Here is a 113,637-nt window from a genome sequence, read left to right as displayed (position 1 = left end):
AGGGTCAGCGACGAGTGACCTGCGGACAGCACGAAGCGGTCGCGGCCCACCCAGTCGGGGTCGGACGGGTCGTGCCGCATCACCTTCTGGAAGAGGGTGTACGCGGCCGGCGCCAGGCTCATCGCCGTACCCGGATGGCCGTTGCCGACCTTCTGTACGGCGTCGGCGGCCAGGACGCGGGCGGTGTCGACGGCCCGCTGGTCCAACTCGGTCCAGTCGAGGTCTGTGGTGGTCGGCTTGGTGCTCACCCTGAGTCAGGGCTCCTCTCCACATGTTCGGTTACCGGTCCACGGGCACACGCCCACACCGGCTGCCGGTGCACTGGGTGCCCACCGGCCGTTGTCGAGCCTACCCCCGTAAGGACGTGCATTTTTTCGAGTGTTTCCAGACTGCCGGGACTCTCGGGGATCCGCCTCCCGACTGGCCGAGAAGGCATTCGGCACATGAATACGGAACCGCTCATCTGACTGCTCAACCGAGCCCCCTTCCCCCTCTTCCGAGACGCCCCCCAACACGACCCCACCCCCGCGAAGGTCGAGGTATGGGCAACGTCTAAAGTGGCGTGGTACGCGCGAGCCTTTACCGTGAGTTCACACGGCGGGGCTCGCTGGGAGTCTCTGTCAGGGGTGTGCGTGACGGCCGTCGAATCCCGTCCAGCGGGGGTACTCGGTGCGAGCGAGAGCCCGAGTCACCGGCCGTTCGGGGCCCGTGTCAAAGCTTTCGTGGCGCTGACCAAGCCGCGGATCATCGAGCTGCTGCTCATCACCACCGTTCCGGTGATGTTCCTGGCGCAGCAGGGTGTGCCCGACCTGACGCTGGTGCTGCTCACCTGCGTCGGCGGCTACCTCTCGGCGGGCGGCGCCAACGCGCTGAACATGTACATCGACCGGGACATCGACGCGCTGATGGACCGGACCTCGCAGCGTCCGCTGGTGACCGGCATGGTCAGCCCGCGCGAGTGCCTAGCCTTCGGCATCACCCTGGCGGTCGGCTCCACACTGCTCTTCGGTTTCACCGTCAACTGGCTGAGCGCCTGGCTGTCACTCGGAGCGCTGCTCTTCTACGTCGTCGTCTACACGATGATCCTCAAACGCCGTACCTCGCAGAACATCGTGTGGGGCGGTATCGCCGGCTGTCTGCCGGTGCTGATCGGCTGGTCGGCCGTCACGGACTCCATGTCGTGGGCGCCGGTCATCCTCTTCCTCGTCATGTTCTTCTGGACGCCGCCGCACTACTGGCCGCTGTCCATGAAGGTGAAGGACGACTACGCGCGCGTGGGCGTGCCGATGCTGCCGGTCGTCGCCTCCAACAAGGTGGTCGCCAAGCAGATCGTCATCTACAGCTGGGTGATGGTCGGCGTCTCCCTGCTCCTCACCCCCCTCGGCTACACCGGCTGGTTCTACACGCTGGTCGCCCTGGTGGCGGGCGGCTGGTGGCTGTGGGAGGCGCACGGGCTGCAGAACCGCGCGAAGGCGGAGGTCACAGGCGGGAAGCTCAAGGAGATGCGGCTGTTCCACTGGTCGATCACCTACGTCTCCCTGCTCTTCGTGGCCGTGGCGGTCGACCCCTTCCTGCGCTGACACAGGTCACATCGCCCTGCCCTCGCCAGTGGATCTACTCGTGAGTAGCATCCTGTCCATGGCAGACACGCAGCAGGTTGACCAGAAGGCCGAGCGCAAGGTGGCGCGCCTCGCCAAGGAGATCGGCGCCTTCGCCAAGGCCCACGGCGGCGCCGAGGGCCAGGTGGCCTACATCGGCGAACGCGGCGCCCGCATCGTCCTCGTCGGCGAGGACGGCGGCTGGGGCGACCTGGTGGCACCGAGCACCGAGATCGCCCAGCAGGCAGTGGAGAAGGCCGGCATCACCGTCCACGAGTCCTTCGACGGTGAGTTCGCGGCGAAGGTCCAGACGGGCCCGTACGAGTGGAAGCGGATGGCCGGCATTCAGATCGGCGGCTGAGCAGCTGTTTTCAGGGGCGCGGGCTGTATCGATCTGCGGCTCCGCCGCGTGGGCGCGACCAGCCGCATATGGTCCGCGGCCGCCGTGCAGCCCTTACCACCCCCTCCGGACCGCGACCTCCATCCCGGTTCACCCGTTAAGACGGACATGCAGCCGTCCACACGGGAGCCAGGATGATCGAAACGCCGTCCCTGGTGGACCAGTACTGCCACGGAGTGCTCCGCACCGAGCTGGGCCTGGGCACCTTCGAGGCCCAGCTCGCCCGCACCGAAGGCCCCCCGGCCGCCGGCACCACCCTCTTCGACACCCAGACCGGTTTCGCCGTACGGCGCTGGTGCCCCCCGCTCCTCGGCCTGGAGCCCCACTGCGCGCCGGCCCGCTACCTGGCCCGGCGCCGTGAGCTCGGTGTCCTGGAGGCCGGCCGCCGTCTCCTGCGCGGCAGCGGCATCACCACCTACCTCGTCGACACCGGCCTCCCCGGCGACCTCACGGGTCCCACCGAGATGGCCTCGACCGGCGACGCGCAGGCCCGCGAGATCGTCCGCCTGGAACTGCTCGCCGAGCAGGTCGCCGACACCTCCGGCACCGTCGAGTCCTTCCTCGCCAACCTCGCCGAGTCGGTGCACGGCGCGGCGGCGAACGCGGTCGCCTTCACCTCCGTCGCCGGTCTCCGCCACGGCCTGGCCCTGGCCCCCGAGCCTCCCGGCCCCGGCGAGGTGAGAGGCGCGGCCGGCCGCTGGCTGGCGGCCCGCCGGGTCGGCGGCGAGCTGGCCGACCCGGTCCTGCTACGGCACCTGCTCTGGATCGCCGTGGCCTCCGGCCTCCCCCTCCAGCTGCACGCGGGCCTCGGCGAGCCCGGCGCCCGGATCGACCGCACCGACCCGGTCCTGCTCACCGACTTCGTCCGCGCCACCGCGGGCCTCGGCACCGACCTGGTCCTCCTCCACGGCTACCCGTACCACCGCCATGCCGCCCATCTCGCCGGCGTCTTCCCGCACGTCTACGCAGACTCGGGCGCGGCCCTGGTCCGCACCGGCGCCCGCGCCGCCACGATCCTCGCCGAGCTCCTGGAACTGGCCCCCTTCGGCAAGATCCTCTTCTCCAGCGGTGCCCACGGCCTGCCCGAGCTGCACGTGGTCGGCGCCCGCCTCTTCCGCGAGTCCCTCGCCCGGGTGCTGGGCACCTGGGTCGCCGAGGGCGCGTGGTGCCTGGGTGACGCCCAGCGGGTGGCCAGGCTGATCGCGGCGGGAAACGCGAAACGGGTGTACGGGCTGGAGTGAGCTGTACAGACTGAGCGCGTGGACACCGAGACGTTACTGAGCCGCTTCGTCGTCGAGCTGTCGGTGCTGGACCCCGTGGCCGTGTGGGCGCACGGCTCGCTCGCCGCGGGCGACGACTATCGGGAGGGCCGCAGCGACCTGGACCTGATCGTGGTGCTGCCGGGCCCGGTGACCCCGGCCGTCGTATGGAAGGTCGCCGTCGTGCACGCCCGGCTGCGCACGCTGCCGCTCGCCACCGTCCTGCACTGCACCTATCTGACCCCGTCGACCGCGGCCGACCCCGCCCGGTCCCATCTGACCTGGGCGTACGAGCAGCTGTTCAAGCGGCCGGTCAGTCTGGTGACCCGGCGTGAGCTGCACGCCTTCGGACGGGTGCTGTACGGCCGGGAGCCCGCCGGGCTGCTGCCACCGGTGACGGACCGGGAACTCGGCGACTTCGTCGTCCGCGACCAGCGGGACTACTGGCGGCCCGTCGTCGACAAGGCCCCGCTGTGGACCCAGGACGTCTGGGTCGACCTGGGCATGATCACCTTCGCCCGTGCCACGGTCACCGCACGCGAGGGTCGGCTGATCTCCAAACGCGAGGCCCTGGACCTGCTGCCCGGCCTGGGCGCCCCCGCAGAGGTCGTCGAGGACATCCGGAGCCGCCGTTACGACGACCCCGCCCCGCCCACCGAGGAGTGGACGGCGCGCCGCGCCCGGCTGACCCGGGACTACCTGGGCCCGGCGATCGACGCGCTCACGGCGTCGGTGTCGGTGTCGGCGTCGTACGGCTGAGCGGGCAGGCCGGCGCCGGCCGGGACGTCGGCGCGTTCCCGCAGGGAGAGCAGGACCCGCAGCACGCCGATCCACACCAGGCAGGAGCCGAACATGTGCAGGCCGACCAGGACCGTGGGCAGGTGCGTGAAGTACTGGACGTACCCGATCACGCCCTGACCGAGCAGGATCAGGAACAGGTCGCGGACGCGGTCCCGCGGTCCCCGGGGCGCGTCGACGCCCTTGAGGAAGAACCACAGGGCGAAGGTCAGCGACACCACGATCCAGGCGAACACCGCGTGCAGCTCGGCGACGCCCGACCAGCTGACGTCAATGCGCTCGACGTCGCCGGAGTCCCCCGGGTGCGGTCCCGCGCCGGTCACCACCGTGCCCGCGGCGATGAGCAGCAGCGTCACGGCCACCAGGGCCCACACCAGCTGCTGCACGGCCTTGCCGACCAGCGGACGCGGCTCCCCGTCCCCCTCGCGGGTGCGCTGCCACATCAGGGCGGCGACCGTGATCAGGGCCGTCGCCAGCAGGAAGTGCGCGGCAACGGTGTACGGGTTGAGGCCGACGAGCACCACGACGCCGCCGAGGACCGCGTTGCTCATCACGATCCAGAACTGCGCCCAGCCCAGCCGGGTCAGGCTGCGCCGGTACGGCTTCTCGGACCGGGCGGCGATGATCGCCCAGCCGACCGCCGCGCACAGCACGTAGGTCAGCATGCGGTTCGTGAACTCGATGGCGCTGTGGTAGCTCAGCGCGGTCGTCGGAGTCAGCGAGCCGTCGGTGCACTCGGGCCAGGTCGGGCAGCCGAGGCCGGAGCCGGTCAGGCGCACCGCACCGCCGGTGACCACGATGACCACCGACATGACGAGTGCGGCGAGAGCCGCCCGCCGGACGGTCCGGGGATCCGGGGTCCAGCGATCGGCAATGAAGGCGAGCGGGTTGCGCAGCGCCGCTACGAGGTCGGTGGGGGTCAGCTTTGGCACGGGCACCATGGTAGGGGGCCGCTTGTGCATGCGTTCACGAGGGTCGGGGATCCGGGTGTCACAGCAACCGGCGGATGCGGTCCGCCTCGCGCCGCAGCCGGCCGGCTTCCTCGTGGTCACCGCGGTCCGAAGCGCAGTCGGACAGATGCTCGCATACGGCCATCAGCGCGGGATGGTCCTTGCCGAGGGCCGTCCGGAAGATCCCGTCCGCCTCCCGGAGCACCCGTTCCGCCATGGCGCCGTCACCCTGAGCGCGCAGCACGGGACCGAGCCGGGTCAGCGACTTGGCGCGGTAGTAGTGCCGCTCGCCGTAGAGCCGCAGGTAGATCGCCTCGGCCTGTTCCAGCGTCCTCCTCGCCTCGGCCGGCCGTCCCTGCGCGAGACGTAAGGAGCCGAGTTTGTTGAGGCAGGCCGCGTATTTGTGCTCCTCCGCCTCGCTGCGCTTGCGGTGCAGCTCCACCACCGGACCGAGGAGCCGGTCGGCCCGGTCCAGTTCGGTGCGGGCCCTGCGGCGGAGGTCGCGACGGCGCAGGAGGCGAAGGCTCCGGCGCGCCTCCTCCCGGTGGCTCTCGCTGCGCCGCCGCAGCACGTCCGCCAGGAACTTGGCGATCTGGGCCGTCTCGAAGTCCTCCGGTCCCCGATGGGCGCCGAACACCTTCAGGGCCTCGGTCAGCATGGCCTCCGCGTGTTCCAGCTGCCCTCTGTCCTGGGCGACGACGCCCAGGTCGCGCTGGAGCATGGCGCGGAACACCGTGTAGTCGGGGGGCTCCTGGCTGCCCCGGCTGGGTATGCACTGCTCCGCCTGCCGGTAGTGGCGGGTGGCCTCGGTGAGGTGCCCCGCGTTCCGGTGGATCAGTCCGGTCTCCTGCTCGGCGACGGCCCAGTCGAGGCTCTCCTCCCGCCATGCCTGACCCTCGTAGATCCTGACCGCGGTCCGGGCCGCGCGCAGGGCCTCGCGGAAGCGGTTGTGCTCGCGCATGATGCCCCCCAGCTGCCGCTGGCAGTGGGCCCGTAACCGCAGAAACGCCTCCTCCTCGCGACCGTCGCACAGCTGGAGCGCGTGCCGGCACTCCCGCTCGGCGTCGTCCAGTCCGGCCAGGAGATAGTGCTGACGGGCCACGGCGTACCGGGCCGTCGCGCGGCCGAGGACGTCGCCGTTCCCGATCTCGCGCAGCTCGGCCTCCCGCTCGAAGAAGTCCAGGGAACGCACCCAGTCGCAGCGGTGTTCCTGATAGGCGCCGACGCGGTGCAGCAATCGGGCCAGCGCCTCGGGGTCCTGGGACGCGCCGAGCCCGCCGTCCGCGTCGTCGCCCCAGGCGAGCTTGTCGATGACGGCCTCGACGTGCGGCATCAGCCGCTCGCACACCGGCCTGGACGCCAGCAGGTCCGGTGTCGTGGGGAAGCACGCCTCCACGAGCCGCACAGCCGCCTGGGACCACTCCAGGCGCTCGGCCAGACTCAGTCCGTCGTGGATCAGGGTCTGGACGCGCGGGTGCATGCCGTAGGCGGCGGATCCGTCGCGCCAGTCCCCGCTGCGCGTCAGCAGGGAGTGGTCCACCAGCAGCAGTACCGCGCGGTTGAAGGTGACCGGGTCGGCCATCACCGTCCGCAGACGGACCGGGAGGACCGACCGGTACTGCATGAGCGTGGCCTTCTGCACGTCCTCCGAGGCGAGGAACGTACACAACCGCAGCAGATCCACCGCGGCGGGCGAGGTCTCCGAGATACGCGCGATGGCGAGCCGGAAGGTGTCCTCGACCGAAGCTCCCCCGGGCAGGTCCCGCAGGTACTCGGTCACGGTCGTCTCCGCCTGGACGATGTACGCCGCCGCCTGTTCGAGGGCCAGCGGCAGCCAGCCGAGCTGGCGGCCGAGCCGGGTGCAGGCCTCCAGGTCCTGCTCCGAGGCCTCTTTCGGTTCGAGGCCGAAGCGTCGCCGCAGGAACTCGATGCCCTCGTTCTCGGGGAAGACCCGGAGTTCGATGGGGCTTGCGCGCAGGCCGTCCCAGCCCTGGTTCTGCTGAGTGGTGATCAGCACCTCGCCGTCGCCCTCCGACGGCAGCAGGCTGCGCAGCGCGTCCTCGTAGGCCGGCCATCCGTCATAGACGAGCAGCCAGCCGCGCTGGTCGCGGAGCCAGCGCCACAGGTTCATGAGGACGACGTTCTTGCTCTCCTGATCGCGGATGCCCACGTACTGCGCGAACTCCAGCAGCTCCGTGCGCAGCGCGTCGGGACCGGAGGCGTTGAGCCACCACGTCAGGGAGTGCCGGGTCAGCTGGTCGCGGGCGTAGGCCACGGCTAGCTGGGACTTGCCGGCGCCCGTCGCTCCGTACAGGACGCAGACACGGGGTACGGGGCGCTCGTCCCGCGGGCGCCTGCGGACAGGTCCGCGCAGCACGCCCACGATGCGTTCGGTCTCGGCAGTGCGGCCTGTGAAGTACATGCTGAGCACGGGCAGGTTGTGCGGTGGGCCCTGGAGCGCGCTCGTCGGCACTTCCGCGGGGAGATCCGGGCCGGACCTGCGGGCGACCTGCGCGGCGATGCCACCGGCCAGGCCCGCGACCAGTCCCGCACCCATGGACAGCCACCACAGCAGCGCGCCCCCGGAGTCGGCGGCCTTCACGGCCACCGCGACGAACGCGGTCGTTCCGGTTCCCGCACCGGCGGAGACAGTGATCACCCAAGCGCGCATGTGGTTCCCCCGAAGCCGCGCCGCTGCCGTGGGATTCGACCCACGTTCAGAGCGAATGTCGTCGAATCTTGTGTTTTCCCTACTTCTCGGCCCTGCAACCAATCGGGCACCGTTTCGTTAAAACCGTGAGTTCGGGGCTCGTTGGGGAATACGATCCCGGCTCGCGGAAGTCTGTTCTGCCGTTCAGCGGGTGTGGCCCGAGCACGGTGGCAAGGGTGCCCGGAGGCGGCAATGACGCAGGAGCCGGATCGGCAAACCCCGAAGGCGCTGAACGTGGCCTTCGTGCACTGGGCGTTCCCGCCGACGGTCGGCGGGGTGGAGTCCTACCTCTGGAACTGTTCCAGGCTGCTCGCCAGAAGAGGGCACCGGGTGACGGTGTTCACGGGGACATCGGGCGTCCGGACGCCCCGGGAGGGCGGGGTCGAGGTGCTGCGGCATCCGGGGCTCGACCTGTCCCGGGCCACCGGGAGCGCAACGGAGCGGGCTGAACTGCGCACGTGGTTCCGGAGTGAACTGGCGGGCAGGGAAACCCGGTTGGTCCACGGCCACAATCTCCACCATTTCTCGGCGGCGCCGGCCGAGGCGCTGCTCGACCTCAGAACCGACCTGGACCTGGTGCTGCTGCACACCTATCACAGCATCTGGCGTGATCCCGAGAGCGTCGCCCTGGCCAGGGCGTGCGGTGCGTTCGACGCGCACTTCGCGGTCTCCGGCTTCCTCCGTGAGGCCTGCACGAACGCCCTCGGGGTGACCGACGCGGAACTCATGTATCTCGGCATCGACGCCGAGTCTTTTCTGCGGGTGCCGGAACTCGCCGATCCGGCACCGGAAGACGAAGCGCTCATTCTTCTGCCGGCCCGTCTCATTCCCGACAAGGGGGCGTTGATGGCGGTGCGGGCCATGCGGCGGGTCCTGAACGAGAATCTTCCGGTGCGTCCTCGCCTTGTTCTCATGGACACACCGAATTCGGTTGATTTCCATGGCGAAAAGGTCGGGTTCAGAGATGAAGTGACCCGGCTTGCCAAGGATTTGAACGTCGCGGATCACGTGACCTTCGACCGCGCCGGTGTCGACGGAATGCACGAGCTGTATCGCCGCGCCCGCGTCGTGGTGTGTCCGTCGACGTTCGCCGAGCCCATGGGCCTTGCGGCGCTGGAGGCGATGTGTTCGGCACGCCCCGTGGTCGCCACCGATGTGGGCGGCCTCGCCGAAGGAGTGGGCCGGGACGGTTCGACCGGGTTCCTCGTACCGCGCGGTGATTCGGATGCTCTTGCCTGTCACATCATCGAGCTGCTCCGTTCGCCGAGCCTGGCGCGCACCGTCGGCAGTGCGGCGAGGAAGCGTGTGGTGGCGGAATTCGACCTGGAGAAGCGTTGTCTGTCCCCCTTGTTGTCGTCCTACGAAAGGTATTCGCGTCCTGCGTTCCGTCGGCGGTGACGTCCGGCCGGTCTGCCGGCGGCGTCAGGAAGCCGAGTGCCGCCACCCCTCGGGAAGCCCCTCGACCGAGATGCCGTCCGTCGGGTGATCCGTGCGGACGGTGATGTTCCGCCCGGCCAGGCGAATGCCCTCGACCCCGCGGATCAGCGGCGCGGCTCGGGAGAGTTCCTGGGCCATGGGGGTGACATGGAGGACGCGGTCCGTGGCATTCGGCCGGAGACCCAGCAGGGCGCCGAGCAGGGCCACCCCCGACGCGGCGGACCAGCCCTGCGGACGGCAGGCGGCAGGATAGGCGAGCGGAGCGGGAGCTCCCGGCGTGCGCCGGTCGCCGCCGTACAGTTCCGGCATCCGGTACCCGAAGTGGCTCGCCGCGTCGAGCAAACCCGTCGTCAGGTCGTACGCCTCCTCGTGGCGGCCCGCCGTGGAGAGGCCCTGGATCGCGATCGCGGTGTCGTGCGTCCAGGCCGAACCGTTGTGGTAGCTCAGCGGGTTGAAGCCGGGCAGGGCGGAGGAGCGGCTGCGCAGCCCCCAGCCGGAGTTCAGTTCGGGCGACGCGAGCCATGCCGCCACGTCCTGGCAGCCGTCGGCGTCCAGGATGCCGGTGGACAGCAACTGGCCCATGTTGGACGCGGGCCCGCTGACCGGCTCCAGGCCCCGGCCGATGGCGATCGCCACGTACCGCGGGGCCGGACCGTGCCGCGCAGACAGCCAGAAGGCGTCGGCGAAGCTCTTGCGCAGCGCGTCCGCCCAGGTACGGAGCCGCACGGCAGAGTCGTGACGGCCACGGGCCGAGAGCAGCTCGGCCAGCCCCGTCGCCGCCTGGTAGGCGTACCCCTGCACCTCGCACAGCGCCAGCGGCGGCTCGATACGGCGGCCGGTCGCGTCCCGGACGGCGTCCTCGCTGTCCTTCCAGGACTGGTGGCGCAGCCCGCCCGCCCGCGGGTAGTAGCGCAGGAACCCGTCCTCGTCCCCGGCGCAGGTCTCCAGCACCCACTCCATGGCGCGCTCGGCGTACGGCAGCAGCGCGTCCACCTCTTCCCCGGGCAGTCCCCAGTGCCAGGCGTCCACCAGGAGCGACACGAACAACGGGGTCGCGTCCACCGAGCCGTAGTAGCGGGAGGGAAGGCGCAGGCCGTGACCGTGTTCGGCGTCGGCCGGGCGCAGTTCGTGGAGAATGCGGCCGGGCGCCTCCTCGCGGAACACGTCGTGGGCCGTGCCCTGGCGGCGGGCGAGGGCCCACAGGGTGCCGCGGGCCAGATCCGTGCCCAGGGGCAGCATCATGCGCGCCGACCAGATCGAGTCCCGGCCGAACAACGTCAGGTACCAGGGACATCCCGCCGCGATGAACTGGTCCTCGGCGCCGCCCGCCGTTCGCGTTCCGTGTTCCGGATCGGCCAGCCGCAGGGCCCCCAGGTCGTCGAGGCCCTGGCGGACCAGTGCCACCAGCCGGGGGTCGCCCGTCACCCGGGGTTCGGCCCAGGGGGCCGGGGATCGCGGGGCGCCGGGGTGACCCGGCGGAGTGGGGACCGCGCCTCCGGTCACGCTGACGTGGGTGTGCCAGTCCTCGCCCGGCCGCAGCACGATCCGGGGCCAGGCGAAGGTACCGCCCTCCGGCCCGTCCGTGACCTCCGGTGCCCCCGCCTCGCCCGCGGCACGGACTTCGGCGAGGCCCGCCGGGGCCTGCCAGCGCAGACCGCCGCCGTCCCCGGAGGCGGTGCACGGCACGGTGGGCGTCGGACGGCCCCGTTTGACGTCGGCGATGTCCGCGAGGTCGGTCGCCAGCGCCAGTTCGAGGCGGAGGGGGCGGGGGACCGTACCGACGTTTCTCAGCTGGATGAACTCGCCCTGGCCCGCGACCCGCACCCGCTCGACGATGAGGGTGGGATCGTCGGTCGGGTCGCCCTGATAGCGGTGGACCGAGGTGAAGCGCACCCGGTCGGGGCCCAGCGGCTGTACGCCGATCGGCTCCGGCTCGCGTCCGTCGATCAGCAGACAGACCGTGTGCAGAAGCCTGCGGTCGTGGCCGTAGAAGCCCTCCGCCCGGAGGCCGCGCAGTTGTCCGTCCCGCGGCGATGCCACGAAGGCCGGGGCCGCCACGCACATCACGACGTCGTGCAGCAACGGTTGCAGAGCGCTGGGGAGTTCCGCCGACTCGTACACGGAGCGTCTTTTCCCGCTGGACGCGAACGTCACTCACGTGGCCTAGCGACGGCTTCCGCTCCGCAGCCGTCGGCCTGTCACTCCCAGCGGAAGAACTTCCCGGCCGCCCCCAGCGCCACCACCGCCCACACGGCGAGAATGCCCAGGTCGCCCCACGGCATCCCGGCCCCGTGCTGGAGCACGTCCCGCAGGCCGTCCGAGAGGGCGGAGATGGGGAGCAGGCCGAGTGCGTGCTGGGCCCCGCCGAACTTGTCCAGCGGGACGATGACCCCGCCGCCCACGAGCAGCAGCAGGAACACCAGGTTGGCGGCGGCCAGGGTCGCCTCCGCCTTCAGGGTGCCCGCCATCAGGAGGCCGAGGCCGGAGAAGGCGGCCGTGCCGAGGACCAGGAGAAGCAGCACGGCAAGGGGATTGCCGTGCGGGGACCAGCCGAGGGCGAGGGCGATCACCGTCAGGAGGATCACCTGGAGGATCTCCGTGACCAGGACCGACGCGGTCTTGGCCGTCATCAGGGCCCAGCGGGGGAGCGGGGAGGAGGCGAGGCGCTTGAGGACTCCGTAGCGGCGTTCGAAGCCGGTCGCGATGGCCTGGCCGGTGAAGGCCGTGGACATGACGGCGAGGGCCAGGATGCCGGGGGCCAGGAAGTCGACCGACTTGCCGGATCCCGTGTCGACGACGTCCACCGAGCTGAAGAGCACGAGGACGAGCGTCGGGATCACCACCGTCAGCAGCAGCTGCTCGCCGTTGCGGAGCAGCATCCTGGTCTCCAGGGCCGCCTGCGCCGCGATCATGCGGGGGAGCGGGGCGGCACCCGGCCGGGGGGCGTAGGTGCCGGTGCCGGTGTCGGTCGCGGTGGTCATGAGCGCAACTCCTTGCCGGTCAGCTCCAGACTGTGCCCTCCCGGGGGATAACCCCCGGACCCCCAGCCGATCCATGTGCGGGCCGGAATCATGAGCGCAACTCCTTGCCTGTGAGCTCCAGACTGTGTCCTCCCGGGGGATAACCCCCGGACCCCCAGCCGATCCATGTGCGGGCCGGAATCATGAGCGCAACTCCTTGCCGGTGAGCTCCAGGAAGACGTCCTCCAGCGTGTGCCGCTCCACCGAGATGCGGTCGGGCATCACGCCGTGCTGGGCGCACCACGAGGTCACCGTCGCCAGCAGCTGCGGGTTGACCTTGCCGATGACCCGGTAGGAGCCCGGGGTCAGCTCGGCGGCCGTGGAGTCGGCCGGCAGCGCCTTGAGGAGCGAGCCGACGTCGAGGCCGGGGCGGCCGGAGAACCGCAGGGTGTTCTCGGCGCCGCCCTTGCACAGCTCCTCGGGGGAGCCCTTGGCGATCACCCGGCCGGCGTCGATGATGGCGACGTCGTCGGCGAGCTGCTCGGCCTCCTCCATGTAGTGCGTGGTGAGGATGACCGACACGCCGTCGGTGCGCAGGTCCCGGACGAGATCCCAGGTGGCGCGGCGGGCCTGGGGGTCGAGGCCGGCCGTCGGCTCGTCCAGGAAGACCAGTTCCGGGCGTCCGACCACGGCCATGGCGAGCGCGAGGCGCTGCTGCTGGCCGCCGGAGAGACGGCGGTACGACGTCCGGCCGCAGCTGCCGAGGCCCAGCCGCTCCATCAGCGCGTCCACGTCCAGCGGATGCGCGTGCAGCTTCGCCACGTGCCGCAGCATCTCGTCGGCGCGGGCGCCCGAGTAGACGCCCCCGGACTGGAGCATCACGCCGACTCTGGGGCGCAGCTCGGCGGACTGCCGTACGGGATCGAGGCCCAGGACGCGCACCGTGCCGGAATCCGGCCTGCGGTACCCCTCACAGGTCTCGATCGTGGTCGTCTTGCCCGCCCCGTTGGGGCCGAGTACGGCGGTCACGCCCGCCTCGGCGGTCAGATCGAGGCCGCTCACAGCGGTCTTGGTGCCGTACCGCTTCACCAGGTCCCGCACCTGGACCACCGGCTCACTTCGCATGGTGACAGAGTCTAGGTTCGGCTGCCGTCACCCGGACGGCCGGGTGCTAGATCTCCTCCTCACGGGGTCGGTGTACGGCCAGCCACCGCTCGGCGTAGGCCACGGCTTCCGCCACCGGGAAGAGCCGGGCCTCGGCCGCGCCGACCGGGCCGCGGACGACCACCGGGCGGTCGCGTTCGAAGTCGTAGCCGAGTTCGTCGAAGCGGTCGGAGGTGATCGCCACCTCGGTGACCTCCTCCCAGCCGCCGCCGGGGGAGGGGCGGCCGACCCGGACGCGTGGGGAGGGGATCCGGTACTCGGCGAGATGGAAGCTGGTGCAGGTGGCGTAGCCGGTGCCGAGCATGAGCACGCGCGCGTGCAGCTTCTCCAGCCGGGCCAGCGGGCTGCGCTCGCCGAGCCGGCAGTCGGGGTCGTGGCCGTCGAGGATCTCCGCCGCGCGGGGGCCGACGGCCGCGAAGGAGGTCTGCGGGTGGGCGCTGCGCAGGGCACCGGGCCAGGTCCGCACGGTCTCCGGGATCACGCCGACCCCGCGCGCGGGGGTGGTCCGGGGGTCGTACGGCGGCATGGTCGCCCTGATCGTCTCCCACCATTCCTCCGGTACCGGGGGATTCGCCCACACCGCGGGGTCCGAGAGGTCCCCGGTCTGGGTGGGGACCACCAGGGTGCCGTCCGGACCGAGGGCGTCGAGGAGGGCCTGGACGACGGCCACGGCTCCGCCGTTCACCCAGCCGAGGGAGCTGAGCGAGGTGTGTGCGAGGAGGGTCTCGCCGGTCTTGACACCCAGCAGGCGGAGCTCGTCCGCGAGGGCGTCCTGGGTGACAAGAGGGCCGGTGGGGGGCGGTGTGGGCATGGTTCCGGAGTGTTCCGGAGGAGGCCGCGGAACGCCACCCAATTGGCCGGGGGATGATCGATCAAAGATCGTTTCCGCAGGTCAGGGCGGGTAGTAGGTTAGGTATGCCTAAGTGATGCAGGGCACCGTCTCGTCGCCCGGACGCCGCTTGCCTGGCTCTGAGGAATTACGCAACAATGGCGTTGTGAAAAACGTCGGCGAGGCTCGGGAGACCCCCACGGGGACCCAGCAGGAGGAGCTAGCGACCGGTGAGCGCTCGACGCGCAACCGGGTCGCGCGGTCGATCCTGGACCACGGCCCGTCGACCGTCACCGAGCTGGCCGGACGCCTGGGCCTGACCCCCGCGGCCGTACGCCGGCATCTGGACGCCCTGGTCGCCGACGACGTCGTGGAGGCGCGCGAGCAGCGGGTGTACGGCGCGCGGACGCGCGGCCGGCCCGCCAAGGTCTTCGTCCTCACCGACTGCGGCCGGGACGCCTTCGACCAGTCGTACGACAAGCTCGCCGCCGACGCGCTGCGCTGGATCGCCGAGCAGGGGGGCGGCCAGGAGGCGGTCGCCGCCTTCGCGCGGGCCCGGATCATGGCCCAGGCGAGTGCCTACCGCGAGGCGATCGAGAGCGTGAGCCCCGACGAGCGCACCGAAGCGCTGGCCAAGGCCCTGAGCCTGGACGGGTACGCTGCAACGGCGCGCACCGCACCGGTCGGCGAACAGCTGTGCCAGCACCACTGTCCGGTCGCCCATGTCGCGGAGCAGTTCCCCCAGCTGTGCGAGGCGGAGACGGAGATCTTCGCCGAGCTGCTCGGAACGCACGTCCAGCGACTGGCGACCATCGCGCACGGCGACGGCGTCTGCACGACGTTCATCCCCAAGATTTCCACTGACGCATCTGCAAGCACGGCCGGGAGGAACCCCGCATGACTCTCCCCACGGAGACTGCCCACCCTGAGCTCGAAGGCCTGGGCAAGTACGAATACGGCTGGGCCGACTCCGACGAGGCCGGCGCCTCTGCGAAGCGTGGTCTGAACGAGGACGTGGTCCGGGACATCTCGGCGAAGAAGTCCGAGCCGGAGTGGATGACCAAGCTCCGTCTCAAGGGCCTGCGCCTCTTCGAGAAGAAGCCCATGCCGAACTGGGGCTCGGACCTCTCCGGCATCGACTTCGACAACATCAAGTACTTCGTGCGCTCCACGGAGAAGCAGGCGGAGTCCTGGGAGGACCTGCCCGAGGACATCAAGAACACCTACGACAAGCTGGGCATCCCGGAGGCCGAGAAGCAGCGCCTGGTCGCCGGTGTCGCCGCCCAGTACGAGTCGGAGGTCGTCTACCACCAGATCCGCGAGGACCTGGAGGAGCAGGGCGTCATCTTCCTCGACACCGACACCGCGCTGAAGGAGCACCCGGACCTCTTCAAGGAGTACTTCGGCACCGTCATCCCGGTCGGTGACAACAAGTTCGCGTCGCTGAACAGCGCGGTGTGGTCCGGCGGTTCCTTCATCTACGTGCCGAAGGGCGTGCAGGTCGAGATCCCGCTCCAGGCCTACTTCCGCATCAACACGGAGAACATGGGCCAGTTCGAGCGGACCCTGATCATCGTCGACGAGGGTGCCTACGTGCACTACGTCGAGGGCTGTACGGCCCCGATCTACAAGTCGGACTCGCTGCACTCCGCGGTCGTCGAGATCATCGTCAAGAAGAACGCCCGCTGCCGCTACACGACCATCCAGAACTGGTCGAACAACGTCTACAACCTGGTCACCAAGCGCGCCGTCGCCTACGAGGGCGCCACCATGGAGTGGATCGACGGCAACATCGGCTCCAAGGTGACGATGAAGTACCCGGCCGTCTACCTGATGGGCGAGCACGCCAAGGGCGAGACCCTCTCCATCGCCTTCGCTGGCGAGGGCCAGCACCAGGACGCCGGCTCCAAGATGGTCCACATGGCGCCGAACACCTCCTCCAACATCGTCTCCAAGTCGGTGGCGCGCGGCGGCGGCCGGACGTCCTACCGCGGTCTCGTCGAGATCGGCGAGGGCGCCCACGGCTCCAAGTCGAACGTGCTGTGCGACGCGCTGCTCGTCGACACGATCTCCCGTTCCGACACGTACCCCTACGTGGACGTCCGCGAGGACGACGTGTCCATGGGCCACGAGGCGACCGTCTCCAAGGTCAGCGACGACCAGCTCTTCTACCTGATGAGCCGGGGCATGACCGAGTTCGAGGCGATGGCGATGATCGTGCGCGGCTTCGTCGAGCCGATCGCGAAGGAGCTGCCCATGGAGTACGCCCTCGAGCTCAACCGGCTGATCGAGCTCCAGATGGAAGGCGCGGTCGGCTAAGCGACCGCCGTCACCGTCAAGCCACTCACGTAAGAAAGCGAGCAGACCGACAGCCATGGCTGAGGCTCAGAACACCCCGGTGGGCTCCACCACCGCAGGCGCCATCGCGGTGGCCGCCGAGTCGACCGTCGCCACGCGCATGAGCGCGCCCCCCTCCTTCGACGTCGCGGACTTCCCGGTCCCGCACGGCCGCGAGGAGGAGTGGCGGTTCACCCCGCTGGAGCGCCTGCGCGGGCTGCACGACGGCACGGCGGTCGCGTCCGGCGACAGCCTGAAGGTCGCGGTGGAGGCCCCCGAGGGCGTCACCGTCGAGCTGGTCGGCCGCGACGACCCCCGGCTCGGCCGGGCCGGCACCCCGGTGGACCGGGTCGCCGCCCAGGCGTACTCCGCCTTCGAGCAGGCCGGCGTGGTCACCGTCCCCAAGGAGACGGTGCTCACCGAGCCGATCCGGATCAGCGTGCACGGCCAGGGCGGGGTCTCCTACGGCCACCAGGTCATCGAGCTGGGCGCCTTCGCCGAGGCCGTCGTCGTCATCGACCACACCGGTGACGTGGTCACCGCCGCCAACGTCGAGTACGTCCTGGGCGACGGCGCCAAGCTGACCGTCGTCTCCGTCCAGGACTGGGACGACAAGGCCGTCCACGTGGCTCAGCACAACGCGCTGATCGGCCGGGACGCCACCTTCAAGTCGTTCGTGGTCACCTTCGGCGGCGATCTCGTACGGCTGCACCCGCGCGTCGCCTACGCCGGCACCGGCGGCGAGGCCGAGCTCTTCGGCCTGTACTTCACCGACGCGGGCCAGCACCAGGAGCACCGCCTCCTCGTCGACCACAACGCCCCGCACTGCAAGTCGAACGTCGCCTACAAGGGCGCGCTCCAGGGCGAGGACGCGCACGCGGTGTGGATCGGCGACGTCCTCATCGAGGCCAAGGCCGAGGGCACCGACACCTACGAGATGAACCGCAACCTGGTCCTCACGGACGGCGCGCGGGTCGACTCGGTGCCGAACCTGGAGATCGAGACCGGCGAGATCGTCGGCGCCGGGCACGCCTCCGCCACCGGCCGTTTCGACGACGAGCAGCTCTTCTACCTGATGGCCCGCGGCATCCCGGAGCAGGACGCCCGCCGCTTGGTGGTCCGCGGCTTCTTCGCCGAACTGGTCCAGCAGATCGGTGTCGCCGACATCGAGGAGCGCCTGCTCGCCAAGATCGAGGAGGAGCTGGAGGCCTCGGTCGCATGACCTCGACTGCGTTCGTACGCGCCTGCGGGCTGAGCGAGCTGGAGGAGGACACCCCGAAGCGGGTGGAACTCGCCGGCACGCCGGTCTCGGTCGTCCGCACCGAGGGAGAGGTGTTCGCCATCTACGACATCTGCTCCCACGCCAACGTCTCGCTCTCCGAGGGCGAGGTGGAGGACTGCCAGATCGAGTGCTGGCTGCACGGCTCCAGCTTCGACCTGCGCACCGGCAAGCCGTCCGGCCTCCCGGCCACGCGCCCCGTCCCCGTTTACCCCGTAAAGATCGAAGGGGACGACGTGCTCGTCTCCCTCACCCAGGAGTCCTGAGGCACCCATGGCAACGCTTGAAATCCGAGACCTGCACGTCACCGTCGAGGCCGACAACGCCACGAAGGAGATCCTCAAGGGCGTCGACCTCACCGTGAAGCAGGGCGAGACGCACGCCATCATGGGCCCCAACGGCTCCGGCAAGTCCACCCTCGCCTACTCGCTCGCGGGTCACCCGAAGTACACGATCACCGGCGGCACCGTGCTGCTCGACGGCGAGGACGTCCTGGAGATGTCCGTCGACGAGCGCGCCCGCGCGGGCCTGTTCCTGGCGATGCAGTACCCGGTCGAGGTCCCCGGCGTCTCGGTCTCCAACTTCCTGCGCACCTCCGCCACCGCGATCCGCGGCGAGGCCCCCAAGCTGCGCACCTGGGTGAAGGAGGTCAAGGAGACCATGGAGCGCCTCTCCATGGACCCCTCCTTCGCCGAGCGCAACGTCAACGAGGGCTTCTCCGGCGGCGAGAAGAAGCGCCACGAGATCCTCCAGCTCGAACTGCTCAAGCCGAAGATCGCGATCCTCGACGAGACCGACTCCGGCCTCGATGTCGACGCCCTTCGCATCGTCTCCGAGGGCGTCAACCGTGTCCGCGAGACCGGCGAGGTCGGCACCCTGCTGATCACCCACTACACGCGCATCCTGCGCTACATCAAGCCCGACTTCGTCCACGTCTTCTCAGCCGGCCGGATCGTCGAGTCCGGCGGCGCCGAGCTCGCCGACAAGCTGGAGGACGAGGGCTACGAGGCATACACGAAGGGTGGCGTATCCGCGTGACACAGTTGCCGGGCCTCCTCGACACCGAGGCGATCCGCAAGGACTTCCCCGTCCTGGACCGACTGGTCCACGACGGCAAGAAGCTCGTGTACCTGGACAACGCGGCTACCAGCCAGAAGCCGCGCCAGGTACTGGACGTCCTCAGCGAGTACTACGAGCGCCACAACGCCAACGTCCACCGCGGTGTGCATGTGCTCGCCGAGGAGGCCACGGCGATGTACGAGGGTGCGCGCGACAAGGTCGCCGAGTTCGTCAACGCGCCCAGCCGCGACGAGGTGATCTTCACCAAGAACGCCTCCGAGTCGCTGAACCTCGTGGCGAACATGCTCGGCTGGGCCGACGAGCCCTACCGGGTGGACCACGAGACCGAGATCGTCATCACGGAGATGGAGCACCACTCCAACATCGTGCCGTGGCAGCTCCTTGCACAGCGCACCGGTGCGAAGCTGAAGTGGTTCGGCCTCACCGACGACGGCCGCCTCGACCTGTCCAACATCGACGAGATCATCACCGAGAAGACGAAGATCGTCTCCTTCGTGCTGGTGTCGAACATCCTGGGCACGGTCAACCCGGTCGAGGCGATAGTGCGCCGCGCCCAGGAGGTCGGCGCCCTCGTCTGCATCGACGCCTCCCAGGCCGCGCCCCACATGCCGCTGGACGTACAGGCCCTCCAGGCCGACTTCGTGGCCTTCACCGGCCACAAGATGTGCGGCCCGACCGGTATCGGCGTCCTCTGGGGCCGCCAGGAGCTCCTGGAGGACCTGCCGCCGTTCCTCGGCGGCGGCGAGATGATCGAGACCGTGTCGATGCACTCGTCGACGTACGCCCCGGCCCCGCACAAGTTCGAGGCGGGCACCCCGCCGATCGCCCAGGCGGTCGGCCTCGGTGCGGCGATCGACTACCTCAACGCCATCGGCATGGACAAGATCCTCGCCCATGAGCACGCGCTGACGGAGTACGCGGTCCAGCGCCTCCAGCAGGTCCCGGACCTGAGGATCATCGGCCCCACCACGGCCGAGGACCGGGGCGCCGCGATCTCCTTCACCCTCGGGGACATCCACCCGCACGACGTGGGCCAGGTCCTCGACGAGCAGGGCATCGCGGTCCGGGTCGGCCACCACTGCGCGCGGCCGGTCTGCCTGCGGTACGGAATTCCTGCGACCACGCGAGCGTCGTTCTATCTGTACTCCACGCCGGCCGAGATCGACGCACTGGTCGAGGGCCTGGAGCACGTACGGAACTTCTTCGGCTGAAGGGCGTGAGCTGAAACCGTGAAGCTGGACTCGATGTACCAGGAAGTCATCCTGGACCACTACAAGCACCCGCACGGGCGTGGTCTGAGGGATGGCGATGCCGAGGTGCACCATGTGAACCCGACGTGCGGCGACGAGATCACCCTCCGAGTCAAGTACGACGGAACGACGATCGAGGACGTCTCGTACGAGGGCCAGGGCTGCTCCATCAGCCAGGCTTCGGCCTCCGTGCTGAACGATCTCCTCGTCGGCAAGGACCTGGCTGACGCGCAGAAGATCCAGGAGACCTTCCTGGAGCTGATGCAGTCCAAGGGCCGCTTGGAGCCCGACGACGCGATGGAGGACGTCCTGGAGGACGCGGTCGCGTTCGCCGGTGTCTCCAAGTACCCGGCCCGGGTCAAGTGCGCCCTCCTGAGCTGGATGGCGTGGAAGGACGCGACGGCCCAGGCGCTGGGTGGCGCCGACGCCGAAAGGAAGACGGCATGAGCGAGACCGCTGAGATGAAGCCGGCCTCGGAGGAAGAACTCCGCGAGGCGCTGTACGACGTCGTCGACCCCGAGCTGGGCATCGACGTCGTCAACCTCGGTCTGATCTACGGCATCCACATCGACGACGCGAACATCGCGACGATCGACATGACCCTGACCTCGGCGGCCTGCCCGCTGACCGACGTCATCGAGGACCAGGCCAAGTCCGCCACGGACGGCATCGTCAACGAGCTGCGCATCAACTGGGTCTGGATGCCCCCGTGGGGCCCCGACAAGATCACGGACGACGGCCGTGAGCAGCTGCGGGCGCTCGGGTTCAACGTCTGAGCACATCGCACGGGCAGACGAAAGCGGCGGCACCTTCCGGGTGCCGCCGCTTTCGTGTGCTCAGGCCAGCGGGTCCGCCAGCCGGAACGCGGAGTCCGCGCGGAACAGGTCGCTGTTCTGGTACGGGTTCAGCTTCAGCTGGAAGTTCTGGTGGCGCAGGTAGCGGCCGGGGTAGTTCACCGACTCCAGCATGACCGCGCCCGAGTAGGACGAGGTCCGGGCGCAGAAGGTGGCGTCCTGCTTGAACAGGGACGAGCCGTCGTTGCCGTCGGCGCGCAGCAGGAAGTTGCGGTGCCGCAGGTACTTCCCGTCGGACGTCCTGAACGAGTAGCAGGAGCTGTTCGCCAGGCCCTTGACCACGGTGAACGTGGAGTCCTCGCGGGACTCCGAGCCGCGCGGCGCGTCCAGCTTCACCAGACCGTCGCTCACATGCCAGTAGCGGTCCGGGTAGTTCACCGAGCGGACCGACTTCTGGGTGGTGCTGGGCTGTTGCGCCGAGCCGCCCGAACTGCCCTTGGAGGGCGAGGACTTGGACGGCTTCGTGCTGGACGGCGAGCTTTTCGGACCGGCGCCGGGTGCGGTGGCCGTCGCCGTGGCGGACGCGGACGCGGACGGCGAGGTCGCCGACATCTCCGACGTGCCCTTGGGCGGGGCGGCCGTATCCGACGCCGACGGCGAGGCGAAGGAGAGCAGACCGGGGCCGTTGTCGGTGTGGGCGGACGCCGTGGGACCGGCCGATGACGTCCTGTCAGGGGCGTTGTGGCTGACGGCGATTGCGGTGACGCAGGCGACGACGGTGGCGATGGCCAGCGTGCCCGCCAGCCAGAGTCTTCGGGTTCCGGGAGCCCGGGAGGTGTCGGGGGCCCAGCCGTTCTCCCAGGAGGGATGCGGCGGGGGTTGGGGGGTTATTTCTGGCATGCGCGTTTCCTCCAGCGGCGCCAAGGCAGCGGCAGCCGGGGGTGTGAAGGTGGGGTGGGTGAACTGTGAAGCAATGATGGATCACAGAGGTGCACACACTAGTGGAGTCACGGGGCCGCAGGGAGCCGTTTCAGCTAGCGGTTTCTATGAGAATTAAACATCTTCCCGTGGTGCACGGGGGATCGAACGCCACTCTCGGGGTCCTCCGGGGGGTGGCTCGCCGCCCGCTGTTATGTACAGCCGTACACATCGTTGCGTACACTCGTACACATGGGATATCTGACGCTCGCCGGCGCCATAGCCGCCGAGGTCGCCGCCACGACGGCGATGAAGTACGCGGACGGCTTCAGCAGACTCTGGCCGTCGCTGCTGACGGCACTGGGATACGTCGTCTCGTTCCTGCTGCTGGCCGAGACGCTGAAGACCGTGTCGATCGGCACGGCGTACGCGATCTGGTCCGGGGCCGGCACCGCCGCCATCGCCGTGCTGGGCCTGCTGCTGTTCGGGGAGTCGCTGACCCTGGTCAAGGTGGCCGGGATCCTGCTGATCGTCGGCGGAGTGGTGGTCCTGAACCTGGGAGGCGCGCACTGATGCCCCGCCGTTACGACCCCGAGCGCCGGCAGCGGATCATCGAGGCGGCGATCCGGGTGGTGGGAGAGAAGGGTCTGGCCGGGCTGAGCCACCGCTCGGTCGCCACCGAGGCGGACGTACCGCTCGGCTCGACGACGTACCACTTCAAGACCCTCGACGAGCTGATGGTCGCCGCGCTGCGGCAGGCGAACGAGGGCTTCGCCAAGGCGGTCGCCTCGCACGGCGGCCTGGCGGACACCCGCGCCGACCTGGCCACCGAACTCGCGGGCCTGATGGGCGAATGGCTCGCGGGCGACCGCACCGGCGTCGAGCTCGAGTGCGAGCTCTACCTCGCCGCCCTGCGCCGCCCCGCCCTGCGCCCGGTGGCCGCCGAGTGGGCCGAGGACCTCGCCGCCCGGCTCGCCCGCCGTACCGACCCCCGCACGGCGCGGGCGCTGGTCGCGCTGGTGGACGGAATCTGCCTGCAGGTTCTGCTCACCGGAGTTCCGTACGACGAGGAGTTCGCGCGGGAGGTGCTGGCCCGGGTGATTCCCTGATCGCCCCGGTGGTCCGTGCGGTTCCTTCCCGGAAGTCGCGGATTCCGCTGCGGAAAACCGTGAACTCTCCCGCCCCCACCGGGGAACAGGAGGTGACACACACGCACCGACGAACCAGGGGGAGCCTTGTGAGCGGACCACCGCCGTCCATGACGCGGACGGGGGACGACGCGCAGATCGTCGCCCAGTCGCTGGAGCAGCCGGAGCTGTTCGCCCTGCTCTACGACCGGTACGCGCCCGACATCCACCGCTACGCGGCCCGGCGCCTGGGGGACTCGGCGGCCGACGACATAGCGGCGGACACCTTCCTGGTCGCGTTCCGGATCCGCTCCCGCTACGACCTGACGCGCCCCAACGCCCGCCCCTGGCTGTACGGCATCGCGGGCAACCTCATCGGCAGGCAGCGCCGCACCGAGGTGCGCGCGCTCAAGGCGCTGGCCCGCACCGGGCACGACCCCGTCGCCGTCTCCTGGGGCGAGTCCTGGGTCGAGGACACCGACAGCCGGATCTCCGCCCAGGGGCCGCTCGCCGGCGCCCTCGCGGCGCTGAGCGCGGGCGACCGGCACGTCCTGCTGCTCGTCGCATGGGCCGAACTCACCTACCAGGAGGTCGCCGAGGCACTGGACATCCCGGTCGGCACGGTCCGCTCCCGGCTCAACCGGGCGCGGCGCAAGGTGCGTACGGCGCTGGGTGCCGATCCCGCATTCGTGAGCGACGCGACGGAGGTGGCGTAGCGATGGACGAGATGACAAAGGTGCGAGAGCTGCGTGCCGACGTGCCCGTACCCGACCGCGCACGGCTCGCGCCGGGGCGGGCACGGCTGGTGGAGGCCGCGCTTGCCGGGGAGCGGCGCCGGGCACTGTGGCGGCGCAGGGGGTTCGTGATCGTCGGGGTGGTGGCCGCGGTGACCGCCGTCGCCGTCACCGTCTCGCTGCTGCTGGGCGGCGGCACGGGCCGGAAGGTGCGGCCGGCGGCCTCGCCGACCGCGTCACCGAGCCTGCGGCTCAAGGGGATGAGCGCGGCCGACTTCCTGCGCCGGGCGGCCGATGTGCTCGACACGGAGCCGGACGTCGAGGTGCCCACGGCCAAGCAGTGGATCTACACCAAGAGCATGCAGGAGCCGCTGAACGAGCAGGCCAAGAACGCCACGGGCCCCATGAAGGTGCTGCTGGGCCCCCGGGAGGGCTGGATCAGGTACGACGGCACCGCGATGGCGGACCTGGGGCTGGACACCACGGGCAAGCACCGCAAGCTCAGCGTCACCAAGATGCACCTGGAGAACGGCGGGGAGGGCGACGACCGCTCGCCGCGCGAGATGTACCGGGTGCTGGACGCCCTGCCGGCCGACGGCGAGCAGACGCTGAAGGCCCTGCGGGAGACGAACGCCATCGCCGACACCGAGGGCGAATCCCAGGCGCGCAACGACTACGGCGAGATCAGCGTCCTGCTGACCGCCGACGTCATGCCGCCCAAGGGACTGGCCTCGCTCTACCGCGCCCTCGCGACCCTGCCGGGCGGAGAACTCGACGACCACCTGGTCGAAACCGCCTCCGGGCGCCGGGTGATCGCGCTCAGCTACGCCCGGGAGGACAATCCCAAGACCGGCCGGACGATGCGGGACCAGTGGCTGATCGACCCGCAGACGTACCGGCTCGTCGGCATGCGGATGATCGAGGGCGGCAAGGTCGTCGGCGGCGACTCGATCATCACGACGGCTGTGGTGGACCAGGCCGGCGACCGGCGCTGACACCTCCGGACCCGGGCGGCCCGCATCACGTGGGGAGTGCGGGCCGCCCGCCACCCGAGACACCGCCGTCGCTGGTTGGCCTGCGCGGGCCCCGGCCGGTTAGGTTGCCCTCATGACCGACACGACTGCTCCTCGCACCACCGGCGCCGTGGCCGCCGGGCTCGCCACCATCGCCGCCGACGGCACCGTTCTCGACACCTGGTTCCCGGCCCCCGAACTGGTCGCCGAGCCCGGCCCGGCCGGCACCGAGACGCTCTCCGCCGAGCAGGCCGTGGAACTCCTCGGCGAGGGTGCGGCCCAGGCGATCGGCCCGGACCCCCGCCGCAACGTCGAGGTCGTCGCGGTCCGTACGGTCATCGCCTCGACCGACGAGAAGCCGGTCGACGCGCACGACGTCTACCTGCGCCTGCACCTGCTCTCGCACCGCCTGGTCAAGCCGCACGGCCTGAACCTGGAGGGCCAGTTCGGCTTCCTCGCCAACGTCGCCTGGACCTCCCTCGGCCCGGTCGCCGTGGACGAGATCGAGAAGGTGCGGCTGAACGCCCGCGCCGAAGGCCTGCACCTCCAGGTCACCTCGATCGACAAGTTCCCGCGGATGACGGACTACGTCGTCCCGAAGGGCGTGCGCATCGCCGACGCCGACCGGGTCCGCCTCGGCGCGCACCTCTCCGAGGGCACCACCGTCATGCACGAGGGCTTCGTCAACTTCAACGCCGGCACGCTCGGCACCTCGATGGTCGAGGGCCGGATCTCGGCCGGTGTCGTCGTCGGCGACGGCTCGGACATCGGCGGCGGCGCCTCCACCATGGGCACGCTGTCCGGCGGCGGCAACGTCATCATCTCCATCGGCGAGCGCTGCCTGATCGGCGCCGAGGCGGGCGTCGGCATCGCCCTCGGCGACGAGTGCGTGGTCGAGGCCGGCCTGTACGTCACCGCGGGCACCCGCGTCACCATGCCCGACGGCCAGATCGTCAAGGCCCGCGAACTCAACGGCGCCTCCAACATCCTCTTCCGCCGCAACTCGGTCACCGGCGCCGTCGAGGCCCGCCCGAACAACGCGGTCTGGGGCGGCCTGAACGAGATCCTGCACAGCCACAACTGACGTACGGCGGCCGTGACCTGCGGCCGCCTCATCGATCACCGCTCTGACCGGCTGCTGACCCGTCGGCAGTTGTCGACGTCGGTCATCGCCGAGCGCCCTTCCACGGCCCGAGAAGGCCCGGGGGAGGGCGCTCACGGGCTTCTCCGCCGAGGAGGGAGGCTTCCTCGGCGGTCGCCTGCCGGGGGGATCGGGTCGCTCCGGTGCCGGGCCCATGCCGACCGGCACACCTCCACGACGTCCGGCACGCCCGCCGGCCATCGTCCGTCCGGCCGCCGGACAGCCTGGGTGCCTGGGCGGGCCTCGGCACCCGGCGCCGCGGGGCAGCTCAGCGGAGTGCGGCCACAGCTCCGTGCCGCCCAGAAGGCAGAAGGTCGACGGCGAGGTGGAAGCACACCTCGGAGCTCAGCGCGAACAGGGCCATCAGCAGTGAGTGGAGGGTCTTGCCGTTGGCGAGAAAGCTCCCACCGAATGCGGCGGCGCCGATGACCAGGAGCGCCCCGAGCACGGTCCAGAACGCGACCGCGCGCTGACGGAGCAGCACGGCGCGCGTTGCCGCGACGATCGACAGCAGGACGAGCGTGAGGCCGAGCGCGGTGTGCAGGGCGAGGGCGGGGGTGCCGTGCCCGACCGCCCAGGCGAAGCTCTCGTAGGCCCTGATGCGAGGGGCCCCCGCCTGAGAGCTCTGACGGTGAAAAGGAAAGAGGCCGTAGAGATTGATGACCAAGCCGACCCCCGCCTGCACAAGCACCAGGAATCCGGTGATCAGCAGGAGGCGGCGGACGGCACTGGGAGCGGCCATGAGAAGACAATACACAGAGTAATTTACGAATGCAGAAAGTGATGATGCTGGTCGGGCACAAATGACGCCCGCGGTCTCCTGCGTGCCGAGCGCGCTTCCGCCCCGTCGGTGGGAGGGCGCTCAGCCGTCCTGTGGCACGGCCGCCCTGAACTCCGCCAGCGCGGTGAAGTCGGCCTCCCGCAGCCCGATCCGGGGGTCGACGTGCTGCAGCAGGGCCGGGCCGGGATGGTGGGCGCGGACGTACCGCGTGTCCGCCGGGCTCTGTTCGTCGTCCACCCAGGCGAACGGGCGCCCCTCGGCGTACGCCACGATCGCCTCCGTCTTCCAGTGGACCCCGTCCGGCCGCTCCGCCAGCAGGCCCCGGCCGAAGTCGACGTACGGCAGCTCGGGCAGGCCGACGACCGGGGCGATCCAGCGGTTGGCCTCGGCCATCCAGGTGGTCGCCCAGCACAGTTCGTAGCCGAGGGCGAGCAGCGCGGGGCCGTGGGACGGGTTCAGCCACACCCGCAGCGGGCGCCCCGGGCGGACGGTCGCCCGGATCGTCGTGTATCCCGCGGGGCGTCGCTCGGGCTTCGCCGCGTACGGGTTGAGGGGGCCGTCGACGTCCAGGAACAGCAGGGGGCGGCTCACGGGGACAACGTACGGCAGCGGGCGCGCGGAGCACCGGTGAATATTCTCGCGCCGGACAGGCATAGTGGCGCCGCTCCGCACGCGTCACCACGGGTACAGGGCCCGGACACCAGGCGGGCCCGGGGGAAGAGAAGGTGACGATGGATGCGGAACTGCAGGAGAGCTTCCATGAGTTCGTGGAGAGCCGGTCCTCGGCGCTGCTGAGGACCGCCGTGCTGCTGACCGGCGGCGACCGGCACACGGCCGAGGACCTGCTGCAGAACGCCCTGATCAAGGCGGCCGGCCGCTGGCAGCGCATCGACGAACCCGAGGCCTATGTACGGCAGGTCCTCTACCGGCAGCAGATCAGCCGCTGGCGGCTGAAGTGGCGCCGGCGCGAACTCAGCGTTCCCGAACCACCGGAGGCCCGCGCGGCTCCCGACACGACCTCCGCCGCCGAGCTGCGCCTCGTCCTGCGCGCCGCCCTGTCCCGGCTCACCGCCCGCCAGCGCACCGTCCTGGTCCTGCGCTACTTCGAGGACCTGCCGGAGGCCGACGTGGCCCGGCTGCTCGGCTGCTCCGTCGGCACCGTACGGTCCACCACCCACCGCTCCCTGGCCCGGCTGCGCACTCTCGCGCCCGAACTGGCCGCCCTCGCCCCGGACAGCGGCCGCGACCAGCCGCCGTCCCGTGACTACTCGCCCGTGGAGGTGCGGCCGTGAACGTCGAGGAACTCATGCGAGACGCCCTGCGCGAGCAGGCCGCCGAACAGCCGCCGCTGCGGGCCGGGTTCGCCGACCAGGTGCTGGCGGTCCGCCGGCGCCGCCGGGCCCGCCGGCTCGCCTCCGCCGCCGTGGCCACCGCGGCCGTGGTCGCCGTCGCGGTGGGCGTGCCGTTGCTCGACGGTGGCAAGCAGGACGTACGTCCCGCCGGAGTCCTCGACCCCGGTGAGACCCGCGCCCACCCCGACCAGTCGCCGCCCCGCGAGCTGATCGGGGCGGGCGACGCCACCATGGCCGCCTACTACACCACCGACAGCGTCAAGCAGACGGCCCGCCGGTACCACACCACTCGCACCTACTGGCTGCTGAACCAGCGCACCGGCCGCTACGAGAAGGACACCCGCTGGTCGTACGTGGCCGTCGCCCCCGGTCTGAAGACGGCCGCCGTACTGGAGCGGACCATCCCCGCCCGGCGGATCGGCCTGCTCGACCTCACCACCGGCAAGGTGGCCCGCTGGATCCAGGTCGAGCATGGCGTCGGCGGGGTCGAGTTCTCCCATGACGGCCGCAAACTGGTCGCGACGACCTACTCCGCCGACCCCGACGTGGTGATCAGGGCGCCGGGCGACACGACCGGCACCTCCTTCTCCATGCCCGCCACCATGCCGCGCACCGGCTTCTACGTCCTCGACGTGGCCTCCGGGAAAGGTCCCTGGCGCGAGATCGGCGACCCGAACGACAGCATGGAGATGGCCGACATCAACGTCCGCCAGGACTTCGGCCTCAGCCGTTCCGGTCAGTTGGTCTTGTCCGGCCTGACCAGCGAACCCGGGATCCAGTACTACGACCTCCACGGCCAAAAGGTCCCGGTGCCGACCGGCGAGCGGTACCTGGACTGGTTCGTCCGAGCGGGGCTGTCGCCCGACGGCAAGCGGGCCGCCGGTGAGTTCGCGGGCAAGACGATGAAGACGTCCTCCTGGATCACCGACCTCGCCACCGGCAAGAAGACCGAGGTGCACGGGCAGCAGCTTCTCGCCTGGGCCGACGACGGGTCCCTCATCGCCTGGGACATCGACAAGGACGGCGGCAACGAGTTCCACAACCGTCTGGTCCTGGTCACCATCGGCAGTGACAAGGTCGTTCCGCTCAGTGGCTTCCGCAAGGGCAACGACGGCGCCGCCGGCCGCTGGACACCGGTCTTCGCCGAGCGGCGCTGATCAGGCCGCCCCGAGCTCCTCGTACACCGCCCGCAGTCCGTCGGTCGCCTTCCGGCCGGCGGGCCGCAGCGGTGCCCGCACCGGGCCCGCGGGCAGGCCGATCCCGGCGAGCAGCGCCTTCGCCGTGACCGTGCCCGGCAGCCCCGCGGCCATCATCGCCTCGATCAACGGAGTGGCCCGCAGCTGGAGTCCGGTGGCGCGGGCGGTGTCGCCCGCGTCGAACGCGTCCAGGATCGCCGCGATCCGGGCGGGGACGACATTGGCCACCGTGCTCACACAGCCGGCCGCGCCCACCGCGTACAGGGCGAGGATGTGCTCGTCGCAGCCCGCGTAGTAGGCCAGGTCCGAGTGCGCCAGCACCTTCTGGGTGCCGAGGAAGTCGTACGAGCAGTCCTTCACGGCCACGATCCGGGGGTGGGCGGCGAGCCGGACCAGCGTCTCCGGCTCGATCCGGGTGCCGGTGCGGCCCGGGATGTCGTACAGCATCACCGGCAGCCCGCTCGCCTCGGCCACCTCCAGGAAGTGCGCCTCCAGCGCGTCCTGCGGCGGCCTGCTGTAGTACGGCGACACCACCAGGACGCCGTCCGCGCCCGCCTTCTCCGCCGCGAGCGCCAGCTCGACGGTGTGCCGGGTGTCCGCCGTGCCCACGCCCGCCACCAGCGGCACCCGCTCGCCCACCGCCTCCCGGACGGCCGCGATCAGCTCCGCCTTCTCCGTGTCCGTCGTGGTCGGCGACTCGCCGGTGGTGCCGTTCAGCACCAGACCGTCACAGCCCTCCGCCACCAGATGCGCGGCCAGCCGCCGGGCGCCGTCGAGGTCGAGCGCCCCCGTGTCGGTGAAGGGGGTGACCATCGCACAGAGGGTGCGCCCGAAGGGGCGGGGCGGGCGGGCGGTGTCGCGTCGGTTCGTCATGGGGGTAGTCTCGGCGGCACAACAGCTTAGCTCTACTTAATTCTTCTACGTGGTACGCCTTAGCATTGCTAAGATGTCAACCTCTCGGTGTCCCGAGGCCCTGTGTCCAACTCGGCCCCTCATGGGTCACTATGGGCCGGACGGTCACCGACGGCAGGTCATGGATCATGGGAGGCGCCATGAAGCTGGGCAAGGCACTGGCCACCGGGGTCGCTGAGGAGCGGCTGCTCGCCCACGACGAAGTACCCGGACTCCCCGGACTCTCCGAAGAGATCCACGAGATCCACGAACCCCGGGCCGCGTCCGCGTCCGAAGAGGCCCCGGCCGCCCGATGAGGCTGCGGCTCCCGGCGGAACGCCCGACGGAGCCGCCGACCGGCCACAAGATCGCCCACCCGATGCTGTCCCAGGACGGCGCACGGGCCGGGTTCACCGGTGTGTCGCTGGGCGGCGCGCTGCCGTACGGAGTGCTGGACGACGCGTCCTGCGTCTACGGCCGACGGCACCGCCCGCCCGCGCGGCTGTGCGACTGCGGCTTCCACTGTGTGCACGAACGGGAGGTCGCCGAGGCCCTGTTGTGCACCGCCGAGCACCGGGCGGCCGTGCTGCTCGAAGTCTCCGTCCTCGGCGCCTACATCCGTTTCGAGCGCGGTTTCCGCTACGCCAGACAGCGGGTGCGGACCGCCACCGTCGGGCCGTGCGCCTGCGGTGCGGCGGCCGTCGCGCTCGCCGACGCGGGCTGGGGCAGGCCCGGTTGGCGCGCCCTCGCGGCCGCCTGCGCGGGCTGTGTACGCGCGCGTGCGTCCGTCTCGCTCGCCGGGTTCGCCCGGCTGGCGGGGCAGGGGCTGCGGGTGATCGCCGGGGGTACGGGGGCCGGCGACGGGCCGCCGGTGGCGGGCGAGGGCTTCGGGGTGCCCGAACTGGTCGCGGAGGCGGCCCTGTTGCAGGCCCGCCTCGACTGGTTCCAGAGCCAACTGGCCCGGCTCGGTGAACGGGGGGAACAGGGCTGAGGGCGGGACGCCGACGACGTCCGGCCGAAAACTCCGCCTGCATGGACAAAAAAAGTTTTCGGTGGGACGGTGGAGTCATGCTGGACGTCACCGTGATCGAGGACCCCGAGGCAGCGGCCGTGTCGCTGGACCCCATACGGGCCAGGCTGCTCGCCGAACTGGCCGGCGCGCCCGCGTCGGCCGCGATGCTGGCCGGCAGGGTCGGGCTGCCCCGGCAGAAGGTGAACTACCACCTGAAGGCGCTGGAGCGGCACGGCCTGGTCGAGCTGGCCGGCGAGCGGCGCAAGGGCAATGTCACCGAGCGGCTGATGCGCGCGACCGCCGCGTCGTACGTCATCTCGCCGGCCGCCCTGCCCGCCGTGCAGCCGGACCCGGACCGCTTCCGCGACCAGCTCTCCGCGCGCTGGCTGCTCGCGCTCGGCGCGCGCCTGGTGCGCGATGTCGGCATGCTGATCAGCGGGGCGGCCAAGGCCCGCAAGCGGCTGGCGACCTACGCGCTGGACGGCGAGGTCCGCTTCGCCTCCGCCGCCGACCGCGCGGCCTTCGTACAGGAACTGACGGCGGGCGTGAGCGCGCTCATCCGCAAGTACGACGCACCCGACGCGGAGGCCGGCCGGGACCACCGGATCGTGGTCGCCGTCCATCCGACGGTCAAGGACCAGCCTCGGCCCGCAGTCGGGGACGGGACCCGGCCCGCGGCCGACGGCGGGACCCGTTCGGCGGCCGACGGCGAGACTCGCTCGGCGGTCGCGGGTGAGACTCGGCATGCCGCCGAAGACGAAACCCGCCCCGCGGCAGCGGGGGAGAGCCGTCCGGCAGACAAGGACGGGCCCCGGTCCGCGGTCGAGGACCAGTCCGCACTCGGAAGCTGAGCAGGAGTCCCCATGTCCAAGGAATTCGAGATCGTCCGTGAGTTCGAGGTCGACGCCACGCCCGGAGAGGTGTGGGAGGCGATCACCCACGGCACCGGCGGATACCTGTGGCCGATGCAGCCGCCCGAGCCCCGGGTGGGCGGCACGGCGGCCTTCGGCTCCACCGTCACCGCCTACGACCCGCCGCACCACCTGGTCACCCGCAGCGAGGACGTCGGCTTCCCCACCCAGAGCGCCAACCAGCTGGAACACGTCATCGAGGAGCGCGACGGCGGCCGCCGCGCCTGGGTGCGCTATGTGCACAGCGGGATCTTCACCGACGACTGGGACAACCAGTACGACGGCGCGAGCAGGCACACCGACTTCTACCTGCACACCCTGCGCGAGTACCTCACCCACTTCGCGCCCCGCCCGGTGAGCTTCGCCCAGCTGAACGGGCCGGAGGCGTCCCAGGCGCCGGACGCCTTCACCGCCGTGGGCCGTGCCCTCGGCCTGCCGGACGACCTGGCCGAGGGCGCGAAGGCGAGCGTCCGGGGACCCGGCGGGCGGGCCCTGGACGCGGTGGTCGACTACCGCGACCCGTACTTCATCGGACTGCGCACCGACGACGCCCTCGTCCGGTTCTTCGGGCGCAACCACTGGGGCGCCCCGGTCGGCATCAGCATCCACGACTTCGCGCCGGACGCCGACGCCGAGGCGAACGAGACCGCCTGGCAGGACTGGCTGGACGGGGTGTTCAGCCAGTCCTGAACCGGGCCGGCCGTCAGGCCCTCAGGCCGTCGAGCCGTCAGGGGCGGAAGCGCAGCACCTGCGGGTCGTGGTCGCTGATCTGGTCGTGGAACTCCGAGTTGATGTGCACGCTGTCGTACTCGAAGTCGCCCTTGCCGCGGATCTGCTTGCTGATCAGGATCTGGTCCAGGACCTGCTCGTTGCCCTGGTAGTCGTAGGTGTAGCGCTCCTTCGTCGGCAGCGACTGGATCGCCGACCAGAGCGCGCCGCCGTTCTCCAGGATCTTGGTGGTGCCGGAGAAGTCGAAGTCGTTCATGTCGCCGAGCGCGATGACCTCGGCGTCCTTCTGGACGGCGAGGATGTTCTTGACGAACGCGTTGACCAGCGTCGCCTGCGCGTGGCGCTGGGTCTCCGAGCTGCGCACCACCGGCTGGTACTGCGAGGTCAGCCCCTGGTCGCCGCCCTTGGAGTTGAGGTGGTTGGCGATCACGAAGACGGTCTTGCCGTGGAAGACGAACTCACCGGCGAGCGGCTTGCGGCTGGTCGTCCAGGCGGAGTTCGCCGGGTCGACGCGGCCGGGGGAGGCCGTCAGCTGGGCCTTGCCGTTCACCTTGGTGACGGCCACCGCGGTGGTGGAGTCGCCGCCCGCGCGGTCGACGAAGGACACCCGCTCGGGGTTGAACAGGAAGACCTGGCGGATGTTGCCGCCGGGCTCGCCGCCGTCCTGGTCGTTGACCGGGTTGATGGAACGCCACTGGTACTTCGGGCCGCCCGCCGCGACGATCGCGTCGATCAGCTTGTTCACCGTCACGTCGGCGGCGACCGTGCCGTCGTCCGTCGCGCCGTTGTTGTCCTGGATCTCCTCCAGGGACACGATGTCGGGCGACTGGAGGTTGTTCACGATCGCGGCGGCGTGCGCGGCGAAGGTGCCGTCGGAGGGGTCGAGGTTCTCGACGTTGTAGGTCGCCACCGCCAGCTCGCCGTGCGACTGCTTCTTCGTCGTCTCGCGCTGGAGACCACCGCTCTTCAGGGTGCCCAGCTTGCCGGCCACGAGGGTGTAGCCGCCGAACTGGTTGTAGTCCAGCGGGCCGGACGTGGCGCCGGCCAGGGTGTCGCCGACGTTCGCCGCCGGGAAGTCGGCGGTCGAGCCGAGGGACTGGACCTGGAGGCGGCCGGTGTTCTGGTCGCGGTAGGAGCGGTACAGCGAGCCGCCGCGGTTGGTGCGGTTCTCGTGCGGCTTCACCGTGACCCACAGCTCCGCGTACGGGTCGGTGCCGGTGACCACGCGGGCGTCCTTGACCTGGACGTTCATGCCCTCCAGGGACTCGTAGTAGTCCAGGGCGTACTTCTTCGGCTGCAGGGTCAGGCCGTTGACCGAACCGCTCGCGGCCGTGTCACCCGCCGGGGTGTACGCGCTCGGCACCGACTTCTTGTCGATCACGACCGGCGCCGGGACCGCGTTGCCGGTGGAGACGGTGGTGACCGTCGGCTTGGTGATCTCGGTCAGCGACTGGTTGCCGGTCGAGGCACCGCCCGGGACGTACTCCGAGACCGTGCCGGTGACCGTGACGGAGTCGCCGACCGCGACCTTCGGGGTGGAGCTGGTGAAGACGAAGACGCCCTCGCTGGTGGCCGGGTTGTCGTCCGGCGTCGGATCCTGGAGCCAGAAACCTCTGGAGGAGCCGTAGGTGCGCGTGGCCGTGACGATGCCGGGGACGTCCGTCACCTTCTGGCCGGCGTACGGCGATGTACGGGTGGTGCCCTGGATGTCGTGGATACGCAGCCCGTCGGCCTGGGCAGGCGAGGTGAGGGCGACGGTGGACGCCGCGCTGCAGACGGCGGCGACGGTGAGCGCGGCGAGACGCGCGGAAGACCTGCTCGGCAAGGGAATCCCTCCGGGGACATACGGAAGCGCCGGGACAAGGGCGGTTTATGGAGCGTTCATGACACGTTCATGTATGCCATGTTGCGCGGATGTGACACGCGTAGATGCCGAGTGAACAGTTGTCCCCCCGTTTTCTACGCGCGTCAATCTCCTGCCTGATCAAGGCAGTTGTCAAGGTTTCAGCCATGTACGGGGCCGGGCGGGTAGATGAACCGGGCGGCATGGGTGGAAATCCGTCTAGGCTGAGCGGCTGAGCCGTACGGCGTTCAGGTGGTCGTACGGCCGTCGATACGGTGTCCATGTCGACGTACGACCGTTGAGGCGTCCGAGGAGAACCAGCCGATGTCTGACAGCGCCCCCCTGCCCCCGGTGCGGTTGCGTTCCGAAGCGGAGCTGGCGCATGCCGCGTTGTCCACGCCGTTGCTCGCCCGGGCCGCCCGGCTCGCCCGCTGGGCCGGCCCCGACACCCGCGTGGACGCAGGCGGTGAACTGGTCGAGGAGCAGCTGCCGGCCGCGGCCGAGGCGCTCGGACTCGCCGGGGACGACGCGGCCGCCTACGCCGCTGAGGCCTGGCGGGTCGCCCTGGACGCCGGACTCGTCGAGATCGCCGACGAGGAGGCCGGCACGGTGGCGGCGGGGGAGGGGCTGGCGCTGCTCACCGGGGGCTCGCCGCACGACGTCCTCGCGGTGTGGCAGGCCGCGCTGGAGACCGTGATCGCCGACGCGAGCGTGCCCGACCTGGACGGAATTGTCGATGCGCTCGACGAGGGCGGCGAGGTCGATTTCTCGTCACTCGGCTGGGACCCCGAGGGGGAGGCGGACTTCCTCGACGGCGTCCTCGGCAACCTGTACCTGCTGACCGTGAGCGAGGGCGGTCCCGGCGAGGCGCCGGTGCCGCTGCCCGCGCTCGCCGCGTCGATGATCGTGCCCAGCGACATGGGAGAGCCGACCAACGACGTCCTCGAACAGGTCTCCGACGCGATGATGCGGCTCGACGACCAGTTCCGGCTCCTTGAGCCGGTCGGGCTCGTCGAGTACCAGCCGGTCGACGAGGCGCTGATGGCCGACACGGAGGAGGAGCCGGCCGCGGGGCCGGTCGACGAGGCCGACGTCTCCCGCTACGGCATGGTGCGGCTCACCCCGCTCGGCGCGTACGGGCTGCGGGCGCGGCTGCTGGAGGCCGGCTTCGAGGCGCCGGCGGTCGGGGAGCTCGCCGACAAGGGCGCGGACGCGCTGCTCGACGGTACGGCCGCGTTTCCGCAGAGGGCTGCGCAGGCCGAGACCGAGCAGTGGCTGGCCCGCCGGGAATCCCTCGCCGCGGCCCGGGAGCTGCTGGCCGCCGCGCGCGGTGCGGACGCGGGCGCCCCGCTGCGGCGGCTGCGCTGCCAGCAGGCGCTGTCGCTGCTCGGCCCCGAGGCCGAGCCCGCCCTCCGCGAGGTCCTCGACGACCCCGAGCTGGGCGGCCTGGCAAGGGTCTGGCTGGTCGAACGCGGCGCCGCCGACGTGCCGGCGCCCTCCCAGGACATGATCTTCTGGCTGACCATCGACACGGTGGCCGCGCAGCTGGCCGCCGAGGGGAACTCCGAGGAACTGCAGGCGCTGGTGGAGGCCCTGGCCCAGCAGCACGGCGGGTTCTTCGCCGAGGCGTGGCGGGTCGGACACCCGGACACGGCCGACGTGCTCGAGGCGATGGGCCGCCTCCACCCGGACAAGAAGGTGGCCAAGGAGGCCCGCAAGGCGGCGTTCAAGGCACGCTCGCAGCACGGGGGGTAGGGGCCGACGGGGTGGGGGTGCGGGCGGGCACCGCCGGGCACCGCCGTCTGGGCTGAGCGCCGTTGCGGCGGGAAAGGGATTGACCGGCGGGTTGTCGTAAGTGCATGCCGGTGCGGTGGGGTGTGCGGGTGGTGTGGCACTGCCGGGTGACGCCGTTCGGGCTGGGCGCCGTTGCGGCGGGAAAGAGCCGGGGGTTCCGGGAGGGGAAGTCGTAGCCCTCTGTGGTGTGTTCTTGGGCGGGGCTTTTGGAGGGCATGGGGCGGCACATACGGATTCATGGAACAGAGGACCGCGAAGTCGCCCCGCGTTCAACCGGTGTTCAGGGACGGGCGGGAGCGTGTGCGCCGAGTTGAGGTCTGCCACCCTCCACGGCACTCCGACCGTCACAGGAGACACCATGTCGCTCACCCGCAGGGACTTTGCCAGGACATCCGCGCTCACCGGTGCCGGTGTCGCGCTGGCGGGCAGCGTCGGCGCCCTCGCCACTGCCCCGAACGCCCTCGCCGCCACCGAGACCGAGGCCGACGCGGCCGACGCGGCGCACGGGCACGGCGGCGTCGGCTACGGACCGCTGCTGCCCGACCCGGACGGCATCCTCGCGCTCCCCGCCGGCTTCAAGTACCGCGTCATCACGTACAGCGGCCGGACCAAGCTGGAGTCGGGCGAGTTCACCCCCTCCAACCACGACGGCACCTCCACCTTCGACGGCCCGCGCGGCGCCACCCTCCTCGTCAACAACCACGAGCTGGCCGGCCCCCGCGCCAACTGGAAGTACCCGGTTCCGCTCACCGAGGGCCTCGTCTACGACCCGGCCGCCGCCGGTGGCTGCACCGTCGTCGAGGTCCGCCCCGGCGGGCACGTCGCCGAGTGGGTCGGCATCGCCGGCACCGCCACCAACTGCGCGGGCGGCAACACCCCGTGGGGCACCTGGCTGACCTGCGAGGAGACCGAGGACAAGACCGGCACCAACGGCTTCACCAAGGACCACGGCTACGTCTTCGAGGTCGACCCCGAGGACCGCCGGGCCAACCGGGACCCCAAGCCCGTCAAGGCGCTCGGCCGTTACGCCCACGAGGCCGTCGTCGTCGACCCCAAGCGCGGCCACCTCTACCTGACCGAGGACGCGTCCAACCCCAACGGCCTGCTCTACCGCTGGACCCCGCCCGAGCACTTCCACCACGGCCGCGGCAGGCTGCGCACCCTCGCCGACGACGCCGGCACGCTCCAGGCGTTCAAGTGCTTCGACTCCGGCGGCCAGTTCGTCGACGACCTCTCCCGCGCCACGAAGATCGGCACGGTCTACGGCGTCGACTGGGTGGACGTCCCGGACCGCGACGCGAAGACGACGTCCGTCCGCAAGCAGTTCGGCACCGGCCAGGTCACCCGCGCCCGCAAGCTGGAGGGCATGTGGTGGGGCGACGGCGGCGTGTACATCGTCTCCTCGTACGCCCGCGCGGAGAGCCCCGTCCAGCACGACGGCTCGGTGTGGTTCTACGACCCCAAGCGCCGCACGCTCACGCTCAAGGTCCGCATCGGCGTCAACCCGGACCCGTCCCAGGAAGGCAACTTCGACGGCCCGGACAACATCACCGTCTCCCCGTACGGCGGTCTCGTCATCGCCGAGGACGGCGAGGGCCTCCAGCACCTGTTCGGTGCCACCGACAGCGGCCGTACCTACCCCATCGCCCGCAACGAGCTGAACACCGGCACCGAAGAGGCGCCCGAGTACAGCGAGTTCACCGGCGTCACCTTCTCGCCCGACGGCCGGACCCTGTACGCCAACATCCAGACCCCGGGCATCATGCTCGCGATCACGGGGCCCTGGAAGCGTCAGCAGCGCGGATAGTTAATTCACTCGCTCGGCCCGCGGCCCGCCTCCTAAGGTTATGCATGTCCAGGTGCGAAGGCAGGACCTACTTCCACTTCTAATGGGGCGGCCGCGGGTTCGAGTCCCGCCACCGGTACAACGCGCCGGTGTAGCTCAGGGGCTAGAGCACCACGTCGGTTCCGCCGGCTTCGATCTCTGGACACCGAAAACTTCATGCACTTCCCGGTGCGTGTGTTCTTGAACTCGGGAGGCGCAGCTCATGGTGGGTGTCCGGTGCGCAGGCAGCGGATACTTCGGGGACTGGTGGGGGGAAATCCCTCATGCGGGTTCGAATCCCGTCATCGACTCTGGGTCGATGTGGCGGAACGGAAGACGCGCCAGTTTATAAGCAACCGCAGTCGACTTCGACCTCGGACGCCCTCCTTCTGCCGCGCCTCCTCCGAAACTCCAATGAATTCGGGGGGAATTCACCATGGCGCGATTCAACACCAGGGCGGCCCGGGCGCAGCCCGTTTCGCGGGTCACCTCCACCGGACGCGTGCTCCGTACCTACGAGGGCGGCCGCGGCCGGGAGCGGGACGCGCGGTCCGAGCTCTTCCTGCTCGCCGTCGCCAACTTCGTCTCGCAGCGGACCTTCTACGAGTCCGGCGCGGACCGTGACGACCGGTTCGCCGAGCTCGTGCGCGAGCGCGCCGTCGCCGACCCGGCGTGGACGGCCGGTCTGCTCGGCTGGCTGCGCGGCGAGGGCAACATGCGCACCGCCTCGATCGTGGGCGCCGCGGAGTACGTGCACGCCCGGCTGGCGGCAGGCGCGACAGACGGTCCCTCGAACCGTCAGGTCGTCGCCTCCGTGCTCCAGCGGCCCGACGAGCCCGGCGAACTGCTCGCCTACTGGACGGCGACGTACGGCCGTGCCATTCCCAAGCCCGTCAAGCGGGGGATCGCCGACGCCGTACGACGGCTGTACCACGGCAAGTCCCTGCTCAAGTACGACACCGCGGCCAGGGGGTACCGCTTCGGCGACATCCTCAACCTGGTGCACGCGGCGCCGGACCCGGACAAGCCGTGGCAGGGCGAGCTGTTCCGGTACGCGCTGGACCGGCGGCACAACCCCGACACCGCCGTGGCGCCCGTGTCGAGCCCGGTGCTCGGCGCGCACCGGGAGCTGATGGCGCTGCCCGTCGCGCGGCGGCGGTCGGTGGTCACCGAGCCCGGTGGCGCCGAGCGGCTCGCGGCGGCCGGTCTCACCTGGGAGGCGCTGGCCGGCTGGCTCCAGGGCCCGATGGACAGGGCCGCCTGGGAGGCGGTCATCCCGTCCATGGGGACCATGGCGCTCGTCCGAAACCTGCGGAACTTCGACGAGGCCGGCGTCTGCGACGAGGTCGCGGCCACGGTCGCGGCGCGGATCGCCGATCCGGCGGAGGTGGCGCGGTCGCGGCAGTTCCCGTTCCGGTACCTCGCCGCGTACCAGCACGCGCCGTCGCTGCGCTGGTCGTACCCGCTGGAGCAGGCACTCGGCCACTCGCTGGCCAACGTGCCCGCGCTGCCCGGGCGGACGCTGGTGCTCGTCGACCGTTCGGGATCGATGTTCTACTCGCGGCTGTCCGAGCGCTCGGAGCTCAACCGGGCCGACGCGGCGGCGATCTTCGGCACGGCGCTCGCGCTGCGGGCGGCGGACGCGGACCTCGTCGAGTTCGGTACGACGAGCAGGCGGCTGGGCTTCGAGCGGGGCGAGTCGGTGCTGAAGGTCCTGGACCGCTTCGGCGACCTGGGCGGCACCGACACCACCTCGGCGATCCGCTCCCACTACCGGGGACAGGACCGGGTGCTGATCGTCACCGACGAGCAGTACGCGTACCACCGGCACGGCGACCCGACCCAGCAGGTCCCGGCGCACATCCCGGTCTACACCTGGAACCTGGCCGGCTACCGGGTGGGCCACGGCCCGTCCGGCAAGGGCAACCGGCACACCTTCGGCGGCCTCACGGACGTGGCCTTCCGGATGGTCCCGCTGCTGGAGGCGGCCCAGGACGCCGACTGGCCGTGGGAGACGGCGGCCTGACCGCCGGCCGATGAGCGTGGCCCGCACCTTCACGGGGGGTGCGGGCCACTTTCGTGTGCCCCGTGCCCTTGTCCGCGACGCCACTGATATCTAACATTTCAGTTCATGAAGGCCCTGCGCCCCGTCCCCCGCACCCTGCTCCGCGACCGCGCCTACGCCGCGATCCGGGACGCCATCGTCGCCGGGGAGATCGAACCCGGCGCGGTGGTGCGCGATGCCGAGCTCGCGGATCGGCTCGGGCTGTCCCGGGCGCCCGTGCGGGAGGCGTTCGCGCGCCTCGTCGACGAGGGCCTCCTGGAGAGCAAGCCGCAGAGCTACACCCGGGTCACCCCGGTCGTGGCGGCCGAGGTGCGGGACGCGGCGGCCGTGGTCGGCGCCATGCACGAGCTGGTCACCCGGGTCGCCGTACCCCGGCTGCGGGACTCGGACCTGGACGAGATGCGCGTGTCCAACGTCCGCTTCGCGGCCGCCGTGCAGGCGGGTGACGTGGACGAGGCCCTGCGCGCCGACGACGAACTGCACGACGTACTGGTCCGGGTGGCAGGCAACCGCGCGGCCGCCGCCACCGTCGCCCGCTACACCCCCCTCATCCGCCGCCTGGAGCGCCGCCGCTTCGGCGAGGGCGGCTCCTGCCGCTCGGCCGGCCTGCACGAACGGCTCATCGAGGCGTGCGCGGCCGGCGACCCGGAGGCGGCGGTCCGGGTCACCGCCGACATCTGGCGCACCCTCTCCGACCTGGCCGACGCCGACACCACCGACTGACCACGCCATCAGGAGGCGCCCCATGTCCCTTTCCTCCTACGACCGTTACCCCCTCCTCTTCGGCCCCTCGCCCGTGCACCCGCTGGAGCGCCTCACCGCCCACCTCGGCGGCGCCGCGCTGTGGGCCAAGCGGGAGGACTGCAACTCCGGGATCGCGTACGGCGGCAACAAGACGCGCAAGCTGGAGTACCTGGTCGCCGACGCGCTCGCCAAGGGCTGCGACACCCTCGTCTCCATCGGCGGGGTGCAGTCCAACCACACCCGCCAGGTCGCCGCCGTGGCCGCCCGCGCCGGACTCAAGTGCGTGCTGGTGCAGGAGAGCTGGGTGGAGTGGCCGGACTCGGTGTACGACAAGGTCGGCAACATTCTCATCAGCAGGCTGGCGGGAGCCGACGTACGCCTCGTACGGGCCGGGTTCGGGATCGGCTTCAAGGAGAGCTGGGAACTGGCGCTGCGCGAGGTCGAGGAGTCGGGCGGCAAGCCGTACGCCATCCCGGCCGGCGCCTCCGACCACCCGCTCGGCGGGCTCGGCTTCGCCGGCTGGGCCTATGAAGTTGCCGAGCAGGAGCAGCAGTTGGGCGTCTTCTTCGACACGGTCATCGTCTGCTCGGTGACCGGCTCGACCCAGGCCGGCATGGTCGCCGGGTTCGCCGCGCTGGAGGAGGCGGGCGGCCGTGAGCGCCGGGTCATCGGCATCGACGCCTCGGCCAAGCCCGCCGAGACCCGCGAACAGGTCGCCCGGATCGCCCATCGCACCGGCCAGTTGATAGGCCTCAAGCGGGAGCTGACGGTCGACGACGTCGAACTCGACGATCGCTACCACGCCGGCATCTACGGCGTCCCGGACGAGACCACCCTGGAGGCCATGCGCCTCGCCGCCCGCACCGAGGGCATGGTCACCGACCCCGTGTACGAGGGCAAGTCGATGGCCGGAATGGTCGACCTGGTCGAGCGGGGCGAGATCGCCACCGACGCCACGGTCCTCTACGCCCACCTGGGCGGCCAGCCGGCACTGAACGCGTACAGCGCTTTGTTCTGACGGATTGTCGATCGTCCTGCCGGTGTGCGCCGGTGGTCGACTGCGGGTGTTTTGTGGCTGGTCGCGCAGTTCCCCGCGCCCCTTCGGGGGCGCTGCCGAACCGGCTGACTTCACCGGACCCGCTCGGATCGATATCGCCCCGGTTCCGAAAGCGCCCCGTCAGGGGCGCTGGGGGTACCCCCGGCCGAAGGCTGGGGGAGGAACTGCGTGACCAGCCCCCACACACCCGCAGCCGACGACGATCGCCTAGGCCCCATGCCTCCGCGGACCTGTGATCACGAACCCCGCCACCAGCAGTGCGGCCACCGCGACCAGCGACCCGATGCCGAACGCGCGGGACGCGCCGTGGGTGAGGATCTCGGCCGGGCTGCCGCTCGCATGCCTGGTCACCGTGCCGTACACGGTGACCAGGACGGCGAGTCCGAGGGTGCCGCCGAGCCACTGCAGCGTCTGCAGCAGTCCGGACGCGGCGCCCGCCTCCCGGGGCTCGATACGGGCGAGGATGGTCGCGTTGAGCGGCATGAAGCTCAGACCGACGCCCACGCCGAGCAGCAGCAGCGGACCGAGCAGCCCGGTGACGTAGCCGTCGCCGGGCCGCAGCCGCCACAGCCACCCGCCGGCGACGACCAGCAGGGTGATGCCGGTCAGCAGCAGCGGCTTGGCCCCGAGGCGGGCCAGCAGCCGCGGCAGCAGCCGCACCATGGTGAACATCGCCAGGGTCATGGGCAGGAACGCGAACCCGGCGCGCAACGGGCTGTACTCCAGGACCTGCTGGCAGATCAGGGTGAGGAAGTAGAAGGCGCCGAACATGCCCGCGGGCAGCAGCATGATGGTGAGATAGCCGCCCGCCCGGTCCCGGTCGCCGAACAGCCCCAGCGGCATGATCGGCTGGCCGGCCCGGGACTCGATCAGGGCGAAGCCGAAGAGCAGTGCGACGGCGCAGCCGAAGCCGAGCAGGGACTGGGAGTCGGTCCAGCCCTCCTCCGAGACCCGGATGAACGCGTACACCAGCGAGGTCATCCCGGCCGTCCCGGTCAGCGCGCCCGCGAGGTCGAAGCGGCCCGCGTGCCGCGGGGTCTCGGCGACGAACCGTGGCAGGGCCACGAACAGGGCGATGCCGATGGGCACGTTGATGAGCAGGGCCCAGCGCCAGGACGCCCAGGACGTGAGCATGCCGCCCAGGACCAGGCCGGCGGAGCCGCCGATGCCGGCCATGGAGGAGTAGACGCTCAGGGCGCGGTGCCGGCGCGGGCCCTGGGGGAAGTTGGTGGTGATCAGGGCCAGGGTGCTGGGGGCGATCAGCGCGGCGCCGACGCCCTGCAGCGCGCGTGCCGCGAGCAGCCAGCCGCCCTCCGCGGCGACTCCGCCGAGCAGCGAGGACAGCGCGAACAGCAGCGCTCCGGCGCCGAGCGTTCGACGGCGGCCCACGACGTCGCCGACCCGCCCGCCGAGCAGCAGCAGACCGCCGAAGGCGAGGGTGTAGGCGTTGAGCACCCAGGACAGGCCGGTACGGCTGAACCCCAGGCCCCGCTGGATGTCGGGGAGCGCGACGTTGACGACGGTGGAGTCGACGCCGACCATCATGTAGGCGGTGACGATGACGAGGAGGGCGGAGCCGAGCCTCGCGGGATGCGGGGAGTCCGGCGGGGTGTCGGCGGCGGTGGACGGGGCGGACGGGCTGGACGGGGCGGACATGAGGTTCTCCCGGTCTGTGCGTCCCCGGCGCGGGCATGGTGAAGTACGGGCAGACGGGCTGCCCGTGGAGCGCACGACGGTAAGCGGGGACTGTCTCCGTTTAGTGTTCGATAAGATACGGAGAGAGTCCCCGGTTCGCAAGGAGTAACTGGATGACGCAGGTCAGGCCCATGCGCGCGGACGCTCGCCGCAACTACGAGCGGTTGCTGAAGGTCGCCGTCGAGGCCTTCGCCGAGCAGGGGGAGAACGCGTCCCTCGACGACATCGCCAAACGGGCGGGCGTCGGCTCCGGCACGCTCTACCGGCACTTCCCGACCCGGCAGGCGCTGCTGGAGGCCGCGTTCGTGGACCGGCTGGAGGGGCTGGCGGCGAAGGCCGACGAGTTCGCCGCGGTCCTTCCGCCGGGTGCGGCGCTGACCGAGTGGCTGAACGAACTGTGCGTCGCCACCATCCAGGTGCGCGGCCTGAAGGCCCTGCTGGGTTCCGCGGTCACGGACGGCAGTTCGGCCACGGTCGCGGCCTGCGGTGTGACGGTCCGCGGCGCGGCGACCCGCCTGGTGGACGCGGCGAAGGCGGAGGGCACCCTGCGCCCCGACATCGAGCCGATCGAAGTCCTGCGCCTGGCGCACGGACTGGCCACCGCGTCGGAACTGGCCAACGGCCAGGGCAAGGAGATCCGGCGCTATCTGTCACTGCTCACGGAGGGGTTGCGGCCGTAGCGCCCACGGCCGCACACCCGTCACCGAGCTCGCGTCAGAGCGCCTCCGCCCCCGGCTTCACCATGTTCCGCACCGTCCGGGCCTTCACGAACGAGCCCATCGCGGTCATGTCCCACTCGCCGGAGAACTGGCGGACCAGCTTCGCCATCATCACGCCCGTCTGCGCCTCGGCGCTCGTCAGGTCGAAGCGGACCAGCTCCTCGCCGGTCGCGGCGTCCAGCAGGCGGCAGTAGGCCTTGGCGACCTCGGTGAACTTCTGGCCGGAGAACGAGTTGACCGTGAAGACCAGGCCGGTGACCTCCGGGGGGATCCGGCCGAGGTCGACCACGATCACCTCGTCGTCGCCGCCGCCCTCGCCGGTGAGGTTGTCGCCGGAGTGCTTGATCGCTCCGTTGAGGATGGACAGCTTGCCGAAGTAGCAGCTGTCGACGTGGTCGCGCTGCGGGCCGTACGCGATGACCGAGGCGTCCAGGTCGATGTCCTTGCCACGGAACGCCGGCTCCCAGCCCAGGCCCATCTTGACCTGGGAGAGCAGCGGGCGGCCGCCCTTGACCAGGGACACGGTCTGGTTCTTCTGGAGGCTGACCCTGCCCTTGTCGAGGTTGATCTTCCCGGTGCCGGGGGCGGGCGGCGCGGGCGGGGCCGGGGGAGCCGCGGGGGGTGCCGGCTGGGTGACCGGGGCCGTCGGGGCGGGCGCCGGTTCCTCCACCGAAACACCGAAGTCCGTGGCGATACCGGCCAGCCCGTCGGCGTACCCCTGGCCGACCGCGCGGGCCTTCCACGCGCCGCCCCGCAGATAGATCTCCACGACCACCAGGGCCGTCTCCGTGCCCAGCTGCGGAGGCGTGAAGGTGGCCAGCACCGAGCCGTCGTCCGCGTTGCGGATCGTCGCCGTCGGCTCGATGCCCTGGAAGGTCTGACCGGCGGCGTCGGGGCTCGCGGTGACCACGATCTTCTCGATCCCGGGCGGCACGGCGGCCGTGTCGACGGTGATGGCGTCCGGGGACGTACCGCCGCCCGAGCGGTACGTCACACCCGGCCCGTTCGGCTGGTTGTAGAAGATGAAGTCGTCGTCCGAGCGCACCTTGCCGTCGCCGGTGAGCAGCAGGCCCGACACGTCGAGCCGCACGGGAGCGGCGACGTCCACCGCCACCCGCGAGACGGGAAGAGGGATGTTCGAGCCAGGGGTCATAGCTGTCATGCCCCGTGAACGAACAACCCCGCTTTACTGTTCCCTTACCCGGGAGCCGGCCCCCGAACGGCTCAGGGGATCACGACGATCTTCCGTCCCACCCCGGCCGCGAACTGCTCCAACGCCTGCGGATAGCTGTCCAGCGGGAGGCGGTCGCTGATGAAGACGTCCGGGTCCAGGACGCCGTTCGCGAACAGCTCCGCCGCCCGCTCGTAGCTGTGCAGCACGGCCATGGAGCCGGTGATGGTGAGCTCCTGGTTGTAGATGCGGTACGGGTCGATCGTCACCCGGGTCGCGTAGTCGGCGACGCCGAACTGGAGGAACGTGCCCGCCTTGGCGACCCGCTCCAGGCCGTCCTGGATCGCCGCCGCGTTGCCGGTCGCGTCGATCACCAGGTCCCAGCCCTGCGGGCGGTCCAGCTCGTCGGGGTTGGCCGCGGACCCGGAGACGCCGAGCTGCCGGGCGGTCTCCAGCCGGACGGGGTTCAGGTCCACCACGTCCACGCTCGCCGCGCCGGTCCGCTTGGCCAGCTCCAGCATCATCAGCCCCATGGTCCCGGAGCCGTAGATGAGGACATGCGCGCCCAGCCGGGACTGGAGGACGTCGTAGCCCCGGATCGCGCACGACAGGGGTTCGACCAGGGCCGCGTCCTGGGTGCGGACGTGCTCGGGGAGCTTCACGCAGTTGGCGACCGGGGCCACCGCGTACTGCGCGGCCCCGCCCGGCACGGTCACGCCGATCGCGGCCCACCGCTCGCAGAGGTTGTTGTGGCCGTTGCGGCACTGCCGGCACTCGTGGCAGTACAGGGACGGGTCGACCGCGACCTGGTCGCCGATCGCCACCTCGGTCACCTGGGAGCCGACGCCGACCACCTCGCCGGCGAACTCGTGGCCCGGCACGATCGGCAGCTTGGGGGCGAACTCGCCCTGGAGGATGTGCAGGTCCGTGCCGCACAGGCCGCAGGCGGCCACCTCCACGACGACCTCGCGGGGGCCCGGTGTCGGGTCGGGGACCTCGGTGACGACGGCGCGGCCCACGGACTCGATGACGGCGGCCTTCATTTCACGGCTCCCAAGGACAGGCCCTGGACCAGTTTGTCCTGGGCAGTGAACCCCGCGGCGAGCACCGGCAGGGAGACGACGAGCGACGCGGCGCACACCTTCGCCAGGAACAGGCCCTGGCTGGTGATGAAGCCGGTCAGGAAGACGGGAGCGGTCCCGGCGACGACACCCGTCAGTACACGTGCGAAGAGCAGTTCGTTCCAGCTGAAGATGAAACAGATCAGCGCGGTGGCGGCGACGCCCGGGAGGGAGATGGGGGCGACCACGCGCGCGAGGATCGTCGGCAGCCGGGCGCCGTCCACCCGCGCGGCCTCGATCACCTCGACCGGGACCTCGGCGAGGAAGGACTGCATCATCCACACCGCGATCGGCAGGTTCATGGAGGTGTAGAGGATGACCAGGAGCCAGATGTTGTCGAGCATCCCGGCGTTCTTCGCGAACAGGTAGATCGGCAGCAGGCCCGCCACGGCCGGCAGCATCTTCGTGGAGAGGAAGAAGAACAGCACGTCCGTCCACTTCCGCACCCGGCGGATCGACAGCGCGTAGGCCGCCGGGAAGGCCAGCAGGAGGACGAGGAGCGTGGAGACCACCGACGCCATCGCCGAGTTGATCAGCGCGGGCCACGGGCTCGCCCCGCCGCCGACGCCGAAGAACTCGCGGTAGCTGTCCAGGGTGAGGCCGGCGGTGAAGGACGGCGGGTTGGTCGCCGCGTCCGCCTCGGAGTGGAAGGACGTCAGCGCCATCCAGGCGATGGGCAGGAAGAACACGATCCCGGTCAGCCAGGCGACCAGCCCGAGTCCGTTCCGTCGTACGACGTTCAGGGCGGTGTTCATGCGCGGGACACCTCCTCGCGGAACAGCGACGACACCACACGCAGGGCGAAGGTCGCGATGATGATCGAGCCGATGACCACCACGACGCCCGCGGCCGAGGCGAGGCCGTTCTCGTGCGCCTGGTAGAAGCTCTGGTAGACGGTGTAGGGGAGGTTGGCGGTGCCCAGGCCGCCGGAGGTGATCGTGAAGACCGCGTCGAAGTTCTGCACGATGTAGATCGAGCCCAGCAGTCCGCCGAGTTCGAGGTACCGGCGCAGATGGGGGAGGGTCAGGTAGCGGAAGATCTGCCAGTCGCTCGCGCCGTCCACCCGGGCCGCCTCCAGCTGCTGCTGGTCGCGGCTCTGCAGCCCGGCCAGCAGGATCAGCATCATGAACGGCGTCCACTGCCACACCAGGGCGGCCTCGACCGCGATCAGCGGGTTGTCGGAGATCCAGTCCGGCTGGGGGCCGCCGACGTAGTGCAGCAGGCCGTTGAGCAGGCCGTACTCGGGGTTGTAGAGGACGTGCTTCCACAGCAGGGCCGCCGCGACCGGGACGATCAGGAACGGGGCGATCATCAGCGTGCGGACCACGCCCCGGCCCCGGAACTTCCGGTTGAGCAGCAGCGCCACCACCAGTCCCAGGACCAGGCTGACCAGCACCACGGTGACCGTCAGCAGGACCGTCGTCCACACCGAGTGGCGCAGGTCCGGGTCGGTCAGGACCTGGCGGTAGTTGTCGATGCCGGTGAAGTGGCGGTCCTTCGGATAGAGCGCGTTCCAGTCGAAGAACGAGATCACCACGGTCGCCACGAACGGCAGCTGGGTCACCACGATCAGGAAGACCAGTGCCGGCAGCAGCGGGGCCCGGGTGGCCCAGGCCCGCAGACGGTCGGAGGGCGGCCGGGGCGCCGGCCGCGCGGAGGCGGCGGCGACCCGGGGGGAGGCGGTGGCGGTCATGATCCCTCGTACTTCTTGCCGACGGCCTCGGCGAGCTTCTGTGCCTTCTTCAACGCGTCGTCCACGGACTGCTGGCCGGCGACGGCGGAGCTGATCTCCTGGGAGACCTTGGTGCCCAGGTCGGTGAACTCGGGGATGTCGACGAACTGGATGCCGGGCGCGGGCCGCGGCTGCACACCCGGGTCGTTGGGCTTGGCACTGGCGATGGCGTCCCGGGTGACGTCCGCGAAGGCGGCCGCCTCCTTGCGGTACTGCGGGATGTCGTACGTCGACGTGCGCTTGCCGGCCGGCACGTTGGCCCAGCCCGCCTTCTCGCCCACGAGGTTCTCGTAGCCCTTGCTGGACGCCCACGAGATGAACTTCCAGGCGTCGTCCGGGTTCTTCGACGCCTTCTGGATGCCCCACGCCCAGGTGTAGAGCCAGCCGGAGCTGTCGGTCTTGTCGACCGGCGCCGGGACGTAGCCCATCTTGCCCTTCACCGGGGAGCCGGAGGCCTCCAGCGAACCCGCGCCCGAGGTGGCGTCGTACCACATCGCGGTCTTGCCCTGGGTCGTGTCGTTCAGGCACTCGGCGAAGCCGGACTGGGCGGCGCCGGCCTCGCCGTGCTTGCGGACCAGGTCGACGTAGAACTGGGTGGCCTTCTTGAACTCGGGGGCGTCCAGCTGCGCCTTCCAGTCCTTGTCGAACCAGGTGCCGCCCATGGTGTTGACGACCGTGGTCAGCGGGGCCAGCATCTCGCCCCAGCCGGGCAGGCCGCGCAGGCAGATGCCCTTCATGCCGGGCTCCGCGCCGTCCACCTTGGCGGCCAGGTCGGCGACCTGCTGCCAGGTGGGGTGGGCCGGCATGGTCAGCCCCTTCTTCTGGAAGACGTCCTTGCGGTACATCAGGAAGGACGACTCGCCGTAGAACGGCTCACCGTAGAGCTTGCCGTCCGCCGCGGTGAGGGCCTGCTGCATCGGCTTGAGGATGTCCTGCTGGTCGAAGGCGGTGTCCTTCTTGACGTACGAGTCCATCGGCTCCAGCCAGCCGTTCTTGGCGTAGATCGGGATCTCGTAGTTCGAGAGCGTGGCGACGTCGTACTGGCCGGCCTGGTTGGCGAAGTCCTGGCTGATCTTGTCCCGGACGTCGTTCTCGGGCAGCACGGTGAAGTTCACCTTGATCCCGGTGTCCTTGGTGAAGTTGGCCGCGGTGAGCTTCTGCAGCTCCACCATCTGCGGGTTGTTCACCATCAGGACGTTGATGGAGTGGGCGGAGGAACCGCCGCCCGCGCCGGCGCCCGAGCAGCCGGCGAGCAGCGAGGTGGTCAGCGTTCCTGCGGCGGCCACCGCGAACAGGGTGCGGGGCGTTCGTCGGCTCTGGGTTCGCATGGGGTGCTCCTGGAGAACTTATGGGGATATAACGGGCCCGGGCGGGCGCGGGTGTGCCGTTCGGGGACTGTGTTCGGTTTGTCGGACGGTTCGGTGTGTCGGGCGGCTCGGTGGTTCTGGCGGCTCGGGGGGTCAGACGCGGATGACCTGGGGGCCCTGGAGCGAGTAGCGGTGGGCCTCGGAGGCGGGCAGCAGGGTGCTGGTGACTATGGCCTCCAGCTCGCCGATCTCCGCGAACCGGCAGAAGCTGACCGCCCCGAACTTGGTGTGCACGCCCGCGAACACGGTGCGGCGCGCGGCCCGGATCGCCTGCGCCTTCACCTCGCTGACCGCCGGGTCGGGGGTGGTCAGGCCGTGCTCGCGGGAGATGCCGTTGGCGCCGATGTAGGCGAGGTCGATGACGAAGCCGGCGAGCATCTTCGTCGTCCAGTGGTCGACGGTGGCGAGGGTGCCGGAGCGGACCCGTCCGCCGAGCAGCAGCACGGAGACGTTCTCGGCCTCCGCGAGCGCACCCGCCACCGGCAGGGACGCGGTGACCACGGTCAGCGGCCGGTCCCCGGGCAGCGCCTCGGCGATGAGCTGGGGGGTGAAGCCCTCGTCGACGAAGACGGTCTCGGCGTCGCCTATCAGCTCGGCGGCGGCGGACGCGATCCGGCGCTTCTCCGGGACATGACTGGTCGACCGGAACGCGAGTGTGGTCTCGAAACCGGCGCTCTCCACCGGGTAGGCGCCGCCGTGGGTGCGCCGCACCAGCCCGTGGTCCTCCAGGGCGCGCAGATCGCGCCGGATGGTCTCCTTGGCCACGCCCAGCTCGGCGGCGAGCGCGGTGACGTCCACGGAACCGGTGGTCCGGGCGGCCCGCACGATCTCGCGCTGGCGCTCTTCCGCCGTCCTTGTGGTCATGCCGTCACCCACTTCCCTGTGGAGCTGCCCGTTCGGGCCATGGGGGAAGTTGTACCTCCGGCGCACGGCCCTGACCAGGCCTGTTGCGAACCCGATGCTGCCCGTATACGCCCGGTTGCGCTCAGGCGTGCCCGTCTCGGACCTGGGGCGCTGCTGTGGGTGACGTGAGATCGGGCATGATCTGTGCCCGAATTGGAAGCGGACGGGCCCGTTCGGTGCCCGTCCGCTGTCTCGAACGATCGTTTTCGGTACTGCTCCGATGTGTTCTCGGCGTCGCTGCGTCCTCTAGTACGGCCAGATCGGCGGGTCGTTCACGAAACGGCCGCCCAGGTGGGTGTGGGCCGGGTTCTCCGGGTTCAGCTCGCCGTGCTCGGCGATCAGCTTCGCGGCGAACTGCTCGGAGTCGTCCTGCGGCTCGTAGCCGAGCGTCCGCGCCGTGCTCAGGTCCCACCACAGCCTGGTGTTGGCGGAGGAGCCGTAGACGACGGTGTGGCCGACCTCCTCGGCGGTCAGGGCCGCGTGGAAGAGACGGGCGCCGTCGGCGGGGCTCATCCACACCGAGAGCATCCGTACGTCGGCCGGCTCCGCGAAGCAGGAGCCGATGCGGACGGAGACGGTCTCCAGGCCGTGCTTGTCCCAGTACAGCTGGGCGAGGTCCTCGCCGAACGACTTGGACAGGCCGTAGAAGGTGTCCGGGCGGTGCCGGGTGTCGATCGCGATGCGGGGGTCGCCCGCGCCCGGGGCCGGGGTGAAGCCGACGGCGTGGTTGGAGGAGGCGAAGACGATGCGCGGGACGCCCTCCTGGCGGGCGGCCTCGTACAGGTTGTAGGTGCCCTCGATGTTCGAGCGGAGGATCTTCTCGAAGGGCGCCTCCAGGGAGATCCCCGCGAGGTGGAGCACCGCGTCCACGCCCCGCACCGCCTCGCGCAGCGCCGCCGTGTCGCCGAGATCGGCGGTGATCGCGTCCGGTTCGCCCTCGATCGGGCGCACGTCGAACAGGCGCAGCTCGTAGCCGTACTCCGGGAGCAGGGACCGCATCAGGGTGCCGAGTCCGCCGGCGGCACCGGTGAGCAGTAGCGTGCGGGGAGTGGGCATCCACGGTCTCCTTGGATCAGCGCCGGTCGCGTCCGTGTATGGCATTCACATTCATGGACACGCTAGGGAGGTGTGACGTACCGAGTCAAGTGTGCCGTGGAGTGCGGGAATCCGCTCGAGTGTTGGTCGTTTGTCGCCTTGACCGGCCCGGACACGGCCTCGTAACGTGGTCACGTTCATGAATATAGACGCCGATCAGAAACATGCATCGACATGCCGATCTGTCCGAGCTGTTCCACAGCGAACGGCGTCGACCGCCTCGACAGGGAGCGCCAGTGACGCCAGCCCCTCTCGCCGCCCGGCTTCGTGATCCGCGCGGGCCGCTCTTCTTCCCCGTCACCGCCTACGGCCCCGACGGCTCCCTCGACCTCGACACCTACCGCGAGCACGTCGGCCGGGGCGTCGAGGCCGGCGCCGCCGCCGTCTTCGCCTGCTGCGGCACGGGGGAGTTCCACGCGCTGCTGCCGGAGGAGTTCGAGGCCTGCGTGGGCGCGGCCGTGGCGGCGGCCGACGGGCGGGTACCGGTGGTGGCCGGCGCCGGCTACGGCACCGCGCTCGCCGTACGCTACGCGCGTCTCGCCGAGGCCGCGGGCGCCGACGGCCTCCTCGCCATGCCGCCCTACCTGGTGGTCGCCGGCCAGGAGGGCCTGCTGCGGCACTACCGGGAGGTGGCGGCGGCCACCGGCCTCCCCGTGATCGTCTACCAGCGGGACAACGCCGTGTTCACCCCGCCCACGGTCGTCGAACTCGCCCGCACCGAGGGCATCATCGGCTTCAAGGACGGCCTCGGCGACCTGGACCTCATGCAGCGCATCGTCAGCGCCGTCCGTACCGAGGTCCCGGGCGACTTCCTCTACTTCAACGGCCTGCCCACCGCCGAACAGACCCAGCTCGCCTACCAGGCCATCGGCATCGACCTCTACTCCTCCGCCGTCTTCTGCTTCGTCCCCGAGATCGCCCTCGCCTTCCACGCCGCCCTGCGCGACGGGGACCGGGCGACGGCCGAGCGCCTGCTGGACGGCTTCTACCGCCCGTTCGTCGAACTCCGCGCCCAGGGCCGGGGATACGCCGTCTCGCTCGTCAAGGCGGGCGTACGACTGCGCGGCCTGGACGTCGGCGAGGTCCGCCCCCCGCTGCACGAGCCGACCGAGGACCATGTCAAGCAGCTCGCCCAGCTGATCGAGCGCGGCTACGCGCTGCTGGAGGAGGACGCGTGAGCGGGGCCGGAGGAGGACGATCGCGCACGCCCGGAGAAGGCCGGCTGAAGGCGTCGGCGTTCGTCTACCCCTGGGACGTGACCGGAGACCCCGAGGCCCCGGACCGCATCGCCGCGCTCGGCGTGCACCAGGCGACCCTGGCCTCCGCCTACCACTCCACCCGCGCGCTGACCCCCCGCCACCCCCGCCACCGCATCGTCACCGCCGAACACGCCGCCGTCTACTACCCGACGGACGACCGCTGGACCGGCCGGGAACTCCGCCCCTACCCGGCCGGCGACTGGGCCCCCGGCGACGCCTGCGGCGAGGCGGCCGAAGCCCTGCGCGGTGCCGGCCTCGACGTCCACACCTGGGTGATCCTCGCCCACAACTCCCGCCTGGGCGCCGAGCATCCGGACACCTCCGTCGTCAACGCCTACGGCGACCGCTACCCCTGGGCCCCCTGCATCGCCCAGCCCGCCACGCGCGCGTACCTGGCCGACCTCGCCGCCGAGGCCGCCGTACGCCCCGGCGCGGCCGGCACCGAACTGGAGTCCCTCGGCTGGTACGGCCTCCAGCACCTGCACGCCCACGACAAGACCGCCGGGGTCGGCCTGGGGGACGCCGGCCAGTACCTGATGGCGCTCTGCTTCTGCCCCACGTGCCGGACCGGGTACGGCGAACAGGGCCTGGCCGCCGACGAACTGGCCGCCTCCGTACGGGAGGCCCTGGAGCCGCTCTGGCGGGGCGCCGGTGACGACGCCGGCTGGCCGACGGTGGAGAAGCTGCTCGGCGAACCGGTGGCGGCGGCCACGCGCGCGTGGCGCGACGGGCAGGCCCGCACCCTCCAGGAGACGGCCGTGGCCGCGGTGCGAGCGGCGGCCCCCGAAGGCTTCCAGGTGGTGCTGCATGCCGACCCGGTGACGTACCACTGCGGAGCCAACGCGGGAGTGGACCCGGCCTGGATCCTGTCCGTCGCGGACGGTGTCGTGGTCCCCTGCACGGGCGGTACGGCCCTGCTGACGCCCTTCGCCGAGCACGCCCGGGACGACACCGTCCTGGCCGCCAACTTCACGGTGGTCTCCGGGATGGGCGGCAGCCCCGCGACCCTCGCGGCCGACGCGGCACGGGCCCGCGAGCTGGGTGCGACCGAACTGCGGCTGTATCACGCCGGGTTGGCGTCCGACGGGGACCTGTCGGCGGTGCGGGAGGCGTTGCGGTGAGCCAGTGACCCGGCGGTCGCCAGCAGCCCGCCGCCGAAGAGCAGCAACAGCAGCCGGTGGTCGACGAGTTCGACGAGGGCGGCCCCGACGGCCAGTCCGGCCACGTTCGGTGTGAACATCAGCGTGTCGGCCGTCGCGGTCGCCCGCCCCAGCGCGGCGGCCGGGATCTCGCGCTGTACGGCGGTGTAGGCGGCGATCAGGACGCAGGGCAGGCCGATACCGCCCGCGAGGCTGCACGCGAGCAGTGCTATGTCACATGGCACCACCCGCCCGGCCACCGCCACCCCCGTCAGCGCGATCCCGTACGCCGCGAACCGCCGCTCGCCGAGCCGCCGCAGCGCGGGCCCGGAGACCAGCCCGACACCGACCGAGCCGACGCCCTGGACGGCGTACATCACCCCCGTGTAGGCGGGGGAGTGGCCGAGGGCGTCCACCACGGCGTAGTTCAGGCTGCTGCCGAGCGAGGCGAGGCACATCGTGGCGCCGCCGGCCCCGACCAGCGGCCGCAGGGCCGGGTGCGCCCACAGCAGCCGGGCCCCCTCGGCGGTCTGCCGCCGCCAGTTGCCGCGCGCCCGTTCGGGCCGTTCCTCCCGCACCCGGAGCAGCGCGCACAGCCCTGCCGCCAGCACGAAGGTGCAGGCGTCCAGGAGCGCAACGCTCGGCCCGCCGTACGCCGTGTACAGCGCGGCGCCGGTCAGCGGGGCGATCAGCTTCACGCCTTCGCGGGCGGTCATCCGCAGCCCGTTGAAGTCGCCGAGGAGGGCGGGGTCGACGGCGGCGACGACGAGGGCGGAGTCGGCCGCGTCCTCGACGACGCCCGCCGCGCCGTAGAGGAGGAGGACGGCGAAGAGCAGCCGGACGTCGGCGGGGGAGGAGACCGTCCACAGGGACGGCAGGAGGAGGGCGAGGGCGAGGTTCGTGCGGATCACCAGGGGTTTGCGGGGCACGCGGTCGGCGAGGGTGCCGAGGACGGGGCCGAGGAGGGTGGGGGCCCAGAGGGCGGCGGTGCAGAGGGCGGCGAGGCCGTCGGAGCCGGTGAGGTCCTTGACCCAGACACCGGACACGAGCCAGAGCGCGGAGGTGCCGAAGCCGGACACCACGACGCCGGTGAGGTAGAGCGCCGCGTTGCGGTCGCGCAGCAGGCGGGCCACGGCCCAGGAGCTGGTCGTCATGCCTGGTCATCGTCGGTCTAAGGCGGGGGCGAGGGGATCGGGCAGGTGCCTTAGAACGCGGTGCGGACAGCCCGGCGGGAAGCAGTCCCTGCGCGACGTCGAGGCCGCCTGCAAGAACTTCTTCGCCTCCTTCAAGTGCGAGCGCAAGGGCGCGAAGACGGGAGAAGGCCCGCCTCAAGGTCGCCCGCGCCCACGCAGAGGTGACCGATGCGCGTCGCGAGTTCCACCACCGGCTCTCCACTCAGCTGATCCGCGACATCCAAGCGATCGGTGTGGAGGACCTGGCGGTCCAAGGACTCGCGCGGACCAGGCTGGTCCTGCTCATGTCCCTCGTCCGCGAACCGCACCGGCGCCGCCTCAACGCGGTCATGGTGGCCGGCGCGGGCGCCGCGTGCCTGAGCGGCGGCGGCCTGGGCGGCCGGGAGTTCGCGTTCACGGCACTGGCCACGGAGTCTCGGTGCGGCGGACCGATGAGTTCCGGAAGGCGGTGAGGTCCACCTCCTGAAGGAAGAGGCGACCGAGCCGGTGCACCGGGAGGCAGCACGATGACTGGTACGACCATGATCGATCTCGGCCCGCAGGCGAGGATCGTGGCGGAACTCGCGGAGCGGGTGGCGGACGGGCAGCTCGCGGAGTCGACGCCGTGTCCGGACTACGCGGTCCGCCACCTGCTGGGCCATGTGGCGGGCCTGTCCGTGGCCTTCCGGGACGCGGCCCGCAAGAACCTGGGGACCACCACCGACCACCGCCCCGACGCGTCGCTGCCGGCGCTCGGACCGGAGTGGCGGCAGGAACTGCCCAAGGCCCTCGACGCACTGGCGGAGGCCTGGCGGGACCCGTCCGCGTGGGACGGCATGACCCGTGCCGGCGGGATCGACCTGCCCGGCGGGATGGCGGGTGCCGTGGCCGCCGACGAACTGGTCGTCCACGGCTGGGACCTGGCCCGGGCCACCGGCCAGGAGTACGCCCCGGACCCGGCGGCGCTGGAGGCGGCGTACGGCTTCCTGCGGATGGCGGCGGCCGGCGACCGCGGCCCGTTCGGCCCCCTCGTGCCGGTGCCGGAGGGCGCGCGGCTGCTGGACCGGGCGGTGGGCCTGAGCGGCCGGGATCCGGGATGGAAGCCGTGAGGGGCAGGCCGAAAGGAGGCCGGCGGGGAGAGGCCGACCCATAGGGGCAAGCCGTAAAAGGGCTCAATCCGTGAGCGGGCGGGGACCGGGATCCGTACTCTCCTCGCCATGCCATTGAGCCTCACCGTCCTCGGCACCGCCTCTCCCTGCCCCCGGCCCGGCCGCCCGTGCTCCGGTTACCTGGTGCGCGGCGGGGGCGCCGAGGTGTGGGTGGACGCGGGGACGGGGACGTTCGCGGAACTGCAGCGGCACACAAATCCGGCGCGGCTCACGGCGATCTGGATCTCGCACCTGCACGCGGATCACAGTGCGGATCTGCTGGCCGCCGCGTACGCCTACGCCTTCGGCGGACTGACACCGGCCGCACCGATCCCGGTCTACGCGCCGCAGGAGTGCGCGCAGCGGCTGGCGGGCTTCTTCGGCCGGCCGGATCTGGGCTTCCTGGGCGGGGTGTTCGACTTCCGGCCGCTGTACGACGGCCATGCCGTCCAGCACTGGAACCTGCGGCTCGCCACCCGGGCGGTGGCTCATGGCACCGAGGCCTACGGGTTGCGCGCCGAGTGCCAGGGGAGCGTGCTCGCGTACTCCGGCGACAGCGGACCGTGCGCCGCGCTGGCCGAGCTGGCCGCCCGGGCGGATGTCTTCCTGTGCGAGGCCGACCTCGACAGGCATCGCGAAGGCGAACGGGTTCATCTGACCCCGGAGGACGCGGGACGGATCGCTCGGGAGGCGGGGGCACGGGAGCTGCTCATCACCCATGTGGGGCCGGCACTGACCCGGGAGATGGCGGCGGCCCGGGCGGGAGTGGTGTCGGGACGGCCCACCAGTGTGGCGCGGGAGGGAGAGGCAAGAGGTTTCTGAGGTGCTCGCGACACGGCGGCATTCGTGCAATACCGTTCACCGCGACCGGCAATGTGCCGATTCCGCCAACTTGCTCTCGGGTGTACGGAGTTCACGGTACGATCTGTCTGATCCCGTCGTCTTCTGCCGCACCTGACCCGCTTTGGGGGATGGTTCCCGTGGACGTGAAGCTCTTCATCGAGCAGCAACCCGGCGAGGAATCCGGTGACCTGAGTGAGTTCGCCGATGATCTGAAATCGGAACTCGCTCACTCCGGCAAGGGTGATGTCGACCTCCTGTTCGAGGAGGCGGAGCCCGGTGCTCCCGTTTCGCGAGGGGCCCTGGCGGTGGTGGGAGCGCTGTTCGTGCGGCTGGAGGAAATCGGCTGGCTGCGTGACCTGCTGCATTCCCTTTTCAACTGGATGACGCGTACGGATCGTGCGGTGGAGATTTCCGTGGGCGGCGTTGAAATGAAACTCACAAGGGCGACGCCGGAGCAGCAGCAGAGGATCATTCAGGCGGTTCTGGACCGTATCGCTGCCGACTCCTGAAAAGAGAGGCCGAGGCGATGACACAAGCTGTGCGTCGGCTCTTCTACGCACTGGGCGCGGCGGACTACCACGCGGACCAGAAGCTCGCTCCGCTCATGGGCGTGGAAGAGGACCTCATCCGGATGACCGAGTTGTTCACGCGCGAGTTCGGCTACGAACCCCGCCCGCCGGAACCGTTCCTCGACAGAACCGCGGAAGAGGTGCGCACGCACCTGGTGTCCCCCGGCGACGAACCGTTCTCGGAGGCCGACACGGTCGTGGTCTACTACGCCGGTCACGGAGAGCACATGGGTGACCGCCACTACCTGATGTGTCCGGACAGCCGGCGGACGAGGCCCACCTCGACGGCTCTGCCCACCGAGGACCTGGTGCGGATCTTCACCGAGCGCAATGCGCGGCGGCTGCTGCTCATCGTCGACACCTGCTACGCGGCCCGTGGCGCGACCGATGCCATACGCGAAGTCGCCCACCAGGTCGCCCTCGACATGGGCAGGCAGAACGAGGCGTTCAACGGCAGGCTGGTCTCCTTCTCGATCATCTCCGCCGCGCGCAAATACCAGAGGGCCGCCGACTCCGCGTTCCGCACCGCACTGGAAAGCGCGATCGAGAGTGGCGAGTGCGGTGGAATACGCTCCAGGAAGCTGCTGCTGGAGACGGTCGTCGAAGTTGTCAGTGAGAAACTCAAGGAACAGGGCCACGACCAACAGGACGCCACACTCGCCACGCTGCTGACCGATCGCGACGATCCGCCGTTTCTCCCCAACCCGCGCTACGATCCGGACGCTCCGCCGGAATCCGTCAGCGTCGCGGAACTGCGGAACTGGTCCCGCGGTGTTCTGCCTCCGAACGAGAAGAAGGCAGCGGCGGCGGGCTGTTTCACCGGTCGCACCGAGGCCCTCGATCACCTCAGGACCTGGGTTTTCGACACCGAGGACACAAGTCGCCCGCTCGCGGTGACCGGAGCACCGGGAACGGGAAAGTCGGCGCTGCTGACGGAATTCCGGCGGCTGATGGAGACGGAGACCGGAGAGCCGGGCGCACCACCCCCGCTGACGGTCGCTCTCGTCGACGCACGTGACAAATCAGGGGACGACATCGTCAGAGAGATCGCCACCGCCGAGGGTGTCGCTCCTGAAACGCACTACAGCGCACTGAAAGCACTGCTGCGCGGGCGCCTTCGCCCGTTCGTTCTGCTGGTCGACGCCGTGGGCGAGACACCCGAAGCGGCGGGCTCCCCACCTCCCGGGCACATCGCCGAGCTCTTGCGGGACCTGGCCGAACTGCCCATGATGCGCGTGATCACGGCAGTGCCCACCGCACTCCTCACCGATCTGGGCCCCGGCGAGCACCTCGACCTGGACGACCCCCGGTGGAACAGCGAAGCCGACCTGCACGCCTACGCCACCCGGCTGCTGCTCCATCCGTACGGTCCCGGTGGCGAAGCGATCCGCTCCGCCGACGAGGCTTCCCGGCGGGCGAGGGCGATCGTGGCCCGCTCCCGCGGCAACCGTCTCCTGATCCGTCTGCTGGCGCAGTGGCCGGCGGCGGCGCACCAACCCTTCCCGGACCCGCTCAGCCCGGAGACCGAAGACCGCACGCCGAGCGCCGATCCGCCGCCGATCGGGCGGGTGTTCCGCGAGGCGCTGCGAGCGCGGTGCTCCGACGACCGCGAGTTCAGGACCATGGCGGCTCTTCTCAGCGGCCTGGCCTTCGCCCACGGAGCGGGACTTCCGTGGGGCGGACGGCTGTGGCCACGGGTGATGGCGAAGGTCTTCAACAACGGCGAACCGCTGCACAGCAGGGATGTCCGACGGCTGCTCGAAGTGGCCGGCCCCTTCCTGGTGGAAGCGCTCGACTCCGCCGGGCGAACCGTCTACCGGCTGTACCACGAGACATTCGCCGAGGAACTCCGCGCCACGGCACCGGCAGGCGCCCGTGAGGACATCGCCGAAGCGCTGCGGAAGGAACTCACGGAGCGGTACCTGGAGCAGCACGACCGCCCCGTCGACCGCTACCTGCGTGCCCATCTGCCGGCCCATGCCGCGGACGTCGGCGCAGTCGGGGATCTCCTCCAGGACCCCTGCTTCGTCGCCACGACCGACTCCGCCACGATCAAGCGCATGCTGGACGACGACCCGGACGCCTGGCAGGAGGCGCAGGCGGCGCTGGACTTCGTGGAGCTGCGGGAGCGCGGGCAGGACGGGATCACGGACCTGCAGCTTCTTCGGATCGTCGCGTCTGTGTGGCAGTCCCGGACCATGCTCCTGCGTCTCGTCCTGGACCACTCGCCGCCCCTCGACCGCTTCGGCACCATCATGACCATCGGGTGCACGGGGCGGGTGGCACACCAGCGCATGACCGCGGAGGACGGGCGGCACAGGATCGTCGTGGAGACCTCGTCCGACGGAGACCTCGTCGTCAACGTGCTGCGCAACGGCACAGCGGCGACGTAGGCAGCCACCCCAGGGGGCCGACCGGCCACCTTTGTCAGAAGCATTGACGAAACACAGCCGTCCTCCTACCTTCATCCGCGTCGCACTTCATACGTCATATATGAGACGCGATACGCGAGATCAGATACGTCAGATCAGGTCCCGCACCTGATACGTGACCCCGAGAGGCGCGCATGACCTCTGTGCCCATGCCGATTCCGTCCCGTACGCAGTTCGTGCTGGACGCGATCAAACACCGCATCCTGACCGGGCAGCTGACGCCGGGGCAGGCCCTGGTGGAGACCGAGCTCGCCGCACAGTTCGGGGTGTCCAAGACCCCCGTGCGGGAGGCGCTCAAGACCCTCGCCGGGACCGGGCTGGTCGTGATGAGCCAGTACAAGGGCGTCACGGTGCGCATGGTGGACGCGGACATGGCACGCGAGGTCTACGACGTACGGCTGCTCCTCGAACCCGAGGCCCTCCGGCGGGCCGTGCGGCGCGGCGCCTCCCTCGACGCCGCGCGCGACGCGCTCACCCGCGCCGACGACGCCGGCGACACCGCCGAACGCTCCCTCGCCAACCGCGACTTCCACCGCGCCCTCTACCTCCCGTGCGGCAACCCGCTCCTCGGCCGGATGCTCGACGAGGTGCGCGACCAGGCCGCCCTCGTCTCCGCCGTCGCCTGGGCCGCCTCCCCTTCCTGGGAACAGGAGGCCGGTGAGCACCGCGAGATCCTGCGGCTGGCGCTCGCGGGCGACGCCGACGGTGCCGCCCGCACCCTGCACGCCCACATCGCGTCCTTCGTCGACCGGGCGTTCCCCGGGGCGGCCGACCAGGAAGGCCAGGAATGAGCAGCGTGGCGTTCGAGACCCAACGGGCGGCCCTGGCCGACGTGGTGGCCATCCCGGTGACCCCCTTCGCCGCGGACGGCAGCGTCGACCAGGACGCCCACCGGGCCCTGCTGCGGCGGCTCCTCGACGGCGGCGTCCGCACCCTGACCCCCAACGGCAACACCGGCGAGTTCTACGCCCTCGCCCCCGAGGAGCGGCGGCTCGTCACCGAGTCGACCCTCGACGAGGCAGGGGCGCGGGCCTCGATCCTCGTCGGCGTCGGGCACGACATCCCCACCGCCGTCGCCTCGGCCCGGCACGCCCGCGACCACGGCGCACACATGGTGATGGTCCATCAGCCCGTCCACCCGTACGTCTCGCAGGCCGGCTGGGTCGACTACCACCGGGCCATCGCCGCGTCCGTCCCCGACCTCGGCGTCGTCCCGTACGTCCGCAACGCCCAGCTCCCCGGCGCCCGCCTCGCCGAACTCGCCGACGCCTGCCCCAACGTGATCGGCGTCAAGTACGCCGTCCCGGACGCCGCCAGGTTCGCCGCCTTCGCCCGTGACGCGGGGCTCGACCGCTTCGTCTGGGTCGCGGGGCTCGCCGAACCGTACGCACCCTCCTACTTCTCGGCCGGCGCCACCGGCTTCACCTCCGGCCTCGTGAACGTCTCCCCGGCCATTTCGCTGAATATGATCGAAGCGCTTCGATCGGGTGACTACCCGGCCGCCATGAAGGTCTGGGAACAGATCCGCCGCTTCGAGGAACTCCGCGCCGCGAACGGCTCCGCCGACAACGTCACCGTCGTCAAGGAGGCGCTCGCCTCCCTCGGCCTCTGCCGCCGCGACGTCCGCCCGCCCAGCAGGCGGCTGCCCGAGGAACGGCGCGCCGAGGTCGCCGCCATAGCCGCCGGGTGGTCGCTGTGAACGCCGGCGAGAACGCCCCGCGCAAGCGGCCCGAGGAGCTCAGAAGCCACCAGTGGTACGGCACCGACGGGCTCCGCTCCTTCAGTCACCGCGCCCGCACCCGCCAGCTCGGCTACCTCCCCGAGGAGCACCTCGGCAAGCCGGTCATCGCGGTCCTCAACACCTGGTCCGACATCAACCCCTGTCATGTGCACCTCCGCGACCGGGCGCAGGCGGTCAAGCGGGGCGTCTGGCAGGCGGGCGGATTCCCGCTGGAGTTCCCGGTCGCCACCCTCTCGGAGACCTTCCAGAAGCCGACCCCCATGCTCTACCGCAACCTCCTCTCCATGGAGACCGAGGAACTGCTGCGGTCGTACCCGGTCGACGGGGCCGTGCTGATGGGCGGCTGCGACAAGTCCACCCCGGCTCTCCTCATGGGCGCGGCCTCCGTCGATCTGCCCACCGTCTTCGTGCCCGCGGGGCCCATGCTCCCCGGCCACTGGCGGGGCGAGGTCCTCGGCTCCGGCACCGACATGTGGAAGTACTGGGACGACAGGCGCGCCGGTCTCATCGGCGACTGCGAGATGTCGGAGCTGGAGAGCGGGCTCGCCCGCTCGCCCGGTCACTGCATGACCATGGGGACCGCCTCCACCCTCACCGCCGCCGCCGAGGCGCTCGGCGTGACCGTCCCGGGCGCGTCCAGCATCCCGGCCGTCGACTCCGGGCACGACCGCATGGCCGCCAGGTCCGGGACGCGCATCGTCGAACTCGTCCACCGGGACCTGCGGCTCTCCCGGCTCCTCACCCCCGAGGCCTTCGAGGACGCCGTCACCACCGTCCTCGGGCTCGGCGGTTCCACCAACGCCGTCATCCACCTCATCGCCATGGCCGGACGCGCGGGGGTACGGCTCACCCTCGACGACTTCGACCGCATCGCCCGCACCGTGCCCGTCCTCGCCAACGTCCGGCCCGGCGGCCGGAGGTACCTCATGGAGGACTTCCACTTCGCGGGCGGCCTCCCCGGCTTCCTCTCCCGCATCCCCGACCTGCTCCACCTGGACCGGCCCACGGTGTCGTACGACACCTACCGCGAGCAGCTCGCCGGCGCCCGGGTGCACGACGACGACGTCATCCGGCCGCGGTCCAACCCGGTGGCCGCCGAAGGCGGAGTCGCCGTGCTGCGCGGCAACCTCTGCCCGGACGGCGCGGTCATCAAGCACATCGCCGCCGAGCCGCACCTGCTCAAGCACACCGGTCCCGCCGTCGTCTTCGACGACTACCGGACCATGCAGCGCACCATCGACGATCCGTCGCTGGGCATCACCGCCGACAGCGTGCTCGTACTGCGCAACGCCGGGCCCAAGGGCGGTCCCGGCATGCCCGAGTACGGCATGCTGCCCATCCCCGACCACCTCCTCAAGCAGGGTGTGCGGGACATGGTGCGGATCTCCGACGCCCGGATGAGCGGCACCAGTTACGGCGCCTGCGTGCTGCACATCGCGCCCGAGTCGTACATCGGCGGACCCCTCGCACTCGTCCGCACCGGGGACTCCATCACCCTCGACGTCGCGGCCCGCGCCCTCCGGCTCAACGTGGACGACGAGGAGCTGGCGCGGCGCCGGGCCGAGTGGACGCCGCCGCCCGCGCGGTACGAGCGCGGATACGGCGCGCTCTACGACCGGCAGATCACCCAGGCCGACACCGGCTGCGACTTCGAGTTCCTGGCCCGGCCGGGAGAAGTGCCCGACCCGTACGCGGGCTGACTCTCTTCGACGATCGTCGAAGCGCTTCAACCATGTGCATCTAGCAAGCGCTTCCTGCACTCACTGTAAGTGCCCCACTGCGAACGGAGAACAGGTCATGGCCCAAGCCGCAGCCGTGGCGACACCGCCCGCGCCACCCCGGCGGCGCCGTGCCTCCGCGACGCCGCGCAGGCTGCCGTACCTGCTGATCGCCCCGGCGGCCCTGCTGATGCTGGGCTTCATCGCCTACCCGGTGCTCAGCGTCTTCTACTACAGCCTGCAGAACTACAACCCCACCAAGCCCTGGCGGAACGGCTTCGCGGGCTTCGGCAACTTCACACAGGCCTTCGCGCACGACCCGCAGTTCTGGGACACACTGACCTTCAGCGCCAAGTGGGTCGTGGCGGAGGTCGGGCTGCAGCTGCTGTTCGGGCTCGCGCTCGCGCTGATCGTCAACCAGTCGTTCGCGGGGCGGGCGCTGGGGCGGGCGCTGGTCTTCTCGCCCTGGGCCGTCTCCGGTGTGCTGACCTCCGCGATCTGGGTGCTGCTCTACAACTCCCAGACGGGCCTAACGCGTTACCTCGCCGACGCGGGCATCGGGTCCTACGGCACCAGTTGGCTCTCCGACACGTCGACGGTCTTCCCGGCGGCCGTCGTCGCCGACCTGTGGCGGGGCGTCCCCTTCTTCGCGATCCTCATCCTCGCCGACCTCCAGTCCGTGTCCAAGGACCTGTACGAGGCCGCCGAGGTCGACGGAGCCGGCCGGCTCAAGCAGTTCTGGCACATCACCCTGCCGCACCTCAAGGACGCCATCGTCCTCGCCACGCTGCTGCGCGCGGTGTGGGAGTTCAACAACGTCGACCTGCTCTACACCCTGACCGGAGGCGGCCCGGCGGGGGAGACGACGACCCTTCCCCTCTACATCGCCAACACCAGCGTCGACGCCCACAACTTCGGCTACGCGTCCGCGCTGACCACGGTGGCCTTCGTGATCCTGCTCTTCTGCTCGATCGTCTACCTGCGGCTGAGCAAGTTCGGGGGCGGGGCCAAGTGATCACCGAGATCGCCCCCGCGGCCGAGCCCGTCGTGTCCGAGCCCGCCCGGCCGGGGAAGAAGCGCCGCGCCTGGGACGAGGCCCCCCGCTGGCAGATCTACCTCCCCCTCGGGATCTACCTCCTCTTCACCCTGATCCCCTTCTACTGGATCCTGCTCTTCGCCCTCCGCCCGGCCGGCTCCACCTCCCTCGTCCCCTGGCCGGTCACCTTCGACCACTTCCGGAAGGTGTGGACCGAGCGCAGCTTCGGCACCTACTTCACCAACAGCGTCTACGTCGGAGTCTCGACCCTGGTGCTGACCACCGTCGTCGCGCTGGCCGGCGGCTACGCCCTGGCCCGCTTCGACTTCAGGCTCAAGCGCGGCTTCATGCTCGCCCTGCTCTGCTCCCAGTTCGTGCCGGGCGCGCTGCTCCTCGTCCCGCTCTTCCAGATCTTCGCCAGGCTCCAGATGATCAACTCCCTCGGCAGTGTGATCATCGCCGAGACCGTCTTCCAGCTCCCGCTGTCGATGATCCTGATCAGCGGCTTCATCCGGAACGTGCCGTACTCCCTGGAAGAGGCCGCCTGGGTCGACGGCTGCAACCGGCTCACCGCCTTCCGGATCGTCGTCCTGCCGCTGCTGCGGCCCGGGCTGATCGCGGTCGGCTCCTTCGCCTTCGTACACGCCTGGAACCACTTCCTGTTCGCCCTGATGTTCCTGTCGGACCAGAGCAAGCAGACCATCCCCGTCGGCCTCAACACCCTGATGAGCTCCGACAGCGTGGACCTGGGCGCGCTGGCCGCGGGCGGGATCATCGCCGCCGTACCCGTCGTGATCGTCTTCGCCTTCATCCAGAAGTGGCTGATCACCGGCTTCAGCGCGGGGGCGGTGAAGGGATGAGACACCTCACGGGCGGCCCGGGGCAAACGCTTACCCTGCACGCAAAGATCGACGACGCAGGGAGGACCCCATGACCATCGACCTCGTCCTGGCGGGCGCGCGCGGCCACGGCCGCTGGCACCTGGAGAACATCCGCCGGCTCCAGGAGAAGGGCGTCGTACGGCTCGCCGGGGTCTGCGAGCTGACCCCGCTGGGCGCGGACGAACTCCCGGACGGGCTCGGACAGCCCGCCCAGTCCGCCGACTTCGGCACCCTGCTCGACGCGACCGGCGCCCGGATCGCCGTGATCTGCACCCCGATCCCCACCCACACGGACCTGGCTCTGACGGCCGCCGAGCGGGGCGTGCACGTGCTCCTGGAGAAGCCGCCGGCGCCCTCGTACGCCGAGTTCCGGCGGATGGCCGACGGGGTCGCCAAGGCCGGCGTGGCCTGCCAGATCGGCTTCCAGTCGCTGGGCTCGCACGCCGTGCCCGCGATCCGGCGGCTGATCGCGGAGGGCGCCATCGGTGACGTGGTGGGCGTGGGCGGCGCGGGTGCCTGGGCCCGCCCGGAGTCCTACTACCGGCGGGCGCCCTGGGCCGGCAAGCGGCGGCTGAACGGCGTCGACGTCGTCGACGGGGTCCTCACCAACCCCCTCGCACACGCCGTCGCCACCGGCCTCGCCCTGCTCGGCACCGACCGCGCCGAGGACGTCACCGGCATCGAGACCGAGCTGCTGCGCGCCAACGACATCGAGTCCGACGACACCTCCTGCGTCCGCGTCACCACCCCGCGCGGCCCGGTCACGGTCGCCGCCACGCTCTGCGCCGAGGAGCCGGGGGACCCGTACGTCCTGGTGCACGGCACCGGCGGCCGGATCACCCACTGGTACAAGCAGGACCGGGTGCTGGTGCAGCGGGCGGGCCACGGCCCGGAGGAGATCGAGTACGCCAGCACGGACCTGCTGGAGAACCTCGCCGACCATCTCACCACCGGCGCCGCCCTGCTGGTGGAGCCGGACGCGACCGGTGCCTTCATGAAGGTCGTCGAAGCGATTCGCCTGGCCGGCGACCCGGCCGCGCTGCCCGCCGATGCCTGGCGCTACCTGCCCGAGGCGGAGCGCCGGGTCGTGACCGGCATCGACGCACTGGTCGCGGCCTGCGCCGACACCCTCTCCCTCTACTCCGAACTGGACGCCCCCTGGGCTCCGCCGAACGAGGTGCGTATCTGACGGACGGCCTGCTGCCGCGGACGCCGTCTCCTCACAACTCCACAGCTCCCTTTCTCCGTTGGATCCCGACGAAGCGACCCGTAGAAGAGACAGAAGAGAGCCGATCAATGAAGAGCAGCATCCGCAGAAGCAGGCGCGCGGCCGTCGCCGTCGCCCTGGGTTCCGTCCTCGCGCTGACCGCCACCGCCTGCGGTGACGACGGCAGCGGCAGCGCGGGGGACAAGGGCAGCGAGGGCTCCGGGAAAGGCACGATCACCTTCTGGGACAACAACGGCGGTGTCCGCACCGACGTCTGGAAGGAGATCATCTCCGGCTTCGAGAAGCAGAACCCCGACATCAAGGTCAAGTACGTCGGGGTGCCCGCGGCCAGTGTCCAGTCCAAGTACGACACCGCCATCCAGGGCGGCGGGCTGCCCGACGTCGGCGGGGTCGGCACCGCGATGCTCGCGGAGATCGCCGCGCAGGGTGCGCTGGAGCCGTTGGACAGCCGGCTCGGGAAGAGCTCGCTGAACGGCAGGCTCAACGAGAAGTTCCTGGACAGCGTGAAGTCCGCGGGCGGTGACGGAAAGACGTACTCCGTGCCGACCTCCGCGAACAACGGCACGCTCTGGTACCGGACCGATCTGTTCAGTGCCGCCAAGCTGGACCCGCCGACCACCTGGACGAAGTTCTACGCGGCCGCCGGCGAACTCACCGACCAGGCGAAGAACAGGTTCGGGTACACCATCCGGGGCGGCGAGGGATCCATCGCCCAGGCGCTGGACGCCATGTACGGGCAGAGCGGGATCACCTCCTTCTGGAACGGTGACAAGACCACCGTCAACGATCCCAAGAACGTCGCCGCCCTTGAGAAGTACGTCGGGCTGTACAAGAAGGACACCCCGTCCGCCGACGTCAACAACGACTTCACCAAGATGGTCGCGCAGTGGGATTCCGGCACGATCGGGATGCTGAGCCACAACCTCGGTTCCTATGCCGACCACGAGAAGGCGCTGAGCGGGAAGTTCAAGGGGATTCCGAATCCGACGCTGGACGACGGCACCCGGGTGCAGGTCTCCAACCCCGTGGACGGTCTCGGCCTTTTCAAGTCCAGTAAGAACAAGGCCGCCGCCTGGAAGTTCATCGAGTTCGCCGCCTCGCACGAGGCCAACAGCAAGTGGAACGAGTCGGCGGGGCAGGTGCCGGCGAACAACGAGGCCGCGCAGGATGCGTGGGTCCAGGCGTCGGAGCCGACGAAGCTGGCCGCGGAGGCGTTGAACGGGGCGTCGACCAAGATCGTGCAGCTTCCTTACTATCTGCCGGACTGGAACACCATTTCCAAGGCGGACAACGAGCCGAACTTCCAGAAGGTGCTGCTCGGGAAGATGACGGCGAAGGAGTTCCTGGACACGCTGGCCGACCAGCTCGACAAGGCGCAGGCCGACTGGAAACAGCACCACTGAGATCGGGTGGTTGCGGTGGTGGGGGGGCTGTGGGCCCGTTGTGGCTGGTCGCGCAGTTCCCCGCGCCCCTAAAAGACCTGAAAGGCAGCCTCTTGTGTCACTTACCCGCAGACAGGTAACCACGGCCGCCCTCGCCGCCGTTCCTCTCGTCGGCCGTTCTCCCGGCGGGAAGCGAACGCTCTACATCGCCGGAGACTCCACCGCCGCCCAGAAATACGCCGATGCGGCTCCGGAAACCGGGTGGGGAATGGCGCTTCCCTTCTTTCTCCGGAAGGAAATCGCCGTCTCCAACCAAGCCGTGAACGGGCGGAGTTCCAAGAGCTTCGTCGACGAAGGACGGCTTGACGCCATTCTCGCGACCCTTCGGCCGCACGACCTGTTGGTCATTCAGTTCGCGCACAACGACGAGAAGAGTGACGACCCCACCCGGTACACCGAGCCCTGGACCACCTACCAGGACTGTCTGCGGCTCTACATCGAAGGCGCCCGGGCGCGCGGCGCCCGGCCGGTTCTCGCCACGCCCGTCGAGCGCCGGCGGTTCGACGCCGACGGAAACGCCGTGCCGACCCACGGCGACTACCCGGCGGCGATGCGCGCGCTCGCCGCGCGGGAACGCGTCGCGCTGCTCGACATCGAGGCGCTGTCGCTGGCGTTGTGGCAGTCGCTCGGGGTCGAGGCGACCAAGACGTACTTCAACTGGACGGACACCGAGCAGGACAACACGCACTTCAACCCGCCGGGGGCCATCGCCGTGGCCCGGCTCGTGGCGCAGGAGCTGCTGCGCACCCGGGTGCTGGCCCGGCACGACGTCATCCGGCTGCACAAGGACATCCCCACGTCCTGGATCACCTGGCCACCCGCAAGCTGAGGAGACCCGCACAGTGCGTACACAGATATGTCATGGACGCGTCATTGCGGCGCTCGTGGGCTGCACGGCTCTCGTGCTGGCCGCGACCGGAACCGCCCAGGCCGCCGGACCCCACCGGGCCGCGCCGGACCGGCAGGTGCTGGCCGCGAACGACGGCTGGGGCGCGGCCACCACCGGGACCACCGGCGGGTCCGACGCCGACGCCGCGCACGTCTACACCGTCACCACCTGGGACGAGTTCAAGGCCGCCCTGGCGGACGGCGGCAGCGCGCCGAAGATCATCAGGGTCGAGGGGACGATCGACGCGGACGGACCGAGCTGTGACTCGTTCGCCGTGCCCGGCTACGACTTCGACGCCTACCTCGCCAAGTACTCACCCGAGGCCTGGGGGCACTCCACCAACCTCGACAACGAGCCCGACGACAGTCCGGAGGGGCTGCGCCGCGCCTCGCAGGCCGACCAGGACGCCTATATCAAGGCGTACGTCCCGGCCAACACCACCATCGTCGGCATCGGCAAGGACGCCGGTTTCAAGGGCGCCAGTCTGCAGATCAAGGCCGTCGACAATGTCATCGTCCGCAACCTGGGCTTCGAGAGCCCCCTCGACTGCTTCCCGCAGTGGGACCCGACCGACACCGCCGACGGCAACTGGAACTCCGAGTACGACAGCGCGGTCATCTACGGGTCCACACACGTGTGGATGGACCACAACACGTTCACCGACGGTGACCACCCGGACAGCACACTGCCGTACTACTTCGGGCGGATCTACGAACAGCACGACGGCGAGCTGGACATCGTCAAGGGCGCCGACTACGTCACGGCCTCCTGGAACGTCTTCGCGGATCACGACAAGACGATCCTCATCGGCAACAGCGACAGCGCGTCCACCGCGGCCGTCGACCGGGGGCACCTCAAGGTCACCTTCCACCACAACCTGTTCAGCAACCTGGTGGAGCGGGCGCCCCGGGTGCGGTTCGGGCAGGTCGACTCCTACAACAACCACTTCGTCGCCGAGGACGGCTACGGCTACAGCTACGGCATCGGCATCGAGTCCCAGCTCGTCGCGGAGCACAACGCGTTCACCCTGCCCGACACCGTCAAGGCCGGCTCGATCCTGAAGAAGTGGAACGAGTCGACGCTCACCGCCGACGACAACTACGTCAACGGTGAGCCGACGGACCTGATCGCCGTCCACAACGCGCAGATCCCGGCGGAGACCCTCACGGCGGGCTCGACCTGGACCCCGACCCTGCGGACGAAGGTCGATCCGGCGCCGGCCGTGCCGCGCATCGTCGACTGCGGCGCGGGCGCCGGTCAGCTGCGCTGACGCGCGTTCGTCGCGGCCGGGGCGCTCAGCGGAGTCCGCCCCGGCCCCCACCCCCCACGGCAAGGAGTACCGCCACCCCTCTCCCTCTTCAAGGAGCACCCGCATGTCCTCGCCCCACCTTCCCCTGTCCAGACGGGGTTTCCTGCTCGCGGGCGCCGGGGCGGGCGCCGCGCTCGCACTGGCCGCCCGCCCCGCGCACGCCACCGCCCGCCCCTTCGGGCGGTACGGCTCCCCGGAGCGCCGCCGCACCCCGCAGACCCTGTACGTCGACCCGCACGGCCGCGGCGACTTCACCACCGTCCAGGCCGCCGTGACCGCCGCCACCGGCAGCGGCCGGACGCTGGTCCTCGCCCCGGGCGTCTACCGGGAGACGGTCGCCGTCGACACCACCCGCACCGAGGCCACCTGGATCGGCGCCACCGAGAACCCGCGGGATGTCGTCATCGTCCACGACAACGCGGCCGGCACCCCCAAGCCCGGCGGCGGGACGTACGGCACCACCGGCTCCGCCACCACCACCGTGCAGGCCGACGGCTTCACCGCCCGCTGGATCACCTTCGCCAACGACTGGCTGCGCGCCGACCACCCCGACATCAGCGGCACCCAGGCCGTCGCCCTCAAGGTGCAGGGCGACCGCAGCGCCTTCCACCACTGCCGGTTCCTCGGCCACCAGGACACCCTGTACGCCGACTCGACGGCCCTGGGAGTCTTCGCCCGGCAGTACTTCGCGCACTGCTACGCCGAGGGCGACGTCGACTTCGTCTTCGGGCGGGCCACGGCGGTGTACGAGGGGTGCCACTTCCGCACCCTGGACCGGACCGACCTGGCGGCCTCCCCCTACGGGTTCGTGCTCGCTCCGTCGACGGCGAACGCCAACCCGTACGGCTACCTGGTCAGCCGGAGCCGTATCAGCGGCGAAGCCCCGCCCGCCGCCTACAAGCTGGGCCGCCCCTGGGTGCCCAGCTCCGACACCACGGCCCGCCCCTCGCTCGTCGTCCGCGACTCCTGGCTCGGCCCGGGCATCGACGCCGTCGCCCCCTACACCAACATGTCGGACGCCTTCCCCTGGCAGAGCCAGCGCTTCGCCGAGTACCGCAACTCCGGGCCCGGTGCGGCGATCACCGTCCCCGGGAACCGGCCCCAGCTCACCGCCGAACAGGCCGGGTCCGCGACCCGGGAGGCCTATCTCGGCGACTGGACCCCGTGGAAGGAGTGCTGACGTGCCGACCCGACGCGCACTCCTCGCCGCCGGAGCGGCCGCGCTGGCCATGGGATCGGCCACGGCCTTCACCCGCGACCGCCGCACCCTGCACGTCCGGCCCGGTGACTCCGTCCAGGCGGCCGTGGACGCGGTGCCCGGCCCGGGCTGGACGATCGTCGTGCACCCGGGGACGTACCGCGAGGTCGTCAACGTGCCCGCCGACAGCGAGGAGTTGACACTGCGGGGCGCGAGTCGCGATCCCCGGGCCGCGGTCATCGTCTACGACAACGCCAACGGAACGCAGCGACCGGACGGTTCGGGGACCTACGGCACGGCCGGCTCGGCCACCTTCACCTCGGCCGCCGCCGGGCTCCGGATGTGCGACCTCACCCTCGCCAACGACTGGCTGCGCGCCGACCACCCGGACATCACCGGCACCCAGGCCGTCGCCGCCTGCCTGACCGGGGACCGCACCCACGTCGAGAACGTACGGCTCCTCGCCCACCAGGACACCCTGTTCGCCGACACCACCGAACTCGGCTCCTTCGACCGGCAGTTCTTCGACCGCTGCTACATCGAGGGCGATGTCGACTTCGTCTTCGGGCGGGCCACCGCGGTGTACGCGCACTGCCACTTCCGCACCCTGCAACGGGACGTGACCTTCACCCCCAAGGGCATGGTGTTCGCCCCCTCGACCGCCCGTGCCAACCCGCACGGGTTCCTCGCCGTCCGCTGCCGGTTCACCTCCGGCGCGGAGGACGGGGCGTACAAACTGGCGCGGCCCTGGGTGCCGACGTACGAGACCACCGCCTGGCCCTCGCTGGTCGTGCGGGACAGTCTCATCGGCCCCGGGATCGACCCCGTCGCGCCCTACACGAACATGCGGGACGCCTACCCCTGGCAGTCCATGCGGTTCCGCGAGTACCGCAACTCAGGGCCGGGCGCGGTGATCACCGTCCCCGGGAACCGGCCCCAGCTCACCGGCGCCGAGGCCGCGTCGCACACCCCCGCGACCTATCTCGGCGACTGGAAGCCCCAGCAGATCCGTTCCTTCTGATCGACGAAAGGACCCGCACGTCATGCGTCGAATCAGCACCTTCACCGCGCTCGCCGTGACCACGGCATCGCTCGGACTCGCCGTCATCGCCACCCCGGCGCACGCGGCCACCGTCGTGGTCAGCAACTCCACCGACCTGACCAACGCCATCAAGAACGCCACCGCCGGCACGGTCATCCAGGTCCGCGGCGGCACCTACTACCCGACGGCCACCCTCCAGTCCACGGCCAACGGCACCTCCTCGGCGCCGATCACGCTCACCGCGTACGGCTCGGAGACGGTCAAGATCGACGGCTCCTCGCTGCCCTCCGGCTCCTGGATCTTCAAACTGACCGCGGACTACTGGAACGTCTCGAACATCACCTTCCAGAACTCCCCGGACAGCGCGGTGGTCTGCCAGTCCTGCACCGGCACCAACTGGAACAACGTCAAGACCATCAACGGCGGCGACTCCGGCTTCACGCTCACCGGGGACGGGACGGTCGACAACACCGTCAAGAACCTCGACAGTTACGGCAACTACGACGCCGCCACGCACGGTCAGAACGCGGACGGCGTCGCCGTCAAGTTCGGCTCCGGCACCGGCAACCTCGTCACCGGAGCCCGTCTGTACAACAACTCGGACGACGGGATCGACCTCTGGTCCTTCTCCTCGCCGGTCACCATCGAGCACACCTGGTCCTTCGGCAACGGCGTCAACCGCTGGGGCGACTCCGCCTTCGAGGGCAACGGCAACGGCTACAAGCTGGGCGGCAACGGCGTCACCGTCGCGCACGTCGTCAACAACTCGGCCGCCTGGGGCAACTCGGGCAACGGGTTCACCGAGAACTCCAACACCGGCGCGATCGTCATCAACCGCACCACCGCCTACGCCAACGGCGGCTGGGGCTACTACTTCGCCACCAGCGCGGCCCGGCTCGGCAAGAACCTCGCGGTGAGCAACGGCAGCGGGCTGGTGAGCAAGGGCTCCTCGGTGGTGTCCGCCGGCAACAACTGGGACAGCGGCATCAGCACCCCCGCCTTCAAGTCGACGGACGCGACCACCACCTACAACGCCCGCCAGTCGGACGGCTCCTTGCCGGCGACCACCTTCCTGACGACGGGGAGCACGACCATCGGGGCCACCATGAACTGAACAGGAGGCAAACGGAAGGACTTCCTCCAGGGCGCTTGACCCGTTTTTTGCCCGCCGATGAGATATCGATCAGGCAACGGGTCTCGCGCCCACCCGGATGACGCGCGTAGAACTCCTGTCATGCATAAGTCACTTCGTCTCGCGGCGATCGCCGCCGTCTGTGCGGTCGCCGGCGGTGCCCTCTACGGCGCCGGTGCCGCCACGGCCGGCCAGTCGACCGCGAACTCCACCCACGAGCCGTACAACATCGGGCTCCTGGTGAAGGACATCGACACCTACTACGGCACCGCCGCCGACGCCAACGGCGTCTACCAGGCCTCGCCGACCAGCCCCTACGCCAAGGACCTGGCGCGCATCGACGCGGACGCCAAGCGCTACATCGACCGGGCCGCGCGCAAGGCGCACCGCCACGGCGAGAAGCCCGCGGTCGTCTTCGACATCGACGACACGCTGCTGCTCAGCCTCGACTACGAGAAGCGCTACAACTACACGTACAACTCGACCACGTGGGCCGACTACGTCAACAAGGCCGACCGGCCGGGCGTGTTCGGCAGCGCCGAGCTCGTCCGGTACGCGCAGAGCGAAGGCGTCGAGGTCTTCTACAACTCCGGGCTCAGCGAGGCGCAGCGCAGCGCCGCCGTCGAGAACCTGAAGAAGATCGGCGCCGACGTCAACCTCGACGCCGCCCACATGTTCCTCAAGGACAAGGCCAACCCGCCGTCCTACCTGAGCTCCTGCGCCACGCCGGGCACCTGGAACTGCACGACCGTGCAGTACAAGTCCGGCACGCGCCAGCACATCGAGAAGGACCTCGGGTACGACATCGTCGCCAACTTCGGCGACCAGTACTCGGACCTGGACGGCGGCTACGCGAACCGCACGTACAAGCTGCCGAACCCGACGTACTTCGTGTCCTGACGCCGGCGGAAAATCCTGTCCGTCCGTGGCAACCCTTTCCGGCCACGGCGGCGACTGGGAGACAGAAACGGGCCGGGGCGGCCCCTCCGGCCCGTTTCGCTCCCTCGTCGAACACGTCCAGCACGTCAAGGACGTCAAGGAAAGGAACGGCCAGTGCGCTTCAGCACCGGACGCCACCGCAGGACGCGAACCCTCTCGATCGCCGCGGCGGTGGCCGTCGCCGCGGGGGCGGGAGGCGTCTACCTCGGCCTGTCGAACGGCGGTGCCCAGGCCGCCACCAGCACGGTCACCGTCTCCACCACCGCACAGCTGGAGTCGGCCGTCGCGGGCGCCGTCGCCGGTACCGTCATCGAGGTGCGCGCGGGCACCTACTACCCGACCGCCACCCTGAAGTCGACGGTCAGCGGCACCGCTTCGAACCGCGTCACGCTCAAGGCCTACAGCGGCGAGAAGGTCAGGATCGACGGCTCCAAGCTGCCCGCCGGCCAGTGGCTCACCGGGATCTACGGCAGCTACTGGACCGTCCAGGACCTCACCTTCCAGAACTCCCCGGCCCAGGGCTTCGTCGTCACCTCGTCCACGGGCGGGATCTTCAAGAACCTCGTCACCGCGAACAACGGCGACTCCGGGTTCACGCTGCGCGGCGACAACACCGTGAACAACCTCGTCCAGAACCTGGACAGCTACGGCAACTACGACAAGGCCGGGCACGGGCAGAACGCCGACGGCATCGCCATCAAGTTCGGCTCGGGCACCGGCAACAAGGTGACCGGCGCCCGTCTGTACAACAACTCGGACGACGGGTTGGACCTGTGGCAGTTCTCGTCCCCCGTCAGGATCGAGCACAGCTGGGCCTTCGGCAACGGCAAGAACCGGTGGAACGACTCCGCGTTCGAGGGCAACGGCAACGGGTTCAAGCTGGGCGGCGGGGGCGTCGCCGTCGCGCACGTCGTCAGTGACAACGCGGCCTGGGACAACACGCTGAACGGGTTCACCGAGAACTCCAACACCGGGGCGATCGTCCTGAACCGCAACACGGCCTACGCGAACGCCCAGGCCGGGTTCTTCTTCGAGACCGGCAAGGCCCGGCTGGCGCGGAACCTCGCGGTGAGCGACGGGGGTGGGGCGGACAAGCTGGGGTCCAGGGCGGTGTCCGCCGCGAACAGCTGGGACGGCGGGGTGAGCGCGCCGGCGTTCAAGTCGACGGACGCGACGTCCGCGTATGCGGCGAGGCCGACGAGTGGGGCGTTGCCGGTGACGGTGTTTCTGACGACCGGGTCGACGACGATCGGATCCACCATGGACTGACGGTGCGTTGCGGACTGCGCGGCCCGTTGTGGCTGGTCGCGCAGTTCCCCGCGCCCCTAAAGGGCGCGGAGAGGTGCTGCCTTCCTATGAGTCGCCGTCGGCTGTCGTGTGTGTCGCGAAGTCGCCCGTCACTGCGTACTGCTTGCCCGCCGCGGTGCCGGTGATCGTGTAGGTGTCGTTCTTTGCGTCGCGGCCGCCCTGCTTGTGGTTGTACTGGCCCGCGAACACCCACTCGCCGACCGCGACCTTGCTGCCGGGCTTGAGCGTCCACGTGTAGACCAGGAAGCCGTCCTGCTCGGCCACCGTCTGCGTGAAGTCGGTCTCCGGCAGCGAGCGCCACGCTCCGGCGTCGGACACCCCGCCTGTCTGGGCCACTTTCAGCTGGACGGTGAGTGCCGTCAGCTGTCCGGAGGTCTTCAGGGTCACGTTGGACTGCGCCCAGAAGTCGTTGCTGTGCGGGTCCACGGAGCCGTCCGACCAGAGCGGGCCGTCCTCATCGCCCTTCGCGACGGGTGCCACGGGGGTGGCGGAGGCCTTCGGGGTCGACGAGGGCGTCGGACTCGCCTTCGGGGAGGAGTTCTTCGAGGGCACGCCGGAAGCCGGCGGGGCGGCCGTGCGGGACGGCGGGCGGCTGGTCGCGTCCGGGGACGCCGAGGGCGTCGGCGACACGGCGACCGTCTTCTCGGTGGGCGGGTCCTTCACGGCCGAGGCGACCGCGTAGCCGCCGACCCCGAGGACCGCGGCGACCGCGGCCGTGGCGCTGACCACCCGGACCCAGCCGAACACGGGCGGAAGGGTGGCGCGATGGTTCGGGCGGCCCTGCGCGGCCATGCCCCGCTCGACCCGGGCCAGGATCCGGGCGCGGTCGGGTTCGTGCGCCTCGGCCGCCTCGTGCAGCCGGGCGCGCAGCTCGTCGTGCACGTCCTGCTGCCTCATCGGTTCCTTCCTCCGGTCTCACCGGTCCGCGGCACCATCGCCGCGTGCACCCTCTGCGGAACACCCTGCGAGTCGCCGAGCAGCCGCTGCAGCTCCGCCATGCCCTTCGACGTCTGGCTCTTAACCGTACCCACCGAGATCCCCAGGGCGAGCGCGGTGTCCTTCTCCGACAGGTCGAACGCGTGCCGGAGCACCACACACGCCCGCTTGCGGAACGGCAGCCGGCGCAACGCCCCCTGTACGTCGACCACGCCGGCGACGTCCGGGTTCTCGGCGGTCTCCTCGCGGTGCGACCAGAACAGCGCGATACGGCGCCGCTCGCGCACGGCACTGCGGATGCGGGTGCGGGCCAGGTTGGCGACGACACCCCGGGCGTAGGCGACCGGGTGGTCGGCGGCCCGGACCCGGTCCCAGCGGTGCCACAGCGCCAGCAGGGCGTCGGCGGCCAGATCGTCGGCGGCGTCCGCCTCACCGGTCAGCAGATGGGCGAGACGAGAGAGTTCGCCGTAGTGGCGTTCGAAGAAGGCGTGGAACTCCGCGGAGGCGGCGTCGTCGACGACTGAGCCCACGGGTGACCTCTTCTGTCAGGGATTCTGTGTCATGTAGATGACATGCGATGACATGCGAATGTCCGGAGGAACGTTCCGGCGAGGTTCGGAGCGTAGCAGTGATCATTTCGTGTGCATCGTACGGGGGTTCGATGTATCTGGTGCGAGGGGCCGGACGCGGTGTGGTCCACCGAACCACACCGAGGGCGATTCCGTAACACGGGGAAAACCTGAAACAGGTTCAGCGCGGGAACAATCCAGCCAGCATCCGCACACGCACGCCCAGGGGACGAGGAGTACGACCATGTCCGAGACGCAGAAGGTGGACCGGCCGCAGGGGGCCGCGCCACCTGCCGGGAACGGCGTCGACCGGTTCTTCAAGATCTCCGAACGGGGATCCACCTTCGGCCGCGAGATACGCGGCGGCTTCGCCACGTTCTTCACCATGGCCTACATCCTTGTCCTGAACCCCATCATCCTCGGCAGCGCCAAGGACAAGTTCGGCCACACCCTCGACACCGGCCAACTCGTCACCGCCACCGCGCTGGTGGCCTGCGTCATGACGGTCGTCATGGGCGTCGGCGGCAACCTGCCCCTCGCCATCGCCGCCGGTCTCGGCCTCAACGCCGTCGTGGCCTTCCAACTGGCACCGCTGATGAGCTGGTCCGACGCGATGGGCCTGGTCGTCCTCGAAGGCCTGCTGATCTGTGTGCTCGTCCTGACCGGCCTGCGCAAGGCGATCATGAACGCCATCCCGCAGCAGCTGAAGCAGGCGATCGGCGTCGGCATCGGCCTGTTCATCGCGTTCATCGGCTTCGTCGACGCGGGTTTCGTCAGCCGGATCCCGGACGCCGCGGACACCACCGTGCCGGTGCAGCTGGGGGCCGTCGGACGGCTCACCGGCTGGCCCGTGCTCGTCTTCTGCGTTGGCGTGCTCCTGACCATCGCGCTGGTCGCGCGGAAGGTGAAGGGCGCGATCCTGATCAGCATCGTCACGATGACCCTGGTGGCGATCGTCATCAACTCCGCCGCCGACATCAAGAGCTGGGGCCTGACCACGCCGAAGATCCCCGACAAGATCGTGGGCACGCCCGACTTCGGGCTCGTCGGTCACTTCAGCCTGTTCGGCGGTTTCGCCAAGGCCGGTGTCCTGACGGCCGTACTGCTGGTCTTCACCCTGATCCTGTCCGACTTCTTCGACGCCATGGGCACGATCGTCGGCATCAGCGCGGAGGCCGGGCTGCTCGACGAACAGGGGCAGGTGCCGGGCATCGGGCGGGTGCTGTTCATCGACGGCGCGGCGGCGGTGGCCGGCGGCCTCGGCTCGGCCTCCTCCAACACGGCGTACATCGAGTCGGCGGCGGGGGTGGGGGAGGGCGCGCGCACCGGCTTCGCCAACCTGATCACCGGCGGCCTGTTCGGCCTGGCCCTCTTCCTCACGCCGCTGCTCACCATCGTCCCGCTCCAGGCGGCGGCGCCCGCGCTGATCGCCGTGGGCTTCCTGATGATGACCCACGTCAAGCACATCGACTGGGACAAGTACGAGATCGCGATCCCGGCGTTCCTGACGATCGCCGCGATGCCGTTCACCTACTCCATCACGGACGGCATCGGGGCGGGGTTCCTGGCGTACGTCGTGATCAAGGCGGTGCTGGGGAAGGCGAAGGAGGTCAACTGGCTTCTGTGGGCCGTTTCGGCGTTGTTCCTGGTGTACTTCGCGATTGATCCGGTGGAGCAGGTGCTGGGGGTGAAGTAGGGGGTGGGGCGCGGGGGTGCGTTGGAGGCCGCGGGTTCGTCGTGGCTGGTCGCGCCCGCGCGGCGGTAGCCGCAAATCGACTACCGCCCCGCGCCCCTTACAGGGCGCTTTACTTCAGCGCTGCTTGCATCATCGCCTTGGCCACAGGAGCCGCCAGCCCGTTGCCGCTGACCTCCGACCGCGCCGCGTCCGACTGCTCGACCAGGACCGCCACCGCGACCTCCTTGCCCGTGCTGTCGGACTTGCCGTACGACGTGAACCAGGCGTACGGCGTCTTGCTGTTGTTCTCGCCGTGCTGGGCCGTGCCCGTCTTGCCGCCCACCGTCACGCCGTCGATCAGCGCGTTCGTGCCCGTGCCGTCCTTGACGACCGTCTCCATCGCGGACTGCAACTGCTCCGCGGTCGAGGAGCTGACGATCTGCTTGCTGCCCGCCTCGTCGTCGTAGTCCTTCAGCACGTCACCGCCGCTGTCGGTGATCTGCGAGACCATGTGCGGGGAGACCAGCTTGCCGCCGTCGGCTATCGCAGCCGACACCATGGCCATCTGGAGCGGGGTCGCCGTGACGTCGAACTGGCCGATGCCGGAGAGGCCGGTCTGGGCCTTGTCCATGCCGGAGGGGTAGACGCTGGCGTACGCGCGCACCGGCACGTCCAGCTTGGCGTCGTTGAAGCCGAACTTCTCGGCCATCGCCCGGACCTTGTCCTGGCCCAGGTCGACGGCCATCTTCCCGAAGACGTTGTTGCAGGAGTACCGCAGGGCGGTGCGGATCGAGGCGTTCTCGCAGGGTGCCGCGGTGTTCTCGTTCTTCAGCGGGGTCGTCGTGCCGGGCAGGGTGTACGGGTCCGGGCTGTCGGTCTTCGTGTCGACGTTCGCGTAGAGGCCGTCCTCCAGGGCCGCCGCCGCGACCACCAGCTTGAACGTCGAGCCCGGCGGCAGCGGCTGGCGCAGTGCCCGGTTGGTGAGCGGCTTGTCGCTGTCGGCGGTCAGCTTCTTCCAGGCCGTGCCGGCGGTGTTGGCGTCGGTGAGCGAGGAGGGGTCGTACGACGGGGTCGACACGACCGCCAGGATCTTGCCGGTCTCCGGGTCGATCGCGACCGCCGCGCCCTTGTTGCCGCCGAGCGCCCGGTACGCCGCCTTCTGGACGCCCGGGTCGATCGTCGTGATCACGTTGCCCGGCTCGGCGCGCTCGCCGGTGACCGTGTCCATGACCGTCCTGAGCCGGCTGTCGGTGCCGTTGAGCAGGTCCTGGTAGATGCCCTCCAACTGGGTCGGGGCATAGCTCTGCGAGGCATAGCCCGTCACCGCCGCGTACAGCTTGCCGTCCGTGTACGTGCGCTTGTACCTGAGGTCGCTGCTGCCCGACGTCCTGGTCGAGCCGGTGATCGACTCACCGGCCACGATGATGTTCCCGAGCGGCTGTGAGTACGTCTCGATGACGTTGCGCCGGTTGTCCGTGTCGTCCGCGAGAGCCTGGCCGTCGTAGAACTGCACCCATGTCGCCCTGACCAGCAGAGCGACCACGAGCAGCAGTGCGAAGACGGACGCCCGCCTGATCGTTTTGTTCATCCCGCTCAGACAGACGAGCGAACAGGGGGCCTCCGTTCCATGCGGCCGGATTTCTCATCGTCCGCTCATGCGAGCCCCGCCGGGTCAGAGCCGGCGCGTCGCCAGCGTCAGGCGGTCCCGCGCGTCGAACAGGGCGTCCTTGATCATCTGTTCATGAGCCGGGGTGAGGCGGGCCACCGGGACCGAGCAGCTGATCGCGTCGCGGGCCGGGGTGCGGTAGGGGATCGCCACGCCGAAGCAGCGCAGCCCGAGCGTGTTCTCCTCGCGGTCGATCGCGAAACCCTGCTCGCGGATCTGGTGGAGCTCCTCGATGAGCTTCTCGCGGTCCGTGATGGTGTGCTCGGTGAGAGCGGGGAGCGTCTCCGGCAGCAGTTTGCGGACCTGCTCGTCGGTGTGGGTGGCGAGCAGCGCCTTGCCGAGCGAGGTGGAGTGCGCGGGCAGGCGGCGGCCGACCCGGGTGAAGGGGCGCAGGTAGTGCTGGGACTGGCGGGTGGCCAGGTAGACCACGTTCGTGCCGTCGAGACGCGCCAGGTGGATGGTCTCCGTGGTGTCGTCGGAGAGCCGGTCCAGGGTCGGGCGGGCCGCCGCGACCACCTCGTCGCCGTCGATGTACGACGTGCCGACCAGCAGGGCCCGCACCCCGATGCCGTACCGGGTGCCGGTCGCGTCCGTCTCCACCCAGCCCAGCTCCACCAGTGTGCGCAGCAGCATGTAGAGGCTGGACTTGGGATATCCGACGGCCTCCTGGACGGCCGCGAGGGAGTGCATACCGGGCCGGCCGGCGAAGTACTCCAGCAACTCCACGGTCCGTACCGCGGACTTGACCTGTGCCCCGCCGCCTGTCTCGCCTGCCGACATCGCCCTTGACCCCTTCGTTGGACGAGAAACCGAGGTTATAGTCTCCAACAGCATATTCATCATCAGAGACAGCGTTCAGTATATCGAACATCCCTGGTGAATGACCCGGATATGACCCGGATATTGCGGCAGGACGCAACCATGGAGGGACCCGCGGTGGCAGCAGCACCAGTCTGGAGTGTCGACCCGCGCACCGGGAAGCAGCGTGAACAGGTTGCGGTGGAGGCCACAGCCGAGGAGGTCGACGCGGTCGTCACGGCCGCGCACGCCGCCCGCGGCTTCCTCGCCGACCGCACGGTCCGCGCCGCCTTCCTGCGCTCGGCCGCCGCCGGACTCGACGCGGCGAAGGACCGGCTGGTCGAGGCCGCCGACGCGGAGACCGCGCTCGGCCCCGTCCGGCTGACCGGGGAACTCGCCCGTACCGGCTACCAGCTGCGGGCCTTCGCCGACATCGTCGACGAGGGCGCCTTCCTCGACGTCATCATCAACCACCCCGACGCCACCGCCACCCCGCCCATCCCGGACCTGCGCCGCTACAAGGTCCCGCTGGGTGTCGTCGCCGTCTACTCGGCCTCCAACTTCCCCTTCGCCTTCTCCGTCGCCGGCGGCGACACCGCGAGCGCGCTGGCCGCCGGCAACCCGGTCGTCGTCAAGGCCCACCCCGACCACCCGGCCCTGTCCGAGCTGGTCGCCAAGGTGCTGCGCCTGGCCGCGGCCGAGCACGGCATCCCGGAGGCCGTCGTCGGTCTCGTGCACGGCTTCCAGGCCGGCATCGAGCTGATCGGTCACCCGCTGGTCGCCGCCGCGGGCTTCACCGGTTCCGTCCGGGGCGGACGTGCGCTCTTCGACGCGGCCGCCGCGCGTGCGGTGCCGATCCCGTTCCACGGCGAGCTGGGCTCCCTGAACCCGGTCCTCGTCACGGAGGCCGCGGCCACCGAGCGGGCCGAGGAGATCGGTACCGGGCTCGCCGGGTCGATGACGCTGGGCGTCGGGCAGTTCTGCGTGAAGCCGGGCCTGGTGCTGGTGCCGGCCGGCGCCGCCGGTGACGGCCTGGTCAAGTCCCTCACGGACGCGGTCAGCAACACCGACGCGGGCGTGCTGCTCGACCACCGGATGCGGGACAACTTCGTCGCCGGGGTCGCGGAGCGCGCCGGACTCCCCGACGTGGAGACCCCGGTGACGCCCGGGGCGGGCGGCGAGCACACCGTGAGCGCCGGGTTCCTGACGGTGCCGGCGGCGAGGCTGGCCGAGGAGGGGGCCCATGACCTGCTCATCGAGGAGTGCTTCGGGCCGGTGACCGTGGTGGTCCGCTACGAGGACCGGGGTGAGGCGACGTCGGTGCTGTCACGGCTGCCGGGGAACCTCACGGCGACGGTGCATGTCTCTGCCGAGGAGGCCGCGGGGGAGGGGCTGGGGGCGGAGATCCTCGCGGAGCTGACGCCGCTGGCCGGGCGCGTGCTGGTGAATGGCTGGCCGACGGGGGTCGCCGTGGCCCCGGCCCAGCATCACGGCGGGCCGTACCCGGCCACCACGTCCACGTCGACTTCTGTGGGCGGTACGGCCATCGAGCGGTGGCTGCGGCCGGTGGCCTATCAGGGGGCGCCTGCCGCGCTGCTGCCGGCGGAGCTTCGGGACGAGAACCCGCTGGGGCTTCCCCGGCGGTTCAACGGGGTCCTGGAGCGTTAGCGCCGTAGGGGCGTGGGGTGGTTCGGCGGGTGCGGGTCGTCCGTGGCCGCTCGCGCAGTTCCCCGCGCCCCTGGGTCGGCTGGGCTTGCCCTGGCTTTCACGCTCGGGGCCACGGCCCTTTGGGGTGGCCGGGCTTGGCCTGGCTTTCACGCTCGGTTTCGCGGCCCTTTGGGTCGGCCGGGCCCGCCCCGGCTTTCACGCTCGGTTTCGCGGCCCTTCGGGGTTGGCTGCCCGTGCGTATGTCGAATGGTTCTGCTGACACAATCTGACCATGGACGTCGAACTTCCCGAACTTCCTTTCTCCCTCCGTACCTATGGGCCCGACGGGCACTGGTTCTATGAGGACGGGGTGCTCACCGGGTGGGCCGGGGCCCGGCAGGACCGGTTCGTGTCGCCCACCGGGGAGGCGCTGGATCCCGCCTCGGACGCGCCCCGGCTGCTCGGGGCGCCCGAAGGGGACTTCCAGCTGATCGCCCGGGTCACCGTCGGGTTCGGTGCCGCCTTCGACGCCGGTGTGCTGTACGTCCATGTCGGCGACCGGGCCTGGGCCAAGCTCTGCCTGGAGAACTCCCCGGACGTGCCCACCGTCTGCACCGTGGTCACCCGGGGGCACTCCGACGACTCCAACGCCTTCACGGTGGAGGGAAGTTCGGTCTGGCTGCGGATCAGCCGGACCGGGCGGGCGCTCGCCTTCCACGCCTCCCGGGACGGCAAGAAGTGGGTCTTCGTGCGACTGTTCACCCTGGGCGGCGAGAAGGAGACGGAGGGCGCCCTGGTCGGCTTCATGACCCAGTCGCCCATAGGGGAGGGGTGTGTGGTGACGTACGACCACATCGAGTTCAGGCCCGACTGGCCGGCCGACCTGCGCGACGGAAGCTGAGGACGAAGGTCACGGCGAACAGGACCGCGGCCAGTGTCAGACTCGCCCGCATTCCCGCGGCGAAGCCGCCGCCGACCAGGGCGCCGAACACCGCGATCCCGAGTCCGCCGGCCACCTGCCGTGCCGCGTTGAGCACCCCGGCCGCCAGGCCCGCACGCTCGGCCGGCACGGCCTCCATCATGACGACGGTCAGCGGCGGCACGGTCAGCGCGCAGCCGAGCGCCATCGGGACCAGCAGGACGGCCACCACGACGGCGGGCGTGCCGGAGCCGACGGTCAGCAGGCCCAGCAGTCCGGCCGCGGCCAGCGCCTGGCCGATCAGCATCGGCAGCCGCGGTCCGTAGCGGGCCGCCAGTTTTCCGGACACGACGTTCGTCACCCCGATCAGCCCGGACATCGGCAGGAACAACAGCCCGGTGTACAGCGCTGAACGGCCCTGTACCTGCTGGAAGAAGAGCGAGAAGACGAACACCACGCCGTAGAAGGCCACGCTGCACGCCACCCCGGCTGCCACGGACACCCGTACCGCCCCGTCCCGGAACAGCTCCAGCGGGACGACCGGGTGCGCCTGCCGTCGCTCGACGCGGACGAACAGGACGGCGGCCGCCAGTGCCACGGCGAAGGCCGCGAGTCCCGGCGTACCGCCCTCGATGACCGCGAAGGTGAGGGCGGTGAGGGTGACCACGGCGGTGAGCTGGCCGGGCAGGTCCAGTGGGGCCGGGCGGCGCTCCGAGCGCGGGGCGCGCACCAGCAGGAGCAGGGCGACCGCCCCGAGCGGCAGGTTGATGAAGAAGATCCCGCGCCAGTTCCAGGCCGCGGTCAGCGCGCCGCCCGCCACCGGGCCCAGCGCCAGCGCGACCGAGCCGCCGGCTCCCCACAGCGCCACCGCCTTCGCACGCTGTGCGGGATCCGCGTACGCGTGCCGTACCAGGGAGAGCGACGCCGGGAGTACGACGGCCGCCGCGGCGCCCTGCACCACGCGTGCGCCGATCAGCACCGGGAGGGTCGGGGCCAGGCCGCAGGCCGCCGAGGCGAGGGTGAAGACGGCGATGCCGATGCCGTACGCCCGGCTCGCCCCGGCCCGGTCCGCGAAGGCGCCGGTGGAGAGCATCAGGGCGGCGAAGGCCAGCGTGTAGGCGTCCACCGTCCACTGGAGTCCGGACAGGCCGCCGCCGAGCGCCGAGCCGATCGCGGGCAGGGCCACGTTCACCACGGACGCGTCGAGGGTGATGAGTGCGAAGCCCAGCAGGGCGGCGGTCAGGGTGAGGGCGGGGGTGTAGCTGGGCCCCTTCCTCAACTCGCCTTTTCCGGTGTCGAGTCGGGCGGGCCGTCGGGTCTGGTCGGTTGGCATGGCTCCATGCTGCTGATCGGCCGCGGCGTACAGTAGTGGCCCGAAAGCCATGCATCCGGAGGTTCTGGCCATGCTGCGAGTAGCGGTTGTCGCGTCGCCGCCCGTGTCGATGTTCAACCTCGCCATCCCGGAGCTGCTGTTCGACAAGGTCGAGGTCGACGGGCGGCCCGGGTACGAGGTGGTGATCTGCGCGCCCGACCCCGGCCCGGTGCCCACGACGGGCGGCCTGGACCTGCACGTCCCGCACGGGCTGGAGGCGCTGCGGGAGGCGGACACCGTGATCGTGGCCGGCACCGGCAAGCTCTACTCGCCGGACCCCCGGGTGCTGGCGGCGCTGCGCGAGGCCGCCGACGCGGGGGTGCGCATCGCCTCCATCTGCACCGGCGCCTTCTCGCTCGCCGAGGCCGGACTGCTCAAGGGCCGCAGGGCGACCACCTACTGGGCGCACGCCGACGAACTGCGCCGCCGTCACCCCGACGTCGAGGTCCAGGGCGACGTCCTCTACGCCCAGGACGGCCCGTTCCTCACCTCCTCCGGGTACGCCGCCGGCATCGACCTGTGCCTGCACCTCATCCGCACCGACTACGGCGCCGCCGTCGCCAACGAGGTCGCCCGCCTCGCCCTGGTCGCGCCCGTACGGCCCGGCGGGCAGACCCAGTTCACCCACACCCCGCTGCCGCCCGAGCGCGGCACCGCCTGCGCCGACACCCGCGGCTGGGCCATGCGCAACCTCGACAAGCCGCTCACCCTCACCGACCTGGCCCGGCACGCCGGGGTCTCCGTGCGCACCCTCACCCGCCGTTTCCACGCCGAGAGCGGGGTCAGCCCGCTGCAGTGGCTGCTGCACCAGCGCGTCGAGAGGGCCAAGGAGTTGCTGGAGACCACCACGCTCGCCATGGACCAGGTGGCCGCCGCCTGCGGCCTCGGCACCGCCGACTCCCTCCGCGCCCACCTGGTCCGCCGCACCGGGCTCACCCCGAGCGCGTACCGGGCCCAGTTCAGCCGGCACGGAACCGGCGAAGGCGCGGTCACGTCCTCCGTTGCATGATCAGTGACCGTGTGAAGGGGCTCCGCGTGATCCGTACGGCCCTGTCCGCGGAGGCGGAGACGATTGCCGCGCTGCACCACCGGGCCCGGTCGACGTACTACCCGGACGGCCTCCCGGACGACGGCATCGACTGGACGGCCGCCTGGCGCGGCGCCGTCGAGCGGCCCGACAGGCAGGTGCTGTGCGTGGTGGAAGCGGGCGCCGTCATCGGGGTCGCCTCCTTCCGTACCCCGGAGGGCGCCGCTGCCGAAACGGTCAAGCTGTTCCAGTTCCTTGTCGACCCCGACCGCTGGCGGGCCGGTGTCGGCACCGCCCTGCACGCCGCCTGCCTGGAGCAGTGGCGGGCCGAGGGCAGGCGGACCGCCGTGCTGGACGTGCACGTCGACAACCGGCGCGCCCAGGCCTTCTACGCCCGCCAGGGCTGGGTGCCGGACCCGGAGAACCCGCCGGCCGAAGGCGATCACCACGTGTACCTGCGGTACGCGGTGGGCGGGGAATGACGCGGGCTGATTGAAGGTTCAGGTAGTTGACAGATTTCTTGTGACTACCTGGAGAGCCGACAACATGCGCGTCGAGATCTGGTCCGATATCGCTTGCCCTTGGTGCTATGTCGGAAAAGCGCGTTTTGAGAAGGCGCTCGCCGCCTTCCCGCACCGCGACGACGTCGAGGTCGTGCACCGCTCCTTCGAGCTGGACCCCGGCCGCGCCAAGGACGACGTCCAGCCCGTGCTCGCCATGCTCATCAAGAAGTACGGCATGAGCGAGGCGCAGGCCCAGGCCGGCGAGGAGAACCTGGGCGCGCAGGCCGCCGCCGAAGGACTGGCGTACCGGACCCGGGGGCGCGACCACGGCAACACCTTCGACATGCACCGGCTGCTGCACTTCGCCAAGGAGCAGGGCCGCCAGGACGAGCTGATCCAGATCCTGTACCGGGCGAACTTCGCCGAGGAGCGGTCCGTCTTCAGCGAGGGCGAAGAGCGGCTCGTGGAGCTGGCCGCGGAGGCCGGGCTGGACTCGGCGGCCGTGCGCGAGGTGCTCGCCGACCCCTCCCGCTACGCCGAGGAGGTCCGCGCCGACGAGCGCGAGGCCGCCGAGCTCGGTGCGAACGGGGTGCCGTTCTTCGTCCTCGACCGGAAGTACGGGGTCTCGGGGGCCCAGCCCGCCGAGTTGTTCACGCAGGCGCTCAGCCAGGCCTGGGGAGCGCGTTCCCCGCTGAAGCTCATCGACGAGGGCGGCGCGGAGGCCTGCGGGCCTGACGGGTGCGCGGTGCCGCAGCACTGAGAAAGCGGCTGGGCAGCCGCTGGGCAGCCGCTGGGCAGGCGCTGGGAAAGTACAGGTCAGGGCCGTCGTATAAGCGTCGCTTGGCGGATCCAGGTAGAAATCCGCAATGGACGGGGGGTTCCCCGGGCCGCAGAGTGGACGCATGGAGACCACGGAGACGTTCGAGAGCCTCGTCCGCGCCGAGTTCACCCCGAAGAGCACCTACCTCAACACCGCCAGCAACGGCCTGCTGCCCGCCCGTACCGTGGCCGCCCTGCACGAGGCGGCACTGCTGCGGGCCGAAGGCCGGCCCCTGACCTCGCTGTACGAGGACGTCGAAGCGTGCCGGGCCGCCTATGCCCGGCTCGCCGGCGTCCCGGCCACCCGGGTCGCGGCGGGCGCCTCGGTCGCCGCGCACTCCGGCGTGATCGCCGCCTCGCTGCCGGCCGGCGCCGAAGTCCTCACCGCCGAGGACGACTTCACCTCCGTACTGAACCCCTTCCACGTCCGCGGCGACCTCAAGGTCCGCGCGGTGCCGCTGGAGCGCGTCGCCGAGTCCGTCCGGCCGGGCACCGCCCTCGTCGCGGTCAGCGCGGCGCAGTCGGCGGACGGCCGGATCGCCGACCTGCCCGCGCTGCGCGAGGCCGCCCGCGCGCACGGGGCCCGCACCTACGTCGATTTCTCCCAGGCGGCCGGCTGGCTGCCGATGGACGCCGACGCGTACGACTTCACCGCGTCCGTCTCCTTCAAGTGGCTGCTCGGCCCGCACGGCGCGGCCTTCCTCGTGGTCCCCGAGGACTTCGGCGGGCTGACACCGGTCCTCGCGGGCTGGGTCGCGGGCGAGGAGCCGTGGGACAGCTGCTACGGCCCGGTCGCCGAACTCGCCCACTCCGCCCGGCGGTTCGACCTCACCCACGCCCTGTTCACGTTCGCCGGCCTGCGCCGCTCGCTCGACCTGATCGAGGAACTCGGCGTGGCCGCCGTGCACGCCCACGACGTGGGCCTCGCCGACCGGTTCCGCGCCGGGCTCGCGGTCCTCGGACACGAGCCGGTGCCCGCCCCCGGCTCGGCGATCGTCTCGGTCCCCGGGCTCGGCGGCCGTCAGCCCGAGCTGAGCCGGGCGGGCATCGAGGTCTCCAACCGCGCGGGCAACCTGCGCGCCGCCTTCCACCTCTTCAACACGCCCGCCGACGTGGACCGCCTGCTCGACGCCCTCGCGGGCTGACCGGGCTGACCGGGCTGGTCGGGCTGACCTGTCGGGTCGGACCGGGTCAGGTCCGTGCCGCGTTGCGGGTCCACAGGTTGGCCTCGACCCGGCCGAGCAGGGTGAGCAGCTGCGCACGCTCGGCCGGGTCCAGACCGGCGAGGCTCTCCTCCTCCAGCGCGGTCCACACCCGCTCCACCTCGGTCAGCAGCCGGGCCCCGGACTCGGTGGCCTCCACCAGCACCGCGCGCCGGTCCGCGGGGTCCGGCAGCCGCCGCACCTGGCCGGCCTGCTCCAGCCGCTGGAGCATCTTGGTCACCGTGGAAGGGTCCAGGCCGAGCATCTTTATCAGGTCCGCCTGCCGGGCCGGGCCGTTCTCCCACAGGTGCATCATCACCAGCTCCTGGCCCGGATAGAGGCCGAGCCCGCGCAGCAGCCCGGCGGCGGCGGTGCGGTGCAGCCGCGCCACACGGCTCAGCGCGTGGCTGACCGGACCGCCCTGGGCGGCCGCGGGCAGCACACAGCCGCATCCGGCCGCGTGCGCCGCCGGTTCCTTGGTGGCGTCCATCGTCGCTCCCGCACCTCTCCGACTTCCGGGTAACCGTCCTCGAAGCCTACTCAGACCCGCTCGGAGGGATTTAATTGGTCGGCCAACGACTGGGGTAGAGTAGGCGGCGCCGTTTTGCTTGGCCGACCAATAAAAGCATCTCTGGAGACGCCGTGACCACTGCCTTCGAACCGATCGACCTCCCCGGGCACCGCCTGGCCAACCGCATCGCGATGGCTCCGATGACGCGCAGCCGCGCTGCGCAGGGCGGTCTGCCCACCGCGCTCATGGCGGAGTACTACACCCAGCGCGCCTCCGCGGGCCTGATCGTGACCGAGGGCATCCAGCCCTCGGCGGTCGGCCAGGGCTACCCGGACACCCCCGGCCTGCACAGCGCCGAGCAGATCGCCGCCTGGCGCACCGTCACCGACGCCGTGCACGCCGCCGGCGGCCTGATCTTCGCCCAGCTCATGCACACGGGCCGGATCGGCCACCCCGACCTGCTGCCGGACGGGCTGGTCAACGTCGCGCCCTCCGCGGTCACCGCCCGCGGCCAGGTGTACACCCACGAGGGCCCGAAGGACTTCGTCGAGCCGCGCGCGCTGACCGACGGCGAGGTCCACGCCACCGTCGCCGAGTACGCGGCCGCCGCCCGGGCCGCCGTGGCGGCCGGCTTCGACGGCGTCGAGCTGCACGGCGCCAACGGTTACCTGATCCACCAGTTCCTGGCCCCGGGCAGCAACCGGCGCACCGACGAGTGGGGCGGCTCCCCGGCCGCCCGCATCCGGTTCGCGGTGGCGGCCGTCAAGGCGGTGGCGGAGGCCATCGGCGCCGAGGGCACCGCCCTGCGGCTGTCCCCGGGCAACCCGTTCAACGACATCGACGAGCCCGAGCCGGAGCCGGCGTACACGGCGCTGGTCGATGCGGTGGAGCCGCTGGGCCTGGCGTATCTGCACGTGATGGAGGTGCCGGGCACCCGGGAGCTGACCACCGCGCTGCGCAAGCGGTTCAGCGGGGTGTTCGTCCTCAACCCGGCGACCGAGGGCCCCACCGGCCCGGCGGCCCTCGCCCTCGTCGAGGACGGCACGGCCGACCTCGTCTCCTACGGACAGCTCTTCCTCGCCAACCCGGACCTCCCGGCCCGGCTCAAGGCCGGCGGCCCGTTCAACACCGCGAACCCGGCGACGTTCTACGGCGGCGGGGCCGAGGGATACACGGACTACCCGGCACTGTGACACGGCCCGGGGGCCGCCACGGCGGTCGTGGCGGCCCCCGGACGCAAGGCGAGGTGCTCAGCGGATCGGGGTGAAGTCCCGTGCCCCAATGAACTCCGGCCGGCGCACCGGCGCGGCGAACGGCTCCACCGCCGTGTTCTCCACGCTGTTGAACACGATGAAGACGTTGCTGCGCGGGAACGGGGTTATGTTCTCGCTGCTGCCGTGCATGCAGTTGCAGTCGAACCAGGTCGCCGAACCGGCCCTGCCGGTGAACAGCCTGATGCCGTACTCGGCCGCCATCCCGGTCAGCGCCGCGTCCGACGGTGTGCCCGCGTCCTGCATCTGCAGCGACTTCTTGTAGTTGTCCTCGGGCGTGGCGCCGGCGCAGCCCAGGAACGTCCTGTGCGAGCCCGGCATGATCATCAGGCCGCCGTTGGTGTCGTGGTTCTCGGTCAGGGCGATCGAGACGGACACCGTGCGCATGTTCGGCAGGCCGTCCTCGGCGTGCCAGGTCTCGAAGTCCGAGTGCCAGTAGAAGCCGCCGGCCCCGAACCCGGGCTTGACGTTGATCCGGGACTGGTGGACGTACACGTCCGAGCCGAGGATCTGCCGGGCCCGGCCGACCACCCGCTCGTCGCGCACCAGGTCCGCGAACACCTCGCTGATCCGGTGCACCTCGAAGACGGACCGGATCTCCTCGGACTTCGGTTCCACGATGGCGCGCTCGTCGGCCCGGACCGCCGGGTCGGCGAGCAGTCGCTCCAACTCCCTCCGGCAGAGCGTGACTTCCTCGTCGCCGATGAGCTGCTCGACGGTGAGGAAGCCGTCGCGCTCGAACGCCTCCAGCCGGTCCGCGGTGATCGGGCCGGGCGCGCCGGGCGCCGACCAGACGACCGGGTCCCTGCGGGGGACGGCGACCTCGGCGGGGCCGCGGCTCGGGTACAGGTCGGTGATCGTGGTCATGGTCAGCCCTCCTCCGTCAGCAGGGGATAGACGCCGTTCTCGTCGTGGTCCTCCCGGCCGGTGACCGGCGGGTTGAACACGCAGACGCAGCGGAAGTCCTCCTTGACGCGCAGCGTGTGGCGTTCGTGCCCGTCGAGGAGGTACATGGTCCCGGGCGTGATCCGGTACGACGTCCCGGTCTCGTGGTCGGTCAGCTCGGCCTCGCCCTCGACGCAGACGACGGCCTCGATGTGGTTGGCGTACCACATCGACGTCTCCGTGCCCGCGTACAGGACCGTCTCGTGCAGCGAGAAGCCGACCCGCTCCTTCGCGAGGACGATGCGTTTGCTCTCCCAGGTCCCGGACGCGGACCTCACATGGCGGTCGGTGCCTTCGATCTCCTTGAACGAACGGACGATCACGGTGGTGTACAGCCTCCTTGGTTCGATCCGGCTTGTCCCGATCCGGTCAGACGGTTTCGCGGACGGCCCGGGCGAGGATGCTCAGCCCCTCGTCCAGCTCGTCCGGGGTGACGGTCAGGGCGGGCAGCAGCTTGACGACCTCGCTCTCCGGCCCCGACGTCTCGATGAGCAGCCCGAGTTCGAAGGCGCGGCCCGCGATCCGCCCGGCCCGCTCCTTCTCCTGGAACTCCAGGCCCCACACCAGGCCCCGCCCCCGGTACTCCCGCACGTCGGCGAGGTTCTCCTCGACGATCGCGATGAGCCCCTGTTCGACCTGCTCGCCCTTGGCCCGGGTCTGCTTCTCCATCGCCGGGCCGTCGGCCCAGTAGGTCTCCAGGGCGGCGGTCGCGGTGACGAAGGCGGGGTTGTTGCCGCGGAAGGTGCCGTTGTGCTCGCCGGGCTCCCACACGTCCAGTTCGGGCCGGAACAGGCACAGGGACATGGGCAGTCCGTAGCCGCTGATGGACTTCGAGACGGTGACGATGTCGGGGACGATCCCCGCCTCCTCGAAGGAGAAGAAGGCACCGGTCCGCCCGCAGCCCATCTGGATGTCGTCGACGATCAGCAGCATGTCCTGCCGCTCGCAGAGCGCCTTGAGGGCGCGCAGCCATTCGGGCCGGGCGACGTTGATGCCGCCCTCGCCCTGCACGGTCTCCACGATCACCGCGGCCGGCTTGTTGAGCCCGGACCCCTGGTCCTCAAGGAGCCGCTCGAACCAGAGGAAGTCCGGCACGGTCCCGTCGAAGTAGTTGTCGAACGGCATCGGCGTCCCGTGCACCAGCGGGATCCCGGCCCCGGCCCGCTTGAAGGCGTTGCCGGTGACGGCCAGCGACCCGAGGGACATCCCGTGGAAGGCGTTGGTGAACGACACGATCGCCTCACGTCCCTTCACCTTCCGGGCGAGCTTGAGAGCCGACTCGACGGCGTTCGTCCCCGTCGGCCCCGGGAACATGACCTTGTACGGCAGCTCGCGCGGCCGCAGCACCAGGTCCTGGAAGGTCTGCAGGAACGACCGCTTGGCCACCGTCGACATGTCGAGGCCGTGGGTGACCCCGTCCCGTTCCAGGTAGTCCAGCAACGCCCGTTTCAGCACGGGGTTGTTGTGGCCGTAGTTGAGTGATCCGGCGCCGGCGAAGAAGTCGAGGAACTCGTGGCCGTCCTCGTCGTGCATGCGGCTGCCCCGGGCCCGGTCGAACACGGTCGGCCAGCCGCGGCAGTAGCTGCGGACCTCGGACTCCAGGGTCTCGAAGACGCTGAGGTCGGGCTGGGTGATGGTCACGGGGGCTCCTCAGTGCGATGTGGGGGTCAAGGGGCCGATGCGGTACAGGACTTCGGGGTCGTGCGGACCGTCGGGGAACTCACCGGCCTCGAACAGCACCGAGCGCTCGACGGTGGCGCCGTGCCGGGCGGCGTACGAGGTGAACAGCCGCTCGGAGGCGGTGTTGCCGGGCGTGATGGTGGTCTCGACGGCGGTGAGCGGCCGGTCGGCGGCCACCTGTGCCGTGAGCCCGTCCAGCAGCCGGGCCGCGACGCCGTGCCCGCGCTGCGCGGCGTCCACGGCCACCTGCCAGACGAGCAGCGTGTCCGGCCGGTCCGGCCGGGTGTATCCGGTCACGAACCCGACGGGCTCGCCGTCCGCGCCGCGCGCCACCGCCGAGGTGCCGGCGAAATCCCGGCACCACAGCAGATAGCTGTAGGAGGAGTTCAGATCGAGGCTTCCGGAATCCCTGGCCATACGCCAGAGAGCGGCGCCGTCGGTCACCAGCGGGCGGTCGACGATCAGGTCTGCTTGTGGGGCAGTCATGCGGATTGAATTTAGCGAGGCAAATACAAAAATGCACGGCAGGTGGAGTCGACGACTCAACCTGCCCTGCCTGTATGTGTCGATATGACCCACTGCAAAGCGGGCAAATGGCCCGGCTGTGTGGGGTGCGTCACAGGGGTGAAATCCGGAGGAAATTCCCTCGGTTTAGCTTCGCAAAAAGCGGGCAGAAGAACTCGGGTGAGCCGTCGAATGAAAGGGAATTCGAATTTACTTTGAATTCGGATGCCGGTGGCGCCGTCGATACACTTCCGCCGGCGCCCGCCGGCCGGGCCGTCTACCGCCAGGCGGACTCCACCGCCTGCCGGGCCCCCTCCGGGTCCACCGTCAGCCCCCGCCGTACCAGTCCCGCGCCGAGCGCCGCCAGGCTCGACCGGACGGCGTCGGCCGTCGCGTCCACCCCGTAGTGGTTGACCCGGATCATCTCCTTGGCCAGCGCGCCCCCGCCCGCGGCCAGCGGCAGGGTGCCGTCGCCCGCCAGGGCCTCGGCGACCAGTTCCGACGCCACCACGCCCGACGGCACCCGCAGTGTCGTGGCCACCGGTGCCGCGTCGGACTCCGCGTGGACGTACGGTTCCAGGCCGCCGCCCAGGGCCACCGCACCCGCCCGGGTGGCCAGCGCGGCCGTGCGGTGCCGGGTCATCACGGTGTCCAGGCCGTCCGCCTCGATCCGCTCCAGGCACGCCTCCAGCGCCAGCATCTCCAGCTGTGCCGGAGCGTGCAGCAGCACCTTGCGGCCGCCGTCGACCCAGCGCTCCTTCCAGTCCAGCAGGGAGAGGTACGAGCGGCGCGGGGCCTGCGGGTTCGCCGCCATCCGGGCCCACGCCCGCTCGCTCACCGAGACCGCCGAGACGCCCGCCGGACCGCCCATGGCCTTCTGGGCCCCGATCACGCACAGGTCCACGCCCCACGCGTCCGGCAGCACCGGCTCGGCCCCGACCGAGGCGACCGCGTCCAGGTAGAAGAGGGCGCCGTGGGCCCGTACCACCTCGCCGATCTCCGCGACCGGGTTGGTGTTGCCGGTCGCCGCCTCCGCGTGCACCAGGGAGACGAAGTCGATCTCCGGGTGCGCGGCGAACGCCTCCCGGATCTGCCCGGCCGTCACCGCCGTGTGGAACGGCACCGCGAGGTCGACCACCGTCGCGCCGCAGTCCCGCAGCCAGTTCCCGAACGTCTGCCCGTACGGGCCGGTGATCACGTTCAGCGCGGTGGTGCCGGGCCCGGCCGCCGCCCTGATCGCCCCCTCCAGTGGCAGCAGCGCCTCGCCCTGCGTGATCACGACGTCCTGCCGGGTGTCCAGCAGGCGGGCCACCCGCTCCTCGATCGCGGCGAAGCGGGCCGCGGTCAGCGGGGGCAGGTCGAGGAAGGGGTGGGTCACGGCGGTGCTCTCCTCAGTCACGGACAGGTGGATCAAGACGAGCGTAACCGGCACCCGTCCACGCCTCCGACCGGCGACTTCTTAGGCCGGACGGCTCCACCGCCATGGGTTTGGTTTGAGGAACCCAAACATCTCCTTATAATCGGAACCCGCAGAATCGGAATCCAAAGCTCCCTCACAGCTTCGCGGGGAGCCTCCACAGACCTACGGGAGGTCTCGTGACCACGCTCCTCGGGCACCGCCGGGCTCGCGCCCTGGCCGCCGTCACCGCCGCGGCCGGGCTGGCCCTCGTGGCCGGCTGCACGTCGAGCGGCAACGGCTCCAGCGCCTCCAGAACGGCCGCCGGCGGGGTCGTACTCGTCAAGGCCGGGCAGCTCACCACCTGCACCCACCTGCCGTACCCGCCGTTCCAGTCGGAGATCGACGGCAAGGTGCAGGGCTTCGACGTCTCGATGATCGACCTGGTCGCCAAGAACCTCGGCGTGAAACAGCAGATCCTCGACACGCCGTTCGAGAACTTCAAGACCGGTGCCTTCCTCAACTCGGGCGAGTGCGACCTGGCCGCGGCCGGCATGACCATCACCGCCGAGCGCAAGAAGAACGTCGACTTCTCCGACCCCTACTTCGACGCCACCCAGGCCCTCCTCGTCGACAAGAACAGCGGCATCACCTCGCTCGCCGACGCCAAGGCCAAGAAGGTCCAGCTGGGCGCCCAGGCGCAGACCACCGGCGAGGACTACGTCAAGAAGCAGGGCTTCGACCCGGTCTCCTTCGAGTCCTCCGACGCCGTCCTCAACGGCCTGCGCACCGGCCAGGTCAAGGCCGTCGTCATCGACTACCCGGTGGTCCAGGGCTGGCTGAAGGACAAGGCCAACGCGAACGCCTTCCAGGTCGCAGGCAACATCAACACCGGTGAGCAGTACGGCTTCACGGTGAAGAAGGGCAACACCAAGCTCCTCGCCGCCGTCAACAAGGCGATCGCCGACGCCAAGGCCGACGGCACGTACAAGAAGCTGTACGAGAAGTGGATCGGTCCCTACGACGCCTCGGCCGCGTCCCCCGCCGCCTCATGACCGTCGGCACGGACACCGGACTCCAGCCTCGCAGGAAAGGCCTGACCCGGACGCAGAAGCGCCGGCTGTCGCGCGGCGCGCAGTATGTCGTCTTCGTGGCCGCCGTGGTCGCCTTCGCCGCCGGCGCGGACTGGGGACGGCTCCAGAACCAGTTCGCCCAGTGGGACATCGCAAAGCAGATGTTCCCTGACGTCATCACGCTGGCGCTGAAGAACACCGTGCTCTACACCGTGTCCGGGTTCGTCGTCGGACTGACCCTCGGCATGGTGATCGCGCTGATGCGGCTGTCGTCGGTCGGCCCCTACCGCTGGCTGGCCGGCATCTACATCGAGATCTTCCGCGGCCTGCCCGCCCTGCTGATCTTCATCTTCATCGGCGTCGCCGTCCCACTTGCCTTCCCCGGCACGGAGATCGTCGGCGGCACCTACGGCAAGGTGGCCCTCGCACTCGGTCTGGTCGCCGCCGCCTACATGGCCGAGACGATCCGCGCGGGCATCCAGGCGGTCCCCAAGGGGCAGTTGGAGGCGGCCCGTTCACTGGGCTTCTCACCCGCCCGTGCGATGGTCTCGATCATCCTCCCGCAGGCGTTCCGCATCATCCTCCCGCCGCTGACCAATTCGCTGGTGCTCCTCTTCAAGGACTCCTCCCTGGTCCTCTTCCTCGGCGTCACCCTGGAGGAGCGCGAACTGTCCAAGTACGGCCGCGACCTGGCCAGTACGACCGCCAACTCCACGCCGATCCTCGTCGCCGGCCTGTGCTACCTGCTGGTCACGATCCCGCTCGGCTTCCTCGTCCGCCGCATGGAGGCGAAGGCCCGGAAGGCCGTCAAATGAGCCGACCCGAGATCGAGGTGAAGGGCCTGCACAAGTCCTTCGGCGACAACGAGGTGCTGCGCGGCATCGACCTGGAGATCGGCCAGGGCGAGGTCGTCTGCGTGATCGGCCCGTCCGGCTCCGGCAAGTCGACGCTGCTGAGGTGCGTCAACCTCCTGGAAGAGCCCACCCAGGGGCAGGTGTTCGTCGGCGGCACCGAGTTGACGGACCCGGACGTCGACATCGACGCCGTGCGCCGCCGTATCGGCATGGTCTTCCAGCAGTTCAACCTGTTCCCGCATCTGACGGTGACCGAGAACCTCACGCTGCCGCAGCGCCGGGTGCTCCGGCGGGACAAGGCGCGGGCCGCGCGCGTGGCCGCCGAGAACCTCTCCCGCGTGGGCCTGTCGGAGAAGGCGGACGCCTACCCCGCCTCTCTCTCCGGCGGCCAGCAGCAGCGGGTGGCGATCGCCCGTGCGCTGTCGATGGGCCCCGAGGTGATGCTCTTCGACGAGCCGACGTCGGCCCTCGACCCGGAGCTGGTCGGGGACGTCCTGGCGGTGATGCGGATGCTGGCGCAGGAGGGCATGACCATGATGGTGGTCACCCACGAGATGACCTTCGCCCGCGAGGTCGCCGACCGGGTGGTCTTCATGGACGGCGGAGTGATCGTGGAGGAGGGCACCCCCGACCGGGTCATCGGCAACCCCGCGCATGACCGGACCCGCCACTTCCTGTCACGGCTGCTGGATCCGGCGATGGCGGACGTGGAGGAGGATGCCTCTTAGCGCGCCCCGGGAACGCGCCCCAAAGGGGCGCGGGGCTGTATTCGATATGCGGCTGCCGCCGCGTGGGCGCGACCGGCCACGTGGAAACCCGCACCCGACGAACTATCGTGCGTCCCATGAGCGATCGAGCGGTGCTGCACGTAAAGGGACGGATCCTTGTCGGCCCCGACGACGTCCGCGACGAACTTTGGGTCCTCGGCGGACGCATCTCCTACGACCGCCCCTTCGGCACCCAGGACATCCGGACCGTCGAAGGCTGGGCCCTCCCCGGCCTCGTCGACGCCCACTGCCACGTCGGCCTCGGCCCACAGGGCCCCGTCGACGCGGCGACCGCCGAGAAGCAGGCCCTCACCGACCGCGAGGCCGGCACCCTCCTCATCCGGGACGCCGGCTCGCCCTCCGACACCCGCTGGGTCGACGACCGCGACGACCTCCCGAAGATCATCCGGGCCGGCCGGCACATCGCCCGCACCCGCCGCTACATAAGGAACTTCGCCCACGAGATCGAGCCGGCCGACCTGGTCGCATACGTCGCCCAGGAGGCCCGCCGCGGCGACGGCTGGGTCAAGCTGGTCGGCGACTGGATCGACCGTGATCTGGGTGACCTGGCGCCGAGCTGGCCGCGGGACGCCGTGCAGGCGGCGATCGCCGAGGCGCACCGGCTCGGTGCCCGGGTCACCGCCCACTGCTTCGCCGAGAGCTCGCTCCAGGACCTGGTCGAGGCCGGCATCGACTGCATCGAGCACGCGACGGGACTGACGGAGGACCTGATCCCCCTCTTCGCCTCCCGCGGCGTCGCGATCGTCCCGACCCTCGTCAACATCGCCACCTTCCCGCAGCTCGCGGCGGGCGGCGACACCAGGTTCCCGCGCTGGTCGGCCCATATGCGCCGGCTCCACGAACGCCGCTACGACACCGTCCGGGGCGCCTACGACGCCGGTATCCCCGTCTACGTCGGCACCGACGCCGGCGGCACCCTCGCCCACGGCCTGGTCGCGGGCGAGGTCGCCGAACTGGTCACCGCCGGGATCCCGCCCCTCGACGCGCTCGCGGCGACCAGCTGGGCGGCCCGCGCCTGGCTCGGCAGGCCCGGCCTGGAGGAGGGCGCACCGGCGGACCTCGTGGTGTACGAGAGCGACCCGCGCGCCGACGTACGCGTCCTCGCGTCCCCCCGCCGGGTGGTCCTGAACGGGCAGGTCGTCGAGTAAAGGAACGCCTGTGCCTGCCGACTCGAATGCGTGCACGGAAAGTCCACTATTGGGTGAAGTAACGCAGGATTGCCGCCCGTTCACCCACAGTGCGTAATTCTTGGCGGGTCCCGAGCAAGTTTCCTCTGGGGGTCCCACCACCTTGAACAGCGACACATTCCGTATGCCCGCACGCCGTCTCGCGACCCTCGCGACGGCCACGGCCCTGGCCGCAGGTCCCGCGGCCCTGGCCGGCGCGGGCACCGCACACGCGACCACCGACCACGGTCGCGCGAGCGCCGTCGTCCTGCGCACCGGCCTGCACGTCTCCCTCCTCGACAAGACCGTGAACGTCCCGCTCGCGGTCTCCCTGAACGAGGTCCGGGCACCGCAGAGTTCCGACCGGACCGCGCTGACCGCCACGCTCGACGGAGTGGACGGCGGCAAGCCGTTCCACGTCCTCGGCGCGGATGTCGCCGCGGCGAAGGCGACGGTCTCCGACGGCCGCGCCGAGGCCTCCGTCCACCTCGCCCACGCCCGGCTGCACCTGCCGGGCCTGCCCCTGCTGTCCCTCGTCGAACTCGACACGGTCACGTCCAAGGCCGTCTGCGAGACCGGCAAACGGCCGGAGGCCTCCGCCAACGTGCTCGGCACCGTCACCGTGCTCGGCAAGCGCGTGACGCTGAGCGCGGGCGGCCCCACCGACGTCGAGGTCCCCGGCGTCGGCGAGGTCCGCCTCGACCTGTCCAAGCGCGAGACGACGTCCACCACGGCCGCCGCCAGCGCCCTCGAACTCAAGGTCTCCGTCAACCCGCTGAAGCTCAACGTGGCCGACGTGGAAGGAACGCTGACCCTGGCGAAGGCAACGTGCGAGACGCCGCCGGATCCCGCATCCGACCCGGCCGACCCGGCCGATCCGGTGTCCGACGTGAAGGTCCAGGGCGCCCCGGCGAAGGAGACGAAGCTGGCGGAGACGGGCGGCAGTTCGGTGACGCCGTATGCGGTGGGCGGCGCGCTCGCGCTCCTGGCGGCGGGCGGGGGAGCGGTTCTCCTGGCACGCCGCAGGCGTTCTTAGAGGCGTCCACTGACGCGCCCCAAAGGGGGCGGGGGGAACTGCGCGACCAGCCACGACGCACCCGCAGTCGCGCGACGGCCCGCAGTTCCCCGGCCCTTCCCCTCACGCCCGTATCAACATCAACGCCTGATCAAGCGCCTGCAAGAACCGGTTCACCGTCACCCGGTCCCGCACCGCGATCCGCACCCACTCCTCGTCAAGGCCGGGAAACGTGTCCCCCCGCCGCACGGCGTACCCCAGCACCCGCAGCTGCCGGCGCACGGCCGCCGCCTCCGCCATCCGGACGAGCACGAACGGCCCCTCCGCGGGCCCCGCCACTCGCACCCCCTCCGGCGCGAACTCCTCGAGCCCCGCCACCAGATGGGCCCGGTCGGCGGCGACGCGGTGCGCCGCATGGGCCGCCTCCGCCAGCGCGCGCGGCGCCACGCACGCCTCGGCCGCCGCCAGCGCCGGCGTGGACACCGGCCACAACGGTTGTGCCCGCTCCAGCTCGGCGATGATCTCCGGCGCGGCCAGCACGTACCCGATCCGCAGCCCGGCCAGCCCCCACGTCTTCGTGAGACTGCGCAGCACCACCAGACCCGGCACGTCGGTCCGCCCGGCCAGCGCCTCCCGCTCGCCCGGCACCGCGTCCATGAACGCCTCGTCGACCACCAGCGTCCGCCCGGGACGGGCGAGCCGGGCGATCGCCTCCGCAGGATGCAGCACCGACGTCGGGTTGGTCGGATTGCCGATCACCACCAGGTCGGCGTCCTCCGGGACGGCCGCAGGATCCAGCCGGAACCCGTCCGCCTCCCGCAGCAGCACCCGGTCCACGGTGTGCCCGGCGTCCCGCAGCGCCGCCTCCGGCTCGGTGAACTGCGGGTGCACCACCACGGGCCGACGCACCTTCAGCGCCCGCGCCAGCAGGACGAACGCTTCCGCGGCGCCCGCCGTCAGCAGCACCCGCTCCACCGGCAGCCCGTGCCGCGCCGCGACCGCCGCCCGCGCCGCCCGCCCGTCCGGGTAGGCCGCGAGCCCGCCTAGCGACTCGGAGATCCGCTCCCGCAACCAGACCGGGGGAGTACCGGTGCGCACGTTGACCGCGAGGTCGACGAGCGCCGGACCGCCGTCCCGGAGCTCGGCGTCGCCGTGGTGCCGCAGATCGTGCCCGCCTCCGGAGGCTCCGGCCCCTTCGGGACCTCTGTCGCCTCCGGGGCCGCCGGAACCGTCCTCAGTGCGCATGCGCGTGCCCGCCATGGTGGTGGTGTCCGTGTCCCGGGTGGTGTCCGTCGTCGTCCGGGTGGAAGTGCGGCTGCTGCGGCAGCCCGACCTTGTCCTCGAATCCGGGCAGCGCGATCCGGTACACGCACGAGTCGCAGTTCATCCGCAGATCACCCTCGACCGCCTCCCGGTACCGCTCCATCACCAGGTCGAGCAGTTCCGGCTCGGGCCCGATGACGTCCGCCGAACGCACCTCGACCTCCGGGTGCGCGGCCGCCCAGCCCTCGGTCTGCTGCCGCACCCGGTCCGGCAGGATCCCGGTGAAGAGAAAGTACGGCAGGACGACGATCCGGCGCGCCCCCAGTTTCAGACACCGGTCGAGCCCGCTCGGCACGTCCGGCGCCGCCAGCGACACGAACGCCGTCTCCACACCGGCGTACCCGCGCCCCTCCCAGAGCAGCCGGGCCGCCTTGTGCACCTCGGCGTTGGCGTCGGGGTCCGTCGAACCGCGGCCCACCAGCAGCACGGTCACGTCGGCACGGTCCAGCGCGGCCCGCGAGGAACCGCCCAGCGCCTCGTCCAGGCGCCGCTCAAGGACCGACAGCAGGGAAGGGTGAGGCCCGAGCGGACGGCCGTAGGCGTACGAGATCCCCGGGTGCCGTTCCTTCTCCCGCGCCAGCGCGGCCGGGATGTCGCCCTTGGCGTGCCCGGCGGAGACCAGCATCAGCGGTACCGCGGCGAACCGCCGCACGCCCTGCTCCACCAGCTCGGCGACGGCATCGCCGAGCGGCGGCGGGGACAGCTCGATGAAGCCGCCCGCGACGGGCAGTTCGGGATGGCGGCGCCCCAGCTCCCGTACGAAGTCGCGGAACGCCTCGGCCCCGGCGTCGTCCCGGGTGCCATGGCCGGCGATGAGCAGGGCGGGCGGGGTGGTCACAGCGTCTCCTCGGAAGTGGGGTGGTACAGCAGGGCGTTGAGCGCGGCGGCGGCCACCGCCGAGCCGCCCTTCTCGGACACGTTGCTGACGGCGGGCAGCCCGCTCTCCCGCAACGCGGCCTTGGACTCGACGGCGCCGACGAAGCCGACGGGCAGACCGATGACGAGCACGGGGGCGGCGTCCAGTCTCAGCAGCTCCTCCAGGGCGGTCGGCGCGTTGCCGATCACCCACAGGGCGCCGGGCCCGACCTCCTCGTACGCCAGCCGGATCGCGTGTGCCGAACGGGTCAGCCCCGGCCCGGACTCAGCGTCCTTCAGCCGGCACACGGTCTCCCGGCGGGTGATCCCGGCGCCGACCATCTCCACGTCCACGACGACTGGTGCCCCGGCGTGCAGCGCGGCATGCGCCTTCACCAGGTCGTCCTCGTCGGTCACGAGGTCGCTCGCGTACTCCAGGTCGGCGGCGGAGTGGATGACCCGCTCCACCACCGCCCGGGTCAGCGGCGGGAAGTGCGAGGTGTCCAGCCGGGCGCGCAGCCGCCGGTAGGACTCCTGCTCGATGGGGTGGACGATCCGGTTCACTTGCCCTCCTCCTGAGCGCTCTCCTGCCAGCGGTAGCCGCGCGGGGTGACCATGCGCCCGGCGATGTTCCGGGTCGCCGTGTTGCCCACGGTCACGACGGTCATCATGTCGACCCATGCCGGGTCCAACTCGCCCAGGGTGGTCAGCCGGCTCGACTCGTCGGGGCGCGAGGCGTTGCGTACGACACCGACGGGCGTGGTCGGCTCGCGCTGCCCGGCGAGGATCGCGAGCGCCTTGGGCAGCTGCCAGTCGCGGCCCCGGGAGCGCGGGTTGTAGAACGTCACGACGATGTCGGCCGAGGCCGCCGCGCGCACCCGGCGTTCGATGACCTCCCACGGCGTGTGCAGGTCGGACAGGCTGATCGAGACATGGTCGTGGCCGAGCGGCGCGCCCAGGATCGCCCCGGCCGCGAGCGCCGCGGTGACCCCCGGCACACCGATCACGTCGATGTCGTCGGAGGCCTCGGCGAGCGCGGGGGAGGCCATCGCGTACACGCCGGCGTCCCCGCTGCCGATCAGCGCGACCGCATGCCCGGCGCGCGCCTCGGCGACCGCGGTACGCGCCCGTTCCTCCTCGGCGCCGAGCCCCGACTCCAGGATCCGGGTGCCGGGCCGCAGCAGGTCACGGATCTGGTCGACGTACTGGTCGAGGCCGACGAGCACGGAGGCGCGCCGGAGTTCGGCCTTGGCGCGCGGGGTGAGCAGATCCCGGGCACCCGGGCCGAGCCCGACGACCGCGAGCCGCCCGCGCGCGGGACGCCGTACGACGGCACAGGTCGCCATGGCGGGCTGACCGTCCCGCCGCTCCGACTTCCGCTTGGGCACGAGGAGTTCACCGCCCCGCAGCAGCGCGGCGGCCTCGGCCACGGACGGGGTGCCGACGGCGGCGAGCGGCGCGTCGGAGGGGTTGGGCACCGCCACGCCGGCCAGCTCCCCGGCGGAGTACGTCACCAGCGGGACCCCGAGCCGCGCGGCCGCCTCGACGATCCCGGGCTCCTCGGCCTTGGCGTCGACGGTGGCCAGTTCGGCGATGCTACGGGGCGACAGCCCCGCGTCCCGCAAGGCCGTGCCGATGAGGGTGAGCACCTCGTCGACGGGGGCGCCCTTGGCGGCGCCGACGCCGACGACCAGGGACGGCGGCCGCAACAGCACCTCGTTCTCGGCGGGTTCGACCGCGCGGTCGGTCAGTCGGACGGAGTGGGCGCCCTCCTCCGCCAGCGGCAGCGGTGGCAGCGGCCACGCCGACTCGGCGCGCAGCGCCACCGGTTCGCCGTCCAGCAGGGCCCGCGACACGGTGGCCACCGAGCCCTCGACCGGGAAGCCGAGGGTGTCGAGTCCGGGCAGCCCGACCGAGTCGGTCGCGGTGGTCACCACCGGCTGCGCGGCCAGCAACTCACCCACCTCCCCGGCGAGTTCGTTCGCACCGCCGCCGTGCCCGCCGACCAGCGACACGGCGAACCGCCCGCCCTCGTCGACGCACACCACACCCGGGTCGGTCGCCTTCTCGCCCAGCAGCGGGGCGATCAGCCGTACCACCGCACCCGTGGCCAGGAAACACACCAGCTGCTCGCACTCCGCGAACGCGGACCGTACGGCGTCCTTGACGGGACCGTCGTACACCCGCGTGCGGTCCGGCCACGCCGCGGCCAGCCGGTCGCGCGCCGCCGCCCCCGCCGCGGTGGCGGAAATCAGGCCGATCACAGAGCAACTCCTTCTTCAGACAAGGGGGTTCGCGTCCCCCAGAGCAGGAACACGGGATTGGTCGCCGCCAGTCGGGTCACCTCACCCGGCAGCGGAGCAAGACGCGACGACTGGAGCAGTACGCCGTCGCAGGCGAACCCGGCCCCGGTCAGCGCCGCACGCGCCGCCGGTACCCGGTCCAGGGCGGCCATCGCGACCACCACCGTCCGCCGGGCGCGCAGCGCGCACGCGCGGACGACGGCGGGCAGTTCACCGCCCCCGCCGCCGACGAACACGGCGTCGGGATCGGGGAGTCCGGCCAGCGCCGCCGGTGCCGTGCCGTGCACCACGTCCACGTACACGCCGTGCGCCCGGGCGTTGGCGGCGATCCGCTCGACCCCGTCCGCCGCCTTCTCCACGGCGACGGCGGCGGCGCCCAGGCGTGCGCACTCCACCGCCACCGACCCGGACCCCGCGCCGACGTCCCAGACCAGGTCGCCCAGCCGGGGCCCGAGCCGGGCCAGGGCCAGCGCCCGTACCTCGAACTTGGTGATCATGGAGTCGCGGTGCGCGAACTCGCTCTCGGCCAGAGCCCATCCGGCGGGTCCGGCCGGTGCGCCGGCGACCGTCCGGACACCGCCGAGCGCACGTGTCCCGTCGAGGCACAGCACCACGCTGACGTCGGTTCCCCAGTCGCGGGCGGCGGCCTCGGCGGGCGTGACCCGCTCCACCCTCTCCCGCTCCGGGTCGCCGAGCGCGCTCGCCACGACGAGAACCCGGTCCTCGGGCACCGCCGCCGCCAGCTCCGCCGGACCCGCCCCCGGCCCCGTCAGCACCGCGACCTTCGGATGCGCTCGGCACACGTTCACCGCCGTCCGCGGCTCGCGCCCGTGCGCGCTCACCACCACCGCGTCGTCCCAGGGCAGCCCGACCCGCGCGAAGGCGGCGGCCACCGAGGACACGCCGGGGCGCACGTCCAGCGCCTCCGCCCCGAACCGCTCGGCCAGCACCCGCACGATCCCGAAGAACCCGGGATCCCCCGAGGCCAGCACGGTCACGGGCCGGTCCTTGCCGACGTACTCCTCGATGGTGTCGAGGGCGGGCGCCAGCGGCCCGAGGACGATCCGCTCGGCCCCCTCCGGCAGCCGTACGGCGTCCAGGTGCCGCCGACCGCCGACGACCAGCTCGGCACCGGCCAGCGTCTCCGCCGCCAGGGACGCTCCCGTCCCCGTACCGACCACCGTGATCATGTACTGGCCCCCCGCTCGCGCAGCGCCCGCCGGGCCTGGGGGTCGGCCTTGCGGAAGCCGTGGAAGTGGCCGGGGTGGTAGAGGTGCGAGCGGGTGCCGTGGGCGTCCAGGGCCGGGCCGACCAGGAAGAGGGTGTGCTTCCAGAGCTTGTGCTCCTTGACCGTCTCCTCCAGCGTCTCGATCGTGCACCGCACGACCAGCTCCTCCGGCCAGGTCGCCTGATAGGCGACGACGACCGGGGTGGAGGTCGGGTAGCCGCCCTCCAGCAGCTCGCGCACCAGCTGCCCGCTGCGCGCCGCGGAGAGGAAGATCGCCATGGTGGTCCCGTGCCGGGCGAACTCCCGTACCTCCTCCCCGGGCGGCATCGGCGTCTTGCCGCCGCCGAGCCGGGTGAGCACGACGGACTGCGCCACCTCGGGAATGGTCAGCTCGCGCTGGGCCAGCGCGGCCACGGCCGAGAAGGAGGAGACCCCCGGCACGATCTCGACCTCGATGCCGATCCCGGCACACCGGTCGACCTGCTCCTGCGTACCGCCCCAGAGGGCCGGATCCCCGGAGTGGATGCGGGCCACGCGCAGTCCCTCCGCACGGGCCCGCTCGTACACGGCGACGACGTCCTCCAGGGACATGGCCGCGGAGTCGAGGATCTCCGCGTCCTCGCGCGCGTGCTGGAGGACCTCCGCCTGGACCAGGCTCGCGGCCCAGATCACGACGTCGGCCTCGGCGATCGCGCGCGCGGCCCGGAACGTCAGCAGATCGGCGGCGCCGGGGCCGGCACCGACGAAGGTCACCTTGCCGGTGGGAGCGGCGCCGGAGGGGGTGGCGGCGGCAGCGGCATCGGCCATGGAAATTCGGTCCTCTCTGGACAAAGGGTGTTACGGGTGCTGCTGGATGTGCGCTGAGGCGGGTCGATCGGATAGCAAGGGCACATGGCGGTCTTCGTCGCGCTCGGCGCGTTCCTGATGACGCTGGCCGGCGGCTGGACGGCACAGCGCGTGACCGACCGTCGCCACCTGGTCCTGGGCCTGGCCGGCGGTCTGATGCTCGGGGTGGTCGGCCTCGACCTGCTGCCGGAGGCGCTGCGCGCGGCCGGCCGCGAGGTCTACGGCGTACCGGCCGCCCTGCTCCTGTTCGTGGCCGGATTCCTGCTGGCCCATCTGGTCGAACGCACCCTGGCCCTCCGCCAGGCCGCCCACGGCGGCGACGAGCACGGTCACCGGGCGCCCGAGGTGGGCCTGACGGCGGCCGGGGCGATGGTCGGCCACAGCGCGATGGACGGCGTGGCGATCGGCGCGGCCTTCCAGGTGGGCGGCGGCATGGGTGCGGCGGTCGCGCTCGCCGTCATCGCCCACGACTTCGCGGACGGCTTCAACACGTTCACGATCACGAGCCTGTACGGCAACGCGCGCCGCCGGGCGGTGGCGATGCTGGTCGCCGACGCCTGTGCACCGGTCCTCGGCGCCCTCTCCACGGCCTTCTTCACCATCCCGGAGGCGCTGCTCGGCGGCTATCTCGGCCTCTTCGGCGGCGTCCTGCTCTACCTGGCCGCCGCCGAGATCCTGCCCGAGGCCCACCACGAGCACCCGGCCCGCTCGACGCTGCTGTGCACGGTGGCGGGCGCGGCGTTCATCTGGCTGGTGGTGGGCATTTCCAGCTGACGCCCGACCGCTCACAGCTTCCCGCCTCTGCCACCGTCCCGGCGCGGGGGCGCGATGAGCGTGGAGAGATACGGCAGCGGGGAGCCGTCCAGCTCGGCGGCGGGCCGGATGGACTCCTCCGCCAGCCCCAGCGCCGACCCCCACACGGCATCGTCGAGCCGCCCGGTCTCCCGCAGCGCCGCCACGACCGCACCGGCCTGCCGCCCGAACTTGTACGCCACGACCGTCCCCGGCCCGCCCAGCGCGTCCTTGAGCACCTCGGCCCCCGCCGTCACCGGCACCAGCGTCAGCGGCTCGGTCCCCTCGGTGAGCACGGCCCCGGAACGGGCGGCGAGGTCCTGCATGGCGGTGATCCCGGGCACGGTCTCGACGACCACGTCCGGCACCAGCTCGGCGATCGTCTGCGCGAGATACGTGAACGTCGAGTAGACATTCGGATCCCCGATGGTGGCGAAGGCGACCGTCCCGTGCCCGCGCAGCAGCTCGGCCACCCTGGCCCCCGCCGCGTCCCAGGCGGCCTCCCGCCGCCCCCGGTCACTGCGCTCGTTCAGCGCGAAGACGACCCGTACGACCTTCTCCTCGCCGACGTAGTGCAGCACGGTGGCCTCGGCCCGCCCCCGCTCACCGCTGTCCATGACAGGCACCACGACGACAGCGGCCGCGCGCAGGGCGTTGACCCCCTTGACGGTCACCAGCTCGGGATCGCCGGGCCCGACACCGACTCCGATCAACCTGCTGCTGCTCATGACGTCCGGCACCTCTCCACGAACCTTCGGGCCACACCGGGCTCGGACGCCCAGTGCGTGTGCAGATAACTGGCGTGCACACCCCGCTGTACAAAACCTTCGACACGCGGCCGGGGCGTACGCACACCCCACGCGGGAACCGCCCCCGCCCCCGGCTCCACCACGGTCCGATGAAACTCGTGCCCCCGCATACGGGTACCGGCGACGGCCAGCACACTGTCGCTCACGGCGACGGCATCCCGATAGCCGAGAGTGAGCCGCTCCGACATCCGCGCCTGCACATCGAGCACCCCGCACATGGGCAGCCCGTCCAGCTCCCGGCCCAGATACAGCAGCCCGGCACACTCGGCGGCGACGGGAGCGCCGCGCTCCGCGAGGACGGCGACGTCCTTCCGCAGCGCCTCATTGGCCGACAACTCACTGCCGTACACCTCGGGAAACCCGCCCCCGATCACCAGCCCACAGGTCCCGTCGGGCAGCCGCTCGTCCCGAAGCGGATCGAACACCACGACCTCGGCCCCGGCGGCAACGAGCAGTTCGGTGTGCTCGGCGTAGGAGAAGCTGAAGGCGGCCCCACCGGCAACCGCGACAACCGGCCTGCCGGACGCCTGCGGACGAAGGCCGGTCCGCACCCCCACTCTCAGCCCGTCCGGCGTTTGAGGACGAGGCCCTTCGGGCCGAAGCGGGGGTCCGGGGGCGGCAGCCCCCGAAAGCGGGGTCGAAGGGGCGGCAGCCCCCGGTGATGGGACGGGTAGGGGCGGCGGGGGCGAGGAAGCCAGGGCCTCAGCCGCATCCCACGCCGCACCCGGCACCGCACCGGCCCCCCGCGCCAACCCCATCAGCGCTTCCAGATCGCACCCGTCGGAGACCTGCGCGGCCATCGCAGCCACCGCCGCAACCGCCGCCCCCCGCCGCTCCGCCACCGGCACCAACCCCAGATGCCGCGACGGCGTATCCACCTGAGCCACCCGCCGCAGCACCCCGAACACCGGTACCCCGGAGGCCTCCAGCGCCTCCCGCAGCAACTCCTCGTGCCGGTCCGACCCCACCTTGTTGAGGATCACGCCCCCGACCCGCACCTCCGGATCCCACGACGCGAACCCGTGCACCAGCGCCGCCACCGACCGCGACTGCGACGACGCGTCCACGACCAGCACCACCGGCGCCCGCAACAGCTTCGCGACATGCGCGGTGGACGCCAGTTCCCCTTCCCCCGCGGCCCCGTCGTACAGCCCCATCACACCCTCGACGACGGCCAGGTCACAGCCCCGCGCACCGTGCGCGAACAGCGGGCCGACCAGCTCCGGCCCGCACAGGTACGCGTCGAGGTTCCGCCCCGCCCGCCCGGTCGCGAGCGCGTGGTACCCGGGGTCGATGTAGTCCGGCCCGACCTTGTGCGGGGACACGGCGAGCCCCCGCGCGGCGAACGCGGCCATCAGCCCCGTGGCGACGGTGGTCTTGCCGCTGCCCGAGGAGGGCGCGGCGATGACCAGCCGGGGCACGGACGAGGACATCACCACTCGATGCCCCTCTGCCCCTTCTGCCCCGCGTCCATCGGGTGCTTGACCTTGGACATGTCGGTGACGAGGTCGGCGAAGTCGACCAGCTGCTCCGGCGCGTTCCGTCCGGTGATCACGACATGCTGGGTCCCGGGCCGGTTCCGCAGCACCTCGACGACCTCGTCGGTGTCCACCCACCCCCAGTGCATCGGGTACGCGAACTCGTCCAGCACGTACAGCTGATACGTCTCGGCCGCCAGATCCCGCTTGACCTGCTCCCAGCCCTCGCGGGCCTTCTCCTCGTTGTCCATCTGCGCGTCGCGCTGGACCCAGGACCAGCCCTCGCCCATCTTGTGCCAGTCGACGGAGCCGCCCTCGCCGGAGGCGCCCAGCACCCGCAGCGCGTTCTCCTCGCCGACCTTCCACTTCGCCGACTTGACGAACTGGAACACCCCGATGGGCCACCCCTGGTTCCAGGCCCGCAGCGCGAGCCCGAAGGCGGCGGTGGACTTGCCCTTCCCGATCCCCGTGTGCACCACGACGAGCGGCCGGTTGCGCCGCTGCCGGGTCGTCAGACCGTCGTCGGGCACGACACTCGGCTGTCCCTGCGGCATTACGCGGCCCTCCTCGAACGACCCTGAACGTCCTTCACCAGCCCGGCGATCGAGTCCGCCCGCAGTTCGTCGAGCGTCACCGCCGTACCGGCCAGCTCACCCGCCAACTGCCCGGCGAGCCCCAGCCGCACCGGCCCGGACTCGCAGTCCACGACCACGGAAGCCACCCCGTCGGCGGCGAACAGCCGAGCGGCCCGGCCGGCCAGCGCGACCGGTTCCGGCCCGCCGGTGGCACGTCCGTCCGTCACCACGACCACCAGCGCCCGCCGCGCCGGATCCCGCAACCGCTCCACCCGCAGCACGTCATGCGCCTTGAGCAGCCCGGCGGCGAGGGGCGTACGCCCCCCGGTCGGCAGCGACTCCAGCCGGGACGCGGCCGCGTCCACCGACGACGTCGGCGGCAGCGCCACATCGGCCGCGGCCCCCCGGAAGGTCACCAGCCCCACCTTGTCCCGCCGCTGATACGCGTCGAGCAGCAGCGACAGCACGGCCCCCTTCACCGCGCTCATCCGCTGCCGGGCCGCCATCGACCCGGACGCGTCGACCACGAACAGCACGAGGTTCCCCTCGCGCCCCTCCCGGTTCGCCTGCCGCAGATCGTCCCGCCGCAGCACGAGCCCCGGCCCGGACCGCCCGCGCGCCCGCTGATGGGGGGCGGCGGCCTGCACGGTCGCCGCCAGGTGCAGCTTGGTCAGGGTCCCGCGGGGCCGCCGCGCACCCGTCGTACGCCCGTGCTCGGTGCGGGCCCGGGACCGCCGACCGGCGGCGCCCTCTCCGATGCCCGGCACGCTCAGCGCCTTGGTGCGGAAGGGCTCGGACGCCCGCGCCGGAGCCTGCTCGCCCGCACCGGCGCCGGCGGCCTGTGGTTCGCCGTCCTCGCCGGCCTCGGGCCGCGCACCCGTGTCGCCGCCCTGCGGGCCGCCGTCCTCGGGCGCCGGCCCGCCGCCCCCTCCGCCGGGGCCGTCCGGATCGGGGTCCTCGTCGTCCTCGCCGGAGAACTCCTCCAGCGTCTGGTCCAGCTTGTCCTCGTCGAGTCCCGGGGCGTCGAAGGGATTACGGCGCCTGCGGTGCGGCAGCGCCAGCAGCGCCGCCTGGCGCACGTCCTCCGCCAGCACCTCGGTCCGTCCGGCCCACGCGGCCAGCGCGGTCGCCGTCCGGGCCATCACGATGTCGGCGCGCATGCCGTCGACCTCGAAGGCCGCGCAGGTCGCCGCGATCTGCCGCAGCGACCCGTCGCCCAGCCGCACCGACGGCAGCAACTCCCGTGCCGCCACGATTCGTTGCCGTACGGCGGCCTCCTCACCGGCCCAACGCGTCGCGAAACCGGCCGGATCGTCGTCGTACGCGAGCCGCCGCCGTACGACCTCCACCCGCTGGTCGGGCTCGCGGGAGGCGGCCACCTCGACCGTGAGCCCGAACCGGTCGAGCAACTGGGGCCGCAGCTCGCCCTCTTCCGGGTTCATCGTCCCGACGAGCAGGAAGCGCGCCGCGTGCCGGACCGACACCCCCTCGCGCTCCACGTACGACGCGCCCATCGCGGCCGCGTCCAGCAGCAGGTCGACCAGGTGGTCGTGGAGGAGGTTGACCTCGTCGACGTAGAGGATGCCCCGGTGCGCGTCGGCCAGCAGGCCCGGCTCGAAGGCCTTCACGCCCTCCGCCAGGGCACGCTCGATGTCCAGCGCGCCCACCAGCCGGTCCTCGGAGGCACCGACCGGCAGTTCGACCATCCGCGCCGGGCGGGACTCGTAGGCGCCCGGTTCGTGCGGGCCGTCCGGGCAGACCGGGTCCGGGGCGGCCGGGTCGCAGGAGAAACGGCAGCCGGCGACGACGTCCACGCCCGGCAGCAGCGCCGACAGGGCACGTACGGCGGTGCTCTTCGCCGTGCCCTTCTCACCGCGCACCAGCACGCCGCCGACCGCCGGCGAGACGGCGTTCAGCAGCAGCGCGAGCCGCAGGTCGTCCTGACCGACGACGGCCGTAAAGGGGAAGGGGGTGCTCACTGGTCGTCGCCCTCCAAGTCGCCTTCCAACTCCAGGTAGGTGGCGCGCAGCCGCTCCAGGGTGTCCGCGTCCGGCTCGGCCCACAGGCCCCGGTCGGCGGCCTCCAGGAGCCGTTCGGTGATGCCGCGCAGCGCCCACGGGTTGGACTTCTTCATGAAGTCCCGGTTCTCCGCGTCGAAGACGTACTCCGCGCTGAGCTTCTCGTACATCCAGTCGTCCACGACCCCGGCGGTGGCGTCGTAGCCGAAGAGGTAGTCGACGGTCGCCGCCATCTCGAAGGCACCCTTGTAGCCGTGCCGGCGCATGGCCGCCATCCAGCGGGGGTTCACGACCCGAGCCCGGAAGACGCGGTGCGTCTCCTCGCCCAGCGTCCGGGTCCGCACCTGGTCCGGCGTGGCCGAATCACCCACGTAGGCCTCGGGGTTGGTGCCGGTCAGATGGCGCACCATGGCGACCATGCCGCCGTGGTACTGGAAGTAGTCGTCGGCGTCCACGAGGTCGTGCTCACGGGTGTCCACGTTCTTCGCGGCGACGGCGATCCGCTTGAACGCGGTCTCCATGTCCCCGCGCGCCGCCCGCCCGTCGAGCCCGCGCCCGTAGGCGTAACCGCCCCACACCGCGTACACCTCGGCGAGGTCGGCGTCGGAGCGCCAGTTGCGGGCGTCGATCAGCGGCAGCAGCCCGGCGCCGTAGGCCCCCGGCTTGGAGCCGAAGATACGGGCCGTCGCGCGCCGCCGGTCGCCGTGTTCGGCCGTGTCCTCGTCGGCGTGGGCCCGCACGTAGTTGGACTCCGCCGGCTCGTCCAGCTCGGCGACCCTGCGCACCGCATCGTCGATCAGCCCGACCACGTGCGGGAACGCGTCCCGGAAGAAGCCGGAGATCCGCACCGTGACATCGATGCGCGGCC

107 protein-coding genes and 2 pseudogenes (2 of these 109 cut by a window edge) are annotated in these 113,637 nt (G+C 71.1%); 66 read left to right on the top strand and 43 right to left on the bottom strand.

The genetic code is table 11. The features are described 5' to 3' along the window. Positions 1-248, bottom strand: the start of a protein-coding gene (tkt, locus tag KVT45_RS00810; RefSeq protein ID WP_217544275.1) for a transketolase. 1,840 nt of this gene lie to the left of the window's left edge; 248 of the gene's 2,088 nt are visible here — the first part of the coding sequence; the start codon lies at positions 246-248; its stop codon lies off the left edge, out of view. A gap of 378 nt (positions 249-626) precedes the next feature. Here tkt and KVT45_RS00805 point away from each other — a divergent pair, with 378 nt between their 5' ends. The 4 genes from KVT45_RS00805 (at position 627) to KVT45_RS00790 (ending at position 4,016) form a co-directional block, all read left to right on the top strand. After that, on the top strand, positions 627-1,580 hold the full coding sequence (locus KVT45_RS00805) for a heme o synthase (protein ID WP_217544273.1): 954 nt from the start codon (positions 627-629) through the stop codon (positions 1,578-1,580). Between the two features lie 58 nt (positions 1,581-1,638). Continuing rightward, positions 1,639-1,959: a hypothetical protein gene (locus tag KVT45_RS00800; RefSeq protein WP_217544271.1), complete on the top strand. Its 321-nt coding sequence runs from the start codon at positions 1,639-1,641 to the stop codon at positions 1,957-1,959. Positions 1,960-2,132: 173 nt separating this feature from the next. Continuing rightward, positions 2,133-3,239 carry an amidohydrolase family protein gene (locus tag KVT45_RS00795; protein ID WP_217544269.1) on the top strand — a complete coding sequence of 369 codons (1,107 nt, stop codon included), beginning with the start codon at positions 2,133-2,135 and terminating at the stop codon, positions 3,237-3,239. Between the two features lie 18 nt (positions 3,240-3,257). Continuing rightward, the gene (locus tag KVT45_RS00790; protein ID WP_217544266.1) at positions 3,258-4,016 is read left to right on the top strand and encodes a nucleotidyltransferase domain-containing protein; all 759 of its coding nucleotides are present in this window, start codon (positions 3,258-3,260) and stop codon (positions 4,014-4,016) included. On the opposite strand, the gene KVT45_RS00785 is transcribed toward KVT45_RS00790, so the two are convergent. Together KVT45_RS00785 and KVT45_RS00780 are read right to left on the bottom strand one after the other, a co-directional pair. Continuing rightward, positions 3,953-4,996, bottom strand: coding sequence for a heme A synthase (locus tag KVT45_RS00785; protein ID WP_217544264.1), 1,044 nt, complete (start codon positions 4,994-4,996; stop codon positions 3,953-3,955). The two genes, KVT45_RS00790 and KVT45_RS00785, sit on opposite strands and share 64 nt — an antisense overlap. Positions 4,997-5,045: 49 nt before the next feature. After that, entirely contained in the window at positions 5,046-7,676 is a 2,631-nt protein-coding gene (locus tag KVT45_RS00780; protein ID WP_217544262.1) for a tetratricopeptide repeat protein, read from the bottom strand. Between the two features lie 231 nt (positions 7,677-7,907). On the opposite strand from KVT45_RS00780, the gene KVT45_RS00775 reads away from it, so the two are divergent. After that, entirely contained in the window at positions 7,908-9,113 is a 1,206-nt protein-coding gene (locus KVT45_RS00775) for a glycosyltransferase family 4 protein (protein WP_217544260.1), read from the top strand. A 24-nt stretch (positions 9,114-9,137) separates the two neighbouring features. On the opposite strand, the gene KVT45_RS00770 is transcribed toward KVT45_RS00775, so the two are convergent. From KVT45_RS00770 to KVT45_RS00755, 4 genes are all read right to left on the bottom strand, one after another. Further along, positions 9,138-11,306 (bottom strand): glycogen debranching N-terminal domain-containing protein, encoded by a 2,169-nt coding sequence (locus KVT45_RS00770; protein ID WP_217544258.1) that lies wholly within the window; start codon positions 11,304-11,306, stop codon positions 9,138-9,140. Between the two features lie 44 nt (positions 11,307-11,350). Further along, entirely contained in the window at positions 11,351-12,133 is a 783-nt protein-coding gene (locus tag KVT45_RS00765; protein WP_217544256.1) for an ABC transporter permease, read from the bottom strand. Positions 12,134-12,313: 180 nt separating this feature from the next. Next, a complete protein-coding gene (locus KVT45_RS00760) occupies positions 12,314-13,237 on the bottom strand; it encodes an ABC transporter ATP-binding protein (RefSeq protein ID WP_217544254.1) in 924 nt (307 codons plus the stop codon). Between the two features lie 46 nt (positions 13,238-13,283). Beyond that, positions 13,284-14,087, bottom strand: coding sequence for an aminoglycoside N(3)-acetyltransferase (locus KVT45_RS00755; RefSeq protein ID WP_217544253.1), 804 nt, complete (start codon positions 14,085-14,087; stop codon positions 13,284-13,286). 184 nt (positions 14,088-14,271) lie between these two features. Between KVT45_RS00755 and KVT45_RS00750 the strand changes: the two genes are divergently transcribed. The 8 genes from KVT45_RS00750 to KVT45_RS00715 are packed head-to-tail and all read left to right on the top strand — an operon-like array spanning position 14,272 to position 20,827. Beyond that, positions 14,272-15,006, top strand: a complete 735-nt coding sequence (locus KVT45_RS00750) for a metalloregulator ArsR/SmtB family transcription factor (RefSeq protein ID WP_217544251.1) — start codon at positions 14,272-14,274, stop codon at positions 15,004-15,006. Next, positions 15,003-16,424, top strand: coding sequence for a Fe-S cluster assembly protein SufB (sufB, locus tag KVT45_RS00745; RefSeq protein WP_217544249.1), 1,422 nt, complete (start codon positions 15,003-15,005; stop codon positions 16,422-16,424). The genes KVT45_RS00750 and sufB overlap by 4 nt, the downstream gene beginning before the upstream one ends. Before the next feature lie 55 nt (positions 16,425-16,479). After that, positions 16,480-17,664 carry a Fe-S cluster assembly protein SufD gene (sufD, locus tag KVT45_RS00740; protein WP_217544247.1) on the top strand — a complete coding sequence of 395 codons (1,185 nt, stop codon included), beginning with the start codon at positions 16,480-16,482 and terminating at the stop codon, positions 17,662-17,664. After that, entirely contained in the window at positions 17,661-17,987 is a 327-nt protein-coding gene (locus KVT45_RS00735) for a non-heme iron oxygenase ferredoxin subunit (RefSeq protein WP_217544245.1), read from the top strand. Before sufD ends, KVT45_RS00735 begins: the two co-directional genes overlap by 4 nt. A gap of 7 nt (positions 17,988-17,994) precedes the next feature. Further along, positions 17,995-18,759, top strand: a complete 765-nt coding sequence (sufC, locus tag KVT45_RS00730) for a Fe-S cluster assembly ATPase SufC (RefSeq protein WP_217544243.1) — start codon at positions 17,995-17,997, stop codon at positions 18,757-18,759. Further along, positions 18,756-20,012 carry a cysteine desulfurase gene (locus tag KVT45_RS00725; protein WP_217544241.1) on the top strand — a complete coding sequence of 419 codons (1,257 nt, stop codon included), beginning with the start codon at positions 18,756-18,758 and terminating at the stop codon, positions 20,010-20,012. The genes sufC and KVT45_RS00725 overlap by 4 nt, the downstream gene beginning before the upstream one ends. An 18-nt stretch (positions 20,013-20,030) precedes the next feature. Then, the gene (gene sufU, locus KVT45_RS00720; RefSeq protein WP_217544239.1) at positions 20,031-20,498 is read left to right on the top strand and encodes a Fe-S cluster assembly sulfur transfer protein SufU; all 468 of its coding nucleotides are present in this window, start codon (positions 20,031-20,033) and stop codon (positions 20,496-20,498) included. After that, complete coding sequence (locus KVT45_RS00715) at positions 20,495-20,827, top strand: metal-sulfur cluster assembly factor (protein ID WP_046733484.1); 333 nt, start codon at positions 20,495-20,497, stop codon at positions 20,825-20,827. The genes sufU and KVT45_RS00715 overlap by 4 nt, the downstream gene beginning before the upstream one ends. A 60-nt stretch (positions 20,828-20,887) precedes the next feature. Here KVT45_RS00715 and KVT45_RS00710 read toward each other — a convergent pair whose 3' ends face one another. Next, a complete protein-coding gene (locus KVT45_RS00710; protein ID WP_217544237.1) occupies positions 20,888-21,745 on the bottom strand; it encodes an AbfB domain-containing protein in 858 nt (285 codons plus the stop codon). A gap of 270 nt (positions 21,746-22,015) precedes the next feature. Between KVT45_RS00710 and KVT45_RS00705 the strand changes: the two genes are divergently transcribed. The 5 genes from KVT45_RS00705 (at position 22,016) to dapD (ending at position 25,721) form a co-directional block, all read left to right on the top strand. Further along, on the top strand, positions 22,016-22,336 hold the full coding sequence (locus tag KVT45_RS00705; RefSeq protein WP_217544235.1) for a multidrug efflux SMR transporter: 321 nt from the start codon (positions 22,016-22,018) through the stop codon (positions 22,334-22,336). Further along, positions 22,336-22,872, top strand: coding sequence for a TetR/AcrR family transcriptional regulator (locus KVT45_RS00700; protein ID WP_217544233.1), 537 nt, complete (start codon positions 22,336-22,338; stop codon positions 22,870-22,872). The genes KVT45_RS00705 and KVT45_RS00700 overlap by 1 nt, the downstream gene beginning before the upstream one ends. Before the next feature lie 128 nt (positions 22,873-23,000). After that, positions 23,001-23,606, top strand: coding sequence for an RNA polymerase sigma factor (locus KVT45_RS00695; protein ID WP_217544231.1), 606 nt, complete (start codon positions 23,001-23,003; stop codon positions 23,604-23,606). Positions 23,607-23,608: 2 nt separating this feature from the next. Then, a complete protein-coding gene (locus KVT45_RS00690) occupies positions 23,609-24,619 on the top strand; it encodes a CU044_5270 family protein (protein WP_217544229.1) in 1,011 nt (336 codons plus the stop codon). 112 nt (positions 24,620-24,731) lie between these two features. Beyond that, on the top strand, positions 24,732-25,721 hold the full coding sequence (gene dapD, locus KVT45_RS00685; protein ID WP_217544227.1) for a 2,3,4,5-tetrahydropyridine-2,6-dicarboxylate N-succinyltransferase: 990 nt from the start codon (positions 24,732-24,734) through the stop codon (positions 25,719-25,721). Positions 25,722-26,046: 325 nt separating this feature from the next. On the opposite strand, the gene KVT45_RS00680 is transcribed toward dapD, so the two are convergent. Together KVT45_RS00680 and KVT45_RS00675 are read right to left on the bottom strand one after the other, a co-directional pair. Further along, positions 26,047-26,520: a hypothetical protein gene (locus KVT45_RS00680; protein WP_217544226.1), complete on the bottom strand. Its 474-nt coding sequence runs from the start codon at positions 26,518-26,520 to the stop codon at positions 26,047-26,049. Positions 26,521-26,640: 120 nt separating this feature from the next. Beyond that, on the bottom strand, positions 26,641-27,150 hold the full coding sequence (locus KVT45_RS00675; protein WP_217544224.1) for a hypothetical protein: 510 nt from the start codon (positions 27,148-27,150) through the stop codon (positions 26,641-26,643). A gap of 140 nt (positions 27,151-27,290) precedes the next feature. Between KVT45_RS00675 and KVT45_RS00670 the strand changes: the two genes are divergently transcribed. Beyond that, entirely contained in the window at positions 27,291-27,851 is a 561-nt protein-coding gene (locus KVT45_RS00670; RefSeq protein WP_217544222.1) for a SigE family RNA polymerase sigma factor, read from the top strand. Then, positions 27,848-29,068, top strand: a complete 1,221-nt coding sequence (locus KVT45_RS00665; protein ID WP_217544220.1) for a WD40 repeat domain-containing protein — start codon at positions 27,848-27,850, stop codon at positions 29,066-29,068. Before KVT45_RS00670 ends, KVT45_RS00665 begins: the two co-directional genes overlap by 4 nt. Here KVT45_RS00665 and dapA read toward each other — a convergent pair whose 3' ends face one another. Continuing rightward, positions 29,069-29,980: a 4-hydroxy-tetrahydrodipicolinate synthase gene (dapA, locus tag KVT45_RS00660; protein ID WP_217544218.1), complete on the bottom strand. Its 912-nt coding sequence runs from the start codon at positions 29,978-29,980 to the stop codon at positions 29,069-29,071. Between the two features lie 179 nt (positions 29,981-30,159). On the opposite strand from dapA, the gene KVT45_RS00655 reads away from it, so the two are divergent. The 4 genes from KVT45_RS00655 (at position 30,160) to KVT45_RS00640 (ending at position 32,611) form a co-directional block, all read left to right on the top strand. Beyond that, entirely contained in the window at positions 30,160-30,315 is a 156-nt protein-coding gene (locus KVT45_RS00655) for a hypothetical protein (protein ID WP_217544216.1), read from the top strand. Continuing rightward, the gene (locus KVT45_RS00650) at positions 30,312-30,989 is read left to right on the top strand and encodes a hypothetical protein (RefSeq protein WP_217544214.1); all 678 of its coding nucleotides are present in this window, start codon (positions 30,312-30,314) and stop codon (positions 30,987-30,989) included. The genes KVT45_RS00655 and KVT45_RS00650 overlap by 4 nt, the downstream gene beginning before the upstream one ends. 77 nt (positions 30,990-31,066) lie before the next feature. After that, positions 31,067-31,861, top strand: a complete 795-nt coding sequence (locus KVT45_RS00645) for a helix-turn-helix domain-containing protein (protein WP_308310608.1) — start codon at positions 31,067-31,069, stop codon at positions 31,859-31,861. A gap of 12 nt (positions 31,862-31,873) precedes the next feature. Next, the gene (locus tag KVT45_RS00640; protein WP_217544212.1) at positions 31,874-32,611 is read left to right on the top strand and encodes an SRPBCC domain-containing protein; all 738 of its coding nucleotides are present in this window, start codon (positions 31,874-31,876) and stop codon (positions 32,609-32,611) included. Positions 32,612-32,648: 37 nt separating this feature from the next. Here KVT45_RS00640 and KVT45_RS00635 read toward each other — a convergent pair whose 3' ends face one another. Further along, positions 32,649-34,475 (bottom strand): endonuclease/exonuclease/phosphatase family protein, encoded by a 1,827-nt coding sequence (locus tag KVT45_RS00635; RefSeq protein ID WP_217544210.1) that lies wholly within the window; start codon positions 34,473-34,475, stop codon positions 32,649-32,651. A 342-nt stretch (positions 34,476-34,817) separates the two neighbouring features. On the opposite strand from KVT45_RS00635, the gene KVT45_RS00630 reads away from it, so the two are divergent. From KVT45_RS00630 to KVT45_RS00610, 5 genes are all read left to right on the top strand, one after another. After that, positions 34,818-36,248 carry a hypothetical protein gene (locus KVT45_RS00630; protein ID WP_217544208.1) on the top strand — a complete coding sequence of 477 codons (1,431 nt, stop codon included), beginning with the start codon at positions 34,818-34,820 and terminating at the stop codon, positions 36,246-36,248. Between the two features lie 397 nt (positions 36,249-36,645). Then, the gene (locus KVT45_RS00625; RefSeq protein WP_217544206.1) at positions 36,646-38,094 is read left to right on the top strand and encodes an alkaline phosphatase PhoX; all 1,449 of its coding nucleotides are present in this window, start codon (positions 36,646-36,648) and stop codon (positions 38,092-38,094) included. Positions 38,095-38,548: 454 nt separating this feature from the next. Next, a complete protein-coding gene (locus tag KVT45_RS00620) occupies positions 38,549-40,138 on the top strand; it encodes a TROVE domain-containing protein (protein WP_217544204.1) in 1,590 nt (529 codons plus the stop codon). 105 nt (positions 40,139-40,243) lie between these two features. Beyond that, positions 40,244-40,900 (top strand): GntR family transcriptional regulator, encoded by a 657-nt coding sequence (locus tag KVT45_RS00615; protein ID WP_217544203.1) that lies wholly within the window; start codon positions 40,244-40,246, stop codon positions 40,898-40,900. A 22-nt stretch (positions 40,901-40,922) separates the two neighbouring features. Next, positions 40,923-41,939, top strand: coding sequence for a 1-aminocyclopropane-1-carboxylate deaminase (locus tag KVT45_RS00610; RefSeq protein WP_217544202.1), 1,017 nt, complete (start codon positions 40,923-40,925; stop codon positions 41,937-41,939). 246 nt (positions 41,940-42,185) lie between these two features. Here the strand turns inward: KVT45_RS00610 and KVT45_RS00605 are convergent, their stop codons facing one another. Then, a complete protein-coding gene (locus KVT45_RS00605; RefSeq protein WP_217544201.1) occupies positions 42,186-43,634 on the bottom strand; it encodes an MFS transporter in 1,449 nt (482 codons plus the stop codon). Between the two features lie 152 nt (positions 43,635-43,786). Here KVT45_RS00605 and KVT45_RS00600 point away from each other — a divergent pair, with 152 nt between their 5' ends. Further along, positions 43,787-44,353, top strand: a complete 567-nt coding sequence (locus tag KVT45_RS00600) for a TetR/AcrR family transcriptional regulator (RefSeq protein WP_217544199.1) — start codon at positions 43,787-43,789, stop codon at positions 44,351-44,353. A 34-nt stretch (positions 44,354-44,387) separates the two neighbouring features. Here KVT45_RS00600 and KVT45_RS00595 read toward each other — a convergent pair whose 3' ends face one another. From KVT45_RS00595 to KVT45_RS00565, 7 genes are all read right to left on the bottom strand, one after another. Then, positions 44,388-45,545, bottom strand: a complete 1,158-nt coding sequence (locus KVT45_RS00595) for a TerD family protein (RefSeq protein ID WP_217544197.1) — start codon at positions 45,543-45,545, stop codon at positions 44,388-44,390. A gap of 71 nt (positions 45,546-45,616) precedes the next feature. Next, on the bottom strand, positions 45,617-46,606 hold the full coding sequence (locus KVT45_RS00590; protein ID WP_217544195.1) for a zinc-dependent alcohol dehydrogenase family protein: 990 nt from the start codon (positions 46,604-46,606) through the stop codon (positions 45,617-45,619). Next, the gene (locus tag KVT45_RS00585; RefSeq protein WP_217544193.1) at positions 46,603-47,439 is read right to left on the bottom strand and encodes a carbohydrate ABC transporter permease; all 837 of its coding nucleotides are present in this window, start codon (positions 47,437-47,439) and stop codon (positions 46,603-46,605) included. Before KVT45_RS00585 ends, KVT45_RS00590 begins: the two co-directional genes overlap by 4 nt. Further along, complete coding sequence (locus KVT45_RS00580; RefSeq protein WP_217544191.1) at positions 47,436-48,377, bottom strand: carbohydrate ABC transporter permease; 942 nt, start codon at positions 48,375-48,377, stop codon at positions 47,436-47,438. The genes KVT45_RS00585 and KVT45_RS00580 overlap by 4 nt, the downstream gene beginning before the upstream one ends. After that, positions 48,374-49,744: a sugar ABC transporter substrate-binding protein gene (locus KVT45_RS00575; RefSeq protein WP_217544189.1), complete on the bottom strand. Its 1,371-nt coding sequence runs from the start codon at positions 49,742-49,744 to the stop codon at positions 48,374-48,376. The genes KVT45_RS00580 and KVT45_RS00575 overlap by 4 nt, the downstream gene beginning before the upstream one ends. Positions 49,745-49,876: 132 nt before the next feature. Next, the gene (locus KVT45_RS00570; RefSeq protein WP_217544187.1) at positions 49,877-50,647 is read right to left on the bottom strand and encodes a DeoR/GlpR family DNA-binding transcription regulator; all 771 of its coding nucleotides are present in this window, start codon (positions 50,645-50,647) and stop codon (positions 49,877-49,879) included. Positions 50,648-50,932: 285 nt separating this feature from the next. Beyond that, complete coding sequence (locus KVT45_RS00565; RefSeq protein WP_217544185.1) at positions 50,933-51,742, bottom strand: NAD(P)-dependent oxidoreductase; 810 nt, start codon at positions 51,740-51,742, stop codon at positions 50,933-50,935. 275 nt (positions 51,743-52,017) lie between these two features. Between KVT45_RS00565 and KVT45_RS00560 the strand changes: the two genes are divergently transcribed. Then, positions 52,018-52,959: a 5-dehydro-4-deoxyglucarate dehydratase gene (locus KVT45_RS00560; RefSeq protein ID WP_217544183.1), complete on the top strand. Its 942-nt coding sequence runs from the start codon at positions 52,018-52,020 to the stop codon at positions 52,957-52,959. 44 nt (positions 52,960-53,003) lie between these two features. Next, positions 53,004-54,161, top strand: a complete 1,158-nt coding sequence (locus KVT45_RS00555) for a hypothetical protein (protein ID WP_217544848.1) — start codon at positions 53,004-53,006, stop codon at positions 54,159-54,161. Here the strand turns inward: KVT45_RS00555 and KVT45_RS00550 are convergent. Next, positions 54,104-55,333: an MFS transporter gene (locus tag KVT45_RS00550; protein WP_217544181.1), complete on the bottom strand. Its 1,230-nt coding sequence runs from the start codon at positions 55,331-55,333 to the stop codon at positions 54,104-54,106. The genes KVT45_RS00555 and KVT45_RS00550 overlap by 58 nt on opposite strands. 2 nt (positions 55,334-55,335) lie before the next feature. Between KVT45_RS00550 and KVT45_RS57590 the strand changes: the two are divergent. The 20 genes and pseudogenes from KVT45_RS57590 to KVT45_RS00455 all read left to right on the top strand — a co-directional run. Continuing rightward, a pseudogene (locus tag KVT45_RS57590) lies at positions 55,336-55,644 on the top strand (transposase); the annotation flags it as partial. A 12-nt stretch (positions 55,645-55,656) separates the two neighbouring features. Next, positions 55,657-55,782: pseudogene (locus KVT45_RS56030) on the top strand (DUF6010 family protein); the annotation flags it as partial. A gap of 96 nt (positions 55,783-55,878) precedes the next feature. Continuing rightward, complete coding sequence (locus KVT45_RS00540) at positions 55,879-56,460, top strand: TIGR03086 family metal-binding protein (RefSeq protein ID WP_217544179.1); 582 nt, start codon at positions 55,879-55,881, stop codon at positions 56,458-56,460. Between the two features lie 108 nt (positions 56,461-56,568). Beyond that, complete coding sequence (locus tag KVT45_RS00535) at positions 56,569-57,321, top strand: MBL fold metallo-hydrolase (protein ID WP_217544177.1); 753 nt, start codon at positions 56,569-56,571, stop codon at positions 57,319-57,321. A gap of 158 nt (positions 57,322-57,479) precedes the next feature. Then, on the top strand, positions 57,480-57,851 hold the full coding sequence (locus KVT45_RS00530; RefSeq protein WP_217544175.1) for a hypothetical protein: 372 nt from the start codon (positions 57,480-57,482) through the stop codon (positions 57,849-57,851). A gap of 17 nt (positions 57,852-57,868) precedes the next feature. Continuing rightward, the gene (locus KVT45_RS00525; RefSeq protein ID WP_217544173.1) at positions 57,869-60,304 is read left to right on the top strand and encodes a caspase family protein; all 2,436 of its coding nucleotides are present in this window, start codon (positions 57,869-57,871) and stop codon (positions 60,302-60,304) included. A 173-nt stretch (positions 60,305-60,477) separates the two neighbouring features. Beyond that, positions 60,478-61,134 carry a GntR family transcriptional regulator gene (locus KVT45_RS00520; RefSeq protein ID WP_089100867.1) on the top strand — a complete coding sequence of 219 codons (657 nt, stop codon included), beginning with the start codon at positions 60,478-60,480 and terminating at the stop codon, positions 61,132-61,134. Further along, positions 61,131-62,042, top strand: coding sequence for a dihydrodipicolinate synthase family protein (locus KVT45_RS00515; RefSeq protein ID WP_217544171.1), 912 nt, complete (start codon positions 61,131-61,133; stop codon positions 62,040-62,042). Before KVT45_RS00520 ends, KVT45_RS00515 begins: the two co-directional genes overlap by 4 nt. Then, on the top strand, positions 62,039-63,784 hold the full coding sequence (gene araD / locus KVT45_RS00510) for an L-arabinonate dehydratase (RefSeq protein WP_217544847.1): 1,746 nt from the start codon (positions 62,039-62,041) through the stop codon (positions 63,782-63,784). Before KVT45_RS00515 ends, araD begins: the two co-directional genes overlap by 4 nt. 97 nt (positions 63,785-63,881) lie before the next feature. Continuing rightward, the gene (locus KVT45_RS00505) at positions 63,882-64,817 is read left to right on the top strand and encodes a carbohydrate ABC transporter permease (RefSeq protein ID WP_217544169.1); all 936 of its coding nucleotides are present in this window, start codon (positions 63,882-63,884) and stop codon (positions 64,815-64,817) included. Then, on the top strand, positions 64,814-65,698 hold the full coding sequence (locus tag KVT45_RS00500) for a carbohydrate ABC transporter permease (protein WP_217544167.1): 885 nt from the start codon (positions 64,814-64,816) through the stop codon (positions 65,696-65,698). Before KVT45_RS00505 ends, KVT45_RS00500 begins: the two co-directional genes overlap by 4 nt. 70 nt (positions 65,699-65,768) lie before the next feature. Next, positions 65,769-66,908, top strand: coding sequence for a Gfo/Idh/MocA family protein (locus tag KVT45_RS00495; protein ID WP_217544165.1), 1,140 nt, complete (start codon positions 65,769-65,771; stop codon positions 66,906-66,908). Positions 66,909-67,015: 107 nt separating this feature from the next. Then, complete coding sequence (locus KVT45_RS00490) at positions 67,016-68,350, top strand: sugar ABC transporter substrate-binding protein (RefSeq protein ID WP_217544163.1); 1,335 nt, start codon at positions 67,016-67,018, stop codon at positions 68,348-68,350. 94 nt (positions 68,351-68,444) lie between these two features. After that, on the top strand, positions 68,445-69,218 hold the full coding sequence (locus tag KVT45_RS00485; protein ID WP_217544161.1) for a rhamnogalacturonan acetylesterase: 774 nt from the start codon (positions 68,445-68,447) through the stop codon (positions 69,216-69,218). A gap of 13 nt (positions 69,219-69,231) precedes the next feature. Next, positions 69,232-70,548 carry a polysaccharide lyase family 1 protein gene (locus KVT45_RS00480; protein WP_217544159.1) on the top strand — a complete coding sequence of 439 codons (1,317 nt, stop codon included), beginning with the start codon at positions 69,232-69,234 and terminating at the stop codon, positions 70,546-70,548. A gap of 103 nt (positions 70,549-70,651) precedes the next feature. Beyond that, positions 70,652-71,767, top strand: coding sequence for a pectinesterase family protein (locus KVT45_RS00475; RefSeq protein ID WP_217544157.1), 1,116 nt, complete (start codon positions 70,652-70,654; stop codon positions 71,765-71,767). 49 nt (positions 71,768-71,816) lie between these two features. Further along, positions 71,817-72,806 carry a pectinesterase family protein gene (locus KVT45_RS00470; protein ID WP_217544846.1) on the top strand — a complete coding sequence of 330 codons (990 nt, stop codon included), beginning with the start codon at positions 71,817-71,819 and terminating at the stop codon, positions 72,804-72,806. Between the two features lie 22 nt (positions 72,807-72,828). Beyond that, a complete protein-coding gene (locus tag KVT45_RS00465) occupies positions 72,829-73,941 on the top strand; it encodes a chondroitinase-B domain-containing protein (protein WP_217544155.1) in 1,113 nt (370 codons plus the stop codon). A 120-nt stretch (positions 73,942-74,061) separates the two neighbouring features. Next, positions 74,062-74,859 (top strand): HAD family acid phosphatase, encoded by a 798-nt coding sequence (locus KVT45_RS00460; protein ID WP_217544153.1) that lies wholly within the window; start codon positions 74,062-74,064, stop codon positions 74,857-74,859. A gap of 153 nt (positions 74,860-75,012) precedes the next feature. Then, the gene (locus KVT45_RS00455) at positions 75,013-76,167 is read left to right on the top strand and encodes a right-handed parallel beta-helix repeat-containing protein (RefSeq protein ID WP_217544151.1); all 1,155 of its coding nucleotides are present in this window, start codon (positions 75,013-75,015) and stop codon (positions 76,165-76,167) included. An 84-nt stretch (positions 76,168-76,251) separates the two neighbouring features. Here KVT45_RS00455 and KVT45_RS00450 read toward each other — a convergent pair whose 3' ends face one another. Together KVT45_RS00450 and KVT45_RS00445 are read right to left on the bottom strand one after the other, a co-directional pair. Further along, positions 76,252-77,103 (bottom strand): hypothetical protein, encoded by an 852-nt coding sequence (locus tag KVT45_RS00450; RefSeq protein WP_217544149.1) that lies wholly within the window; start codon positions 77,101-77,103, stop codon positions 76,252-76,254. Further along, positions 77,100-77,672 (bottom strand): SigE family RNA polymerase sigma factor, encoded by a 573-nt coding sequence (locus KVT45_RS00445; protein ID WP_217544147.1) that lies wholly within the window; start codon positions 77,670-77,672, stop codon positions 77,100-77,102. The genes KVT45_RS00450 and KVT45_RS00445 overlap by 4 nt, the downstream gene beginning before the upstream one ends. A 283-nt stretch (positions 77,673-77,955) precedes the next feature. Between KVT45_RS00445 and KVT45_RS00440 the strand changes: the two genes are divergently transcribed. Then, positions 77,956-79,407: an NCS2 family permease gene (locus KVT45_RS00440; protein WP_217544145.1), complete on the top strand. Its 1,452-nt coding sequence runs from the start codon at positions 77,956-77,958 to the stop codon at positions 79,405-79,407. Between the two features lie 109 nt (positions 79,408-79,516). Here KVT45_RS00440 and KVT45_RS00435 read toward each other — a convergent pair whose 3' ends face one another. Beyond that, entirely contained in the window at positions 79,517-80,974 is a 1,458-nt protein-coding gene (locus tag KVT45_RS00435; RefSeq protein ID WP_217544143.1) for a penicillin-binding protein 2, read from the bottom strand. An 84-nt stretch (positions 80,975-81,058) separates the two neighbouring features. Further along, positions 81,059-81,832, bottom strand: a complete 774-nt coding sequence (locus KVT45_RS00430; protein ID WP_123978118.1) for an IclR family transcriptional regulator — start codon at positions 81,830-81,832, stop codon at positions 81,059-81,061. Between the two features lie 156 nt (positions 81,833-81,988). Between KVT45_RS00430 and KVT45_RS00425 the strand changes: the two genes are divergently transcribed. Then, positions 81,989-83,518 (top strand): aldehyde dehydrogenase (NADP(+)), encoded by a 1,530-nt coding sequence (locus KVT45_RS00425; RefSeq protein ID WP_308310607.1) that lies wholly within the window; start codon positions 81,989-81,991, stop codon positions 83,516-83,518. 271 nt (positions 83,519-83,789) lie between these two features. Beyond that, positions 83,790-84,398, top strand: coding sequence for a DUF1349 domain-containing protein (locus KVT45_RS00420; RefSeq protein ID WP_217544139.1), 609 nt, complete (start codon positions 83,790-83,792; stop codon positions 84,396-84,398). On the opposite strand, the gene KVT45_RS00415 is transcribed toward KVT45_RS00420, so the two are convergent. Further along, complete coding sequence (locus KVT45_RS00415) at positions 84,358-85,749, bottom strand: MFS transporter (RefSeq protein WP_217544137.1); 1,392 nt, start codon at positions 85,747-85,749, stop codon at positions 84,358-84,360. The genes KVT45_RS00420 and KVT45_RS00415 overlap by 41 nt on opposite strands. Positions 85,750-85,819: 70 nt before the next feature. Here KVT45_RS00415 and KVT45_RS00410 point away from each other — a divergent pair, with 70 nt between their 5' ends. The 4 genes from KVT45_RS00410 to KVT45_RS00395 all read left to right on the top strand — a co-directional run bounded on the left by KVT45_RS00410 (position 85,820) and on the right by KVT45_RS00395 (position 89,282). After that, positions 85,820-86,797 (top strand): GlxA family transcriptional regulator, encoded by a 978-nt coding sequence (locus KVT45_RS00410; RefSeq protein ID WP_217544135.1) that lies wholly within the window; start codon positions 85,820-85,822, stop codon positions 86,795-86,797. After that, entirely contained in the window at positions 86,794-87,297 is a 504-nt protein-coding gene (locus KVT45_RS00405) for a GNAT family N-acetyltransferase (RefSeq protein ID WP_217544133.1), read from the top strand. Before KVT45_RS00410 ends, KVT45_RS00405 begins: the two co-directional genes overlap by 4 nt. Positions 87,298-87,361: 64 nt before the next feature. Continuing rightward, a complete protein-coding gene (locus tag KVT45_RS00400) occupies positions 87,362-88,078 on the top strand; it encodes a DsbA family oxidoreductase (protein ID WP_217544845.1) in 717 nt (238 codons plus the stop codon). Between the two features lie 142 nt (positions 88,079-88,220). Next, positions 88,221-89,282 (top strand): aminotransferase class V-fold PLP-dependent enzyme, encoded by a 1,062-nt coding sequence (locus KVT45_RS00395; RefSeq protein ID WP_217544131.1) that lies wholly within the window; start codon positions 88,221-88,223, stop codon positions 89,280-89,282. 46 nt (positions 89,283-89,328) lie between these two features. Here the strand turns inward: KVT45_RS00395 and KVT45_RS00390 are convergent, their stop codons facing one another. After that, positions 89,329-89,829, bottom strand: coding sequence for a MarR family winged helix-turn-helix transcriptional regulator (locus tag KVT45_RS00390; RefSeq protein WP_217544129.1), 501 nt, complete (start codon positions 89,827-89,829; stop codon positions 89,329-89,331). A gap of 152 nt (positions 89,830-89,981) precedes the next feature. On the opposite strand from KVT45_RS00390, the gene KVT45_RS00385 reads away from it, so the two are divergent. Then, complete coding sequence (locus KVT45_RS00385) at positions 89,982-91,043, top strand: alkene reductase (RefSeq protein WP_217544127.1); 1,062 nt, start codon at positions 89,982-89,984, stop codon at positions 91,041-91,043. Between the two features lie 57 nt (positions 91,044-91,100). Here the strand turns inward: KVT45_RS00385 and thpD are convergent, their stop codons facing one another. The 5 genes from thpD to KVT45_RS00360 all read right to left on the bottom strand — a co-directional run bounded on the left by thpD (position 91,101) and on the right by KVT45_RS00360 (position 95,628). Next, complete coding sequence (thpD, locus tag KVT45_RS00380; protein ID WP_217544125.1) at positions 91,101-91,988, bottom strand: ectoine hydroxylase; 888 nt, start codon at positions 91,986-91,988, stop codon at positions 91,101-91,103. A gap of 2 nt (positions 91,989-91,990) precedes the next feature. After that, positions 91,991-92,389 carry an ectoine synthase gene (locus KVT45_RS00375; RefSeq protein WP_089100841.1) on the bottom strand — a complete coding sequence of 133 codons (399 nt, stop codon included), beginning with the start codon at positions 92,387-92,389 and terminating at the stop codon, positions 91,991-91,993. A 46-nt stretch (positions 92,390-92,435) separates the two neighbouring features. Beyond that, positions 92,436-93,707, bottom strand: a complete 1,272-nt coding sequence (gene ectB, locus KVT45_RS00370; protein WP_217544123.1) for a diaminobutyrate--2-oxoglutarate transaminase — start codon at positions 93,705-93,707, stop codon at positions 92,436-92,438. A 9-nt stretch (positions 93,708-93,716) separates the two neighbouring features. After that, on the bottom strand, positions 93,717-94,232 hold the full coding sequence (gene ectA, locus KVT45_RS00365; protein ID WP_217544121.1) for a diaminobutyrate acetyltransferase: 516 nt from the start codon (positions 94,230-94,232) through the stop codon (positions 93,717-93,719). Positions 94,233-94,527: 295 nt separating this feature from the next. Next, complete coding sequence (locus tag KVT45_RS00360) at positions 94,528-95,628, bottom strand: aminotransferase class V-fold PLP-dependent enzyme (protein ID WP_217544844.1); 1,101 nt, start codon at positions 95,626-95,628, stop codon at positions 94,528-94,530. Between the two features lie 218 nt (positions 95,629-95,846). On the opposite strand from KVT45_RS00360, the gene KVT45_RS00355 reads away from it, so the two are divergent. The 5 genes from KVT45_RS00355 (at position 95,847) to KVT45_RS00335 (ending at position 100,563) form a co-directional block, all read left to right on the top strand. After that, the gene (locus KVT45_RS00355) at positions 95,847-96,701 is read left to right on the top strand and encodes an ABC transporter substrate-binding protein (protein WP_217544119.1); all 855 of its coding nucleotides are present in this window, start codon (positions 95,847-95,849) and stop codon (positions 96,699-96,701) included. After that, on the top strand, positions 96,698-97,534 hold the full coding sequence (locus KVT45_RS00350) for an amino acid ABC transporter permease (protein WP_217544117.1): 837 nt from the start codon (positions 96,698-96,700) through the stop codon (positions 97,532-97,534). The genes KVT45_RS00355 and KVT45_RS00350 overlap by 4 nt, the downstream gene beginning before the upstream one ends. Beyond that, complete coding sequence (locus KVT45_RS00345; protein WP_217544116.1) at positions 97,531-98,301, top strand: amino acid ABC transporter ATP-binding protein; 771 nt, start codon at positions 97,531-97,533, stop codon at positions 98,299-98,301. Before KVT45_RS00350 ends, KVT45_RS00345 begins: the two co-directional genes overlap by 4 nt. Positions 98,302-98,417: 116 nt before the next feature. After that, positions 98,418-99,509, top strand: coding sequence for an amidohydrolase family protein (locus tag KVT45_RS00340; protein ID WP_217544115.1), 1,092 nt, complete (start codon positions 98,418-98,420; stop codon positions 99,507-99,509). Positions 99,510-99,651: 142 nt separating this feature from the next. Further along, positions 99,652-100,563 carry an SCO1860 family LAETG-anchored protein gene (locus KVT45_RS00335; protein WP_217544114.1) on the top strand — a complete coding sequence of 304 codons (912 nt, stop codon included), beginning with the start codon at positions 99,652-99,654 and terminating at the stop codon, positions 100,561-100,563. Positions 100,564-100,665: 102 nt separating this feature from the next. On the opposite strand, the gene cobC is transcribed toward KVT45_RS00335, so the two are convergent. From cobC to cobM, 6 genes are read right to left on the bottom strand one after another with little or no spacing between them, the layout of a single operon-like run. After that, on the bottom strand, positions 100,666-101,787 hold the full coding sequence (gene cobC / locus KVT45_RS00330; protein WP_217544112.1) for an Rv2231c family pyridoxal phosphate-dependent protein CobC: 1,122 nt from the start codon (positions 101,785-101,787) through the stop codon (positions 100,666-100,668). Then, a complete protein-coding gene (locus tag KVT45_RS00325; RefSeq protein WP_217544110.1) occupies positions 101,777-102,703 on the bottom strand; it encodes a sirohydrochlorin chelatase in 927 nt (308 codons plus the stop codon). The genes cobC and KVT45_RS00325 overlap by 11 nt, the downstream gene beginning before the upstream one ends. Then, a complete protein-coding gene (locus KVT45_RS00320) occupies positions 102,700-103,284 on the bottom strand; it encodes a precorrin-8X methylmutase (RefSeq protein WP_217544108.1) in 585 nt (194 codons plus the stop codon). The genes KVT45_RS00325 and KVT45_RS00320 overlap by 4 nt, the downstream gene beginning before the upstream one ends. After that, a complete protein-coding gene (gene cobJ, locus KVT45_RS00315; protein WP_217544106.1) occupies positions 103,281-104,984 on the bottom strand; it encodes a precorrin-3B C(17)-methyltransferase in 1,704 nt (567 codons plus the stop codon). The genes KVT45_RS00320 and cobJ overlap by 4 nt, the downstream gene beginning before the upstream one ends. Beyond that, entirely contained in the window at positions 104,981-106,213 is a 1,233-nt protein-coding gene (cbiE, locus tag KVT45_RS00310; protein ID WP_217544104.1) for a precorrin-6y C5,15-methyltransferase (decarboxylating) subunit CbiE, read from the bottom strand. The genes cobJ and cbiE overlap by 4 nt, the downstream gene beginning before the upstream one ends. After that, positions 106,210-107,058 (bottom strand): precorrin-4 C(11)-methyltransferase, encoded by an 849-nt coding sequence (cobM, locus tag KVT45_RS00305; protein ID WP_217544102.1) that lies wholly within the window; start codon positions 107,056-107,058, stop codon positions 106,210-106,212. Before cobM ends, cbiE begins: the two co-directional genes overlap by 4 nt. A gap of 84 nt (positions 107,059-107,142) precedes the next feature. Between cobM and KVT45_RS00300 the strand changes: the two genes are divergently transcribed. Further along, positions 107,143-107,871, top strand: coding sequence for a ZIP family metal transporter (locus tag KVT45_RS00300; RefSeq protein WP_217544100.1), 729 nt, complete (start codon positions 107,143-107,145; stop codon positions 107,869-107,871). An 11-nt stretch (positions 107,872-107,882) separates the two neighbouring features. On the opposite strand, the gene cobI is transcribed toward KVT45_RS00300, so the two are convergent. The 5 genes in view from cobI to cobN are tightly spaced (each overlapping or abutting the next) and all read right to left on the bottom strand, a layout consistent with a single transcriptional unit that may run on beyond the window. Then, entirely contained in the window at positions 107,883-108,629 is a 747-nt protein-coding gene (gene cobI / locus KVT45_RS00295) for a precorrin-2 C(20)-methyltransferase (protein ID WP_217544098.1), read from the bottom strand. Beyond that, a complete protein-coding gene (locus KVT45_RS00290; RefSeq protein WP_217544096.1) occupies positions 108,614-110,131 on the bottom strand; it encodes a cobyrinate a,c-diamide synthase in 1,518 nt (505 codons plus the stop codon). The genes cobI and KVT45_RS00290 overlap by 16 nt, the downstream gene beginning before the upstream one ends. After that, positions 110,131-110,730 (bottom strand): cob(I)yrinic acid a,c-diamide adenosyltransferase, encoded by a 600-nt coding sequence (cobO, locus tag KVT45_RS00285; protein WP_217544094.1) that lies wholly within the window; start codon positions 110,728-110,730, stop codon positions 110,131-110,133. Before cobO ends, KVT45_RS00290 begins: the two co-directional genes overlap by 1 nt. Further along, a complete protein-coding gene (locus KVT45_RS00280) occupies positions 110,730-112,730 on the bottom strand; it encodes a putative cobaltochelatase (protein ID WP_217544092.1) in 2,001 nt (666 codons plus the stop codon). Before KVT45_RS00280 ends, cobO begins: the two co-directional genes overlap by 1 nt. After that, on the bottom strand, positions 112,727-113,637 hold the 3' end of the coding sequence (gene cobN, locus KVT45_RS00275; protein WP_217544090.1) for a cobaltochelatase subunit CobN. Its footprint extends 2,755 nt past the window's final position; only the last 911 of its 3,666 coding nucleotides appear in the window; its start codon lies beyond the right edge, outside the window; it ends in the stop codon at positions 112,727-112,729. Before cobN ends, KVT45_RS00280 begins: the two co-directional genes overlap by 4 nt.

Origin of the sequence: Streptomyces sp. GbtcB6 (assembly GCF_019091475.1) — a bacterium.
In the GTDB taxonomy this organism is placed as follows: Bacteria; Actinomycetota; Actinomycetes; order Streptomycetales; family Streptomycetaceae; genus Streptomyces; species Streptomyces hyaluromycini.
Note: the sequence above shows the minus strand (reverse complement) of the source record. Positions and strands in the feature narration are given on the sequence as shown.

Bases quoted from the DNA above. Each gene is read 5' to 3' on its own strand.
- KVT45_RS00405 (WP_217544133.1), top strand. From the start codon at position 86,794: ATGATCAGTGACCGTGTGAAGGGGCTCCGCGTGATCCGTACGGCCCTG.
- KVT45_RS00575 (WP_217544189.1), bottom strand. From the start codon at position 49,744: ATGCGAACCCAGAGCCGACGAACGCCCCGCACCCTGTTCGCGGTGGCC.
- KVT45_RS00785 (WP_217544264.1), bottom strand. From the start codon at position 4,996: ATGGTGCCCGTGCCAAAGCTGACCCCCACCGACCTCGTAGCGGCGCTG.
- KVT45_RS00290 (WP_217544096.1), bottom strand. From the start codon at position 110,131: ATGTCCTCGTCCGTGCCCCGGCTGGTCATCGCCGCGCCCTCCTCGGGC.
- KVT45_RS00525 (WP_217544173.1), top strand. From the start codon at position 57,869: ATGACACAAGCTGTGCGTCGGCTCTTCTACGCACTGGGCGCGGCGGAC.
- KVT45_RS00735 (WP_217544245.1), top strand. From the start codon at position 17,661: ATGACCTCGACTGCGTTCGTACGCGCCTGCGGGCTGAGCGAGCTGGAG.
- KVT45_RS00590 (WP_217544195.1), bottom strand. From the start codon at position 46,606: ATGAAGGCCGCCGTCATCGAGTCCGTGGGCCGCGCCGTCGTCACCGAG.
- KVT45_RS00580 (WP_217544191.1), bottom strand. From the start codon at position 48,377: ATGACCGCCACCGCCTCCCCCCGGGTCGCCGCCGCCTCCGCGCGGCCG.
- KVT45_RS00600 (WP_217544199.1), top strand. From the start codon at position 43,787: ATGACGCAGGTCAGGCCCATGCGCGCGGACGCTCGCCGCAACTACGAG.
- cobM (WP_217544102.1), bottom strand. From the start codon at position 107,058: ATGGCCGATGCCGCTGCCGCCGCCACCCCCTCCGGCGCCGCTCCCACC.
- KVT45_RS00645 (WP_308310608.1), top strand. From the start codon at position 31,067: ATGCTGGACGTCACCGTGATCGAGGACCCCGAGGCAGCGGCCGTGTCG.
- KVT45_RS00465 (WP_217544155.1), top strand. From the start codon at position 72,829: ATGCGTCGAATCAGCACCTTCACCGCGCTCGCCGTGACCACGGCATCG.
- KVT45_RS00755 (WP_217544253.1), bottom strand. From the start codon at position 14,087: ATGCCCACACCGCCCCCCACCGGCCCTCTTGTCACCCAGGACGCCCTC.
- KVT45_RS00415 (WP_217544137.1), bottom strand. From the start codon at position 85,749: ATGCCAACCGACCAGACCCGACGGCCCGCCCGACTCGACACCGGAAAA.
- KVT45_RS00300 (WP_217544100.1), top strand. From the start codon at position 107,143: ATGGCGGTCTTCGTCGCGCTCGGCGCGTTCCTGATGACGCTGGCCGGC.
- KVT45_RS00640 (WP_217544212.1), top strand. From the start codon at position 31,874: ATGTCCAAGGAATTCGAGATCGTCCGTGAGTTCGAGGTCGACGCCACG.
- cbiE (WP_217544104.1), bottom strand. From the start codon at position 106,213: ATGATCACGGTGGTCGGTACGGGGACGGGAGCGTCCCTGGCGGCGGAG.
- KVT45_RS00650 (WP_217544214.1), top strand. From the start codon at position 30,312: ATGAGGCTGCGGCTCCCGGCGGAACGCCCGACGGAGCCGCCGACCGGC.
- sufC (WP_217544243.1), top strand. From the start codon at position 17,995: ATGGCAACGCTTGAAATCCGAGACCTGCACGTCACCGTCGAGGCCGAC.
- KVT45_RS00395 (WP_217544131.1), top strand. From the start codon at position 88,221: ATGGAGACCACGGAGACGTTCGAGAGCCTCGTCCGCGCCGAGTTCACC.
- sufB (WP_217544249.1), top strand. From the start codon at position 15,003: ATGACTCTCCCCACGGAGACTGCCCACCCTGAGCTCGAAGGCCTGGGC.
- KVT45_RS00350 (WP_217544117.1), top strand. From the start codon at position 96,698: ATGACCGTCGGCACGGACACCGGACTCCAGCCTCGCAGGAAAGGCCTG.
- KVT45_RS00595 (WP_217544197.1), bottom strand. From the start codon at position 45,545: ATGACCCCTGGCTCGAACATCCCTCTTCCCGTCTCGCGGGTGGCGGTG.
- KVT45_RS00680 (WP_217544226.1), bottom strand. From the start codon at position 26,520: ATGGCCGCTCCCAGTGCCGTCCGCCGCCTCCTGCTGATCACCGGATTC.
- KVT45_RS00625 (WP_217544206.1), top strand. From the start codon at position 36,646: ATGTCGCTCACCCGCAGGGACTTTGCCAGGACATCCGCGCTCACCGGT.
- KVT45_RS00800 (WP_217544271.1), top strand. From the start codon at position 1,639: ATGGCAGACACGCAGCAGGTTGACCAGAAGGCCGAGCGCAAGGTGGCG.
- dapD (WP_217544227.1), top strand. From the start codon at position 24,732: ATGACCGACACGACTGCTCCTCGCACCACCGGCGCCGTGGCCGCCGGG.
- KVT45_RS00705 (WP_217544235.1), top strand. From the start codon at position 22,016: ATGGGATATCTGACGCTCGCCGGCGCCATAGCCGCCGAGGTCGCCGCC.
- KVT45_RS00780 (WP_217544262.1), bottom strand. From the start codon at position 7,676: ATGCGCGCTTGGGTGATCACTGTCTCCGCCGGTGCGGGAACCGGAACG.
- KVT45_RS00570 (WP_217544187.1), bottom strand. From the start codon at position 50,647: ATGACCACAAGGACGGCGGAAGAGCGCCAGCGCGAGATCGTGCGGGCC.
- KVT45_RS00450 (WP_217544149.1), bottom strand. From the start codon at position 77,103: ATGAGGCAGCAGGACGTGCACGACGAGCTGCGCGCCCGGCTGCACGAG.
- KVT45_RS00390 (WP_217544129.1), bottom strand. From the start codon at position 89,829: ATGGACGCCACCAAGGAACCGGCGGCGCACGCGGCCGGATGCGGCTGT.
- KVT45_RS00715 (WP_046733484.1), top strand. From the start codon at position 20,495: ATGAGCGAGACCGCTGAGATGAAGCCGGCCTCGGAGGAAGAACTCCGC.
- KVT45_RS00605 (WP_217544201.1), bottom strand. From the start codon at position 43,634: ATGTCCGCCCCGTCCAGCCCGTCCGCCCCGTCCACCGCCGCCGACACC.
- KVT45_RS00760 (WP_217544254.1), bottom strand. From the start codon at position 13,237: ATGCGAAGTGAGCCGGTGGTCCAGGTGCGGGACCTGGTGAAGCGGTAC.
- KVT45_RS00615 (WP_217544203.1), top strand. From the start codon at position 40,244: ATGAAGGCCCTGCGCCCCGTCCCCCGCACCCTGCTCCGCGACCGCGCC.
- KVT45_RS00460 (WP_217544153.1), top strand. From the start codon at position 74,062: ATGCATAAGTCACTTCGTCTCGCGGCGATCGCCGCCGTCTGTGCGGTC.
- KVT45_RS00515 (WP_217544171.1), top strand. From the start codon at position 61,131: ATGAGCAGCGTGGCGTTCGAGACCCAACGGGCGGCCCTGGCCGACGTG.
- KVT45_RS00775 (WP_217544260.1), top strand. From the start codon at position 7,908: ATGACGCAGGAGCCGGATCGGCAAACCCCGAAGGCGCTGAACGTGGCC.
- KVT45_RS00520 (WP_089100867.1), top strand. From the start codon at position 60,478: ATGACCTCTGTGCCCATGCCGATTCCGTCCCGTACGCAGTTCGTGCTG.
- KVT45_RS00345 (WP_217544116.1), top strand. From the start codon at position 97,531: ATGAGCCGACCCGAGATCGAGGTGAAGGGCCTGCACAAGTCCTTCGGC.
- KVT45_RS00410 (WP_217544135.1), top strand. From the start codon at position 85,820: ATGCTGCGAGTAGCGGTTGTCGCGTCGCCGCCCGTGTCGATGTTCAAC.
- KVT45_RS00340 (WP_217544115.1), top strand. From the start codon at position 98,418: ATGAGCGATCGAGCGGTGCTGCACGTAAAGGGACGGATCCTTGTCGGC.
- KVT45_RS00620 (WP_217544204.1), top strand. From the start codon at position 38,549: ATGGCGCGATTCAACACCAGGGCGGCCCGGGCGCAGCCCGTTTCGCGG.
- KVT45_RS00690 (WP_217544229.1), top strand. From the start codon at position 23,609: ATGGACGAGATGACAAAGGTGCGAGAGCTGCGTGCCGACGTGCCCGTA.
- KVT45_RS00700 (WP_217544233.1), top strand. From the start codon at position 22,336: ATGCCCCGCCGTTACGACCCCGAGCGCCGGCAGCGGATCATCGAGGCG.
- KVT45_RS00795 (WP_217544269.1), top strand. From the start codon at position 2,133: ATGATCGAAACGCCGTCCCTGGTGGACCAGTACTGCCACGGAGTGCTC.
- KVT45_RS00495 (WP_217544165.1), top strand. From the start codon at position 65,769: ATGACCATCGACCTCGTCCTGGCGGGCGCGCGCGGCCACGGCCGCTGG.
- KVT45_RS00535 (WP_217544177.1), top strand. From the start codon at position 56,569: ATGCCATTGAGCCTCACCGTCCTCGGCACCGCCTCTCCCTGCCCCCGG.
- cobO (WP_217544094.1), bottom strand. From the start codon at position 110,730: ATGCCGCAGGGACAGCCGAGTGTCGTGCCCGACGACGGTCTGACGACC.
- KVT45_RS00440 (WP_217544145.1), top strand. From the start codon at position 77,956: ATGTCCGAGACGCAGAAGGTGGACCGGCCGCAGGGGGCCGCGCCACCT.
- KVT45_RS00540 (WP_217544179.1), top strand. From the start codon at position 55,879: ATGACTGGTACGACCATGATCGATCTCGGCCCGCAGGCGAGGATCGTG.
- KVT45_RS00630 (WP_217544208.1), top strand. From the start codon at position 34,818: ATGTCTGACAGCGCCCCCCTGCCCCCGGTGCGGTTGCGTTCCGAAGCG.
- KVT45_RS00710 (WP_217544237.1), bottom strand. From the start codon at position 21,745: ATGCCAGAAATAACCCCCCAACCCCCGCCGCATCCCTCCTGGGAGAAC.
- KVT45_RS00475 (WP_217544157.1), top strand. From the start codon at position 70,652: ATGTCCTCGCCCCACCTTCCCCTGTCCAGACGGGGTTTCCTGCTCGCG.
- KVT45_RS00765 (WP_217544256.1), bottom strand. From the start codon at position 12,133: ATGACCACCGCGACCGACACCGGCACCGGCACCTACGCCCCCCGGCCG.
- KVT45_RS00565 (WP_217544185.1), bottom strand. From the start codon at position 51,742: ATGCCCACTCCCCGCACGCTACTGCTCACCGGTGCCGCCGGCGGACTC.
- KVT45_RS00430 (WP_123978118.1), bottom strand. From the start codon at position 81,832: ATGTCGGCAGGCGAGACAGGCGGCGGGGCACAGGTCAAGTCCGCGGTA.
- KVT45_RS00420 (WP_217544139.1), top strand. From the start codon at position 83,790: ATGGACGTCGAACTTCCCGAACTTCCTTTCTCCCTCCGTACCTATGGG.
- KVT45_RS00655 (WP_217544216.1), top strand. From the start codon at position 30,160: ATGAAGCTGGGCAAGGCACTGGCCACCGGGGTCGCTGAGGAGCGGCTG.
- KVT45_RS00490 (WP_217544163.1), top strand. From the start codon at position 67,016: ATGAAGAGCAGCATCCGCAGAAGCAGGCGCGCGGCCGTCGCCGTCGCC.
- sufD (WP_217544247.1), top strand. From the start codon at position 16,480: ATGGCTGAGGCTCAGAACACCCCGGTGGGCTCCACCACCGCAGGCGCC.
- KVT45_RS00505 (WP_217544169.1), top strand. From the start codon at position 63,882: ATGGCCCAAGCCGCAGCCGTGGCGACACCGCCCGCGCCACCCCGGCGG.
- dapA (WP_217544218.1), bottom strand. From the start codon at position 29,980: ATGACGAACCGACGCGACACCGCCCGCCCGCCCCGCCCCTTCGGGCGC.
- KVT45_RS00670 (WP_217544222.1), top strand. From the start codon at position 27,291: ATGGATGCGGAACTGCAGGAGAGCTTCCATGAGTTCGTGGAGAGCCGG.
- KVT45_RS00400 (WP_217544845.1), top strand. From the start codon at position 87,362: ATGCGCGTCGAGATCTGGTCCGATATCGCTTGCCCTTGGTGCTATGTC.
- ectA (WP_217544121.1), bottom strand. From the start codon at position 94,232: ATGACTGCCCCACAAGCAGACCTGATCGTCGACCGCCCGCTGGTGACC.
- KVT45_RS00470 (WP_217544846.1), top strand. From the start codon at position 71,817: ATGGGATCGGCCACGGCCTTCACCCGCGACCGCCGCACCCTGCACGTC.
- KVT45_RS00585 (WP_217544193.1), bottom strand. From the start codon at position 47,439: ATGAACACCGCCCTGAACGTCGTACGACGGAACGGACTCGGGCTGGTC.
- KVT45_RS00435 (WP_217544143.1), bottom strand. From the start codon at position 80,974: ATGAACAAAACGATCAGGCGGGCGTCCGTCTTCGCACTGCTGCTCGTG.
- thpD (WP_217544125.1), bottom strand. From the start codon at position 91,988: ATGACCACGATCACCGACCTGTACCCGAGCCGCGGCCCCGCCGAGGTC.
- KVT45_RS00610 (WP_217544202.1), top strand. From the start codon at position 40,923: ATGTCCCTTTCCTCCTACGACCGTTACCCCCTCCTCTTCGGCCCCTCG.
- cobC (WP_217544112.1), bottom strand. From the start codon at position 101,787: ATGCGCACTGAGGACGGTTCCGGCGGCCCCGGAGGCGACAGAGGTCCC.
- KVT45_RS00550 (WP_217544181.1), bottom strand. From the start codon at position 55,333: ATGACGACCAGCTCCTGGGCCGTGGCCCGCCTGCTGCGCGACCGCAAC.